This window comes from Micromonospora sp. NPDC047670 (assembly GCF_043204915.1).
Taxonomy (GTDB): Bacteria; Actinomycetota; Actinomycetes; order Mycobacteriales; family Micromonosporaceae; genus Micromonospora.
Genome location: NZ_JBIDDA010000007.1, coordinates 1 through 112699, shown reverse-complemented (window position 1 = coordinate 112699; position 112699 = coordinate 1). Strand labels below are relative to the sequence as shown.

Genomic DNA, 112699 nt, shown 5'->3' with positions numbered 1-112699 from the left:
CCCGGTGACGGTGGAGCAGCAGGCACGGGGCAGGGCGAGCGGCGCCGCGGGGTCGGGCCGGCGTCGGTCCCGCAAGGACGAGATCCTGGAGATCGCGGTCGGCCTCTTCGCCTCCCGGGGCTACCACGGCGTCTCGATGGACGACATCGGTGCGGCCGCCGGGGTCACCGGGCCGGCGCTCTACCACCACTTCGCCGGCAAGGAGGCCATGCTGGTCGCCGCGCTGATCCCGGTCAGCGAGGAGTTGCTCGCCGGTGGCCAGGAGCGCTCCGCCGGCCACCCCGACGACCCGCGCGGCGCGCTGGAGTCGCTGATCGACTTCCACGTCGACTTCGCGCTGGCCAACCCGGCGGTGATCGCCCTGCACCTGCACGAGCTGGACCGTCTCCCCGACGAGCCCCGGCGCCGGATCCGTCGGCTCCAGCGGCTCTACGTCGAGCAGTGGGTGACGGTGCTGACCGCGCTGCACCCGGACATGCCCGACGGCGAGGCGCGGGTGCTGGCCCACGCCGCGTTCGGCCTGATGAACTCGACGCCGTTCCTCGGCGGTGAGGTGGACCGGCGCCGCCGGGCCGAGCTGCTGCGCGGCGCCACCCTGGCCGCCCTCCTGGCCCACCCCAACCCCTGATCCGCGAGACGGGTGGGCGACTCGTCAGTAACCGGGCGCTCGTGGTTCCCTAGCACCCGTCCAGACCCCCGGACGCTGGGAGGAAACATGATCGAGTCGCTGCTGGTCGCCAACCGGGGCGAGATCGCCCGCCGGATCATCCGCACCGCGAGGCGGCTCGGCGTCCGCGCGATCGCGGTGCACTCCGAGGCCGACGCCGGCCTGCCGTTCGTGACCGAGGCAGACGAGGCGGTGTGCGTGGGCCCGGCGAACCCGGCCCAGAGCTACCGCAACGTCGAGGCCATCCTCGCCGCCGCGAAGTCGACCGGCGCGCAGGCCATCCACCCCGGTTACGGCTTCCTGTCGGAGAACGCCGACTTCGCCCGTACCGTCGAGTCCAGCGGGCTGATCTGGGTCGGGCCCGGCGCGGACGCGATCAGCGCGATGGGCGACAAGATCAACGCTCGGAACCTGATGGCGGCGGCCGGGGTGCCGGTCGCCCCCGGCACCACCGACCCGGCGGCCGACCTGGACGCGGCCGTCGCCGCGGCGGCGGAGATCGGCTACCCGGTGATGGTCAAGGCCGCGGCCGGGGGCGGCGGCATGGGCATGGGCGTGGCGAACGACGAGGCCGCCCTGCGCACGGAGTACGACAAGGTGCGCGCCTTCGCCGAGCGGATGTTCGGCGACGGGTCGGTGCTCATCGAGCGTTACTTCCCCCGGGTGCGCCACGTCGAGGTGCAGATCCTCGGCCTGGCCGACGGCCGGGTGGTGGCCCTCGGCGAGCGGGAGTGCTCGGTGCAGCGGCGCAACCAGAAGCTGGTCGAGGAGTCGCCCTCCCCGGCGGTCTCCCCGGAGCTGCGCGAGCGCTTCCTGGCCGCCGCCGTGCGGGCCGGCGAGGCGGTGAGCTACCGCAACGCGGGCACGGTGGAGTGCCTGCTGGTCCCGCGGCAGCGGGACGCCGAGGGTGACGGCTCCGCCGCCGAGGAGTTCTTCTTCCTGGAGATGAACACGCGGCTCCAGGTCGAGCACCCGGTGACCGAGTTGGTCTACGGCGTCGACCTGGTCGAGGAGCAGCTGCGGGTGGCCTCCGGCCTGGCGCCGACCTTCGACCCGGACGCGCTCGCGCCACGCGGGCACGCCATCGAGCTGCGGATCAACGCCGAGGACCCGAAGCGCTTCCTGCCCGGCCCGGGCGCGATCACCGCCTGGACGGAGCCGACCGGCGAGGGGGTCCGCGTCGACTCGGGCTACGTCGCCGGCAACACGGTCACCCCGTTCTACGACAGCCTGATGGCGAAGCTGATCGTCAGCGGCGCCACCCGCGCCGAGGCGATCGAGCGGGCCCGTGCCGCGGTGGCCGGCTTCGAGTTGACCGGCCCGAAGTGCAACCTTCCGTTCTTCGCGGAGCTGCTGGAGAACGAGGAGTTTCTCTCCGGCGACTACGACACCGGCATCGTCTCCCGCATGCGCTGACCCCATGCCGTGCTGACCAGGGTTGGCGGTGCGTCGGGTCCGGCACCGCCAACCCCCCCTGGTCAGCGTTGGTTCGGTCACGGACCGGCCGGGCGACGCGTCTCTCGGCGTCGCCGCCGGCGGTGGGTCGACGGCGGGGGTGGCTCCCGGTGCGTGCGGTGCGCCACCTCGCGGGGGGCGGTGCGCGGGTGGGAGGCTGGGAGGACCCAGCACGTAATACCGTCACAGTGAGGTGACCCCTTATGGCGGAACTGCCAGACTTCGTGTCGATCCGGGAGGTCGGGCCGCGCGACGGGCTCCAGAACGAGGACCCGATCCCGACCGACGCCAAGGTGCGGCTGCTCGACGCCCTCTCCGGCACCGGGGTGCAGCGGATCGAGGCCGTCTCGTTCGTGCATCCGAAGGCGATCCCGCAGATGGCCGACGCCGACGAGGTGTGGCAGCGGGCGGCGAAGGCCGATGGCGTGCGCTACTCGGCGCTGGTGCCGAACACCCGGGGCGCGCAGCGCGCCCTCGCCGCCGGGTTCACCGAGATCGAGGTGGTGGTCTCGGCCAGCGACACGCACAACCGGCGCAACGTCAACCGCTCCACCGACGAGTCGCTGGACGACATCGCCGAGCTGATTGACCTGCTGCACGGCGCCGGCGCGCAGGCCGAGGTGATCATCGCGACCAGCTTCGGCTGCCCGTACGAGGGGGACACCGACCCGGCCCGGGTGGCCGCCATCGTCGACCGGGTGGTCCGCGACGGCGCGGACCGGGTGGCCTTCGGCGACACGACCGGCATGGGTACGCCCCGCCGGGTCCGGGAGCTGCTGACCGCCGTACGCGACCGGAACGCCCACGTCCCGGTGCTGCTGCACTTCCACAACACCCGGGGCACGGCGCTGGCCAACATGCTCACCGCGCTGGAGTTGGGCGTCACGGAGTTCGACGCCAGCGTCGGCGGCCTCGGCGGCTGCCCGTACGCGCCGGGGGCCAGCGGGAACCTGGCCACCGAGGAGGCGGTGCACATGCTGCACGACATGGGCATCGACACCGGCATCGACCTGGCCGTCCTGGTCGAGGTGGCCGAGTTGGCCGAGCGCCTGGTCGGCCGCCAGCTCCCCTCCGGCGTCCTCCGCGCCGGCCCCCGCACCCGCCTCACCCCCCTTCCCGCCTAACCCCCGACCTCCCCACCCCGCCATCCCATCCCGCGATCTTGCAGTTTGTGCCCGGACAAACCCGGCCGATGCCGCATACGGTGGGCCGGAAGTGCAAGATCGCGATGGGAGTGGGCGGGGTGGGGGGCCGTGGGTCGTCGCGGGGGCGCCGATGCGCTAGCCTAACGATCGTTCAGGTCGGTTGGCCCCGCCCAATGAGGCGGCCGGCCCCAGGCGGCGAGGGAGTCGGCGTGACGCTCGACGGTGAGGCTCTGGAGCAGCTGCGCAAGCGGGCCCGGGCCGGCGGTGCGGACAAGTACCACGCGGCGAACGCCGCCAAGGGCAAGCTCTTCGCCCGGGAGCGGGTCGCGCTCCTGGTGGACGAGGGCTCCTTCGTCGAGGACGGCCTCTACGCCAACGCCATGGCCGAGGGCCTGCCCGCCGACGGCGTGGTCACCGGCACCGCCACCATCGACGGCCGCCCGGTCTGCCTGATGGCGAACGACTCCACCGTCAAGGCCGGCAGCTGGGGCGCCCGGACGGTCGAGAAGATCATCCGGATCATCGAGCGGGCCTACTCCACCGGCGTGCCGATGGTGTACCTGGTCGACTCGGCCGGCGCCCGGATCACCGACCAGGTCGAGCTGTTCCCCGGCCGCCGCGGCGCCGGCAAGATCTTCTGGAACCAGGTCCGCGCCTCCGGCTCCATCCCGCAGGTCTGCGCGCTGTTCGGGCCGAGCGCGGCCGGCGGGGCGTACATCCCCGCGTTCTGCGACGTGGTCGCGATGGTGGACGGCAACGCCAGCATGTACCTCGGCTCCGACCGGATGGTCGAGATGGTCACCGGGGAGAAGACCACCCTGGAGGCGATGGGCGGGGCCAAGGTGCACTGCGCCGAATCGGGCGTCGGGCACTTCCTCTGCAAGACCGAGGCCGACGCGCTCGACGTGGTCAGGCGCTACCTGTCCTACCTCCCGGCGAACTGGACGCAGGCGCCGCCGGCCGCCGAAGCCGTGCCCGCGCCGGAGAAGGCCGACCTCGCCGCGCTGGTGCCGGCGAGCGAGCGCCAGGCGTTCGACATGCGGCGGTACGTCAAGGGCCTGCTCGACGAGGGTTCCTTCTTCGAGATCCAGGCGCTCTGGGCCAAGGAGCTGACCATCGGCTTCGGCCGGCTCAACGGCGAGGTCGTCGGCGTGGTCGGCAACAACTCGATGTTCAAGGGTGGGGTGCTCTTCGTCGACTCGGCGGACAAGGCGACCCGGTTCGTGCAGCTCTGCGACGCGTTCAACGTCCCGCTGCTCTTCCTCTCCGACGTGCCCGGGTTCATGGTCGGCAGCGCGGTGGAGAAGCAGGGCATCATCCGCCACGGCGCCAAGATGATCACCGCGATCTCCGAGGCCACCGTGCCGAAGATCTGCGTGGTGGTCCGCAAGGCGTACGGCGCCGGCCTCTACGCGATGGCCGGCCCCGGCTTCGAGCCCGACGCCACGATCGCGCTGCCCACCGCCAAGATCGCGGTGATGGGGGCCGAGGCGGCGGTCAACGCGGTCTACGCCAACAAGATCGCGGCGATCGAGGACGAGGCCGAGCGGGCCGCCTTCGTCACCGCCAAGCGCGAGGAGTACGAGCGCGACATCGACATCGTCCGGCTCGCCAGCGAGCTGGTGGTGGACGCCATCGTCGAGCCGCACGAGCTGCGCGCCGAGCTGGTCCGCCGGTTCGCCGCCGCCCGCACCAAGGAGCGGCACTTCTCCCGGCGCCGGCACGGCGTCACCCCGGTCTGATCCCGCGCCGGCCCACCCGGCCGGCACGGGCCCGAACCGCACCAGCGACCCGTCCGTTCCCGGCGTCACGAGCGCCCGGCGGCCATCCACACAGGAGGATTCCATGGACTTCCGGCTCACCGAGGAGCAAGAGGCGCTGCGGGAGAGCGTGCGGGAATTCGCGCGCGAGGTGGTCGCCCCGGTCATCGCGGAGCACTACGAGAAGCACACCTTCCCGTACGAGGTGATCCGGCAGATGGGCAAGATGGGCCTGTTCGGGCTGCCCTTCGGCGAGGAGCACGGCGGCATGGGCGGCGACTACTTCGCGCTCTGTCTCGCCCTGGAGGAGTTGGCCCGGGTCGACTCCAGCGTGGCGATCACCCTGGAGGCGGCGGTCTCGCTGGGCGCCATGCCGATCTACCGCTTCGGCACCGCGGAGCAGAAGGCGCAGTGGCTGCCGAAGCTGCTCAGCGGCGAGGCGCTGGCCGCCTTCGGGCTGACCGAGCCGGGCTTCGGCTCGGACGCCGGCGGCACGCAGACCCGCGCGGTGCTCGACGAGGCCACCGGCGAGTGGGTGATCAACGGTGCCAAGGCGTTCATCACCAACTCGGGCACCGACATCACCGCGCTGGTCACCGTCACCGCGGTCACCGGCACCCGCCCGGACGGCACCAAGGAGCTGTCCACCATCATCGTGCCCTCGGGCACGCCGGGCTTCAGCGTCGCGCCGGGCTACTCCAAGGTCGGCTGGACCGCGTCGGACACCCACGAGCTGACGTTCGACGACTGCCGGGTGCCGGCGGCCAACCTGCTCGGCGAGCGTGGCCGGGGCTTCGCCCAGTTCCTGCGCATCCTCGATGAGGGCCGGATCGCCATCGCCGCGCTGGCCGTCGGTCTCGCCCAGGGCTGCGTCGACGAGTCGATCAGGTACGCGAAGGAGCGGCAGGCGTTCGGCCAGCCGATCGGCAACTACCAGGCGATCCAGTTCAAGATCGCCGACATGGAGATGAAGGCGCACACCGCCCGGCTGGCGTACTACGACGCCGCCGCGCGGATGCTCGCCGGCGAGCCGTTCAAGCGGCAGGCCGCCATCGCCAAGCTGCACGCGAGCACCATCGCCGTGGACAACGCCCGCGAGGCGACCCAGATCCATGGCGGCTACGGCTTCATGAACGAGTACCCGGTGGCCCGCTTCTGGCGTGACTCCAAGATCCTGGAGATCGGCGAGGGCACGTCCGAGGTGCAGCGCATGATCATCGCGCGCGACCTGGGCATGTGACCGCGCCGGTTCCGGCGGCGTCGGGCGGCCGACCCCGCCGCCGGATCCGGTCACGCACCGCCGTCCCCCGGCCCGCGGGCGGGTCCGCTGTCGGATATCCGCGCCCCACCGTCGGCAGGGCGACGCTCGACTGCCGTCGGTCGCACCCCGTCCGTACTCTTCCTGCCCATGACTCCGGATCATGATCGTTCGCGGCATCCGGGCGGTCGTACCGGCTTGCCGGAGCTGTTGCGCGGGCACCGGCTCGCCGCCGGCCTCACCCAGGCCGAGCTGGCCTCCCGGGCCGGCGTCGGCGTCCGGACCGTCCGCGACCTGGAGCGGGGTCGGTCGTCCCGGCCTCAGCGCACCACCGTCGAGCTGCTCGCCGGCGCACTGGAGCTGACCGGGTCCGCCCGGTCGGCGTTCCTGGCCGCCGCCCGTGGGCCGGTCGCGGCCGTCCCGCCGGTCGCCCCGGCCGGCGCGCCGCCGGCCCGCTTCGACGCCGACCATCACCTGGGTACGCCGGTCGCGCTCCCGCCTCCGGTCGCGCTGATCGGCCGGGATCCCGACCTGGCCGAGCTGGTCGCGCTGCTCACCGACGACCGGGGCCCTCGGCTGGTGAGCCTGGTCGGGCTGGCCGGCGTCGGCAAGACCGCGCTGGCGCTCTCCGTGGCCCACGCGGTCGCCGGCCACCATCCCGGCGGGGCGGTCGGCGTGCTCATCGGCGAGGGCTCCGACGCCGCCGACGTGCTCGCGGCCTCGGTTGCCGTCTTCGGCGTCGCGCGGCTGCCCGAGCTGGCCGCCCGCCTCGACGGCCGCCCGGCGCTGCTGCTCGTGGACGCGGCCGAGCGGGCGCCCGACGCGGTCGGCGAGACGGTGCACCGCCTCGCCGGCGCGGTCCCGTCGCTGCGGGTGCTGGTCACCGGCCGGCACCCGGTCGGCCTGCCCGGGGAGCGGGTGTGGCCGGTCACCCCGCTCGACGTACCCCCGGCGGGCAGCGAGCGAACCGACCCGTCGGCGCCGGCCGACTACCCCGCGGTCGCGCTCTTCACCGCGCGGCTCGCCCAGGTCCGCCGGGAGCCGCCCGGCACGGCCGAGCTGGCCGCCCTGACCACGCTGGTACGCCGCCTGGGCGGGCTGCCGCTGGCGATCGAGCTGATGGCGGCCCGGGGCCGGATCCTCGACCTCAACGAGCTGCTCGACCGGTACGGCGACCGCGTCCTCGACCTGGCCACCTCGTCGGGGGCGGCCGAGCGTCCGGGCTGGGACACGGCGGAACCGGGCCGCCCCGAGGGCTCGCGGGCGGCGGTGGCCGAGACGCTGCGGGACGCGGTCGCCACCAGCTACCGCCTCCTCGCCCCCACCGAGCGGGCCGCGCTGCGCCGGCTCGCCGCGTTCGGCAACCGCTGGTCGGTCGAGCTGGCCGAGGAGATGCTCGCCGACGACGCCGACCGGGACGGCACGGTCGTGGTCGACCCGGTTCCGCTGCTGGACCGGTTCCTGGAGCTCGGGCTGCTGAGCGTCCGCGGCAGCGGGCCGTTCCGGTTCCGCCTGCTCGACGCCGTACGGGACTTCGCCGTCGAGCAGGCGACCGGTGCCGGCGAGCTGACCGCGATCCGGCGCCGGCACGCCCGGGTCGTCGCCCGCCTGGTGGCGCGGACCGCGACGGAGCTGGTCGGCGCCAACCTGCCGGCCGCGGTGCGCCGCCTGGACGAGGTGAGCGGCGACATCAGCTCGGCCCTGGCGCACGCCGCCGTCGACGACCCGTTGACCGCGCTGCGGTTGGCGGCGGCGCTGTCCCGGTGGTGGCGGTTCCGGGGGCGGGACGTCCCCGGTCGGCAGTGGTTGCGCCGGCTGCTGGCCGACCCGCGTACCGCCGACGCCGACCCGCTGCTGCGGGCCTGGGCGTCCCTGGGGGTGGCCCGGCTCGCCGCCGAGCACGGCGCCGGGGCCGAGGAGATGCCGGCGGCGCGGGCGGCGCTGGCCGCGTTCCGGGATGCCGGCGACGTGACGGGGGAGTTGGAGGCGCGTGCCGTGCTCTGCGCGCTGCTGGTCGCCCTCGGCGAGCACGGCGAGGCGCGGGAGCAGGCCGAGGCGGTGCTCGCGCTGGCCGGCCGGGGCGGCCGGATCCGGGACATGGCGGTGGCGCAGAACAACCTCGCCTGGCACGACATCCGCGTCGGCGACCTCGTGGCCGCCCGTCGACGACTGGCCGCCGCCGACCGGCTCGCGGCGCAGTGCGGGGAGCAGCGGCTGCGGGTCCTCGCGCGGGCCAACCTGGCCGAGGTGTCCCGCCTGGAGGGCCGGTACGCCGACGCCGTCGACCAGGGCCGGCGGGTGCTGGCGGCGCTGGCGGATCTCGGCGATCCCGGTCACCGCCGCCGGGTGCTCGGCACGGTGGGCCTGGCGTTGGCCCGGAGCGGACGGCCCGCCGAGGCGGCCGAGGTGCTGGCCGAGCTGCGCCCGGCGCCGCCGTCGCCGGGCCCCGGGGAGGGCGGGCGGCCCGGGGGTGCCCGGTGGCTGCCGGCGCGCGGGCCGCGCCCCGAGGACGGCATCTGCGCGCTGATCGAGGGCAACCTGGCCCTGCACCGGGGCGATCGCGACCTGGCGGCGGAGTGGTTCGCCGCCGCCGCGGAGGCCAGCGCCGAGGGTCAGGACCGGCGCGACGTGGTGGAGGCGCTGGTGGGACTGGCCGCCAGTACGGCCGACCCCGTCGCCCTGGACCGTCTCGACCGGGCCTGCCGGCGCAGCGGCATCCGGCTGCTGCCGCACGAGGAGGAACTGCTCTACGCGCTGACCACGGGCCGGAGCGCAGGTGATCCGGGGCCTGCGTAGACCGGCCGCGCTGGTCGCGCCGTGGCCGGGAGTGGGCCTGCCCCGGTGGGCGGGCCGGGGGTGGCGCGGGCGACGAAGCCCCTCTTGCTACCCCTCGCTCGTCGCCCGCGCCGTCACCCCCCGGTGCGTCCCCACTGCCCGAAGATTAGCCACCGCCCGCTCGCGGGTGCGTCCGGTTTGATCGACTATCTCCCCGTGGGCGCGGCAGTTCTGCCGCTCTTTCTGCCGGTGTCCCCGGGGTGCCCTGATCGACCGGTCAGGCCGGGGTGGCCGCTTCGTCTCCGGTCGGGGCGGATTCACTGCTCCCGGCGGTGGCGCCCGGATGGACGGCGTCCCGCACCCGGCGCAGGCCGTCGAGCAGGGCGTCCAGCGCCTCCGGTTCGAGTTGGCCGGTGAACCACTCCTCGATGATCCGCAGGTGGCCGGGCATGGTCTCGTCGAGCCGTTGCAGGCCGGAGGCCGTGACCACGGCGTACGAGCTGCGCCGGTCCGAGGGGCAGGCGCGACGGGTGAGCAGGCCGTCGCGCTCCATCCGGTCGACCACCCGGGTGACCCCGCTCGTGGAGAGGGAGGTCTGCGCGGCCAGGTCGGTCATCCGCAGTTGGTTGCCGGGTGAGCGGGCGAGCCGGGTCAACACCTCGAACTCGACCGATGAGAGGCCGTGCTCCTCCAACTGGGCGGAGAACCGGGCCGACAGCCCGGCGTGCGCCTCGAAGAGGAGGCCGACGGCGGTGATCCGGGGGTCGTCGAACACGTTCTGGTTCACCTGTTCATCCTACCAGTCCTTGACACAGGGAATATTGCATCCTCTATAGTTGCTGAAGCAGTCGTTGGGCTACTAAACCAAGCTTCCACGGAGGGCAGTTTCCATGACCAGTAGCACCGAACCGGTTACCCGCGACTGGGACGGCCTCACCATCCCGAGCGCCGGCACCTACCTGCTGGACGCGGCGCACAAGCGCGTGGGCTTCGTCGCCCGGCACATGATGGTCAGCAAGGTGCGCGGCGAGTTCGCCGACGCCACCGCCACCATCACCGTCGCCGACGACCCGCTGCAGTCCTCGGTGACCGCGACCATCCAGGCCGCCACCATCAACACCAACCAGGCCGACCGGGACGCGCACCTGCGCAGCCCCGAGTTCCTGGACGTCGAGAACTTCCCGACGCTGGAGTACCGCAGCACCGGCGTCAGGTCCCGCAACGGCAACGAGTTCGTCCTCTCCGGTGAGCTGACCGTCAAGGGCGTGACCCGCCCGGTCGACCTGGAGGTCGAGTTCGAGGGCGTCGGCCGCAGCCCGTTCGGTCAGGACATCTTCGGCTTCTCCGCCTCGACCGAGATCGACCGCGAGGAGTTCGGCCTGACCTGGAACGTGGCGCTGGAGACCGGCGGCGTGCTGGTCGGCAAGAAGATCAAGATTGAGATCGAGGGCGAGGCCGTCCGCCAGGCCTGACCCGTCGTACCGTTTCCGGGCCCGCGCCGCACCACGGCGCGGGCCCGGCGCGTGTCCGCGGCAAGGACGCCGGTAGGTGCGATTTGTCACGACTTATTCGCGGCCCGGTCGGCGTGGCGGGCGGTACCGGCTGGGTAGTGATGCCGCCGGGAGCGCTGGCCGACCGGCTGCGGTAGTCCCGGCCGTTGGATCGCCGGGTCCGCCTCTGGTCCGGGCGAGGCCGGCGCTCTTAACGTGGATGGTTCACCACGCGCTTGCGGGCCGGCACGGCCCCGACTGCGCCTCGCGCCGGGAGGAAACATGGGCAGGGACGTCGAGCAGGGCGCCTTCTCCCGGGAGGACCGGGTCCGCTACCGGCAGAAGGTCCGGCGGTGCCTGGACGTCTTCGCCCTGATGCTCGACGACTTCGGCTTCGACGCCGACCGGCCGATGACCGGGCTGGAGATCGAGCTGAACCTGGTCGACTCCGCCGCCGAACCGGCGATGCGCAACGACCAGATCCTCGCCGACATCGCCGACCCGAGCTTCCAGACCGAGCTGGGGCAGTTCAACCTGGAACTCAACGCCCCGCCCCGGCTGATCGAGGGAGCGGGCTTCGCCGACTACGAGCGTGACCTGCGCGGCAGCCTCGCCCGGGCCGACGAGCGGGCGGCCAGGTCGGACGCCAAGATCGTCCTGGTCGGCATCCTGCCCACCCTCACCGAGCGGCACCTGGTGGTGGACAACCTCTCCACCAACGAGCGTTACCGGGTGCTCAACGACCAGATCGTCGGCGCCCGCGGCGAGGACCTCGAACTCGACATCCGCGGTGTCGAGCGGTTGCAGACCCACACCGACTCGATCGCCCCCGAGGCCGCCTGCACCAGCCTCCAGTTCCACCTCCAGGTCGCGCCGGACAGCTTCGCCGACTACTGGAACGCCTCCCAGGCCATCGCCGGGGCCCAGGTGGCCGTCGGGGCGAACTCACCGTTCCTGTACGGCCGGCAGCTCTGGGCGGAGACCCGGATCGCCCTGTTCGAGCAGGCCACCGACACCCGGCCGGACGAGCTCAAGGCGCAGGGCGTACGCCCCCGGGTCTGGTTCGGGGAACGCTGGATCACCTCGATCTTCGACCTCTTCGAGGAGAACGTCCGCTACTTCCCGCCGCTGCTGCCGATCTGCGAGGACGAGGACCCGGTCGAGGTGCTGCACGCCGGCGGCGTACCGGAGCTGGGCGAGCTGCGCCTGCACAACGGCACCGTCTACCGGTGGAACCGGCCGGTCTACGACATCATGAACGGCCGACCGCACCTGCGCGTGGAGAACCGCGTGCTGCCGGCCGGTCCGACCGTGGTCGACATGCTCGCCAACGCCGCCTTCTACTTCGGTCTGGCCCGAGGGCTGGCCGAGGCGGACCGGCCCATCTGGAGCCAGCTCACCTTCAGCTCGGCGGAGGAGAACTTCCACGCCGCCGCCCGCCGCGGCATGGACGCGGTCCTGCACTGGCCCCGCCTCGGCGAGGTGCCGGTCACCAAGCTCGTCCTGGACGTCCTGCTGCCCAGGGCCGCCGCCGGGCTCGACCGGTTCGGGGTGGCCCCGGCCGAGCGGGACCGGCTGCTCGGCATCATCGAGCAGCGCTGCCGGACCGGCCGCAACGGCGCGGTCTGGCAGACCGAGACCGTCTGGGCGGCCGAGCGGCACCGGGGCATGGACCGGGACGCCGCCCTGCACCACATGGTGCAGCGCTACGCGGAGCTGCAGAGCGGCAACGAGCCCGTGCACACCTGGCCGGTCGACTGACCGACTCCCGCCGGTCCGCCCGGCCGGCACGCCGCCGTGCCGGCGGACCGCTCAGCGGGTGCGGCGGCCGGCCCGGGTCCGGCGACCGGCGGACGTCGCGCCCTCCGGATCGGCATCCGCCGCCTGCTCGCCGGCCGTCGGCTCCGCCCCGGAAGCGACGGGCGTCGCGAGGATGGTGTCGGTGTCGGTGTCCGTTCCGGCCGGGACGGGCTGCCCCGCCGGCGCCGGGTCACCGGGGACGCCGGACGGTTCGGCGGTGCGCTGCCGGGGCACCGTCACCGGCCCGGGGGGCGCGGCCCGCCGGGCGGCCCGCTGGGCGAGCGCGGCGACCAGGACCGAGCCGCCGACCCCGACGATCACCGCGTACGGCGCGATGAGGTGCGCCGACACCTGCTCGGGGCTGATCGCGGTCAGCCTCGGCACCGCCAGGAAGTACGCGGTCGCGACCAGCAGCGGACCGGCCGCGCCGGAGGCGGCCGCCCCGACCCGGCGGTCGGCGTGCCGGGCGCTGCCCCGCGCGGCCAGGGCGCCGATCACCAGCGCGGAGCAGAGCGACAGCAGCGCCCCGGGCCAGTAGAAGTAGTCCCGGATCCAGAACCGCCCGTCGTCGGAGCTGAGCTGCCAGATGCCGAGCTGGGCGCTGGTCAGCCCGCGCCCGGCCAGCACCCCGTCGACCACGGCGACCACGGCGAGCAGCCAGAGCCAGCCCACGGTGGCGATCACGTTGTTCGCGGCGGCCCGCGAGCGCAGCGCCCACACGGCCGTCAGCACCCCGACCAGGACGCCGACCGCCGCGTACCCGGCCGCGACGTTGCGGGGCGAGCCGGTGTCGGCCCCCACCGCCGCCCGCGCCGGTACGGCCACCAACAGCACCGTGACCAGCGCGCCCACCCCGGCGGCCAGGGCGAGGGCGACGTGCCGGAGGACGCCGTCGCCCGGCCCGACGTCGGGCTCGACCACGGTCGCGTCGTCGGGTGCCGGGGCGCGGTCGCGCAGCCGCTGCGCGCAGACCGCGCCGCACGCGGTCGAGGTGGCGGCGATCCAGGTGGCCCAGATCAGGCCGGCCACCCAGGCGGTCGCGCCGGCGCTGGCGTCCGCCGGCGCCCAGTTGATGATGCCCAGCCCGTAGCCGAAGCCCAGTTGGGCCGCGCCCGCGCCGGCAGCGACGCCGACCGCGGTGGCGATCGATCCTCCCCAGCCCCGTCTGGCCATGCCGGGGAGCGTAACGTCCCGTGCTCGGCGCGGCGAGTCGTGACGGGTCCCGTCGGGTGACCGCGACGGCGCCGGGCTTGGCGGCGGTGGGTACGGTCGCCGGTGATCGAGGCGGTGGACGGCATGACGGACGGGTACACGGGCGGGGGCGCCGGCGTGGGGGACGACGCCGGCACGGACCGGTTGACCAAGCTGCTCGGCGGCGGGCTGGCCGTCGTGCTGCTCGCCGCCGTCGGCGCGACCGGCGGTTGGGCCCTGGCCGGCGAGGACGACGCACCAACCCCGCCGGCCACGGCGGCGACCACGCCGCCCACCGGCGCCCCGGGCGCGTCGCGCCCGACACCCGCGCGGTCGACGTCGTCACCGCCCCGCACGAGCACGCCGGCCCGCCCCGCCGGCCTGACGGTCCCCGAGGTGGTCGGGATGGACTTCGCCGAGGCCCGCGACGAGCTGCGTGAGCGGCGGCTGGGCTGGCGGCTGGTCTTCCTGGGCGGCGCGGGGAAGACGGTGGAGCGCACCTCGCCGACGGTCGGCACGGAGGTGCGGCCGGGGCGCACGGTGACGCTCTACGTGAGCGGGCCGGCCCCGGCCGCGACCGTGCCGGACGTGGTGGGCGACGACTGCGACGAGGCCGCGGACGACCTCGTCGACGAGGGCTTCTACCCGCGGTACCGCTCGGGCCGGACCGGCACGGTCACCCGCCAGGATCCGGCTGGTGACGTCGCGGGCAGGTGGAACGACCAGGTGTCGATCTGGTGCGGCGAAGCGCCGGCCGGCTCGGGCTCGGAGACCCCGACACCGTGACGGAGCGTCCGGCACGCTGATCCCGGCCGATGGCCGCTCGGACCGCTAGGTTGACGGTCAGGGGCCACGACACCCGCCCGGTTCGGGAAAGGACGTGCCATGAGCGAGCGTCAGCGAGCGAATCATCGTCGTGGTGCGGTGGTGTCTCATGTCGGCGCGCAGCGGAGCGGAGCGCCGGCATGAGCGACGACCGCCAGGAGCCGCCCGCCGGCGAGCACGACGACCGGACCCGCCCGCTGCCCCCGTCCGCCGGGTCGGAGCCGGTCGACCGGACCCAGCGGCTGCCCGGGCCCGAGGGCGGGGCGCCGGCCGGGGGCGACGCCACCCGGCCGATGCCCGTCGACCGCACCGCCCCGATGGACCGTACGGCCGCCATGCCGCCCGAGCGGTCCGGCCCGCCGGCCTGGTCCGGTCGCGCGGAGGTGCCGCCGCCCCGGCCCGCGGACCCGCGCGAGGCCGGCACCGAGTGGTACGCCGAGGAGTCCGCCGGCCGACGCTGGTGGCTGCCGATCCTGTGGGGCGTGGTCGTGCTGCTGCTGCTCGGCCTGCTCGGCGTCGGGCTATGGTGGGCCCTCCAGTCGGCGGACGACGAACCGACCGGCCCGGACCCGTCACCCTCCCCGTCGGTCACCCGCGCGTCGCCCACCACCGCCGCGCCGACCTCGGCCGCCCCGACCACCCCGGCGTCCTCCGCCCCGCCGACCACCTCGGCGGCGGCGCAGGTGCCGATGCCGCCCGTGGTGAACCTGCCGCTGGAGACGGCGCGGGCGATCCTGGACGATCTGGGGCTGGACCACCGGGTGGAGTATCGGGCGTCCGACCGTCCGGAGGGCACGGTGATCGGCAGCGAGCCGGAGGCGGGGGAACTGGTTCCCGACGGCGAGGAGGTCACCCTGGTGGTGTCCCGAGGCGTGCCGTCGCCCACCGGCGGCGAGCCCACGCCGACCGGCGCGCCGACCACCACCCGGTGACCCGTCGCTGACCGGCCCGACCGGTAGGCGCCGGGGGGTTCACCACATCCGGCGTCTGGTCCCGACCAGGCCGAGGCCGGCCAGCGAGATGGCCAGGCCGAAGATGCCCGACCAGAAGAGAGAGCGGTGGACGCCGTCCGGCGAGTGGCGGGCGGCTTCCGCCGCGCCGCCCGACGTTCCGGCCGGCACGTCGGTCTCGGCCGCGGTGCCGGGCTCGTCGGCCGCGCGGGGGTTGTCGGCGCCGAGCGCGTCCGGCCCGTCCGAAGAGTAGGGGGCGTCGAAGGCGTCCTGCCCGTCGCCGCCGTCCGGCGGGTCGTCGTCGACCACGGTGATCTCCGGCGCGGGGACCGGGGTGGTCAGCCGGGTGGTGGACGACAGGGCGGGGTCGCGGACCACGACCACCAGTGTGGTGGCGGCGCCGATCAGCGCCAGGATTCCGAAGGCGTAGGCGATACGGGAGCGGTGGTGCCGCCGCGCGGCGGACTGATTGACCATGGCCATCCCAGGTTCGGGGTCCTGGACGCGCGGGGTGGAACCTGCCGGGGTGGGCGTACCTCATTCTATGGCGCGGCACGCCCCCCGGCTGCCGATCGCGGAGCTCAGCCCACCCTGACGGGCGTGCGGGCGACGGGCCGGCGCGGCGCCCGCACGGTGTGCGGACGGGGCTCGGGCGCCGACCGCAGTTGGCGCAGCCCCTCCCGCTGGACGAAGATCGACCGCCGGTTGACCGCGTCCCCCGAAGCGTTCAACTCGTAGCCGTCGAGCCAGATCCAGCCGTCGTAGGTGGGCCAGTCGAGCACCCGGATCACCCGGAACGTGATGGGTCTGAGGAACTGGACACTCGCCGCGCGAGTCACGTGCAGTACGTCACCAGAGCGGGGAAGCACATGGGCTCCTGGGAAGGATCGGCCGGCTGACGGGCCGGCGGGAGCGGTCGGGGGACGTCTCGGTGCCGGCGACGGGGTCGTGCCTCGTGAACCGGTGGTGCGGGTGGTGGTGGTCGGGCCGTACCCGCTGGTGGCGAGCCGCCACCCGACCATCACCCGGCTGCTCCGGGTACCGCTCCCGCCGCCACAGCCAACTGGCGTGCAGCGGCGGGGTCATCAACCCGGGGCAGGTCTGGTTGTCGAAGGTCGGGCAGCCCCACCGCCGCGCGTCCCGGAGCCCGTGGGATCACCACGGCGGGGGAGCGGACGGAGACGGTGAGTAACCCGTGCCATACGGACAGAGTGCATCAGCGACGTGCCACATGCAAGTTGCACGTCGACTTTTGCCGATACGCGAGCGGCTCGCGCGAAGCGGCGCTTGAAGCCGTTCATGTATGGGCGGCACACTGGGGACCGGTTTCGCCCGTCGCGGCCGGCCGATGACCGGCACCACCCCCACGCCGCGAACGATCGCCCGCCGCCCCACGGTCGCGCCCCGGCGGGCGGCGAGAACGGCGGCGCGAGGCGGAGGTGGACCGGTGAGGGCCGACAGCCGGTGGTCCCGACCAGCGGGCGGGGTGGTGAGGTCGTGAGCGAGCGGCGCAGCCCGACCATCCGGCGCCGCCGCCTGGGCGCGGAACTTCGCCGGCAGCGGGAGGCGGCCGGGATCACCATCGAGGCCGTCGCCGAGCAGTTGGAGTGCTCGGCATCGAAGATCTCGCGGATCGAGACCGGCCACACCACGGCGACCCCGCGCGACGTGCGGGACATGCTCCGGATCTACGGGGTGGTGGGCGCCGAGAGCGACGAACTGGTGCAGATCGCCCGCGAGGCGCGGCAGAAGGGCTGGTGGCACCCGTACAGCACGGTGCTGGTCGGGGCGTACGTCGGCCTGGAGGCGGCGGCCAGCTCGATCCGGGCGTACGAGCAGCAGGTGGTGCCCGGCCTGCTGGAGACCGAGGAGTACGCGAGCGCGATGATCCGCGCCGCCCGGCCGGACTTCACGCCGGACCAGGTCGCACAACGTGTCCGTGTCCGGCTCGGGCGCCAGTCGTTGTTGACCCAGGATGATCCGGTCGATCTGTGGGTGGTGCTCGATGAGGCGGTGGTGAGCCGGCCGGTGGGCGGGGACGAAGTGATGCGTGGCCAGCTCAGACGGCTGGTCGAGGTGGCCGAACTGCCGAACGTGACGTTGCAGATCCTGCCCTTCGAGGTGGGGGCGCACGCCGGCATGGACGGGACCTTCACGATCCTCAGTTTCCCCGAGCCCGGTGATCCGGATGTCGTGTACGCGGAGAATGCCACGGGTGGGCTCTTCCTGGAGAAGAGCGACGAACTGCAGAAGTACAGCTTCATCTTCGATCACATCCGAGCGGCGGCCATTCGTCCGGAGGAGTCCATCGCACACATCGCGAAACTGGCAGAGGAGCCGTTGTGGAAATGGCGACCAAGGGGTTCCCCGTGGACCTGACGCAGGCAGCGTGGTTCAAGAGCTCGAAGAGCGGGCCGAACTGCGACAACTGCGTGGAGGTGGCGTACGTGACGGGGGCGGTCGGCGTGCGGGACTCGAAGAACAAGACGGGTCCGGCCCTGGTCTTCGCCCCGGGCGACTGGCACGCCTTCGTCGCCGGCGCCAGGGGTGGTGCGTTCGGCCGGGACTGACGGACCGGGACGGCACGGGTGTCCCCGTCCGGCGCGTACGCCGGACGGGGACACTGCCGTGCCCGCGTCCGCGCCGGGCGGGAAGAAGCCCCGGCATCCCGTCGCCACATCGGGCCCGTGTCGTTGTACCCCTCGATACGGCGCTGGTCGACAACCCGCCGCACGCGACCGAACGAGGCAGGCGAGACGGATGACGACGATCGGGTCAGACAACCTCACCAACGGGCCGGGCAAGCCGGAGCGATTCGGGGGCAAGTACCGCGGGGCCCGCCGGGACACGGTCCTGACCGAGGTGGTGTCGACCGACACGGAGGTCGGCGGCCGGGAGGCCGCGGCGAGCGCGCCGGAGCAGACGGGCCCGCCGCTCTCGTTGCCGTCGCTGGATCCGAACCCGCTGACCGAGCCGTCGTTCCCGCCGGGCGGCTGGTCGATGGAGCCCGCCGGGTCGCTGGCCGACCACCCGCTGCTGCGCGGGCTGCTCATGGAGCTGCCGCCGAAGGGCAGCGTCCCGCCGCCCGGCTGGCTCGACCGGTGGTTCGAGGCGACCCGGGCGATCCTGGAGCTGCTATACGTGCAGGGCACCGGCCGCTCGCGGTGACGCCGGCCGCGGCTGCGCGGCCCGCTCGGCGAGGCGGCTGTGCCGCAGCGCGTGGCGTACGCCGATCGCGGCGACGCCCAGCGCCCCCACGGTGATCGCCGGCCCGGTCACCCCGGGCCCGAACACGTCGGGGGCGCCCGCCGCCACCATCGCGGGCAGGATCGCCAGGCCGGTGAGCTGCAGCGGCAGCCCCACCAGCGGGTGCGCGGCGGCGGCCCGCAGGCCGTGCGGGGCGGGGGTCCCGGGTGCCGCGGTGAACGCCCCCGCGCCCGCCCGCAGCCGGCGCACCCGGCGCACGGTGCAGACCGCGACCACGAGCGCGGGAGCGGCGGCGAGGGCGAGGCCGGCGGCGGCCCGGTCGGCCGGGGTCGCGCCGGCGCTGGACAGCCCGACGACCAGCACGGCGACCGTCACGCCCAGGCCGGTCAGCGTCAGGGCGAGCACCCAACCGGCACGCCGGCGCAGGGCGCGGGCGCGGTCCAGCCGGGGCATCCCGTCCGCGAGCCAGCCGGCGGCCAGCCAGACGGCGGCCAGCGGGGCGAGGACGGTGAGGTGACTCTCCATGACGGAGAGCATTGCCTGTTCCGGGCGGGCGTGACTCCGGGGTCGGCCCCGGTTCGACCCGCATCGGCACCCCGTAGGGGCCATCTTCCCGGTGATATAGAGAAGTCGACATGTTTGTATTCCAGGTCACGCCGCTCTACCCTCAGCTCGATCGGCATTCATCGATTCTCTCGCCACGAACGTCGGACGGTCGGGTGCCGGTCGGAGGGAGGTAGAAGATGGGTCTTCCACGTAGGTCCATGCTCGTCGGGGTGGCCGCCATGGCCATGGTGGCCACCGCCACGCCCGCCATGGCCGCCGAACCCGTCGGCACGATCCGCGCCGCAGGCGGCGCCACCGCCGTGGCCGACAGCTACATCGTCGTCTTCAAGGACAGCGCGGTCGCCCGCGCCGGCGTCGGTGACACCGCGCAGCGGCTGGTCGGCCGACACGGCGGCGCGGTGGCCCGCACCTACGGCGCCGCCCTGCGCGGCTTCGAGGTCCGGGTCGACGCCAGGGCCGCCGCCCGGATCGCCGCGGACCCCGCCGTGGCGTACGTCGAGCAGAACCACACCGTGTCGATCGCCGGCACCCAGACCAATCCGCCGTCCTGGGGCCTGGACCGGATCGACCAGCGGGCACTGCCGCTGGACAACTCCTACACGTACCCGAACACGGCGAGCAACGTGCACGCCTACATCATCGACACCGGCATCCGGTTCAGCCACAGCGACTTCGGCGGTCGGGCCACGTCCGGCTACGACGCCGTCGACGGCGGCTCGGCCGACGACTGCAACGGGCACGGCACGCACGTCGCCGGCACCGTCGGCGGCTCGGCGTACGGGGTGGCCAAGGGCGTGCAGCTGGTCGGCGTCCGGGTGCTGAACTGCCAGGGCAGCGGCACGAACGCCGGCGTCATCGCCGGTGTCGACTGGGTGACCCAGAACGCGGTCAAGCCGGCCGTGGCCAACATGAGCCTCGGCGGCGGCGCGAACAGCACGCTCGACACCGCGGTGCGGAACTCCATCAACTCGGGCGTGAGCTACGGCCTGGCCGCCGGCAACGACTCCGGCGGCAACGCCTGCAACACCTCGCCCGCCCGGACCGCCGAGGGCATCACCGTCGGCTCGACGACCAACACGGACGCCCGGTCGTCGTTCTCCAACATCGGCACCTGCCTGGACATCTTCGCGCCCGGCTCGTCGATCACCTCGGCGTGGCACACCAGCGACACCGCGACCAACACGATCAGCGGCACCTCGATGGCGACGCCGCACGTGGTGGGCGCGGCGGCCCTCGTGGCCAGCGCCAACCCGGCCTGGTCGCCGCAGCAGGTCCGCGACTACCTGGTGAACAACGCCACCCCCAACGTGGTGGGCAACCCGGGCACCGGCTCGCCGAACAGGCTGCTCTACGTCGTCAACGGCGACACCCCGCCGCCGACCAACGACTTCTCCGTCTCGGTCTCGCCGACCTCCGGCTCGACCGCGCCGGGCGGCTCGGTGACCGCCACGGTCGCCACCGCGACGACCAACGGCTCAGCCCAGTCGGTGAGCCTCTCCGCCAGCGGGCTGCCGGCCGGGGCGACCGCCTCGTTCAGCCCGGCCACCGTCACCTCGGGTGGCTCCTCGACGCTCACCATCAGCACCTCGGCGAGCACGCCGGCCGGCACCCACACGGTGACCGTGACGGGCACCGCGGCCTCCGGAAGCAAGACCGCGACCTACTCGCTGACCGTGACCGGCACCGGCGGCGGCTGCTCCGGCACCAACGGCACCGACGTGGCCATCCCGGACACGGGCGCCACGGTGAGCAGCTCCATCCCGATCTCCGGGTGCGCCCGCAACGCCTCGTCGGCCTCGACCGTCGCGGTGAACATCGTGCACACCTACCGCGGTGACCTCGTCGTCGACCTGGTCGCCCCGGACGGCTCGTCCTACCGGCTGAAGAACAGCAGCTACTGGGACAGCACCCCCAACATCAACACCACCTACACGGCGAACCTGTCGAGCGAGGCGGCGAACGGCACCTGGCAGCTGCGGGTGCGGGACGTCTACGCCGGCGACAGCGGCTACATCAACACCTGGACCCTGACCCTCTAGGTCCCCGACACGGGTGAGGCCCCTCCCGGCGACCGGGAGGGGCCTCACCGCGTGCTGTCGGTCGGTCAGACGGCGAAGGTCGGCGGCCGTTCGGTGGCGGGGGCCGGCGGGACCGCCTTCCACAGGCCGGTCTTCTGCGCGGCCAGCCGGGCCAGGTAGGCCGGGTTGAGGATCACGTACCGCCGCCACAGCCGCTTCGGCTCGAGGCCGAGGCGCCAGAACCACTCCAGGCCGGCCCGCTGCATCCACGGCGGCGGCTGGCGCAGCAGCCCGGCGTGGTAGTCGAAGGCCGCCCCGACCGCCATCAACGGCATGTCCAGCAGCGGCCGCATGGCGTACGCGAAGACCTCCTGGCGCGGGCAACCCAGCCCGACCAGGACGAGCCGGGCGCCACTGGCCTTGATCCGGTCGGCGATCTCGACGTCCTCGCCCGGCTGCACCGCCCGGAACTTGGACGGCTCCACGCCGGCGATCTTGAGTGCCGGGAACATCCGCTCCAGCGCCGGGATCAGCTTCGTCAGGGTCTGCTCGGTCGAGCCGTAGAGGTAGACCGGGAGGCCCTCGTCGGCGAACCGGGACAGCACGTGCAGGGTCAGCGTCGGGCCGTAGACCCGGTCGGTGAGCCCGGCGCCGTGCAGCAGGTTGAGCGCCCAGCGCACCGGCTGGCCGTCGGGGGTGACCACGTCGAAGGAGTTCAGCCGGGCGTTGTGCGCCGGGTCGAGCACGCCGGTCATCACCCCGTGCACGGCCAGCGCCGTCAGCGCCAGCGGGCGGCGGTCCTGCGCGGCCGCCACCACCTGCTCGGTCGCCGCGGCGTAGTCGGTGGCGTCGACCAGGACGCCGAGGACGTTCCGCTTGCCCCTCGCGGTCATGCTGCCGGCACCCACTTGTCCACGTTGGCCTCGTAGATCTCACGCATGATCATGGGAACGTCGTAGACCTGTTTCCACTCCGGGTAGTCGGCCTGGAACGCCTCGTTCGAGCCGATCCACCACTTGTGGTCGCCGATCCGGTTGGCCTCGACGTACTCGGTGACCATCTCCTGGCCGGTGATCTGCTCGGCCAGCGCGAACGCCTCCCGGTTGGAGGTGTTGGAGTGCCGGCCGCCGCCGAGGTTGTAGACCGCCGCCGAGCGCGGGTTACGGAAGAACGCCTCGAACGCGGAGACCACGTCGGAGCTGTGGATCGCGTCCCGCACCTGCTTGCCCTGGTAGCCGAAGATCTTGTATGTCCGGCGTTCCATGTTGGCGCGCATCACGTAGCCGAGGAAACCGTGCAGCTCGGTGGCCGAGTGCGCCGGCCCGGTCAGCGTCCCGCCCCGGAAGCAGGCGGTCCGCATGCCGAAGTAGCGGCCGTACTCCTGCACCATCACGTCGGCCGCGACCTTCGAGGCCCCGAAGATCGAGTGCAGGCAGGCGTCGATGGACATGTCCTCGCGGATGCCCTGCTCGTACGGGTGTCCCGGCTCGATCTCCCACCGGGTCTCCAGCTCCACCAGGGGCAGGCTGTTCGGCCGGTCGCCGTAGACCTTGTTGGTGGAGCAGTGGATCACCGGCGCCTCGATGCAGTGCTCGCGCACGTTCTGCAGGACGTTCAGCGTGCCGGCGGCGTTCACGTCGAAGTCGGTGAAGGGGTCGCGTACCGCCCAGTCGTGCGACGGCTGCGCGGCGGTGTGGATCACCACGGCGACGTCGCCGGCGTACCGCTTGAAGAGCTTGCCCAGCGCGGCCCGGTCGCGGATGTCGATGCTGTGGTGCGAGTACGCGGACCCCAGCTCGTCTGTCAGCCGCCGGACGTTCCAGGCGGTCGAGGCCTCCTCGCCGAAGAACTCCTGCCGCATGTCGTTGTCGATGCCGACGACGTCGAGACCGAGGCCGGCGAAGTGCCGGACCGCCTCGGAGCCGATCAGCCCGCCCGACCCGGTCACGAATGCGACACTCACACGCCACTCCTGCTCATTCGGAGGCAGAAACCATCGGAGCATAGCGTGACGTACGGCACGCCCCGATACGCAGCGAGGGCCCCGCATCGCTGCGGAGCCCTCGCGTGTTGGTGGGGAAGGGGGGAGTTGAACCCCCACGCCCTTTCGGGCACACGGACCTGAACCGTGCGCGTCTGCCATTCCGCCACTTCCCCGTGGCTTGACCTCGAACACTGTAGTCTGTGCCGGTCCTGCTGTCTCCAGCGGGCCCCGGACATCCTACGCGGTCCGTGATCGTTGCCCCAATCGGTTACCGTCCGTGAGGCGGTACCGTTCGTGGCGGACGAAAGAGTAGCACGACAACACGGGCCCCTCCGAACGGGCCGCCGACAGACGGCCGAGCGGCGTGTGAGCTGCGCGCGCGCCGGCCGGATACCATCATGTCCTCGGGACCCGAGGAGGAGCCGGTGAGCGTGCTGCAACGCTTCGAGAAGCGTCTGGAAGGCCTGGTCGAGGGAGCCTTCGCCAAGGTCTTCAAAGGGGTGGTCCACCCCGTGGAGATCCTCAACGCCATGCAGCGGGAGGCCGAGGCGCACAAGGCGATCCTGGCCGGTGGGCGCACGTTGGTGCCCAACCGCTACGTGATCGATCTCTCGCCCTACGACCACAGTCGGCTGGCGCCGTACGCCGCCGCGCTGGCCCAGGAGCTGGCCCAGTCGCAGGCGGAGTTCATCGGCGAGCAGGCCTGGACGGTCTACGGCGACGTGATCGTCGAGATCGAGCGCGGCGAGGGGCTGGACACGGGCATGTTCCGGGTCACCGCCGAGGTCTACACCGGCGGCGAGGTCGCCCCGGTCTCGGCGCCCGGCTACGACGCCGGCCCGCCCGCCTACCCCGCGTACGACCAGGGTGGCGGCTACGGCCCCCCGCCCGGCCACGGCGGCAGCCGCAACGTGCGGCTGGTCTCCGGCGACGGGCGCACCTACCCGCTCCAGATGGGCTCGACGGTGATCGGCCGCGGCGACCAGGCCAACCTGCGCCTGCCCGACGTCGGCATCTCCCGGCGACACGCCCGGCTGGACTTCGACGGCGGCCAGGTCGTGCTGACCGACCTCGGGTCGACCAACGGCACGATGGTCAACGGCCAGCGGGTCTCCGCCGTCGCGCTCAACCCCGGCGACATGATCCAGCTCGGCACCACGACGCTGACCTTCCGCGTGGACGGCTGATCCGCCTTGCCGGAACTCGTCATCACCGTCGCCAGGTTCGGGTTCCTCATCCTGCTGTGGATCTTCGTGTTCACGGTGGTCGGGGTGATCCGCCGGGACCTGTTCGCGGGCGCCCGGTCGGGCCGGCTGGTGGCCGCGCCCCGGGCGGTCGGGGCCACGCTCGGACAGGCGGCGAAGCCGGCGAAGGCGAAGCGGGGCAGGGCGGCCCACCAGCTCGTGGTCACCGCCGGTCAACTGGCGGGCACCCGGATCACCCTCGGGGAAGCACAGATCACCATCGGTCGGGCCGAGGATTCCACCCTCGTCATCACCGACGACTACGCCTCGGCGCGGCACGCCCGGCTGGTGCCGCGCGACGGGCAGTGGTTCGTCGAGGATCTCGGCTCGACTAACGGCACCTACCTGGATCGCGCTAAGGTCACCGGACCAACCCCCGTCCCCCTCGGCGTGCCGATCCGGATCGGCCGCACCTCTCTCGAATTACGGCCATGACTCTGACCCTGCGCTATGCGGCCCACAGCGACCGCGGTCTGATCCGAGACGGTAACCAGGACTCCGTCTACGCCGGGCCGCGGCTACTCGCCGTCGCCGACGGCATGGGCGGCATGGCCGCCGGTGACGTCGCCAGCAACATCGTCATCGGTGCCATGGCGCCGCTCGACGAGGACGTCCCGGGTGACGCCCTCGTCGACGCGCTGCGTTCGGCCGTGGGCACCGCCAACCAGCAGCTCCGCGACACCGTCGACGCCAACCCCCAGCTGGAGGGGATGGGCACCACGCTCACCGCCACCCTCTTCTCCGGCAGCAAGCTGGGTATGGTCCACATCGGCGACTCGCGGGCCTACCTTCTGCGCAACGGCGAGTTCGCGCAGATCACCAAGGACGACACGTACGTCCAGATGCTCGTCGACGAGGGCCGGATCAGCGCCGAGGAGGCGAGCAGCCACCCGCAGCGGTCGCTGCTCACGCGGGCGCTGGACGGTCGCGACATCGACCCGGAATACAGCGTCCGCCAGGTCCTCCCGGGCGACCGCTACCTGATCTGCAGCGACGGCCTCTCGGGTGTGGTCAGCGCCGACACGATCGCCGAGACCATGCGCGAGTACGCCGACCCGCAGCAGTGCGTCGAGCGGCTGGTGCAGCTCGCCCTGCGCGGCGGCGGGCCGGACAACATCACGGTGATCATCGCGGACGCCACCGACCAGGACATCGTCGAGGCGAGCCCGATCGTCGGCGGCGCCGCCGCCCGGGACCGGGGCATGGCGACCTCCGCCGACGTCTCCACCCCCGCCGCCCGCGCGTCGGCGCTCAACGCCCCGCGGCCCCCCGCCCCCGAGGAGCCCGCGGCCGACGACGACGAGCCGGAACGCCCGAAGCGCCGGCCGGTGCGCGCCGCCGCGATGACGTTGGCGCTGCTGGTGCTCCTCGGCGGGGCGGTCTTCGGTGGCTGGAGCTACACCCAGCGGCAGTACTACGTCGGTGCGACCGAGGACGGCCAGGTCGCGGTGTTCCGGGGGATCCAGGGCGAGATCGCCGGCATGGACCTCTCCACCGTGCACTCCACCAGTCCGGCCGACCTGGACGACCTCACCCTGGCCGCGCAGGAGCAGGTCAAGCAGGGCATCCCGGCCAAGAGCGCGCCGGACGCCGCGCGCCGGCTGGCCGAGCTGACCAGCGACAGCCCCACGAACCCGAACCTGAAGCCGACCTGCCCGCCCAGCCCGAGCGCGGTGGCCGTCACCACCACCCCGACGCCGACCGGGGGCCCGGCGACGCCGCGCCCCACGGCCAGCGGCAGCCCGGCGGCCAGCGGCCGTCCGACGACGCCGGCCGCGCCGACCACCACGCCCGACGCCCTGCCCTCCGACACCGTCTCGCCGACGCTCGATCCGGCCGCCTGTCGGTCGCCGGAGTGAGCGTCGGCTCGAATCCGAGGACGATCCGTGACCGCAGCGGCCACCCCGGCACCCTCGCCCGCCACCACGGGCGAGCAGCCCGGCGTGCGCCTGGCCCGGTCCCGGCGTAACGCCGAGCTCTCGCTGCTGCTGCTGGCCATGGTGCTGGTGGCCGCGTACGGGGCGATGGTCGAGGCGAACGTGCTCGACACGGTCACCGCCGACTTCTGGATGCCGGCCGCCGCGCTCACGGCGGTCTTCCTCGGCCTGCACCTGGTGATCCGGTTCCTGGCGCCCTTCGCCGATCCGGCCCTGCTGCCGGCGGTCGCGCTGCTCAACGGCATCGGGGTGGGCTTCCTGCGCCGGCTCGACCTGGGCAGCGCCACCCCCGCCGAGCGGGCGGACCTGGCCGTCTTCGCCGGCAACGGTGGCCGGCAACTGGCCTGGACGCTCCTCTCGGTGATCCTCGCGGCGGGGCTGCTCGTCGTGATGCGCGACCACCGCTCGATCTCCCGCTACGCGTACACCCTGGGGCTGGCCGGCATCGTGCTGGTGATGATCCCGGCAGTGCTGCCGAGCCGGTTCTCCGAGATCAACGGCGCGAAGCTGTGGATCAAGTTCGGCGACAGCTTCTCGATCCAGCCCGGTGAGTTCGCCAAGCTGGCGCTGCTGGTCTTCTTCGCCTACTACCTCGTCCGCAAGCGCGAGGTGCTGTCGCTGGCGAGCCGCCGCTTCCTCGGCATCGACTTCCCACGCGGGCGCGACCTCGGCCCGGTGGTCGCGGTCTGGCTGGTCAGCGTCCTGGTCCTCGTCTTCGAGAAGGACCTGGGCACCTCGCTGCTCTACTTCGGCATGTTCGTGGTGACGCTCTACATCGCCACCGAGCGGGTCAGTTGGCTGATCATCGGCCTGGTGCTCTTCTTCGGCGGCGCCTATCTGGCGTACGTCCTCGGCGACCTCGTCGGCGGGCCGTTCGCGAACTTCTACCTGCGGGCGCAGATCTGGCTGGACCCGTTCGCCGATCCCTACGAGGACGGCTACCAGCTGGTGCAGGGCCTGCTCGCGCTCGGCACCGGCGGGATGTTCGGCGCCGGGCCGGGCGGCGGTCAGCCGGGCAAACTGCCCGAGGTGCAGAACGACTTCATCTTCGCCGGCATCGGCGAGGAGATCGGGCTGTTCGGCCTCTCCGCGTTGCTCGTCGTCTATCTGCTGATCGTCGAGCGGGGGCTGCGGGCGGCCCTGGCGGTCCGTGACTCCTTCGGCAAGCTGCTCGCCGGCGGTCTGGCCTTCACCCTCGGGCTCCAGGTCTTCGTGATCGTCGGCGGGATCAGCAAGCTCATCCCGCTCACCGGCCAGACCACCCCGTTCCTCTCCGCCGGCGGCTCGTCGCTGATGGCCAACTGGCTGCTCATCGCGGTGCTGCTCCGGATCTCCGACGGGGCCCGCCGGCCGGTCGGCGGCAGCGGCGGCAAGGCGGCCCGACCGTCCGGCGGCCCGCCGGAGCAGCTGCACGGTGCCCCCACGGAGGTGATCAGGCCGTGAACGCACCCCTGCGCCGCGTCGGCGTCGTCGTGATGGTCCTCTTCGGGTTGCTCTTCGCCAACCTGAACTGGATCCAGGCCTACAAGGCCGACGAATACCGCACCAGCGACTACAACGGCCGGGTCCAGGTCGCCGAGTACGAGCGCAGGCGCGGCAACATCGAGGCCGGCGGCACGGCGCTGGCCACCAGCAAGGAGACCAGCGGCGAGCTGAAGTACCGCCGCACCTACCCGGCCGGCGCGAAGTACGCGCACGTCCTCGGCTACAAGCCGGTCAACCTCGCCGACACCGGCATCGAGAGGTTCGAGAACGACTTCCTGGCCGGCACCAGCGACGCGTTGATCGCCAACCGGGTCAAGGACATGTTCACCGGCGACCAGACCGGCGGCGGCAACGTGCTGCTCACCCTCTCCAAGCGGGCGCAGGACGTCGCGTACGAGCAGTTGCGGAACAACCGCCTCGACGTGCCGAGGGGCGCGGCGGTCGCCGTCGACCCGCGTACCGGCGCGGTGCAGGCGCTGGTCTCCATCCCCAGCTACGATCCCAACCCGCTGGCCAGCCACGACACCAACGAGGCGACGGCCGCGTACAACAAGCTGGAGGGGGACCCGGCCGGCCCGCTGAAGAACCGGGCCCTGGGCGAGGTGCTGCCGCCGGGCTCCACCTTCAAGATCGTGGTGGCCGCCGCGGCGTTGGAGAACGGTGTCGGCCAGGGCACCGAGATCCCGGCGGGCTCCAGCTACACCCCGCCGACCTCCGGCACGCCGATCCGCAACGCGGCGGCGAGCATCTGCCCCGAGTCCGAGGTCACCCTGATGAACGCGGTGACCGAGTCCTGCAACACCGGCTTCGCGCAGCTCGGCGTCCGGCTCGGCGCGGACAAGATCAAGGAGAAGGCCCGGCAGTTCGGCTTCGAGCAGGAGGACCTCACCGTCGGCCAGCTCGGCGAGGGCGGCCACCCGGTGGCGGCGAGCCGCACCGGCAGCATGGAGAACGCCGACGGCGGCGACGACCCGGCCGCGCTCGCGCAGTCCTCCATCGGCCAGCGCGACGTCCGGATGACCCCGCTGCAGGGAGCCATGATCGCCGCGTCGGTCGCGCACAGGGACGGCACCCAGATGCGGCCGTACGTGGTGCGCCAGCTCCTCGCCCCGGACCGCACCACGAGCTACTACACCGCCAAGCCGCGGGAGCTGCGCCAGCCGATCAGCGGACAGGTCGCCGGCGACCTGCGGGAGATGATGGTCAGCGTCGTCGAGAACGGCACGGGCCGGAACGCCCAGATCGACGGCTACACCGTCGGCGGCAAGACCGGCACCGCCCAGTCCGCGCCGGACCGTCCCGACCACGGCTGGTTCATCGGCTTCGCCCTCGACAAGGACGGCAACCCGGTCTCCGCGGTCTGCGTCGTGCTGGAGCAGGCGGGGCCGGGTGGCAGCGCCGAGGCGGCCCGGATCGCCGGGCAGATCATGCGGGCCGCCATCGCCGACCCCGGGGGCCGCTGACATGCTCAGCCCGGGGGTGCAGCTCGGCAACCGCTACCGCCTCGACGAGCGGATCGCCAGCGGTGGCATGGGCGACGTCTGGCGCGGCACCGACCAGGTGCTCGGCCGGACGGTCGCGGTCAAGAGCCTGCTCCCCGCGCTGCTCGACGACCCGGACTTCGCCGAGCGGTTCCGTGGCGAGGCCCGCACCATGGCGACGATCAACCACCCCGGCGTGGTCGACGTCTACGACTTCGGCAACGACCAGCAGATCGCCTTCCTGGTGATGGAGTACGTGGAGGGCGACGCGCTGTCGGCCACCCTGGCCCGGGTCGGCCGGCTGACGCCGGCCCGCACGATGGCGCTGGTCGCCCAGGCCGCCGACGCGCTGCACGCGGCGCACGTGAAGGGCATCGTGCACCGGGACGTGAAGCCGGGCAACCTGCTGGTCCGGCCCAACGGCACCCTGGTGCTCACCGACTTCGGCATCGCCCGGTCGGACCTGGTCGCCCAGCTCACCGCGGCCGGCTCGGTGCTCGGCACCGCCTCCTACATCTCCCCGGAGCAGGCCACCGGCGGGGTGGCCACGCCCGCCTCGGACGTCTACGCGCTCGGCGTGGTCGCGTACCAGTGCCTGGCCGGCCGGCGCCCCTTCGAGGGCGACAACCCCCTCGAGATCGCTATGCGGCACGTCCGGGAGGCCCCCCGCCCGCTGCCCGCCGACATCCCGCCGCAGGTCCGCGCCGTGGTGGAGCGGGCGCTGGCGAAGGACCCGGCGGCCCGCTGGCCCAGCGCCGCGGCGCTGGCCGGGGTGGCGCGGCAACTGAAGGCCCAGCTCTCCCAGCAGGCCCGTGCCGGTGGCCGGCCGATCTCCGCCGCCCCGGCGTCGCCGGCGGCCCCGCCCGGCCGCGCCCAGGTGCCGGCGCCGACGGCGCGCCCGCCCGCGGCGCCGCACCGACCGCCGACCGTCGCCCCGCAGTCGCCGCGCCCGCCCGCGGCGGCGCCCCGTCCGGCCGTCGCGCCGCATCGCCCCACGGTGGTCGCGCCCGCCGCACCGGTGTCCCGCCCGCCCGTCGCCCCGCCGGGCTATCCGCGCGGCGCGGCACCCGTGCCGCCGGCCCGCCCGATGGCGTACGCGGGGCAGGCCGCTCCTCCGGCGCCCCAGCCGGGCGGGCGACGGTCCCGGCCCGGGATGGTGTTCCTCGCCATCATCCTGGCCGTACTGGTCCTCGTCTGCTCCGGCGTGATTTCCTACAACCTGCGGGAGAAGTCGCAGCAGTCCGGCGCAGCCGACGCGGTCCTCCCGCGGACGGTGACGTCCGGCGCGCTGCGGCCAGACGGACGCGACGATCCGGCCGGGACGTCGTACCGTCGACAGGAACTGCCCCGGTCGGGCGGCGACGAGACGACGAGCGAAGGACGACAGACGCGATGACAGCGCAGGCCCGCCTGCTCGGTGGCAGGTACCAGGTCGGCGAGCTGCTCGGCTATGGCGGCATGGCCGAGGTGCACCGCGGTCGCGATCTCCGGCTCGGTCGGGACGTCGCGATCAAGATGCTCCGGACCGACCTCGCCCGGGACGCCACCTTCCAGATGCGGTTCCGCCGCGAGGCGCAGAACGCCGCGTCCCTCAACCACCCGGCGATCGTCGCCGTCTACGACACCGGCGAGGAGACCGCGCCGACCGGCGAGACGCTGCCGTTCATCGTGATGGAGTTCGTCAACGGGCGGACCCTCAAGGAGGTCCTCGGCGTCGAGGGGCGGCTCCAGCCGCGCCGGGCGCTGGAGATCTGCGCCGACATGTGCGCGGCGCTGGAGTTCAGCCACCGGCACGGCATCATCCACCGGGACATCAAGCCCGGCAACGTGATGCTCACCCAGACCGGCCAGGTCAAGGTGATGGACTTCGGCATCGCCCGGGCGCTGGCCAGCGGCGCCACCACGATGACGCAGACCAGCGCGGTGATCGGCACGGCGCAGTACCTCTCGCCGGAGCAGGCGCGGGGCGAGGCGGTCGACGCCCGCTCCGACGTCTACGCCGCCGGCTGCGTGCTCTTCGAGCTGCTCTGCGGGCACCCCCCGTTCGTGGGTGACAGCCCGGTCAGCGTGGCCTACCAGCACGTACGGGAGGCCCCGCCGACGCCGAGCGACATCAACCCGGACGTGAATCCCGCCGTCGACGCGATCGTGCTCAAGGCGCTGTCGAAGAACCCGCTCAACCGCTACCAGAGCGCCGGCGAGATGCGGGCCGACCTGCTCCGCGCGGCGGCCGGCCGCCCGGTGCTGGCCACCCCCGTGCTGCCGCAGGACGAGACGACGCGGGTCGTCCCGGGCGGCGCGGGCTACCCGGCCGCCGCCGGCGGCGCCCCGCAGACCCGGCAGATCCCGGCCCGGGTCGGCGACCCGCGCCGGCGCAAGGCGTCGTCCTGGCTGATCGCCACGTTCGCCGCGGTGGGCGTGCTCGCGGTGATCGCCCTCGCCGCCGCCCTGCTCAACCAGCGCGGCGACGACCGGGTCACCGTCCCCACGGTGACCGGCCTGACCCAGCAGGAGGCGTTCACCCGGATCGAGCAGGCCCAACTGGTGCCCAAGGCGGGCGAGCAGGTCTTCAACGCCACCTGCAAGAAGGGCGAGGTGGTCAACCAGACGCCGGCCGCCAACTCTGCCCTGGAGCCCAACCGGGAGGTCGTCGTCCAGGTCTGCGGCGGCCCGGCCACGAAGGCCATTCCGACCGGCCTCAAGGGCTCCACCTATGAGAGTGCCGAGAAGCGCCTGAAGGACGAGGGCTTCGACGTCAAGAGGGTGGAGAAGGACAGCCCGCAGCAGGAGGGCATCGTCCTGGGGGTGTCGCCCGAGGAGGGGAAGCAGGTCGCTGAGGGGGCCGAGGTCACGCTCACCGTCTCCAAGGGCAACGTCGCCCGGGTGCCCAACGTGGTCGGCTCCACCGAGGACGACGCCAGGGAAGAGCTGGAGGACGCCGGCTACGACGTCGACGTCGAGCAGGGCCGGGAGGTGCCGGCGGCCGAGGCCGGCCGGGTGCTCTCGCAGAACCCGCGACCGGGCTCGAACCTCGCGAAGGGCAAGACCGTGACCATCGTGGTCAGCGTCCCGCAGGTCGACGCGACGCCGACCGACTCGCCGAGCCCGACGCCCAGCGCCACGTCCTCCACGCCCTCTGGGGGCGGCGGTGGCTTCCCGCTGCCGACCACCCCGCCGGGCCGGCTCCCCGAGCAGTGACCCGCGGCGGGTGACCCGTGCGAACCGGTGGCGGCGACACCTGACCCGTGCGGCGGTCGTCGGTCTGGCCGCGCTGCTCCTGGCCAGTCTTCCCTGGCTGTGGACGACGGTCGCGGCTCGCGGTCACGTCCACGACGAGGCCGACGCGCCGGCCGCCGACGTGGTGATCGTCCTGGGCACCGCGGTGGCGGCGGACGGACGCCGACCCGGCGACCGGCTCACCGGCCGTCTGGAGACCGCCGCCGAGCTGGTGAAGAGCGGGCGCGCCCGGGTGGTCCTCGTGTCGGGCGACGGGGGCGGCACGTCGGGCGACGAGCCGGCGGTGATGACCGCCTACCTGACCGAGCGGCTTGGTGTCGACCCGCGTCGCGTCGTGGCCGACCCGTTCGGTTTGGACACGTACGACAGCTGTGCCCGGGCACGCGAGGTGTACGGAGTCGAGCGGGCCCTGATCGTGACCCAGTCCTACCACCTGTCCCGGGCCGTGACGCTGTGCCGACACCTCGGCGTCGAGGCCGAGGGGGTGACTGCCCGCTGTCCCGGCTGCGGTCCCGCCCTGCTCGTCGGGAAGGCGGCCCGCGACTACCTCGCCAGCGGCAAGGCGGCGTGGGACGCGGTGCGTCGCAGGCCGCCCGCGGTCCGCTCGCCGGCGGACCCGGCAGTCCAGGACGCGTTGCGGGGCTGACCGTCCGGCCGTGAAGGCCGGCGGCGCCGGGCCGCACCAGCCCGCGGCCCGCCGTGGCGGGGAGGGCGGGCGGCGGAGGCGCCGGCGGGCGAACCGCCGCCGTGGCCAGGCCGCGAAGGGCGTGCGGCGGAGGGACAGTGCGGGGGGCAAAGGCGCAGGCCGGGCGGATCGCCGCCGTCGCCGGGTCAGGGGAGCGTGCGGGAGCCTCAGCCGGCGGCGAAGGCGGCGCGGCGGCGGGCGTCCACCTCGGCGGCCAGTTCCGGGGCCCGCTCCAGCGCCGCCGGGTGGCCGCAGGCGGCGAGCCAGTTGGCCAGCATCAGGTGACCGCCCTCGGTCAGCACCGACTCGGGGTGGAACTGGACGCCCTCGATCGGCATCGTCCGGTGGCGCATCGCCATCACCACCCCCGATCCGGTCCAGCCGGTGACCTCCAGCTCCTCGGGCAGCGTCTCGGGCAGCACCGCGAGCGAGTGGTAGCGGGTCGCGGTGAACGGGTCCGGCAGACCGGCGAGCACCCCGACGCCCTGGTGGCGGACCTCGGAGGTCTTGCCGTGCAGCAACTCGGGGGCACGGGTCACCGTCGCGCCGAACGCCTCGCCGATCGCCTGGTGCCCGAGGCAGACGCCGAAGATCGGCAGCTCGCCCGCGTACCGGCGGATGACGTCGAGGCAGATGCCGGCCCGGTCGGGGCTGCCCGGACCGGGCGAGAGCAGCACGCCGGCCGCCCCGACCCTGCCCACCTCGGCGACGTCGATCTCGTCGTTGCGCCGGACCTCGCAGTCGACGCCGAGCTGGCCCAGGTACTGCACGAGGTTGAACACGAACGAGTCGTAGTTGTCGATCACCAGGACACGCATCAGGGCTCACTCGTCCGGGGAGGCGGGCGGGGTGTTGTTCCGCTCGGTGTCGTACGGCAGGTCGTGCCCGTCGCCGGGCGGGGCGTCACCGTCGCCCGGCACCACGTCACCGGCGGGGTCGCCGGAGTCCTGGGTGACCTGCACGTCGTCGAAGGGCAGCAGGGGCTCGGCCCACGGGAAGACCACGTACCAGAGCAGGGCCACCATCGCGCTGGCGATCAGGAGGCTGCCGACGAGCTTGCCGGGCAGCCCGAAGGGAAGCTTGCGCCAGATCCAGCCGTACACGCCTAGCCTCCCAGTTCCGCCGGCCGGCCCGCCGACTTCGGCTGGGTGCGCGCCAACTCGGCGTGGATGATCAGGCGCTGGTAGTTGTCGAACTTCGGGTTGCAGGTGGTCAGGGTGAGCATCCGCTTCGTCGGCTTGTCCCCCGGCCTGCCCGGCACGGGCGCCACCACCTCGACCTGGGTGGGCTTGACGATCCGGCTCTGGGTCACCTTGTAGACGTACCAGTCGGTCTTGCTCTCCACCACGATGGCGTCGCCGTCGTTGAGCTCGTCGAGCCGCCAGAAGGTGGCCCGGTTGCGGTGCCCGGCGACGGAGAAGTTGCCCACCTGGCCCGGCAGGGCGCTGGACGGGTAGTGGCCGGGCGCGTACCGGATGTCCTTCTGGGTGACGCCCTCGACCACGACCCAGTTCTTGTCCAGCTTGGGGATGTAGAGCCCCGCGATCGGCTTGCCCTGCACGGGCGGCTTCGGCTTCGTGGACGCGCTGGCCGACGGCGCGACGGTCGGGTCGCCCTCCGGGCCCCACGCCTGCGCCAGTTGCTGGCTGAGGTCGTTCTGGTGGGCGTCGACGATGGCCGACTTGCCCCACACCTCGTAGCCGGCGAAGAGCAGCACCACCATGCCGAAGGTGATGAGCACCTCGCCGGTGACCCGGATGCCGGTGCGCAGCCGCGAGCCCAGGGACGGCCGGGTCAGCTCCGAGTAGACGCTCTTGTAGCCCTCGCCGGTCTGCTCCGGGCGGAGCTGGACGACCCGCTCACCACGGCGCGGCCGAGGCTGCTCGGCGGGGGGATCGGGGACGTCCCGCTCGTCCGTCTTCGGGGGACGCGGCACGGCTCCCATCAGGGCGGTCGACTCGAAGAGGGCGGCCGAGCCACTCGGCGTACGCCCAGAGACGGCCGGGATCACGGCGGTGGCCCCCGGGTCGGCGGCGGCCGGCGAGACCGGGGCCGGTGCCCCGCCGGCCGGCGCGCCCCTCGGCGGGATGAAGGCGGTCGGCCCGTCGGTAACCGGCCGGCCGCTCTCGGCGGCGGCACGATCGAGCGGCGGGCGGAGGGGCCGTCCGTCGCTCTGGCCGGCGGCCCGCGCGGGGCCCGGCTGCCGGGCGGCGTCGGCCGCCGGCGGCGGCGTGGGCGGCCGAACGGGCCCGGCACCCGGCCACGGCGGCGGCGCGCCCGCACCCCGGCCGGCCGGAGAGCCGAAGTCGGTGGGGCCGGTCGGCGGGCCGTAGGCGGTGGGGCCGGTCGGCGGGCCGAAGTCGGTGGGGCCGGCGGGCGGTCCGTGGTCGGCGGGGCCGGGGCGACCGGCGACGGGCCGGCCCGGGTCCGTGGGCCGGGCCGGGTTGCCGGTGGGCCGGGCGTGGTCCGGGCCGGGGGCGAACCGGCCGGGGTTCGCGGGGCGACCCGGGTCGCGGGCCGGGCCGGCGGGGCGGGCGGGATCGGCGGGGCGGGCCGGGTCGGGCACGGCGCGCGACCAACCGGCGGGCGGGCCGCCCTGCGGGCGGCCGTCGTCGGCCGCCGGGCCGGGGCCGTGCGACCGCGAGGCCGGCGAGCGGGGCGGCAGGGCCGGATCCGGCCAGGCTCCGGCCGGGGCGGGACGGGTCGGGCCGGGCCGGTCGACCTTGGGCAGGAACGCCGTGGGGCCGTCACCCTGGTCGCGGTGGCGGCCGTCGCGCTCCTCCGGCCAGTCGTCGGGCACGCCGCTCACCGGGGCACCGTCGCCGACCTGAGGGTGGTCGAATCCTCGAACGCCGGCACGGTCACCGTGGAGACGGTCTCCTTGTAGCCGAGCTTGTAGTCGTCGACCAGGTCCCTGAACAACCGGACTCCCTCGGAGTCGGCGAGGGCCCGCTGGAGGGTGGCGGGGTCGCCGATTGCTACGATCTTGAATGGTGGGGAGTACACCCGGCCGTGCAGCAGCAGGGTGTTACCCACGCAGCGTACCGCGCTGGTCGACAGCACGCGGACGTTCATGATGGACATGGCCTCGGCGCCACCCGCCCAGAGCGCGTTCACCACCGCCTGCACGTCCCCCTGGTGGACGACCAGGTCGTCGTTGGTGGCCCCGGCGGGCAGGGCCCCGTCGTTGCGGCGCGGCGCGTCGTTGAGTTCCACCGTCACGCCGGGTCCGGCGAGCGCGGTGAACCCGGCGGCCTCGCGGCTGGCGGCCGCCCGGTCCTGCTGCTCCTTGATCGGGCCGTCCGAGCTGGCCAGCGCCGTGGTGCGGTCCTCGACCTCCCCGCGCAGCGCGGCGGCGCGCTGCTCGCTGGCCGCCACCTCCGCGCGGCGGTCCTCGATCAGCTGGTTGAGCTGGGGACGCCGGTCCTCGCGCAGGGCGGTGCCGCCGGCGGTGGTGGCCGTGGTGGTGAAGAGCAGCCCGGCCGCGGCGGCGATCAGCGGCACCCCGATCGACCAGCCCGGTCGTCGCTGCCGTGGTCGCCGTGGCAGGAGGCCGGCGACCGCCCGCCGGAGCACCTTCTGCCAGGAGGCCGCGCCGGATGTGTACTCCACCGAGCGTTCCTTCCCCGTCGTCTGGTTCAGCCCGCCGAGGCGCGGGCCGATGCGGCGACCCGAACAGTCCCGCCTTTTTCGGTCACTCCGAGCACCGGCCTGACCCCATTCGTGGCTTGGACGGGTCTTCGGGACTACGCTAGCTGTCGAACATTATTGGCCATGGACCGTCGCCCCCGCGCCCGGTTGTCAGGCCGGACGAGGTCGTCACCCCCTCTGGAGAGCGTCGTGCCCAAGTCTCAGGTCCGCAAGAAGAAGGTGTACACCCCGCCGACGGACGTCCGTCCGACGGCGACGGCGGCGACGCGCAAGCCTAGCCCGGTGTGGCTGCCGATCTCGGCGGTCGCCCTCATCGTCTTCGGCATCGGTTGGCTGGTGGTCTACTACCTCTCCGAGCAGGAGTACCCGGTCATGTCGTGGGGTTACTGGAACCTCGCGGTGGGCTTCGGCGCGATGGTCGCCTCCCTGATCCTGCTCTCCCGCTGGCGCTGAGCGCCTCCGCCCGGCACCACCGGGCGCCTGCGGCCCGTGCCTCGGTGCCGTGCCGTGGGCCGAGCCGTCGTGTCGCGGTGCGGCCCGATCGTCGTGCGCTCCAGCCGCCGCGGGCCCGCGCCGCCGTGCCGCCTCCACAGGCCGACGATCCGGCCTGCCGGGGCTCGGCCGGCACGGTCGGGACCCTTCCGGGCGGTACCCGGAGGGGGCAGGTCACTCGGCGGAGCCCCTGCCGGGCGGTTTCCGGCCGGGCCACCTATCGTGTGCGCAGGGCGGCGTGGCCGGAGTGCGAGATGACTCACGTTACCGCTGGGTAACCTTGCGCGTAGGCTGCATTGCATGACCGAGCGGAGCGAGGTCATCGACCGGTCCGGTCGAGGGTGCGGTGACGGCGGCTCGCCGACCGCCCCCTGAGCCGGCCCCGGTCGCCGAGCCGCTCGACAGGCAGCAGACCGGGAGGCCAACTCGATGGGCAGCGTCCAGATCGTCACCACGATCCTCGCGTTCGCCATCACCGCCGTGGCGGTGTGGCTTGCGGTACGCGCGGTCATGAAGATGGTGGCCGTCATCCGGCTGGGTCAGCCCGACCCGACCCGGTTCGGCGACAAGGGCACCCGCACGAAGACCATGCTGGCGGAGACCGCCGGCCACACCCGGATGCTCCGCTGGAGCGTGGTGGGTGCGGCGCACTGGTTCGTGATGGTCGGCTTCATCGTGCTGTCGCTGCTGGTGCTGGAGGCGTACTTCGAGGTCGTCTCCCCGACCGGCGAGCTGCCCCTGGTGGGCGCCTGGACGTTCTTCAACGCGCTGACCGAGCTGATCGGCATCCTGGGCATCGTCGGCATCCTGGTGCTGATGGCGATCCGGCTGCGGAACCGACCGACCCGGCCGGGCGGCCGCTCCCGGTTCACCGGCTCCACCATGTGGCAGGGCTACTTCGTCGAGTGGGTCGTGCTGCTGGTCCTGATCTTCGGCTTCGTGATCCGGGGCTTCAAGGTCGCCACCGACCACTTCGAGTACCCGGTCTGGGCCACCCCGCTCAGCCACGCGGTCGGCGCGGCGCTGCCGAACTGGGACGCGGGCGTCAGCGTCGCCGCGCTCATCAAGATCGTCATCTCGATGACCTGGCTCATCGTCATCTCGCTGAACGTCACCATGGGTGTCGCCTGGCACCGCTTCCTGGCGTTCCCGAACATCTTCTTCAAGCGCGACCCGGGCCGGGCCGGCTCCGGCCTCGGCGCGCTCCGCCCGATGACGAGCCAGGGCAAGCCGCTCGACTTCGAGGAGGCCGACCCGGAGAAGGACCAGTTCGGCGTCGCCCAGGTCGAGCAGTTCAGCTGGAAGGGTCTGCTGGACTTCAGCACCTGCACCGAGTGCGGCCGCTGCCAGTCGCAGTGCCCGGCCTGGAACACCGGCAAGCCGCTGTCGCCGAAGCTGCTGGTGCTGAGCCTGCGCGACCACGCGTATGCCAAGGCGCCGTACCTGCTCGCCGGCGGCGGCAAGGACCTGACCGGCGAGGAGAAGGCCACCGCCGCCCAGCTCGCGCACGTCGACGTGCTGGCCCTGGCCGAGGGCGACAAGCCGCTGATCGGCACGGCCGAGGAGGGCGGCGTCATCGACCCGGACGTGCTCTGGTCCTGCACCACCTGCGGCGCCTGCGTCGAGCAGTGCCCGGTCGACATCGAGCACGTCGACCACATCGTCGACATGCGCCGCTACCAGGTGCTCATCGAGTCGAGCTTCCCGTCGGAGGCCGGCGTGATGCTGCGCAACCTGGAGAACAAGGGCAACCCGTGGGGCGCCCCGCAGAACACCCGCGAGGACTGGACCAAGGGCCTGGACTTCGAGGTGCCGCGGGTGGGCGAGGTCGACGACTTCGAGTACCTCTTCTGGGTCGGCTGCGCCGGCGCGTTCGAGGACCGGGCCAAGAAGACCACCCGGGCGGTCGCCACGCTGCTCAACGAGGCGGGCGTGAAGTTCGCGATCCTCGGCGAGGGCGAGACCTGCTCCGGCGACCCGGCGCGCCGGATCGGCAACGAGTTCGTCTTCCAGATGCTCGCCCAGCAGAACGTCGAGACGCTCAACGAGGCGTTCGAGGGCCGGGAGAAGAGCAAGCGCAAGATCGTCGCCACCTGCCCGCACTGCTTCAACACCCTCGGCAACGAGTACGGCCAGCTCGGCGGCGAGTTCGAGGTGGTCCACCACACCCAGCTCCTGGCCCACCTGGTCGCCACCGGCAAGCTCACCCCGGTGCAGCCGGTCGACGGCGGCGTCACCTACCACGACCCCTGCTACCTGGGCCGGCACAACCGGGTCTTCGCCCCGCCGCGCGAGGTGCTGGGCACCGCCATCGCCGGCGAGCTCACCGAGATGCCGCGCAACAGCGAGCGCTCCTTCTGCTGCGGCGCCGGCGGCGCCCGGATGTGGATGGAGGAGAAGATCGGCAAGCGGATCAACGTGGACCGGGTCGAGGAGGCCATGTCCACCGGGGCGAAGACGGTCGCCGTCGGCTGCCCGTTCTGCTCGACCATGCTCAACGACGGGGTGAACGGCAAGGGCGCCGGCGAGCAGGTCGAGGTCGTCGACGTGGCCAGCGTGCTGCTCCGCTCGGTGAAGCCCGAGCAGGCGCCGGGCGAGAAGGAGACGGCGCCGGTCGCCGGCTGACGCGTACCCCCTGCAACGCCCGACGGCGGTGGCACCTCGCGGTGCCACCGCCGTCGTCGTTCGGGAGACGGCGGCGGTCGCGGCCGTGGTCGTCGCCAGCAGCACGGCCGCCTGGGTCTGCTCGGTCGCCTTCCTCGTCGCCTCGGACGCCCAGCCGGCGGCGACAGCACCCGCTCCGACTCACGGTGGAGCACGCCCGCCGTCACCAACCCGTCCAACACCTGCTGGGGCGGGTCCCCGGCGGGCCGGCCGATCCGGTTCCTCGGCGGAACCGCCCGGATTCGCGCCCGTGCCCCGGCCGCCGTCGCGTGCGAGAATCGCGCCGAGGTGAGGCGAGCATCGACGGCCTGTTGCTGACCACGCTGCTGCCCCTGGTCGGCTTCGTGTTGCTGACCGGCGGCAACGCGTTCTTCGTCGCGGCCGAATTCGCCCTGGTCACCGTGGACCGGCCGGAGATCGAGCGGCGGGCCACCTCGGGCGACGGCCGGGCCGCGACGGTACGCCGCGCACTGCGCGAACTCTCCTTCCAGCTCTCCGGGGCGCAGCTCGGCATCACCCTCACCGCCCTGCTCACCGGCTACCTGGCCGAGCCCGCCCTGGCCCGGCTGTTCACCCCGCTGCTGCGCCCGGTCGCCGGGGACGCCGCCGGCCGGTTCACGCCCTTCCTCGCCCTGGCCCTGGCCACCCTGCTCTCCATGCTCTTCGGCGAACTGGTGCCGAAGAACCTCGCGCTGGCCCGGCCGATGCCCACCGCGCTCGCCACCGCCGGTCCGATGCGCGGCTTCTCCCGCGCCTTCGGCTGGCTGATCCGGGCGCTGAACGACTCGGCGAACCGCCTGGTCCGGCTGCTCGGGGTCGAGCCGCAGGAGGAGCTGGCCAGCGCCCGCTCGCCGGAGGAGCTGGGGCTGCTGGCGGCCATCTCGGCCCGGGCCGGGGCGTTGCCGCCGGACACCGCGATGCTGCTGCGCCGGACCATCCGCTTCGGCGACAAGCGGGCTGCCGAGGCGATGACCCCGCGGGTGGACGTCGTCGCGCTGCGGGCCACGGCCACCGTGGCCGAGCTGCTGGCGCTCGCCCGGCAGACCGGGCGGACCCGGTTCCCGGTGTACGAGGAGACCCTCGACCTGGTGACCGGCGTCGCCGGGGTGCCCGACGCGCTGGGCGTGCCGCCGGCCCGCCGGGAACACACCACCGTCGGTTCGGTGGCCCGCGAGCCGGTGTACGTGCCGGAGAGCCTGGACCTCGACGGGGTGCTCGCGGCGCTCCGGGCGGCCGGCGCTGACCTCGCCATCGTCGTCGACGAGTACGGCGGCACGGACGGGGTGGTCACCACCGAGGACCTGGTGGAGGAGCTGGTCGGCGAGATCGCCGACGAGTTCGACCCGGACGCGGTGGACGACGCCGGCCCGGTCGAGCTGACCGTGCCGGGCGGGGAGCGGACGGTCCTCGTCGACGGCGTGCTGCGCTCCGACGAGCTGGCCGAGCAGACCGGCTTCCGGCTGCCGGAGGGGCCGTACGAGACGCTCGCCGGCTTCCTGATGGCCCGGCTGGGACACATCCCGGTGGCCGGGGAGACGGTCGACGAGTCCGGCTACGAGTTCACCGTCGTCGAGGTGGAGCGGCACCGGATCGAACAGGTCCGGGTGGTCCGCCCCGAGGAGCCGGGCGACGATGCCTGAGTTGCTGGTCACGGTGGCGCTCCTGCTGGGCAACGCGTTCTTCGTGGGCAGCGAGTTCGCGCTGATCGCGTCCCGCCGTACGGTGGTGGAGCCGTTGGCGGCCACCTCGAAGCGGGCCCGCTGGGCGCTCTCGGCGATGAACCAGATCCCACTGATGATCGCCGGGGCGCAGCTCGGCATCACCATCTGCTCGCTGGGGCTCGGCGCGATCGCCGAGCCGGCCCTGGCGCACCTGCTGGAGCCGGCGTTCCACGCCGTCGGGCTGCCCGACCGGGCGGTCCACGCGGTCGCGTTCGTGCTCGCCCTCGGCGTCGTGGTGTTCCTGCACACGGTGGTCGGCGAGATGGTGCCGAAGAACATCACGCTGGCCGGGCCGGAGCCGTCGGCGCTCTGGCTGGGGCCGGCGATGCTGGCGTTCTGCCTGGCCACCAAGCCGCTGTTGCTGGCGATGAAGTGGGCGGCCCGCCGGGTGCTGGGGCTGTGGCGGATCGAGGCCACCGAGGCGGTGAAGACGGTGTTCACCGCCGAGGAGTTGGCCGGGCTGGTGTCGCAGGCGCGTACGGAGGGGCTGCTCGACGCCGAGGAGCACGCCCGGATCACGGGTGCGCTCGCCCTGCACAGCCGGACCGCCGCCGACGCCCTGCAACCCTGGTCGACGGTGACCACCGTCGCCGAGGACGTCTCGCCGGCCTCGCTGGAGGTGCTGGCCACCAGGACGGGCCGGTCCCGCTTCCCGGTGGTGCAGCGGTCCACCCGCCGGGTGCTCGGCTTCGTGCACGTCAAGGACGTGCTCGGGTACGCCGGGGTGAGCCGGCGCGCCCCCGTCCCGGCGGAGGTCTACCGGCCGCTGGCGGTGGTGCCGCCGGACCGTACGCTCGCCGACCTGCTGCTGTCGATGCGTCGCGAGCGACGGCACATGGTGCTAGTCAGCGACGGCCGTCGACCACTCGGCGTGGTGACGTTGGACGACGTATTGACCGCGATCGTCGGCCGTCGGGCCGACACCCTTGGTACGCAAGCGGTTGCGCAAGCGTGATGTGAACGATGGTCGCCTTGATTCCGTTCCCCGCCTTCCCTAAGGTTGGGCACCGGCCGCTGTGGGTCGTCTGTCTCGCCCCTCTTCCCGCACGCGAGGCGCCCGGCGGTCGGGTTGCAAAAGGAGTCGGTGCCGGTGGCAACCATGCCCCCTCATCGTCACGCACCGGGACGGTCTGCTCGTCCGGGTGGCCTGCGCCGGGCCGCCCACCGTCTGCTCACCCTGGTCGCCGCCGCGATCGTCGGCGCCGGCGCGCTCGCCGCGCCCGCGTACGCCGAGCCCTCGGTCGACGAGATCGAGGCGGCGATCGACAAGAAGTGGGAGCAGCTGGAGCCCACCATCGAGCAGTACAACAAGGTGCGGGCGCAACTGAAGGTGAACCGCAAGAAGTCGGCGGACCTGCAGAAGAAGATCCAGCCCTTGGCGCTGGAGACCGAGCTGGCGATGGACCGGGTCGGTGACCTCGCCTCCCGTTACTACATCTCCGGCCCGTCGCAGGAGATCGGCGCGCTGCTGGTGAGCGCCAAGCCGGACACGCTCACCGAGCAGCTGACGCTCCTGGACCGGCTGGCCGCGAACGAGCGCCGGCAGCTCGAGGGCGTGACCAAGGTCCGCGAGAAGTACGACGCGGAGAAGCAGCGGCTCGACGCGCTGATCGTCGCGCAGACCAAGCAGCAGAACGACCTGGCGGCCAAGAAGAAGCAGATCGACGCCGACATCAAGAAGCTCGAGGCGTCGATGCCGGTGACGACCGTCAAGACGGAGAACTGCCCGACCATCAACGGCGTGGTCAGCGAGGCGGCCCGGACCGCGATCAGGACCGCCTGCGCCCAGGTCGGCGACCCGTACGTGTGGGGGGCCACCGGCCCGAACTCGTTCGACTGCTCCGGCCTGACCCAGTACGCCTACAAGGCGGCAGGCATCCACCTGACGCACTTCACCGGCGCACAGTGGAACGAGGGCAAGGCCATTCCGCGCTCCGAGGCGCGCCCTGGTGACCTGGTCTTCTTCTTCAGCGACCTGCACCACGTCGGCCTCTACCTCGGCAACGACAAGATGGTGCACGCGCCCCGGGCCGGCAAGCCGGTCAACGTCTCCAGCATCAACACCATGCCGGTGGCCGGGTTCCGCAGGCCCGGCTGATCCTCCGGCGCCGCCGCACGACGAGGGCCCCCGGTCGAGTCGACCGGGGGCCCTCGTCTGCCCGGGCCGGCCTGCGCCGGCCCGGGCGGGCGGTGGGTCAGCTGGGCGCGCCCAGCGGGGAGGGCAGCAGGTTCACGTCGTCCAGGTTGACGTACATGACCCGGTGGCCGAACTGGATCTGCACGTACTTGTTGTCGCCGCGGATCACCGTCCAGTCACCGGGGGCGGAGCCGTCGAACGTGGTGGCCCGGTAGTACTCGCCGGGGAGCACGGTGCCGACGGCGTACCGCTGGCCGGCCGAGAGGGTGTACTGCAGCGGCGAGATCGCCTGGTAGGGCACGCCGGCCGGGTAGGCCGCCTGCTCCGGGTACGCCCGGCCGTACACCGGAATGGTGGTCTTGCCGGCCTTGGGGGTCACCACGAAACCGACGGACCACTTCGCGGTCGGCTTCGAGGCGGGGTTGTGGAACCACGCCTTCTGGCCGAGGTACCAGATCGCGGTCCAGTCCCCCTGCACCCCGGCCAGGGCGTACGTCTGCCCCGCCGAGGCACGGGCGCCGTGGTCCGAGATGTACATGGTGTTCGGGGTGCCGTCGGGCCGCAGCGCGATGTCGTTGACCAGCGGCGCGTCGTGGCTCGGCGCGCTGTGCAGGACCACCGCGGACGAGCCGCGCAGCGGGCAGGGGGCCGTCGGCGGGGGCGGGTTCGGCACGCCCGGGGGTTGCCGGTTGCAGCCGGTGAACTGCGGCTGGTTGGTGGCGAAGTCCGGGTCGATGGTGACCAGCCCGGTCCGCGGCGTGGCGGTCGACTTGAACGGCGCCTTGAGCAGGTCGAAGTAGTGCGACCAGTCCCAGTACGGGCCCGGGTCCCAGTGCATGCCGCGCACGGTCGAGGCGACGGTGCCGGGGACGTTGTCGTGCCCGATGATGTGCTGCCGGTCCAGCGGGATGTCGTACTGCGCCGCCAGGTGGCGGACCAGCTTGGCGGAGGTGCGGTACATCGCCTCGGTGTACCAGGTGCCGTGTCCGGCGAAGCCCTCGTGCTCGAGGCCGATGGACTTGGCGTTCACGTACCAGTTGCCGGCGTGCCAGCCGACGTCCTTGGTCTTGATGTGCTGGGCGATGTGGCCGTCCACCGACCGCAGGGTGTAGTGCCAGCCCACCCGTCGCGGGTCCTTGACCAGGTTGACGCTCGGCCCGAAGTAGCCCTCGGTGTCGTGGATGACGATGTACTCGATCTTCTGCCGGTTGGGCCGGTCGGAGAGGTCGTGGTTGCCGTAGTCACCCGCGCCGGGGCCGTACTTCTGGTAGGGCGCCGGGATCCACTCGCAGGAGATGGTGTCGGGGCACTCCAGCCCGTCGGGGCGGGCGAGCTTGCGCAGGTTGAGCCGGTCCAGCCAGGTGCGCTGCGGCTGCACCACGCTGGCGGGCAGGCTCACCTGCTGCCCGTCGTCGGTGCGCCGGCTGTCGCCGGCGTTGATGGTGCCGTAGACCTCGTCGGCGAAGGCCGCCGCCGCGTCGGCGTTGTCCGCGCCGGAGTAGCGGGCCACCGCGCCGTACCAGGCCGCCGGGTCGGTGCCGGCGCCGACGGGGGCGCCGATCTCCTTCTGGTACGCGGCCAGCAGCGCCGCGCCGCCCCGGATGTTCGCCGCGACGTCCGTGCGCAGCGTCTCCTCGCTGGCGCCGGTCAGTGCGGCGGCGGCGTCGAGCGTCCGCAGCGCGGCCTCGGCGGGGGGCGGATCGGCTGGCGGCTCGTGCGCCTCGGCCAGGGACGGGCGGGAGTCGTCGCCGCGCGGGTCCTCGGTGCCCTCGTCGTGGTGGGTGCCCCCGGGCAGGGAGGCGACGTACTCCGCGTCGGTGAGGTGCATCGGTCCGTAGCCGCCGCTGGTGCTCGGCGTTCCGGCGTTGGTGTCCCAGCGGGACTGCAGGTAGGAGACTCCGAGCAGGACGCTCTCCGGCACGCCGTACTCGGCCGCCGCGGCGGCGTACTGCTGCTGCCGGTCGGTCGTCGGCGCGGCGGCGGCGGATCCGGCGGCGGTGAGTGGCGTCGCCGCCAGGGCGGCCGCGACGGCGGCGGCCAGCAGGACGCGTCTGCTCCTCGATGTCGCTGTCAGGTGCATCAGACCCCCAGGTCGGACGGGCGAATGTGGGGCCACCTTCGCCCCGGCCGGCACCTTTGGTCAATACCTTTCCATCGGTCACTTCAAAAGGAAGAAAATCTTCGTCCTCGGGGTTGCGCGCTCCCTCCGGTCCGTGTGAACACGGTGTGTCACGGCGCGACGGGTTGCGGATTGATAACGGCCGTCTCTACTCTGGTCATTCGTCGGCCGGCGACAGTCCGCCCAACCGGGGCGGTAACGGTCCGACACCGCCGAGTCGCTCCCGAGCGAGCCGGGGACCCAGGTACCCCCGGGGTGAATCCGCAGCCTCTGCGGTAGGGCGTCCCCTTCCCGCCCGAACCCGTCAGCTAACCCGGTAGGCGGTACGGGAAGAAGGAGTACGGAGCCCGGTGGCACACCATGCCCCGCGGCCACCGTCGGCACGGTCGGCCCTCGCCGACCCGACGACGGCTGAGCCGCGCCCACGCTGGTACCGCTGCACCACCGCCCTCGCCGCCCTGGCCGCGTTCGCCGTCGTCCTGACCGGCGGCGCCACGGCGGCCCACGCCGAACCGACGGTCGCCGAGATCGAGCGCCAGATCGACGAGGACTGGAACAAGCTCGAACCGATCATCGAACGGCACAACGCCACCCGCCAGGACCTGGCCGCCAAGCGCAGGCAGGCCGACGCGCTCGCCAGGCAGATCAAGCCGCTGGAGGAGCAGGTCGACCAGGCGATGAAGAAGGTCAGCGCGCTGGCCGTCCGCGCCTACAAGGGTGAGAACGTCTCCGCCGTCAACGCCCTGCTGGGCAGCCGCTCGCCCGACCAGATGGTCGGCCAGCTCGAACTGCTCGACCGGTTCGCCCAGCACCAGCAGAAGGACGTGCGGCAGGTCGCGGAGCTGCGCGACCGGCTGGCCGCGAAGAAGGCGCCGTTGGACGAGATGGTCGTCCAGCTCGGCCGGACCGAGGCTCAGCTCGCGGCGAAGAAGAAGCAGATCAACGCCGAGATCGACCGGCTGCAGAAGCTGCGGCTGCGGATCTACGGCAGCGGTGGGGGCGGCCCGCTGCGTCCCGCCCCCTGCCCGGCCAGCTATCCCGGTGGCGGGGCCGGCACCGCCGTCAAGTTCGCCTGCGCGCAGATCGGCAAGCCCTACGTCTGGGGCGCCGAGGGCCCGAATTCGTACGACTGCTCGGGCCTGATGCTCGCCGCCTGGGCGAAGGCCGGGGTGTCGCTGCCGCACAACGCCGCGCAGCAGCGCCGGGTCACCGCGACCGTCAGCCGGGGCGAGCTGCGCCCTGGCGACCTGGTCTTCTACTACAGCGACCTGCACCACGTCGGCATGTACGTCGGCGGGGGCTGGGTGGTGCACGCCTCCCGGGCCGGGGTGCCGGTCAGGATGAAGAAGGTCGACGACGGCCCGATCCACAGCTACGGCCGCCCCGGCTGAGGTGTGCGGAGGGGCCCTTCCTGACGCACGTCGTCGAGGAGAGGGCCCCTTCTGGCACCCGCGAAGCGGTCGTCAGCGGGTCGGCCAGGTGCGCCAGTGCTGCCAGGAGCGGCTCGGGGTCGGACCCCGCTGCCCCTGGTAGCGCGAGCCGTAGACCGCCGAGCCGTACGGGTGCTCGGCCGGCGACGAGAGCCGGAAGATGCAGAGCTGGCCGATCTTCATGCCCGGCCAGAGGGTGATGGGCAGGTTGGCCACGTTGGACAGTTCCAGCGTCACGTGGCCGGAGAAGCCCGGGTCGATGAAGCCCGCGGTGGAGTGGGTGAGCAGGCCGAGCCGACCCAGGCTCGACTTGCCCTCCAGCCGCCCGGCGAGCTGGTCGCCGAGCGAGATCACCTCCAGCGTCGAGGCGAGCACGAACTCGCCCGGGTGCAGCACGAACGGCTCGCCCTCGGGCACCTCGACCATCGACGTCAGGTCGTCCTGCTGCATCGCCGGGTCGATGTGGGTGTAGAGATGGTTGTTGAAGACCCGGAAGAGCTTGTCGAGGCGTACGTCGATGCTGGACGGCTGCACCAGCGTGGGCTCGAACGGCTCCAGCGCGAGCGTGCCCGCCTTGATCTCGGAGACCAGGTCGCGGTCGGAGAGCAGCATCGGAACACCATAGCGAGCGATGTGCGTGACCTGCGTGTCGGACTACCTGTTCGTACACGTGTTCGATAGAATGTCGGCATGGCTTCCTGGTCCGAATTCGCCGCCGACGAGCCCCGCCTCGCCGACGGGATCCGCGTTCTCATGCAGCAGTACGGGCCGGGCTTCGGCTATCTGGCCACCGTCCGCGCCGATGGTGGGCCCCGCGTCCATCCGGTCTCCCCGGTGATCACCGACGAGGGCCTCTTCTGCTTCGTGGTCGACTCGCCGAAGCGGCGCGACCTGGAGCGCGACGGCCGCTACGCCCTGCACTCCTTCCCGCCGGAGGAGAGCGACGACGAGGCCTACGTCGCCGGCCACGCCCGGCCGGTGACCGACCCGGCCCGGGTGGCCCGGCTGGCCCGCAGCCACCGGGCCGCGCCGCAGGTCGACTGGCGGCTGTTCGAGTTCACCGTCGACGTGGCGATGCTCGCCCGCCGTGAGCCGGGCGGCGTGGGCGGCGCGGGCGAGGGACACGGGCGGCCCGCCGTCCAGGTCTGGCTCGACCCCCGGGCGACCGCCCCCGACGTCGCGGCGGAGCCCGCGACGCGGTCGGTGAGCGGCGACAGCCTCGCCGCCCGCCCGGCCGCCTGAGACGCGGTGTGACGCCCCGGGCCGTCCCCGTCCGGGGCGCCACACCGCCCCGCCCCGCCCGAAGGCGACGGTGCCGGCCCCCGTCGAGCGGGGGCCGGCACCGGTGCCTGCCTGTCGTACTGGGGAATTACGCCGCGCGGTACGCGTTCCAGGCGGTCAGCATTCGGCTGGCCTGCCCGGCGGTGAACTGGTGCATGCAGGAGTCGTAGGTGTAGTCCATGAAGTTGGTGATCGGGTCGACGCCCGGGGCGGTGCAGGTGTCCCGGCCGGTCGGGCACTCGAACGCCGGCGAGGCCTCGGGCGCGGTGTCGCTGACGCTGTCACCCGAGCCGGAGCAGCCGCCCTGGAAGGTGTGGTAGAGGTTCAGCCAGTGACCGACCTCGTGGGTGCCCGTGTCGCCCTGGTTGTAGTTGGCGGCCGTGCCGCCCGGCAGCGACTCGCTCAGCACGACGACGCCGTCCATGCTGTTCAGCTTCCGGGTCGGGAAGGTCGCCCAACCGAGCAGGTCGTTGCTCAGCTCGCCCAGGTAGACGTTGAGCGTGTTCTTGCCGCCCTCGCGCAGCGAGGTCTTCATCGACCGCTCGGCCGAGGAGCCCTGCACGATCGGGTACCACGCCGGGTTGGTCACCCGGTTGATCTTCTGGAGCTGGAAGCTGAACGCGGTGGGCGCGCCGCCGGTCGCCCCGCTGTAGGACTGGTTCAGCACGTTGATCTGAGACGTGATCATCGAATCCGGGATGTTGCCGCCGGCCCGGGTGGCGTCCCGCTGGATCACGTGCACGACGACGGGGATGGTGACGGTGGCCATCGTGGAGGCGCCGGCGCCGGTGCGGAACCGGGCCCGCTCGCGCAGGGCGGCGGCCAGGTCGGCCTCGCGCTCGCGGGTTTCCGCCAGGGTCAGCTCGTTCGGCTCGTGCCTGGTCGCGGCACCCGCCTTCACGCGGGAGTCCGAGTGGACGTCGGCCGGCTCGACGCAGACCTCGCTCGGGGCGGCGGAGAAGGCCGACGCGGCCGGGACGACGCCCACCGCGGCGGTGCTGAGCAGCAACGCGAGGGTCGTCGTCGCGACGCCGGCCGTACGCCGGGTCAGCAGGTTGGGACGGAGTCCCATGGGCCCACCTCTTTCTGGCGACGCGACAGGGGGTATGTCACGCCGTGGCTGAGAACGTTGGCCAGACGTTACAACCGATCGACGGATTTGAGAACGGCCATATGTTGCCGCGATGAAACTTTTTCCTGGCCGGCGTCGTATCTGATCGACAATTGGCGATGAAATGGTGCTTCTCGGTAGCGATCCATGCCGCCGACGGCTCGCTGGCGCCGGTCTTCGGGTGTATCAGCCGGCAGGCCGCGGCGCGAGCGGATCATGCCGGCTTGGCGGGCGTCCACCTCCTGCGCCGGTGGCCGCGAGCCACTCTTGCGTCCCGTGGGCGACGCGGCGCGGCGTCGGAGGGGGTACCTGGGTGCACCGGCGTGACGACTCAGGTACAGTGGTGCCGCCTGCGGGTGTAGTTCAATGGCAGAACATCAGCTTCCCAAGCTGACAGTGCGGGTTCGATTCCCGTCACCCGCTCCAGCACGAAGGCCCTGGTCAGGACGCGAGTCCCCGCCAGGGCCTTCGATGCTCCGAGGCAACGATCGTGCCGCGTGCCGTTGGCGTGCCATCAGCCCCGGTCATCCCGGCCGTCGTTTCGACGGCTACCAGCCTCCCCGGACGGGCCAGAGGCGTGTTCGGACGTAGGCCTCCACCTTGTCGCCGTCCGGGGAGCCTGGGCGGCCTGCAACCGCCGACGAGGAGATCAGGTCCCTCTCAGGGCGCGCTGCCGTCGCCCAGAGGTTCCCCGTTGAGGTCCTGGACGCGTTCCAGGAGGACCACGGGGATCTCCCGGGTAATCCGCTGCTGGTAGGCCGCGTATTCCGACATGGTGGAAACCATCAGCCGCCACTGGCGTGGACGCTCGTCCGCAGTGGCAGGGCGCGCGCGTGCGCCGAAGGTCTCCGCACCGACCTGAACCGTGACGTACGGGTCGGCAAGCAGGTTGAGGTACCACGCCGGGTGGTGGTCCGAGCCGCGGTTGGAGGCGGCCACCACGTAGCGGTCGCCGTCGCGCGCGTAGACGAGGGCGGTGCGGCGTAGCTCGCCGGTTCTCCGGCCCCGAGTCGTCAAGAGCAGGTCGTTCACACCGGGCCGTGGTCGGCCTGCGGTCTCCTCGAAGCGGCGGATGTGCTCGGCGATCCAGGCGTTCGGGCTGTCGTGGACCTTGGGCATCACATCTCCCGGACACTCAGGGCGACGCGGTGGTGGCGGGGCGCCTCGATTTCGTCGAGCAGTGCGACCGCGAAGTCCGCGTAGCTGATCCGGCTGGCCGCATCGCTGTGCTCGGCGAGCCGGTAGTGGCCGGTGCGCGTGCCGTCGTGATCGAAGTCGCCCGCGGGAGCCACGTACGCCCAGTCGAGATCGCAGGTCCGAAGCGCTTCAAGGCCCGCCGCGTGGCCAAGGTAGAAGGAGCGGTACTCGTTCGGGTAGCCGGGCTCGTCCATCAGGGCGGCACCGGACGCCCCGGGCAGGATCGATGCGAGGCCGACCACCACCAGGCGGCGTACGCCCGCCTTCGCCAGCCCGGCGGCCAGGGCGCGGGACGACGCGGTGAAGAAGTCGTGCGGCGACACGGACAGGTCCACGGCAGCACTGATGGCGGCGTCATGCCCGGTGGCCGCCTCCGCGATGCTCACCGCGTCCGTAACGTCGCCTGCCACCACCCGCACGTCGGCCAGGTCGCTGTGGCCTGCGGGGTCGCGCACCACGGCAGTGACCTGGTGGCCGCGCCGACGTGCCTCGGCGACGACCTGCCGCCCGACCCGGCCGCCCGCGCCGAAGACCACGATGTTCATGAGCAAACGCCTCTCACCAGGGCCGGAGCCCGTGCGCCCGGCCGGTTCGCCGACCCTAGCGAGGGCCACGGTTACCACCGGGATACCAGCTGTCGTGAGCTGATGAGGTGACCCCTGCCCCCAAGGACCGCTCTGACCAGGCCGCAGGGCCGGCGACCAGGCGATCATCGGAAATTCCCGGGCTGACAGTGCGGGTTCGATTCCCGTCACCCGCTCCGGGTTGAGGCCCGCCGGCGAGGAGGTGGCCGCGTGCTGCGCGCGGCGGCCAGCCGCGACCCGGACGATCCGGCCCAGGTCAGGACCGGTTCCCGGCCTGGGCCTCATTCGTGCTGGTCGTTTCTCCGGCTTGTCGTGCCCGCTCGCGGTCAGGCTCAGGCAGGGAACGAAACAGTGCCGCCAAGTCGCCGAACACGAGGGGAAGGCCGCCCAGCTCGCTGATCCCGACCCAGGCGATGTCGTCATGCTCGTCAGGTGCCCGGTTGGTCGGAGTGCCGATCCAGTCTCCAATTCGCCAGACGCCCACGCGGACGGCGTCCTCACCACTGCCGGCATGCAGGTGGCCCAACCGTGAAGAGGACTCCGCCACGATGTGGACACCGAGCTCCTCGCGCATCTCACGCGCGAGGGCTTGTAGTTCCGACTCACCCGCCTCGACATGCCCCCCGGGCAGATCCCAGAGATCCGGGTATGCCCGGCGGGTCGGGCTGCGGTGTACCAACAGGACCGCGCCGTTCTCAACGAGTGCGCCCGTGACGACGACATGCATGACGGGGATTAGAGCACGGATAGGGCCAGCTCACCCCAGCCGAAGGGGACGCGCAGACGTCCGGATCCGCCGCGATCGGCGCGCTGGGTGCCGCAGATCCACTGGCGGACGACTGTCGCGCATCAGCCGACGGAGGACAGCAACGCCTCGCATGAGGGGACGCCACTGTCGAGCGGTTGCCCCCCAGCGAGGCGGCCCTGACTCATTCCCCGTGCGGCAGGCTCCACAGGTGCAGGGTGCTCCCGTCCCTGGAGACCGTGTGCCAGCCGCCCGGCCCGGCCGACCGGGGAGACCCCGAGACGGGGAAGGGGTAGGTGATCCGGGCGTCCAGGCTCATCGTGCCGGTGTCGACCAGCCAGTGGCGGGGGACCTGCGCGTCGTACTCGGTGCCCACCACGGCGCGGTCGTCGTACGGAAATGCCGCCTCGTAGCCCCAACCGACGCGGGTGTCGTCGCTCGACACAGGGGGCACGGCTTCGTCGGCGTCCAGACGCCGCAGCTCCGTGCCGTCGTCCGCCCGGTGCAGGTAGAGGGACCACTGCCCCGGATCCGTGGTCAGGAAGTGCTCCCCGGAAGGGCTCACGGCGAGGAGGACCTCCTCGACGAACCGCTGGACGGTGAGCGTCGTGCCCTCCCAGTGCCCCCACAGCACCGGCGAGTCCTCTTCGCCCTCGGCGACGGTCAGCCCCATGTACGCCGGGTCGGGATGGGCGAAATGGTAGGAGGACGCCCCCACGGTCGCCGTCTCGGCCCGGGCCAGCACCCTGCCGTCGGCGGGATCGAGGACCAGCCACTCCTCCCTGACCTCGTGCCCGGCGTAGTTGCGGACGTGGGCCCAGAGGAGCTTGCCGTCCGAGGAGAAGGCCGCCGAGCCGGTGTCCGCGTGGTCGTGGCCGCGGTCGTCGGCGTACTCGGAGAACGAGGCATGGGCCTCGGCGCACACGGCGGCGGACCAGCACCCGTGCCGGATCTCCCACCGCACCGCGCCGGTCGGATCCACCGCCCGCAACGCGTGGACACCGGCGAACACGGCGACATCGGCCGCGGGGGAGACCGCCGTCGAGCCGTACCGGCGGGGCCAGGGCGCGGGGAACCGGGTCTCCGTCCCCTCCCCGTCCAGGTCGCGGACGACCAGCTCGGTGTCCCCGCGCTGCACCAGCAGCCTGCGCCCGGGCCAGTGCAGCACCTGGGGGGCGTCCGCCGACGCGGGATCGAGCGGAGCGGCGACGGTGGCCGCGAGCTGAGCGGTGCGCTCGGCGGAAGTCCTCGACACGGAACCGTTCGGCAACGCCATGTCAGGCACACCTGATCATGACCAGCTGCGGACGGTTGCCGGTGTGGCACTGGTGGGTGATCCGCACGCTCCCCGATCTGGTGAGGACCGCGCCGTGTCCGTCGGCCGGCGTGGCGGTCAGCGTCCACGTGTACGCGCCGTTGGGCATCAGCCGACGGCGGTCGTCCCTGCCGTTCCACGTCGGGGCCACCAGGCCGCGCGTCAGGCCGCCGGTGAGGGTACGGACGACCGCGCCGCTCTGGCTCCGGATCACGAGCGTCCACGAGGCGGCCGGCTTGGACAGCCACCACTTGGGGCTCCAGTGCCCGGTGGCGCCCTTGACGTGCGCCGACGTGGCGACGGCGGCGTCGACCTGGACGAGGGGCGAGACCGGGATGCCGCTGGGGACCAGGTGGATGCCGTCGTCGGGGCCGAGGTGGGCGATGACCCCGGTGTACGGGTCGACGTCCCAGGGGCGCCACGACGCGAACGCCCCCGCGGTGTGGGACACCGGCGTGCCGCCGCGGACGTCGGTGACCTTCAGTTGCCCGTTCACCTCGGACGCGACGAAGCCGTCGCCGAGCTTGGCCGACGACCAGTCGTCACCGGCCACGAGTCGCAGGTTCGTCTTCCGGACGGTGTCGTAGACGCCCTGCCCCGCCGCCGAGCCCACACAGGTCCACAGCAGCCAGCGCCCGACGGCCTGGAGGTCCTCCAACAGGCACCCGCTGCCGAACCACACCCGAGCGCCCCGCTGCCTGGTCAGCACGTCGACGGGGGCCACGGCGTCGTTACCGTCCCGCACCCACAGGGTGGTGCCCCACAACGCCTCGACGGTGGCCGTCGTCGTGAACACCGTGCCTCCGGTGCCCAGGTCGAGGACCCGGGTCTCCACGCCCGTGCCGGCGTACGGCATCGTCAGGGCGGCGAACCGGCCGCCGACGGCCGCCACCGACTGGTAGGTGCGGGTGCTGTCGATCCGGGTGCCGGGCATGGACCCGGTCGGCTCCAGGAGGCGGGGCTGCCGGTCGTCGTCGGTGCGGCCGTAGCTGAGGCCCGAGACGACCGTCCGGCCGTCGCCGGTGTCGTGGAGGTCGGGGCACGCCGTGGTGTCGCAGCTGGCGGGTGCGGGGCCCCGGTCGGTACGCGCCCCGACCGTGCGGGAGCCGGTCACGCCGATCTCCCGGGTGTGGAGGTGGCGCCGCTCCTGCCAGGCGCTGTGGTGCTCCAGGGTGGTCAGCCGGCCCTGGGTGAAGGTGAGCCCGGACACCGCCTGGAGCTTGCGCGGGTACGCCTCGGCGATCTTGCGGATCGTCACGTCGCCGCCGTCCGCGGGCTCGACGACGGAGATCCCCCACCGGTCCAGGTCGGGGCCGCCCTGCACCAGGAGCCTGCCGTCCGGAGTCGGCATGGGAATCCCCTCTGACCTGGCCACCAGCGTCTTCACCGGACGTCCGTCGAGGGCCACGGCCTCGACCCGCCAGACCGGGTCCAGGTGGTTCAGGGGGCCCAGCGAGGGATCGTGCCGGCCCACCACGAGCGTCTCGCCGACCATGCCCAGCACCTGCGAGCCGCCGGTCAGCGGCACCGTCCGAGGGGTGGCGGCAAGGTCTCCGCGCGAGTGGACGGAGACAGTGCCGTTGTGCAACCAAAGCAGGTGGGTGGCGGTGAGCACGACGGTGCCGGTGCCCGCGTGGCTGGCGTACGGGAGTGGGACCAACCGGCCCTGCTCGACGTCGAGGAAGCCGGTGCGTGGCGTGCTGCCCACCCGGTACTGAACGACCTGGCCGCGCGCGTCGCCCAGCGGGGCACCGACCTCGCTCGACCCGGTGATCCCGTCGGGGACGCCCGCCACCGCACGCCGGGTGACGGAACCGTCGTCGTGGGAGTCGAGGAGATGCCACGTGTGGTCGCCGTCGGACGAGGCCTGCGCCCTTGTCACGACCGTCGACCCCAGCGTGCTGACGTACGTGTGACCGACAGGAATCTCGACCGTACGCGTCCGGCCGGTCGCCATGTCGCGCAGCGTCACGGTCCTGGCGGCGAGATCGGGGCTCGCGACGATGTCCGAGCCGGCGCCGAAGTCCGGGAGCATGACCGCATCCGTGCCGGACATGTCGAGCTTCGTGTCGACGCCGGCGTAGCTCGTCCACAGGTGGCCCAGCGTGGACTCGTGCCGGAGGAACCCCGACGGGCCCGCGCTCAGCAACTGCGTCTGGGGGTCCAGGACGTAGGTGGCGGGAACGACCACCTCTCCCGCGACCGGTGCGGCCCGCACGCTGCCGGCCGACAACGGAGCCAGCCCCACGGCGAGTGCGAACGACACGGCGCCGGCGATGCCGGCGCGGGTGAGCGAGCCTCGGACCACGCTCGTCCTCCCTGTGGGACAGAAGGTGAAGGCTTCGGCCCGAAGCCGGACCACGTCTCGCTGGGCGGTTCCTGCGCACGCCGTGCGGCCGGCAGGACACGGAAGAGCGGCGACCCGCGTCCGAAAGCCCCGAACAAGTTGCCGGAGCTTAGCAGCCGACGTGGCCTCGCGACGGCTCCGTCCACGGTGACGGCTCCGAACCCGTTGGTGGGTCGCGGGCGTCGGCCGGATCGGGGTCGTGCACGGGTTCCGGAAGCGAGCGTGCGAGCGGGACAGGAAGCGTGACCAGGTGACCTCGGTTCTGCTGTTCCACCAGGACCGGGACGGCCGCCCGCCTACGGGTCGCGGGGCCGGCGGTGGACGGCCATCCAGCCGGTGGCGAAGTCGACCACCGCGCGCTGCGCCATCAACCGCGCGGTGGCCTGGCCGACCCGGCCTTTCGTGGCCGCGCCGGTCGCCTCGAAGTCGGCGCCCAGCCGTTCGAAGTCGTCCTCGTCGGTCCGGACGTCGACCCAGGTCAGCCAGCGGCCGCCGCCGTCGGTGGCCCGTACCGAGGCGCCCTGCTCGGCGCGGGGCGGGGACGTCTGCCGCCACTCGGCGAGGTGCAGCGACGTGTTCGAGTCGTACCCGCAGCCGAGCAGGAGCACCTTGCCGTCGAGGCGGTACACGGCGCCGAGCGGCGACCGCTCGCCCAGCGCGTCGTCCAGGCGGTGCCCGGTGACGATCTCCCCGGCCCGCGCGCCGAGTGCGGCGAACGAGACCTGCGGGTGGTCGCTGCGCAGCGCGCCCGGCCAGGTGCGGACGAGCTCGGGCAGGATCCCCACGTACCGGCTGGGGGTGCGCGCCGGGTCGAAGCCGGGCGTGTGGTCGCGGATGGCCGGCCACCACGCCTCGGGCACGGGCGGCGCCTCCCAGCCGGCGGGGTCGGTGTTGTCGGGAGTGTGGGTGGGCACCACCAGGGTGCCGGTGGGGCCGAGCACCTCCAGCAGGGCCGCCACGACCGCCTGCGCCCCGCCGACGACGAACCCGAGGCTCCGCATCGACGTGTGCGCCAGCACGACGTCCCCGGCCGAGAGGCCGAGGCCGCGCAGGTCGGCGGCCAGGGATTCGGTGGTGTGCGGTACCGGCTGATCCACGCCGGGCAGCCTAGGCGGCCGTCGACCGGCCGCCCACCGCGTTTCCGCCCCGCGGGCGCGGTGTCTCCGGGGGCGGTCAGCCGGCGGCCGTGGTGAGCAGGGGATCCCGGCGCGGTACGGCGGCCAGCGCCAGCCCGAGCAGCGCGGTCGCCGCGCCCGCCACGAACAGGAGCGAGGCCGCCGGCTGGCCGAGCCACTCCCACAGCGGGTGCCACGTCGGGTGCGGCTCGTCGAGCTGGTGCTCGAGCAGGGCTGGGACGGCGAGCAGGACGGGCATCCACCAGAGGAACATGGTGATCGCGTACAGGACGGTGACCGCGCCCCGGGCGGGATGCGCCGCCTCGGTGCGGCGGCTTGCCCAGCCGAAGACCAGCCAGCCAAGGCTCGCGCCGAGCAGGCCGCCGCCGACGCCGGCCGGCAACACGGCCGGCGGGGCCGTCCGGCGCAGCTCCAGCCGGAGCTCGACGGCGTCGCCGGGCGTCTCGGCGCGGACGTGGAGGGCGACCTCGGTGTCCCCGCGCCGGGCGGGGAGCGTGGTCTCGGTGGTCTCCGTGATGCGCGCGCAGAACTTGTCGGCGCAGCCGGAGTACCGGCCGACCGTCGGCTCGTACACCTGCCAGCCGGTCTCGCGCAGGCGGCGGTGCGCCAACGCGAGCGTCTCCTCGGCGGACCTTGGGGGAGCGCCGACGATCTTGGCCGCGACGTCGCTCTGCTCGTATTCGCCGCCGTCCCCGAGGATCAGGTTGTCGATGTGCCACACGGTGAGCGGCTGGGTGTAGAAGGTGAAGAGCGCGGGTGACAGGTCGACCTCGCCGAGGTCGTGCCCGGGTAGCACGGCGGCGGCGACGGCGGCGGTCTCGGCCCGGTCCGGCATCGGCCGGGAGGTCTCCCACGCGGCCCGGGTGGCGAGGGCGGCGGCGAACAGGCCGCAGACGACGGCGGCGAGGGTGGCCCAGACGCCCACCGTACGGCTGGCCGGCCGCCCCAGCCGACAGCGCAGGCCGTGCCGGATCAGGTTCGCGGCCTCGCGCCCGGTGGGTCGGGTGCGGCCGGCCGGGGCCGCGTCCAGCAGCACACCGACCATCTCGTCGGCCCGGGCCCGCCGGTAGTCGCGCGGATGGCAGAACAGCAGCCGCCGGTAGCGGCGGGCGAGCGGGTCGCCGGTCGTCGGCATGGCCGTCCTTTCGTCGGTACGCACGGAGCCGGCGGAGCGGCCGTGCGGGCGGTGCGGTGGCGCGGGCGGGTCAGGCGATTCCGGGGCGCAGGGCGCGCAGCCGGGTCTCGGCGGCGGTGGCGAGCTGCCGCAGCCGGGCGGTCTCGGCGTCCAGGGCGCGGATGCCGTCGGGGGTGAGGCGGTAGTAGCGGCGGAGCCGGCCGTCGACGGTCTCCTCCCGGTCGGGCGCCACGAGCCCCTGCGCGTGCAGCCGGTCCAGCGCGGCGTAGAGGGTGCCCGGGAGCAGGGTGACGCGCTGCGCGGAGAGGGCGGTGACGTCCTGGACGATGCCGTAACCGTGCCGGGGGCCGCCGGCGAGCGCGGTGAGGATGAGGAACGTCGGCTCGCGCATCGCGGTCACGGCGTCAAGATAATCAGATCATCGATACATGGCAAGGCTCCGCTCGGGTCGCGTCCGTGGCGGACGGTGGCCGCTAGGCTGGCGATCATGCGGATTGGCATCGTGATCCTCCCCGACCAGCGCTGGTCCGACTCGCAGCGTCGTTGGCGTCAGGCGGACGAGTGGGGCTTCGACCACGCCTGGACGTACGACCACCTGGGCTGGCGCGACCTGGTCGACGGGCCGTGGTTCGACTCGGTGACCACGCTGACCGCCGCCGCGACGGTGACCACCCGGATCCGCCTCGGGACGCTGGTCGCCTCGCCGAACTTCCGCCACCCGGCGGCCTTCGCCCGGCAGGTCACCGCGCTCGACGACGTCTCCGGCGGGCGGCTGCTGCTCGGCCTCGGCGCGGGCGGGATCGGCTTCGACTCGGCCGTGCTCGGCGGGGAGACGCTGCCGCCCCGCCAGCGGGTGGACCGGTTCGCCGAGTTCACCGAGCTGCTCGACCTCATCCTGCGCGAGGACGGCACGTCCTGGCGTGGCGACTGGTTCACGGCGGTGGACGCGCGGAACAACCCGGGGTGCCTCCAGACGCCCCGGGTGCCGTTCGTGATGGCGGCCAACGGGTCCCGGTCGATGGGGCTGGTGACGCGGTTCGGGCAGGGCTGGGTCACCACCGGCTCCGGCGGGGACGACCTGGAGAGCTGGTGGGACGGGGTGGCCGAGCTGTCCGCCCGGCTGGACAAGACGCTCGCGGCGGCCGGCCGCGATCCGGGCACCCTGGACCGCTACCTGTCGCTGGACTCGGCGCCCGCCTTCTCGCTGCGCAGCGCCCAGTTCTTCGCCGACCAGGTCGGCCGGGCCGCCGCCCTCGGCTTCACCGACGTGGTCACGCACTGGCCCCGGCCCAGCAGTTGGTACGCCGGCGACGAGGCCGTCCTGGTGGACGTGGCCACCCGCCTGCTGCCCGAGTTGCGCGGGGCCTGACGGGCCGGCGCCGCCGGGGTCACGTTCCGCGTGCGCCGGAGCGGGCGCAGGCCCGGGCGGGGACCGCGGATCGTCCGGGGGCCGGTCGTCACGGCGCACCCTCAGGTGCCGAGGTCCCCGGTGGTGACGCCGCCGTCGCCGGCCGAGACCAGCCGGAACCGGATGCAGACGACCTCGCTGTCGTCGGTGACGGGGGTGCCGACCCGCGCCCAGTACGCGGCGTGCCCCTCGCGCCACTCCTCGATCGAGCGGTCGCCCTCGCCCTCGGAGCGGGCGAAGTCCCACGGCACGTCGGCGAAGCGGACCACCTCGACGCCGGTGACCTCGACGACGCCGACCAGCGCGTCCTCGTCGTCGACGAGGACCAGCCGCTCGCCGACCTGCTCCAGTTCCTCGCCCTCCTCGGCGTACTCGGTGGTCAGGCCGGCGGTCGCCGTCTTCACCCCCGCGAGCACCAGGGTGTTCAGTCGTGTCCGCAGCTCACCGGGGGTGCCGAGGGCGAGGGTGCGCAGTCCACCGATCCGAGGCCACATCCTGCCGAGGCTACCGGCGGCGTCGATCTCGCGCCTGAGCATTCGACCCCCACCGGCGGCCCGGTCGGCAGGTCGGCGACCAGGGAGGGTGGTCATGGCGGATCGGCGCGCTGTGCTCATCCCCGGTCGGGGCTACGACACGCGTTACCCCCTCTTCCTCTACGCCGGCGAGGCGCTGCACGCCAGGTCGTCGCCGCTGACCAGCGCCCGGATCCGCAGCTCGGTGGCGACCGCCGGCGGGCAGTCGAGCACCACGGCGGCGGTGCCGACCGGTTCGGCGCCCCGCGCGGCGCAGATCTCGTAGAGCGCGCGGATCTGGGCCCCGGTGGCGACCCAGTCGTCCACCACCAGCACCCGGTCGCCCCGGTCCAGGGCGTGGTCCCGGACAGCCAGGTCCACCCGCCGACCGCGGAAGTCCGGCGGGCTCTGCGCCCACGTGAGCGGCCCGGCGGGCAGCCGGCCGTCGCCCGGCTTGTGCGCCGGCACGAAGCCGACCCCGAGCGCCGTGGCGGCGAGCGGCCCGAGGAGGAAGCCCGTCACCGCCGGCGAGACGACCACCGTCGGCCGGGCGGCCCGGAACGGCTCCACCAGGGCCGGCCCGAGCCGGGCGAGCACCTCCGGGTCCCGCCACCAGCCGGAGACGTCGCTGACCAGGTGGCTGGCGCCGGGGCCGGGATCGATCCACCGGACCAGCTCGGCCAGACGTCCGCTCAGCTCGGAAGGCATGTCGTTCATCCTGCTCCAGCGGGTACGGCTCGCGTGGCCCACCCGCCACCGGGGCCGCCCGGCCGACGCCGGGTCGGATGATCGGCTACACGTATCGCCGCAATTACGGGCATATACCCATGATCACGTTGACTTCGGAAGTGCTTCTCTCGTTACGGTCCGACCCGGTTTGTTCAGGTAGCGAAAGGACCGGATAAGTGGCTGGCAGGCACTCCCGTACCCGCATGTTCTCCTCGCCGGCCGGCATCGCGGCCACCGCGGCGGTCGGGGTGGCCCTCGCCGTCGGCGGTACGGTCGGCGCCGTCCAGCTGACCTCGGGCTCCGAGGCGGTGCGGCCGGCGGCCGTCGACCTCCCGCCCACCGGCGTGCCGAGCAGCGCGGCCCCGAGCACGCCGGCCGCCCCGCCGAGCGCCAGCGCGTCGCCGAGCGTGACCGCCAGCCCGAAGGCGAGCCGGTCCGCCCAGGCCCCCTCCCGGAGCAAGCCGCGCACCGCCGCGCCCAAGCCGACCGCGACGAAGAAGACCAGCACCGCCCGGCCGGTGGTGGACAGCGGCTCGTGCGGCGCCTCGTTCTACTCCGAGGGGCAGCTCACCGCCAACGGTGAGACCTTCGACCCCTCGGAGCTGACCGCCGCGCACAAGACCCTGCCGTTCGACACGAGGGTCCGGGTGACCAACCCCGCGAACGGCAGGTCCGTGACGGTGCGGATCAACGACCGGGGCCCGTTCGTCGAGGGGCGCTGCCTCGACCTGTCCCGGGCCGCGTTCGCCGAGATCGCCTCGCTCGACGCCGGTCACGTCGAGGTCCGCTACGAGGTGCTCGGCTGAGGCGCTCCCCGCGCGGCGATCGGCTCGCCGACGCGACCCGCGCGGCCAGAACATCCTCGGACGACGGGCCAGGTTCATTCACCCGTTCACGTCCATCAGGCATGCTGTCCCTCGTACGCACGAAACCCTTCCAGTCGGGCCACGGCCCGCTGAGCCCCGGATCCCGCGCCGGCCTCGGCGCGGCCATCGTCCTGCTCGCGATCGTCTCGGCGGTGGAGCTGGCCGACGGACGGTCGGCGAACTACATCGCGCTCATGGTGGCCGCGCCGTTCCTGGCGGCCGCGCTGGCGTCGTGGCGGATCGCGCTCGGGGTGGGGGCCGCCGCCACGGTGCTCGGCGCGAGCTTCGCCCTCGGCGAGCAGACCGTGTCGCTCGCCACCGCCGTCGCGGTCACGTGCATCGCGCTGGGCACGGGCATCGCGGCGGCCACGGCGGCGGTGCGGCAACGGCAGGCCGAACAGATCGCCGAGCTGTCCCGGCTGGCGGCGGTGGCCCAGCAGGCCGTGCTGCGGCCGCTCGGGCCTCAGGTCGGCAGTCTCTCGGTGGCCGGGCGGTACATCTCCTCCACCGCCACCGCCGAGATCGGCGGAGACCTGTACGAGGCGATCGACACGCCGTACGGGGTGCGGATGATCATCGGCGACGTGCGGGGCAAGGGGCTGGACGCCGTCCGGCTGGCCAGCATCGTGCTGGGCTCGTACCGGCACGTGGCGTACGAGCGGGCCGACCTGCGGGCGATCGTGACCGACCTGGACCGGGCGGTGGCCCGCAGCGTCGGCGACGAGGACTTCGTGACCGCCGCGCTGGTCGAGGAGCGGGGCGGGACGCTCACCATCGTGAACTGCGGCCACCCGCCGCCGCTGCTGCTGCGCCGGGGCGCCGTCATTCCCCTCGAACCGCCGGCCCCCGCCCCGCCGCTCGGTTTCATGCCGGTGGTCCGCCCGCGGGTCGAGCGGCTGGAGCCCGGCGACCGGTTGCTGCTCTTCACCGACGGGCTCGGCGAGGCGCGCCGGGACGGGGAGTTCTTCCCGACCGCCGACCGGGCCTGGCGGCTGCTCGGCCACGGCACCGTCGCGGACGGGCTCGCCTCGTTGGAGACCGCCCTGGTCGAGTGGGTGCACGGCCGCCTCGACGACGACATCGCCCTGGTCCTGATGGAGTACACGGGCTCGCGCGGCGGCGCGACCGCGGCCGTGCCGAGCTGGGAGGTCGGCGCCGCCGAGAACTGAGAGCGGCGGTTGCGAGAGGATGTCGGGGCGCCCTCGGCAACCTGAACGGGAAGTGTGTAATCGCCGTCACTTCCGAGATCGGCTTGTCGCTGCCTACCCGCGAGTAATACAGTCGGGGTTACTGATCGGTAACACCTGTCCGGAAGCGGGGCCAGCGAGCATGACCCACTACAAGAGCAATCTTCGGGACCTCGAGTTCAACCTCTTCGAGGTCTTCGGGGCGGACCGGGCGTTCGGCCAGGAGCCGTACACGGATCTGGACGTCGACACCGCCCGCGACATCCTCGCCGAGGTCGACCGCCTCGCCCGGGAGGACCTGGCCGCCAGCTACCTGGACAGCGACCGCAACCCGCCGGTCTTCGACCCGGCCACGCACACCGCGCCGCTGCCGGAGTCGTTCAAGAAGTCCTACCAGGCGTTCATGAACTCCGAGTTCTGGCGGCTCGAGCTCCCGGCGGAGCTGGACGGCAGCAACGCCCCGCGCGCGCTCGTCTGGTCCCTCGCCGAGCTGGTGCTCGGCGCCAACGCCGCGGTCTGGATGTACTCCTCCGGCCCGTCCTTCGCGCACGTGCTGCACGTCGAGGGCACCGAGCAGCAGAAGAAGTGGGCCAAGCTCTTCGCGGACAAGCAGTGGGGCTCCACGATGGTGCTCACCGAGCCGGACGCCGGCTCGGACGTGGGCGCCGGCCGGGCCCGCGCCATCCCCCAGCCCGACGGCTCCTGGCACATCGAGGGCGTCAAGCGCTTCATCACCTCGGCCGAGCACGACCTGAGCGACAACATCATCCACTACGTGCTGGCCCGTCCGGTCGGCGTCGAGGGTGTCGGCGGCCCGGGCACCAAGGGCCTGTCGCTGTTCGTGGTTCCGAAGTACCACTTCGACGAGAACACCGGCGAGCTGGGCGAGCGCAACGGCGTCTTCGCCACCAACGTCGAGCACAAGATGGGCCTGAAGGTCTCGAACACCTGCGAGGTGACCTTCGGCGAGCACGGCGTACCCGCCAAGGGCTGGCTGCTGGGCGAGAAGCACGAGGGCATCCGGCAGATGTTCATGATCATCGAGAACGCCCGGATGATGGTGGGCACCAAGGCCATCGCCACCCTCTCGACCGGCTACCTGAACGCCCTCGAGTACGCCAAGAGCCGGGTGCAGGGCGCCGACCTGACCCAGATGGCGGACAAGACCGCGCCGCGGGTCACCATCACCCACCACCCCGACGTGCGCCGCTCCCTGATGCTGCAGAAGTCGTACGCCGAGGGCCTGCGCGCGCTGGTCTGCTACACGGCGAGCTGGCAGGACAAGATCATCCTGGCCGAGACGGCCGGTGACGAGAAGGCCGCCAAGACGGCCAAGCGGGTCAACGACCTGCTCCTGCCGCTGGTCAAGGGCGTCGGCTCGGAGCGGGCGTACGAGCTGCTCGGCCACGAGTCGCTGCAGACCTTCGGCGGTTCCGGCTTCCTCCAGGACTACCCGCTGGAGCAGTACGTCCGCGACGCCAAGATCGACACCCTGTACGAGGGCACGACCGCGATCCAGAGCCTCGACCTGATCTTCCGGAAGATCGTCCGGGACAACGGCAAGGCCCTGATGGTGGTCGCCGGCGAGATCCAGGAGTTCATCGCCACCGAGGGCGGCAACGGCCAGCTCAAGGAGGAGCGGCAGGCGCTCGGCAAGGCGCTCGCCGAGATCCAGAACATGCTCGGCGTGATGACCGGCTGGCTGGGCGAGGCGCAGGGCGGCGACGCCCGGGCGCTCTACAAGGTCGGCCTGAGCAGCCGCCGGTTCCTGCTGGCGATCGGCGACCTGGTCGTCGCCTGGCTGCTGCAGAAGCAGGCCGACGTGGCCCTGAAGGCCCTGGCCGGCGAGGTGTCCGCGGCCGACAAGGCGTTCTACACCGGCAAGGTGGCCGCCGCGAAGTTCTTCGCCCGTGAGGTGCTGCCCCGCATCGGCGCCGACCGGCGGGTCATCGAGGGCACCGACCTGGACATCATGGACCTCCCGGAGGAGGCCTTCTGAGTCACGCCACCCACCGCGTCGGGCGCGGTGGGGCGGCCGGGTGACACCCGGCGGTGATCCGGCGCGACGGCCGGCGGGCAACAGCCCGCCGGCCGTCGGCGTCTCCGCAGCCTTGTCGTCGCGCCTCGCCCTGGCGTTCGCGTCGATCTGGGTTCGCCTTGCCCCTTCAGCTCGACGTCACGGCTTGACATGAAGTCGAGTTGAGGTTCGAGGATGGCCGTATGGCAGAGACCACCACGATTATCGGAACCGGCGCGATGGGAACAGCGGTGGCACACCGTCTACTCGACGCGGGCCGCGAGGTGGCGGTGTGGAACCGCACTCAGCACCGGCTCACCGGCCTGGTGGAGGCGGGTGCTCGGCCCGTCGACTCGGTCGCTGCGGCCGTGTCGTCGAGCGATCTCGTCCTGCTCACCCTCACCGACTACCGCGCGGTCGCCGACTGCCTGGCCGCCGTGCACCCGGACCAGGCCGGGCGGACCATCGTCGCGTTGTGCACCGGCACACCGACGGAGGCGCAGAAGACGGCCGATCTCGTCGCCGGCATGGGCGCTCGGTATCTTGACGCGGGCGTCCAGGCCTCGCCGGAGACGATCGGCACTGACGGGGCCACCATCCTGTACGGCGGTGACCGTGTCGCGTACGAACTTCACCTTGACACCTTGCGCCTGCTCGGTCCGCCCCGCTTCGTCGGGGACGCGCCAGCGGCCGCCGCGATCTGGGATCTGGCCCTCTTCGGCGTCTGGTACGACGCACAACTGGGCCTGCTCCGCGCTCTCGACACCGTACGCGCCGCCGGCATCGACATCACCGACTTCGCCCGGACTGCCGGCACACAACTCGGCCACGTGGTCAACTCGGCCACGGCCACCGCGACCGAGCTTCTCGAAGCTGACTATCCGCCCGGCCCGGCCAACCTCGGCGAGCACCTCACCGTGCTCCGTCACCTCATCGAACAACGTTCCGGCAGCCCGCTCGGCGACGGCGGCCTTCCGATCGTGGCAGCGCGGATCGAGGCGCTCCTCGCTGACAACCGCTCAGGCGAGGGTCTCACCGCCGTCATCGACCGACGAGAAGTCCCATAGCCGGACCACCTGCCTCGATACGGCTGCGGCGTCCTGGCGAGCACCCCTGCGGACCTCGGGGCAGGTCACCTACCGGATAGCGAGTTCCTCCGCATCGTTGCGGTGACAACCGCACAATCCCTACGGCCCCTCGGTTGTCCCCTCCAATGGTAGGCCCACAGATCGGCCATCCCCCGGGCTGGGGCCGGCGGTGGCGACCCGTGCGGAAGCTGCCGCCGACATGCCCAGCCGTACGCAGGTCAGGCACGTGCGGGGCCGCTACTCACGTGTCGCGAGCTACCACCGCCAGCCGACGTCCTGCGCGATTCGACAAGCACGAAAGGAATAGCCTACCGATGTCGCAGTCATCTACCCGGTTGGCAGATGGCCCGATTCTCCTCCGTAACACCATGCGCATCAAGGAGGGTCATCTCGAAAAATATCGAGACGCAGTTCGTTCTGCTGTTGACTTCGTAAGAGAACACGGCCCGCAACTCATGGTTGAAGTGTTCATTGACGAAGCCAACCTACGCGCCTACAGCTTCCAGCTTTACCATGACTCTGCCGCGGTGCTGAAGCATTGGCAGCTCGCCGATCCCTACATCCAAGAGGTCATGGAACACTGCTCCGTGGAGGCACTTGACGTTTACGGGCAGCCCAGCAAGGAAGTCATGGACGGTCTGACGCAAAATGGTGGCACGGCTTCGCTCGTGGTTACCCCACATCTAACCGGCTTCTTCCGTCACCGCTGATCGGCGCCTTCAATTTCGTCGCACGGACGCCCTGCAGCGCGAGGAGCGGGCGCCGCCTGCGGACCGCGTCAGCCGACACCCCGTCACGGGCGTTCTGCCGGCGTCCGCCCGAGCTGGGCGGAAACCGGATGCGTGATCAGCCGGGTGGCCCGCGTAGACCGGCCACCCGGCCCGAGGATGCCGAACGGCACCGACGACCAGCGGTAACCGGTCCTGTCCGGTCAGCCCGTACGCGCGGATCACCGTCCGGTCGACCGCGTTACCGGCGAGGTCCGTCGCCCTGGGCCCAAACTGAGACGTAACCGCCGGTGGCGGGGTGGTTGAGGCGAGCCGTCCAGCGAGTACCGGTACGTACCAGGCTGACCGGTTGCCATGTCGCGCCCTCGTCGAGCGATGCGGACAGGGTCAGCGACTCGATCTGCTGAGCTCGTTCGGCCCGGTGCGACCTTCGCTGAAGGTCCCGTTGTCGCAACCTGCGCGGTCGGCGCGTGGTCGGTCTCGTCGTGCCGTGGAGCCGCGAGAGCCCCGCGCCACATAGATCCCGCAGCGGGTGTGCCGGCTATTCGGCCGCCTCATCCAGGTAGCCGGGCGGTGTGGCGGGTAACCGTCGCAGGGCCACGTCAGAGAACGCCCAGAGCCACCGCACGGGGGAGTGCAGCGCACATGGGCATTGGTAGTGGGATCTTCCTGATCGCGATCGGCGCGATCCTCACCTTCGCCATCAGGGCCAACGTCTGGTGGGTCGACCTGCGCGCGGTCGGCTGGGTGTTCATCCTGGCCGGGCTCGCCGTACTGCTCACCACGCTCTGGTTCTGGCAGGACCGCCGCAAGCGGGCGCGGACACTCATCGTGGAGGAGAACCGGCTCTCGCATCCGACCGCGATGATGCCGCCGCCACCCGACCCGCCGCCGCCGACCGCGCCGCCGTCCTGAGCCGGTGACCGGCTGACAGGGTGCGGCCGCTGAGCCATCCGCCGAGCACCGGGCGGATGGCTCAGCCGCGTGCGGTGTGCCGGGCGGTGATCGGCGCCCGCCTCCGGCCCAGGTCGGCCCAGTCGCCCTCCGGCCGGTGTACGACGACGTCGCTGGTCCGCATGCCGTCCTGGTCCGCCCGGATCGGGTCGAGCAGAGCGGAGAGCAGCGAGATGCCCGGGTTGTGGGCGATCAACAGCACCGTCCGGGCGCTCGGGTCTACGCGCCTGACCAGGGCCAACAGGTCCTCCGGGTGAGCCTCGTACGCGTCCGCCTCGTAGCGGACGACGGGGGCGGGGCCGGCCGAACCGCCCTCGGGTGGCGACCCGGTCATGCCCATCGCCACACCGTGCCAGGTCTCGCGGGTGCGGCGGGCGGCCGAGCAGACCACCACGTCGGGCAGCAGCTCGTGCTTGGCCAGCCAGGCGCCGGCCGCCGCCGCGTCGGCGTGGCCGCGGGTGGCCAGCGGGCGCCGGACGTCCGGCGCCTCCCCCGGCGGCTCGGCCTTGGCGTGCCGGAGCAGCACCAGTGTCCGTCCCTCGGCGTGAGCGTCCGTCATGTCCCCAGCTTGCCCGATTGACGATCAGAGCGCCTGGGTAAGTCGATGGATGCCGCACCCTCACCGATGGCCGCGGCGGAGGCAGACGCCAGGGACAGCCGAGGAGGCGACGACATGGGTTTTGGTGGCAGTATCTTCCTGATCGCGCTGGGTGCGATCTTCGCGTTCGCCGTGGAGGCGGACTTGGGCTGGCTCAACCTGGCCGTCGTCGGCTGGGTGCTGATGCTCGCCGGTCTGGCCGGCCTGCTGGTCACGCTCCACTTCTGGAACACGCGCCGTCGGACCGTCGTCGCTCGGCCGGTGACCGAGGACCGGGTCGTCGCCGAGCGGGTCGTGCCCGTGCAGGACGACCGGGTCGTCGAGGAGTACCGCGAGGTGCGCCGGCCGCGCCGCACGGTCTGACGTCCCGACGCCGTCTTGCCGGGGGCTCCGCAGTGTGGCGGGGCCCCCGTCGTCTGCCCCGGCGGCTCCGGCATCGGACCCGCCGGCCCGCTGGCCGGTCCGGCTGAGCGGCGGGTCCGGCTGAGCGGCGGGTACGGCCAGGCGGTCAGGCGAAGAGGGCGAAATAGATCGCGATGTGGTGGCAGAGGGCGGCCACCAGGGTGCAGGCGTGGAAGAACTCGTGGTGGCCGAAGACGGTGGGCCAGGGGTTGGGCCGGCGCAGCGCGTAGAAGACCGCGCCGACGCTGTAGATCGCGCCGCCGACGATGAGCAGCACCAGCGCGGTCACGCCGCCCTGGTGCAGGATGTCGGGCAGCATCGCGACCGAGACCCAGCCGAGCGCCAGGTAGAGCGGCGCGGAGACCCAGCGCGGGGCGTGCGGCCAGACCAGCTTGAGCGCCACCCCGGCGATCGCACCGCCCCAGACCAGCGACAGCATGATCGTGGCCGGCCGGGGCTCCAGCAGCAGGACGCAGAACGGCGTGTACGTGCCGGCGATGAATACGAAGATCATCGAATGGTCCATCCGGCGCATGATCTGGTAGCCGCGCTCGGACCACACCCGGCGGTGGTAGAGGGCGCTGGTGCCGAAGAGCCCGCACACCGTCAGGCTGTAGATCACGCAGCTCACCAGGGGTGCCCAGCCGGGCCGGGTGGCGGCGATCGCGCTGAGCACGATCCCGCAGACCGCGGCGACGAAGAAGGCGTACGTGTGCAGCCAGCCGCGCATCCGGGGCTTGCCGATGTCGACCGGCTTGAGTCGAAGCGGTGCGGAGGTCGTCACGACATCAGGTTACGGCACCGTAGGTTACTTGCAAGTAGAGCGTCCGGTCCCGTGGGACGGCGCTCGGTCCAGCTCCGTGCCCGGCGACCGGTCGGGGAGGATGGCGGCATGCGGATCCGACCCGTCGGGGCGCACGCCCTGCTGCTCGACTGCGCCGCGCCGGCCCCGGGCGCCGGGGGGACCCGGGGCACCCTTGCGGCCGGCGATCCCGGGGCGGGCGCCGGCCTGGTCGAGGCGTGGCGGGCCGAGCTGTGGCGGCGGCGCGAACAGGGCGAGCTGACCGCCGTCGAGATCGTGCCGGCGGCCACCACCGTTCTGCTCGACGGCGTGCCCGACCCGGTGGCGACGGCCGCGCGGATCGCCGGCTGGGCGCCCCGACCGGCCGCCCCCGCCGGACCGACCACCGCCGACCGGATCGAGGTCCCGGTGACGTACGACGGCGCGGACCTGCCCGTCGTCGCCGGTCACTGGGGCGTGGACGTGGCCACGGTGGTCGAGCGGCTGGCGCGGACCGCCTTCCGGGTGGCCTTCTGCGGCTTCGCCCCCGGGTTCGCCTACCTGACGGGGCTCCCCGCCGAACTGGCGGTGCCCCGGCTGCCCAACCCCCGCCCCCGGGTGCCGGCCGGCTCGGTCGCCCTGGCCGGCCCGTACGCCGGCATCTATCCGGCGGCCTCGCCCGGCGGCTGGCTGCTGGTGGGGCGTACCGCCATGGCCCTCTTCGACGTGCGCGCGGACCCGCCGGCCCGGCTCACCCCCGGCGCCGAGGTGCGCCTGGTGGCCGGGTGACCGGGGCCGGGACGGTCGAGGTGCTCCGCGCCGGGGCGCTGACCACCGTCCAGGACCTCGGCCGGGCCGGGTGGGCGCACCTGGGCGTACCCCGGTCGGGCGCGCTCGACCCGGCGGCCCTGCGGCTGGCCAACCGGCTCGTCGGCAACCCGGAGTCCGCCGCCGGCCTGGAGATCACGATGACCGGCTGTGAGCTGCGGTTTCCCCGCGCCGCGACGGTCGCGGTGACGGGGGCCGACACCGCCGTCCGGGTCGGCCGCCGCCCCGGGGACGTGGGGCGGCCACTGTCGGTGCCGGCGGGCACCGTACTGCGGATCGCTCCGCCCCGCGACGGCCTGCGCAACTGGCTCGCCGTGGGCGGCGGGATCGCCGTTGAGCCGATCCTCGGCAGCCGCGCCACCGACACCCTCTCCGGGCTCGGTCCGCCGCCCCTGCGCGACGGCGACCTGCTGCCTCTGGGCGCACCCACCGGCCCCCCCGCCCCGGTGGACGTCACCGTCGCGGCGGCGGTCCCGGCCGAGCTGCGGCTGACGCTGCGACTCGGGCCCCGCGACGACTGGTTCACCGCGACCGCGCTCGACCGGCTGTTCGGCACCGCGTACGCGGTGAGCCCGGTGAGCAACCGGGTCGGCGCGCGGCTCACCGGCGCGGCGCTGCCCCGCGCGGTGGCCGGGGAACTGCCCAGCGAGGGGATCGTGCTCGGCGCGGTACAGGTGCCGGCGGACGGTCAGCCGCTGATCTTCCTCGCCGACCATCCGACCACCGGCGGATACCCCGTCGTCGGGGTGGTGGACGACGTGACCCCGCTCGCGCAGGCCCGCCCAGGGACTACGGTCAGGTTCCATGGACCTCAACGCTGACCTCGGCGAGGGATTCGGCATCTGGCGACTCGGCGACGACGGCGCGCTGCTGGACCTGGTCACCTCCGCCAACGTCGCCTGCGGATTCCACGCCGGCGACGCGTCCACGATGCGCCGGGTCTGCGAGGCCGCCGCCGCCCGCGGGGTCGCCGTCGGCGCGCAGGTGGGCTACCGCGACCTCGCCGGCTTCGGCCGGCGGCACATCGCGTACGCCTTCGCGGAGCTGCGCGACGAGGTCACCTACCAGCTCGGCGCGCTCGACGCGTTCTGCCGGCTGTTCCGCACCCGGGTCCGTTACCTCAAGCCGCACGGGGCGCTCTACCACGCCGCCGCCTGCGACGAGACCCAGGCGGCGGCGCTGGTCGCCGCGGTCGGCGACTACGACCACGAGCTGCCGCTGCTCTGCTCGCCCGGCTCGGTCCTCGCCCAGCTCGCCGCGGGGGCGGGGCTCCGGGTGGTCGCCGAGGGCTTCGCCGACCGGGGCTACCTGCCCAACGGCTCACTGGTGCCGCGCACCGCCCCCGGCGCGCTGGTCACCGACCCGGAGGAGGTGGCCGCCCGAGCCGTGCGGATGGCCACCGAGCGGACCGTCGTCGCCGTCGACGGGAGCGTCGTTCCGTGCCCGGTCGACTCGATCTGCCTGCACGGTGACGCGCCCGGCGCGGTCCGCTGCGCCGAGCTGGTCCGTGCCGCCCTCATCGACGCAGGCGTGCCGCTCACCCCGTTCGCATGAGAGGAAGGGCACCCGTCGCCCGGGTGGCCCAGGGCCTCTCCGCCCCCCTCAGGCGCCCGGCCCGCCTAGACACCGGGGCGTCAGGCGTCGAGGCCGCGCAGGATCAGCGGGAGGCGCGCGGCGGCGCCGTCGACCACCCGGACCGGGACGCCCCAGTCCTGGCGGGTCAGGTGGCACGCCGCGTGCTCGACGTCCGCGTCGCAGGTCGCCGCCTGGGCGGTCACCTGGAGCACGCCGGCGGTCACGTCGCCGTTCACCACCAGCCGGCGGGACAGCTCGGTCCCGGTCCCCGCGCCCTCGAGCAGCAGCTCCGGCGGGGACGCGGAGACCACCAGCCGCGTCGACGGGCCGTAGGTCTCGTCCAGCTTCTGCCCCGGCGCCGGGGTGAAGACGACGTCCAGGGTCACCTCGCCGGCCCCCACGTCGGTGGGCTTGCGCTCGGTGCGGTGCCGGGGCCCGTCCACCGTGCTCGCCCCCGCCGCGGAGAGCGCGCCCGGCGCCAGCCGGGTCAACCGGTGCGCGGCGGACTCCACCACCAGCACCTCGCCGGCCGGCGTCAGCACGAGGTCGCTGGGCTCGGCGAGCCCGTCGGCGACCGTCGAGACCCGGTCGCCCTCCGGGTCGTAGCGACGGACCGCGCCGTTGTACGTGTCGGCGATCAACACCGAGCCGTCCGGCAGCGCGCACACCCCCAGCGGGTGCTGGAGCAGCGCCTCCGACGCCGGCCCGTCGACGTGGCCGAAGTCGAAGAGCCCCTGCCCGACGGCGGTGCCCATGACGTCGTTCTCGACGTACCGGATCGCGCTGGTCTCGCTGTCGGCGATCCAGAGCCGGGCGCCGTCCGCGGAGACCGAGAGGCCGGACGGCTGCGCCATCCACGCCTCGGCCAGCGGTCCGTCGCGCAGCGCCTCGACGGTGGTGCCCGCGTACATGCCGGCGGTGCGCTTCACCGGGTCGAACCACCAGAGCTGGTGGATGCCGGCCATCGCGATGACGACCTTGTCGTCGTACCAGGCCAGGTCCCAGGGGGAGGAGAGGTCGACGGCGAGCGCGTCGTGCGCGTGGTCGTCGACCGTGGAGCGCCACTGCCGGCCGGTGCCGGCGACCGTGACCACCTCGCCGTCCGCGAGGCGTACGCCGCGCAGCAGGTGGTTGACGGTGTCGGCGACGACCAGGTCGTAGCCCGCCACCTCGGCGGCGTGCGCGGGCAGCAGGCAGAGCCCCTGAGGCTCGGAGAAGGTGGCCACCTCGGCGGGACCGTCGGCCCGCCCCCGGGTGCCGGCGCCGATCCGGCGGACCAGCGTCTCGCCGTCCGGGGCCAGCTCGGCCAGCGAGTGTCGGGCCGAGTCCGACACCAGCAGGTTGCCGTTCTCCAGCAGCACCGCCTTGCCCGGGAAGCGCAGGGTGGTCTCCGGCTCGGCCGGCGGGACGTACGGGCCGTCGCCCCGGTGCAGGGTGCCCTTCGCCTCGTGGGTGGCGATCAGGTCGTCGATGAGGCGGGCCAGCCCCTCGGCGTGCCCCTCCCCGGCCATGGTCGCCACCACGTAGCCCTCGGGGTCGATCACGGACAGGGTGGGCCAGGCGCGGGCCGCGTACTGCTGCCACATGTCCAGCTCGGGGTCGTCGAGCACCGGGTGGTGGACGCCGTACCGCTCCACGGCGGCGGCGAGCGCGTCCGGGTCCTTCTCGTGCTCGAACTTTGGCGAGTGCACGCCGATGACGACCAGCACGTCGCCGTACTTCTCCTCGAGCGGGCGCAACTCGTCGAGCACGTGCAGGCAGTTGATGCAGCAGAAGGTCCAGAAGTCCGCGACGACGATCTTGCCGCGCAGGTCGGACAGCTTCAGGTCCCGCCCGCCGGTGTTCAGCCAGCCCCGACCGCGCAGCTCCGGAGCCCGTACTCGTGCGCTCATGAGCCCAGTCTGCCGGACGCGACCGGCCGGGCCGGGCGGCACCCCGAGCGGGCTCGGTCACATCCCACGGGCGAGACGACGGCGGGGCCACGGTCTCCCGTGGCCCCGCCGTCGCGGTGTGGCTACTTGCCCGCCGGCTTCAGGCAGAGCACCCGGTTCGCCCCGTCGCCCGGGAGCACCACGTGCGGCTGGGCCGGATCGGCGCACTTGTCCTTGGCATCCACCTTGGAGACCACGGTGAAGGCGCCCGCCTCGCCGCAGTTCGCCGCTGCCGCGCCCTGGCCGGACTGCTTCACGCAGCTGCCGACTGCCGGATCGAAGGCCGGCGTCTCCTCCGCGCCGCCAACCTTGCCGAGCAGCATGAGCAGGCCCAGCGGCACCGCCAGGATCAGCACCGCGGCGACGAGCACCGCGGCCAGCACGCGCCCGTTGCGCACCTTGGGCGTGGGCGCCTCCGTCTTCGGCTCCGCGATCGGCTTGAACGAGTCGAACCGACCCTGGTCGCCCGGGTCACCCTGACCGCCCTGGCCGCCCTGACCGCCCTGGCCCCACGAGGGGCCGGGCTGCTGCCCGGGCGGCGGGAACGCCGGCGGGAAGGCGTTACCGGGCGCGGGCTCGGGCGTCGGGGCGGGCCCGTAGCCGGCTGCCGCGCCGACGGCGCCGCCGGCGGACGGCGCGCCGAAGTGTTCGGCGGGACGATCCGCGCCGCCGTGCGGCCGGACCCCGTTCACGGGCCGGTCGCTGGCCGGAGCGTCGACGAAGGACGGCACGCCCGGCGGGAAGGCCGGGGGCGCGGCCGGCGACGCCGGCGCGACCGGAGCGGCCGCGCCGAAGGCGGCCGGCCCCCGGTCCCGGTCGTCGAAGCGAGGCTCCGGCCCCTGGTCGAAGCGTGGCTCGGGAGCCCGGTCGAACCGGTTGTCCTGCTCGAACCGGGCGTCCGGCCCCTGGTCGAACCGGGCGTCCGGTCCTTGCTCGAACCGGGCGTCCGGCCCCTGGTCGAACCGGTTGTCCGGTCCCTGGCCGAACCGCGTCTCGGGTGCGTGGTCGAACCGGGGCGACGGTGCGTGGTCCAGCCGGTGCCCGTTCGGCTCGTCCTGCTCGGGCTCGTCCGCCGGTTCCGGGCGGGCCGGCCGGCCGTACACCCGGGGTTGGGGAGCGGGCGTGCCACCCGGTCGCAGGGCCTGGTCGGTCGGCGGCATCACCCGGCTGGCCAGCGGCACCGCGGCGCTCGCCGAGACGCTGCCGGCCGCCGGCTCGGCACCCTCCGGCGCCGGCACGGCCGCCCGTCCGCCCGACTCCGGCGAGGTGCGGGGCGCGGGAACCACCGGCCCGGCCGCGGCCTGCGGCTCGTCGTGCCGGGAACCGGCCTGCGCCCAGCTGGGCTGCTCCTGCTCGGGCGCGAACGGGGCCGGCGGGACGTAGTCGGCCGGCGGGGCGGCGGCGAGGCTGGCGCCGGGCACCCGCTGCTCCTGCGGGGGCAGCGGCACCGCGTTGGCCGGCGAGATGCCGGGGCCCGGGGCGGGCTGGTAGATCGGCGGCTCCTCGGCGCGGTCGGCCTCCCAGCCGGTGCCGGCGCGGCTCGCGGCGGGCTCCCCCGCCTCGGCGCGGCCCCACGCCTCGTCCGCCGACCAGGGCTCGACGTCCGGAGCGACCGGGTTGGCGGTCCGCTGCGGCAGGCTCTCCGCCGCGTTGCCCCACGCGGGCGGCCCGCCGTCGCCGGGAGCGGGAACGGCCGCCCGCCCGGGCGGGGTGGGGGCCGGCTCGGCCGAGCCCCAACCGTTAACGTCCCGCTCCTCGGGCTGCTGCGGCACCGACGCCGCGCCCCGGACCCGGGCCGACTCGTCCCGGCCCGGCCACTCGTCGCCCTGCGGCTGGTCGTCCTGGGGGGCGCCCCACGATCCGCCCGGCCGCTGCTCGGCGCCGGCGTTCCAGCCGGCCGGCGACTGGTCGTCCTGCTGGCCGGTGCCGGCCCAGCCGCCGGAGCGGTTCGGGTCGTCGTGCTGCGGCCGGTCGTCCGGGGCGGCGTCCTCGGCCCAGCTGCCGGCGCGGGCCTGGTCCTCCTGCTGTTGCCCGGCCGGCCAGCCGCCGGAGCGGGCGGGGTCCTGCGGGGGCTCGGTGTTCCAGCCGCCGGAGCGGGCGGGGTCGTCCTGGGCGGGCCAGGGCTGCGGCGCCGGGGCGGCCTGCGGGACCCGGGCGGCGCCGCGCGCGGCGGGCTCGGGGGGCGACCAGGCGGGGGCCGCCTGCTCGGCCTGGGCCCACGCGGGCTGCTCGTCCCGCTGCTCGGTGCCGGCCCAGCCGCCGGAGCGGTTCGGGTCGTCGTGCTGCTGTCCGGCCGGCCAGCCGCCGGAGCGGGCGGGGTCCTGCGAGGGCTCGGTGTTCCAGCCGCCGGAGCGGGCGGGGTCGTCCTGGGCGGGCCAGGGCTGCGGCACCGGGGCGGCCTGCGGCACCTGGGCGGCGCCGCGCGCGGCGGGCTCGGGGGGCGACCAGGCGGGGGCCGCCTGCTCGGCCTGGGCCCACGCGGGTTGGTCGGGGGCGGCGTGCGGCGGCGGGGCGGCCCCGGCCCACGCGGGACCGGCCTGCTCGCCCTGTGCGCCGGCCCAAGCCGGCTGGGGCTGGCCGTCGGCCGGGCCCCAGGAGGCGGGCGGGGCCTGGTCGGCCGGTTGTGGAGCCTGGCCGGCGCCCCAGGCGGGGCCGGGCTGCTGCTCGTTCTGCGCGGCCCAGGTGGGCGGGTTCGGCTGCCCCGACGGCGGCGGGGGCGCCCAGCCGAGGTCGGGTGCGCCGACGCCGTAGCCGTTGCCCTGCTGCGCCGGGCGGTCGCCGTACGGCGCCGGTCCGCCGGCGCCCGGCGACACCTCGTCCGGCTGCTGGCCGGGGTGGTGCGTGCCCTCGGACGTCATGCGTGCGCCTCCTCCATCACCTGTCGGCCGCCGCTGCCGATCGGTCTGCTCGGCAGGGTGGCCGGCGTCGCCGGTGTACCGGCCGTGCCGGCTCCCCGCACCGTATCCGGTGACCGCCCGAGGGCTTCCGGGGAGCATCGGCCGTCACTCCGCGTGGTCGGGTGTTGTCGAGTGGCTTCTATCGACTCGACCCGCTCCGGGCCGCGGGCGACGACCGAAGCCCACCGTACCGGGCGCTGCGGCGAGGTGGAATCCCGGTGTCAATCGGCGCGGAACGCCGATGGCCCACCCGGGCGGACCGGGCGGGCCATCGATCTGGAGGAGGTGAGGAAGGTTCTGGGCGTCAGCTCATGTGACGCTGGGCGATGGCGAGGATCTCTTCGCGGACCGCGGGCGAGTTGGCGGAGCGCAGCGCGTGCTCGATGGCACGGGCGCGGCGGTTGGCGTCGCGGCGGTTACGGATTCGCTCGATCATGCTCACGGGTCTCTCCTCCTGGCTATTCGGTTGTCAGCCCCTTGATGTCTCTATTCAAGCGCAAGACGGCCTCAACTTCCATCGATTATTAGGTGAGCTGGGACACGAGCCTAACGATCGAAGGTGGGCGGACTTCGGTGCCGACGTTTCTGTCGCCGAACGGACACGGCCGGTGTGCCGGGCGTTCACCCGTGGCACACCGGCCGTGGCTGGCGTCGAGACCGGTCAGGTCCAGGCGAGCAGCGCCGCCTCCGGGTCGGCCAGGAAGTCCCCGATGTCGCGCAGGAACTTCGAGCCCAGCTCACCGTCGATGATGCGGTGGTCGAACGACAGGCCCAGCGTGGTGACCTGGCGCGGGCGGACCTTGCCCTTGTGCACCCAGGGCATCTCGCGTACGGCGCCGAATGCCAGGATCGCCGACTCGCCCGGGGGCAGGATCGGCGTGCCGGTGTCCACCCCGAACACGCCGACGTTGGTGATCGTCAGCGTGCCGCCCGACATGTCGGCCGGCGAGGTCTTCCCGGCCTTGGCCGTCTGCACCAGGTCCGTCATCGCGTCCGCCAGCTCGCGCAGCGAGAGCCGGCCGGCGTCCTTGATGTTCGGCACGATCAGGCCACGCTCGGTGGCCGCCGCGATGCCCAGGTTGACGTAGTCCTTGACCACGATCTCGTCGCCGGCCCAGGTCGAGTTGACCATCGGGTGGCGCTTGACCGCCAACAGCACCGCCTTGGCGACCAGCAGCAGCGGCGAGACCCGCACGTCGCGCCACTCCCGCCGGTTGCGGAGCCGGTCCAGGGCCTTCATCGACCGGGTCACGTCGACGGTCAGGAACTCCGTGACGTGCGGCGCGGTGAAGGCCGAGCGGGACATGTTCTCGGCGGTGAGCTTGCGTACCCCCTTGACGGGGATGCGCTGCTCGCGGTCCGCGCCGAAGCTGGCCGCCGTGGTCGGGGCCGCCACCGCGAGCGGCTCGGCCGCCGCCGTGGCCCCGCTCGCCGCCCGCTGCACGTCCTCCCGGGTGATCGAGCCCAGCGGACCCGAGCCGGTCAGCGTGGACAGGTCGACGCCGAGATCCTTGGCGAGCTTGCGCACCGGGGGCTTGGCCAGCACCGGGCCGCCGGCCCGGCCGTGGCCGTTCGACGGCGCGGTGGTCACCGGCGGGGCCGGAACGACCGGGGTCGCCGGAGCGACCGGGGCCGCGGCCTGGGTCGGCACCAAGGCGGCATCCCTGCGCGGGCGCCGCTTGGCCGCCGTCGTCCGCGGGCCGTAGCCGACCAGCACGGCGGTACGCCCACCCGGGGCGGGACCGCCGATCAGGCCCGGCTCGACGGCGCCCTCGGTCGGCGCCACCTCGACCGCGGCCAGCGACGCCGCCGACGGGGTCGGCAGGTCGGCGGCCGGCGCACCGGTCGTGGACGGCTCGATCGGCCCGGCGCCCGGATCGGTGTCGATCGCGATGATCGGCGTGCCGACCTCGACCGTGGTCCCCTCCGGGTGGAAGATCGCCTGCACCTGGCCGGCCCACTTCGCCGGGATCTCGACGGCCGCCTTGGCCGTCTCCACCTCGACGATCGGCTGGTTCAGCTCGATGACGTCACCGACCTTGACCAGCCAGGCGAGGATCTCGCCCTCGGTCAGGCCCTCGCCCAGGTCGGGAAGGTTGAACTCCTTGATCCGCGACATGCCGCTCACCAGCCGAAGGTGCGGTCGACGGCGTCGAGCACCCGGTCGAGGTCGGGAAGGTACTCCTCCTCCACCCGGGAGGCCGGGTAGGGGGTGTCGAAGCCCGTCACCCGCAGCACCGGGGACTCCAGGGAGTAGAAGCACTGCTCGGTGATCCGGGCCGCGATCTCCGAGCCGAGGCCCAGGTTCCCCGGGGCCTCGTGGACGACCACGCAGCGACCGGTGCGCCGCACCGACTCGTACGCGGCGGTCAGGTCCAGCGGCGAGAGCGTACGCAGGTCGATGACCTCCAGCTCGCGGCCGTCCTCGGCGGCGGCGGTCGCCGCGTCCAGGCAGGTCCGCACCATCGGCCCGTACGCCAGCAGGGTGCCGTCCGTGCCGGGCCGGACGACCCGGGCGGCGTGCAGCGGGTACGCCTCCGACAGCGGGGCGTCCAGCTCGACCGGACCCTTCTCCCAGTAGCGCCGCTTCGGCTCCAGGAACACGATCGGGTCGTCCGAGGCGATCGCCTGCTGGATCATCGAGTACGCGTCCTGCGGGCTGGCGCAGCTCACCACCTTGAGCCCGGCGGTGTGGGCGAAGTACGCCTCCGGCGACTCCGAGTGGTGCTCGACCGCGCCGATGCCGCCGCCGAAGGGGATCCGGATGACCATCGGGATCTTGACCTTGCCCTGCGACCGGTAGTGCATCTTCGCCACCTGCGACACGATCTGGTCGTACGCGGGGTAGACGAAGCCGTCGAACTGGATCTCGCAGACCGGGCGGTAGCCGCGGATGGCCAGGCCGACGGCGGTGCCGATGATGCCGGACTCGGCGAGCGGGGTGTCGATCACCCGCTGGTCGCCGAAGTCCTTCTGCAGGCCGTCGGTGATCCGGAAGACGCCGCCGAGCTTGCCGACGTCCTCGCCCATGACGACGACCTTGGGGTCGTTCTCCAGGGCCCTGCGCAGGCCGGTGTTGAGGGCCTTGCCGAGGCTGAGCGTCTCCGTGGCCATCAGTGGGCGCTCCCCTCGAACGACTCCATGTACTTCGCGAACTGGGCCCGCTGCTCGTCGAGCTCCGGGGACCCGTTGGGGTAGACGTGGTCGAACATCGTCACCGGCTCGGGGTTGGGCATGGCGAGCACCCGCTCGCGCAGGTGCACCGACTCGGTGCGGGCCTGCTCGTCGACGGAGGCGAAGAAGTCGGCGTCGGCGATCTGCTGCTTCTCCAGGAACGCCTTCATCCGGGCGATCGGGTCCTTGGCCTGCCAGGCCTCGACCTCGCTGGCGATCCGGTAGCGCGTCGGGTCGTCGGAGGTGGTGTGCGCCCCCATCCGGTAGGTGTAGGCCTCGATCAGGCTGGGGCCCTGGCCGAGCCGGGCGTTGTCGAGCGCGTGCCGGGTCACCGCGTACGACGCGAGCACGTCGTTGCCGTCCACCCGGACGCCGGGGAAGCCGAAGCCGCCCGCCCGCTGGTAGAGCGGGACGCGGGTCTGCCGCTCCAGCGGCTCGGAGATGGCGTACTGGTTGTTCTGGCAGAAGAACACCAGGGGGGCGTTGAAGACGCTGGCCCAGACGAAAGCCTCGTTGACGTCGCCCTGGCTGGTGGCGCCGTCGCCGAAGTAGGCGATCACCGCCTCGCCGTCCTCGGTCCCGGTCTTGCCGTCCATGCTGACGCCCATGGCGTACCCGGTCGCGTGCAGGGTCTGCGCCCCGATCACGATCGTGTACATGTTGAACTTGAACTCGTTCGGGTCCCAGCCGCCCTGGTCGACGCCCCGGAACAGGCCGAGCGGCATGATCGGGTCGATGCCCCGGCAGTAGAGGACGCCGTGCTCCCGGTAGGTCGGGAAGGCCATGTCCTGGGTACGCAGCGCGCGCCCGGAGCCGACCTGCGCGGCCTCCTGGCCCAGCAGGCTGGCCCACAGGCCCAGCTCGCCCTGGCGCTGCAGCGCGGTGGCCTCGGCGTCGAGCTTGCGGACCAGCACGAGGTCGCGGTAGAGCCCGCGGTACTCCTCGTCGGTGAAGTCGACGCGGTATTCCGTCCCGTCCGGGCCGGTCGCGCTCTCGATGCGCTCACCCTCGGGGGTGAGCAGCTGCACCAGCTGCGGGTCGCCGGTCGCGCCCTTCCTGGAGCGGGGTGCGGCCCGCCGGCCGCGGCTGGAGACCCCGGGGTCGCCCTTTGCCATCCGTCTCTCCCTGTCTGTCTGCGTCGGCACCGGGGGGTCACCCGGCCGCGCAACTCGTGCGCCTGTCCGGCTGGTGCCGGACCGGTTCCTGGCGGCCGCGCCTAGCCCCGGTGGGGGTTGCCGCGCGGCGTGAAGCCGGATTCTGGCCGAACCCGGTTCGGGAGCGCCGGCGCCCAGCCGCGCCTGCCGCGGGGGTGCGCGGAGGTCGTGGCTGCGTTGCCGTCGTGGTCCATATTCGCATCACACGTGAGCGCGCCCACAGTACGCCCGCCCCGCACCGGCGGGCCGCCCGCTTCGTTACACGAAGCGCCGGGTGTCCGTTCCATCGACGCGCGGCCGATCCGGCGGTGGTTCGTCACCGTTCGGCCAGATACGCGTGTCGACACGCTGTGCGGGGTTGGCTGACGCAGCGTCACTCGGTCAGCCTGATTGTCGCGGGATCGCCCAGGTCGAGCGGTTTGCCGCTTCCCCCGCCCGGCCCAGCCGTGCTGTCGGGCGCCCGGTCGGTCGCCGTGGCGGCGACCGCCGCCGGACGGGTGGTCCCACCGCTTTCCCGCCCGGCGGGAGGCCGACGAGGAGGAGTGTGCGGTGTCCGATCCAGGTGAAGGCCCCGGTACCCCGTTCCTCGGCCGGCACCGCGTGGGCGGTTACCGCCGGATGGTCGGCGCGCACCGGGCACCCGGCTCGGGCGGGCCGCCCCGGGGTTACCTGTTCACCGTGGCGCTGCTCGCCGGCACCGCGTCGATGCCGATCCTCGCCGCGATCAGCACCGGCTCGGCCACGGTCGGCAGCACTGCCCTGCCGGACAGCGGCACCCCGTTCCTGCCGACGCCCTCCGTGGGACCGGTGGTGATCCCGCTGCCGGCGACGAGTCAGCCCGTGGTCACCCCGTCGACCCCGTCCCCCGCCGTGGCGACCCCGGGCGGTTGGCGGCCCGCCGCGCCGGCCCCGCGTACGCCGGTCGAGGTGCCGGAGCCGGGGTCGGCGGTGCGCCCGGCGCCTCCTCCCGCGCTGGCCCCGCCGCGCCCGCCGGCCGGCCGGCCGGTGCCGTTGCCCGTACCGAAACCGTCGCCCAGCCCGTCGCCGTCGCCCAGTCCGTCGGCCTCGCCGAGCCCGTCGCCGTCGCTCAACCCGTCGGCCTCGCCGAGTTCGTCGCCGGTGGTGACGGCGACCGGCTCGCCGACCGCACCGGACGCCGAGCCGACGGCCCGACCGACCTCACCGACGGCCGAACCGGGATCGTCGGCCGCCGTGCCCACGGGCGGGCCGAGTTCCGCCGCTCCGACGACACCCACTCACTGCCGGTCGCCGTCCCACGCCGGTCCGGGTGCCCACCGCCATCCGTCGCTTGACGCCCCGGCCGCGTCCGGTCATCCCTCGGCGCGGACGAGACCGGCCCCGTAGGCCAGGATGGTGGCCTGGACGCGGTTGTTGAAGCCGAGCCGGAGCGCGCGGTCCAGCCGGGCCGCCGGTGGATGGCCGGGGTGGCTCCGGGGCGGTGGCCCAGGGCGGAGCAGAGGTGGGGCGCTGAGCGGAACGGACGGCACGGGCGCAGGGCCCTCGGCCCGCCCGGCCGCCGTGCCGCGTCCCGGTCGCGCGCTGCGGCTCGCCCGGCTCGTCACCGAGCTGACGGCCCCGGCCGTGCTGGTCTCCCTGCTGACGGTGGCGGTCGGTTGGCACAGCGCCCGGGGCGTGCACGGGCTGGCCTGGGGGTTGCTCGCCACGCTCTTCGCCACCGGCATCCCGTTCGCGTACATCGTCGGCGGGGTGCGCCGGGGCCGGTTCACCGACCACCACGTGGGGGTCCGCGAGCAGCGCCGCGTCCCGCTGCTGTTCGGCCTCTGCTCGGTGGCCGCCGGTCTGGCCCTGCTCGCGGTGCTCGGTGCGCCCCGCCCGGTGCTGGCCCTGGCCGCCGCCGGCCTGGTCGGCCTGGTGGTCGCCGTGGCGGTGAGCCACTGGTGGAAGATGTCGATCCATTCGGCGGTCGCCGCCGGCACGGTGGTCGTGCTGGTGCTGACGTTCGGGGCGGCGCTGCTGGCGACCGCGCCGCTGCTCGTGCTCGTCGGCTGGTCCCGGGTCCGCCTGCGCGACCACACGGTGCCCCAGGTCGTCGCGGGCGGCCTGCTCGGCGCCCTGGTCGCGGGGGTCGTCTTCGCCACCCTGCGCTGAGCCGCCTCACGCTGAGCGGCCCCACGCTGAGCGGCCCGCCGGTCGGGCGTCCGCCGCTGAGCCGTGCGCCGGTCGGCCGCTCTCCGGCGGATCGTCCGCCGGCGCGGGCGGTCGGGCCGTCAGCCGCCGGGTCCGGCCATCGCCGCGAGGCGGCGGGCGAGCCGGGTGGCGGCCTCCCGCAGCTCCGGGGGCTCCAGCACCACCGCCTCGAAGCCGAGCCGCGCCACGTGCACGGCGAGCGAGTCCAGGTCTTCCCCGCCGACGACGAGCACGCACCACCCGTCGCCGTCCTCCTCGACCCGCCCCACCTGGGGTGGCACCAGCTCCCGCACCCGGTCGGCCCGGGCGCGCACCCGGACCCGGGCGAGATGCCGGTAGGGCGCCTCGGTAACGGATCGCCGCACGTAGGCCACCGGGTCGGGATGCTCCCTCGCCCGGAACCGCCAGGTCGTCGCCGTCACCGCGCGCATCCGGTCCAGCCGGAACGTGCGCCAGTCGGCGCGGTCGACGTCCCAGGCCATCAGGTACCAGCGGCGGCCGGTGGTGACCATCCGCACCGGCTCGACCGTGCGCTCGTGCTCCCCGCCGTCGCGGCCGGCGTAGCGGAACCGCACCCGGACGGCGTCGCGGCAGGCCCGCGCGAGCGTCACCAGCACCCCGGCGTCGATCTCGACGCCGGGGCCGACGAGGGTGTCGGTGGCGTCGTGCACCGCCCGCACCTCGGCGCGCAGCCGGGCCGGCATCACCTGGTCGAGCTTCGCGAGCGCCCGCAGCGCCGCCTCGCCGGCCCCGGCGACCGTGCCGCCCGACGCCAGTCGCAGGGAGACCGCCGTCGCGATCGCCTCCTCGTCGTCGAGAAGCAGCGGCGGCAGCCGGGTGCCGGCGCCGAGCTGGTAGCCGCCCCCGACGCCCGCCGTCGCGTGCACGGGGTAGCCGAGCGCGCGCAGCCGTTCCACGTCGCGGCGTACGCAGCGGTCGGTGACCCCCAGCTCGGCGGCGAGCTCGGCGGCGGTCCAGGACGGCCGGCGCTGCAGCAGCATCAGCAGCCGCAGGACCCGCTCGGTCGTCGCCTCGACGGTCATGCGGTCAGCGTTTCACAGATCGCGGAACGATCCTGTCCGCTATCTTCGGGAGCATGCGCCCATGACCGACCAACCCTGGAACCCGCTGCTCCGCGAGCAGCTCACCTGGCACTGGACCAACCAGCTCCGCGCCCGCCTCGACGGCCTCACCGACGACGAGTACTTCTGGGAGCCGGTGCCTGGCTGCTGGAGCGTGCGCCCGCGCGGCACCGGCACCGCGCCGCTGCGGGTCGGGTCCGGCGCGATGACCATCGACTTCGCGGTGCCGCAGCCCGACCCGCCACCGCTCACGACGATCGCCTGGCGACTCGGGCACGTGATCGTCGGCGTGCTCGCGGCGCGCAACGCCGCGCACTTCGGTCGCGCGCCCGCCGACTACGGGTCCTTCGAGTACGCCGCGACCGCGGCCGGGGCGCTGGCCCAACTCGACGCGGAGTACGCCACCTGGCAGGCCGGCGTCGAGTCCCTGGGCGAATCCGGCCTGTCCCGCCCGTGCGGGGCGGCGGAGGGGCCGTACGCCGAGCGTCCGCTGGCGGCGCTGGTGCTGCACGTCAACCGCGAGCTGATCCACCACCTGGCCGAGGTGTGCCTGCTCCGCGATCTCCACCTGCACAACCACCGAGACAACCGACAGGAGGCGAGCTGAGATGGCCCGCGACGTCCAGATCACGTTCGACTGCGCCGATCCGGCCGCGCTGGCCGCCTTCTGGGCCGATGCCCTCGGCTACCAGGTGCAGGGCCCGCCCGCGGGCTTCGAGTCGTGGGATGAGGCGCTGGACGCGATGGGCGTGCCGCCCGAGCGCCGCAACGACGCCTCGGCGGTGCTCGATCCCGAGGGCTCGGGGCCACGGCTGTTCTTCCAGCGGGTGCCGGAGGGCAAGCGGGCGAAGAACCGCGTACACCTCGACGTGCGGGCCGCTCCCGGGCTGACGGGCGACGCGCGGATGGCGGCCCTGGAGGCGGAGGCCGAGCGGCTCGTCTCCCGTGGCGCCACCCGACTCGGCCGCTTCGAGCCCGCGCCGCCGCTCGACGCCGGGCACATCGTGCTGGCCGACCCGGAGGGCAACGAGTTCTGCCTCGACTGACCGGCCGCGCGGCGGTGCCGCCCGCACCGGCCAGGCCGGCACCGCCGCCGAGCCGACGCTGTCACCGAGCCGATGCCGACGTAGCCCCGACGCCGTCACCAGCCGACGCCGCCGCCGAGCCCGCACCGGCGACCGGGCCTGAGGGGCGGGGGCCGAACGCTACCGGCGGGGCGGGGGCGGCTCCCGCCAGGCGGTGAGCGCGATGTGGGCCACGGCCGTCAGCTCGTCCGCCGTGGCGCCGTCGCGGGCCTGCACCGACATGCCCTGGACGATCGCGCCGAAGTACCGGCTGAGTGCCTGCGGGTCCGCGCCACGGTCGAGCGTGCCCGCGGCCTGGGCGCGCCGGAAGTAGTCGGTGAGCAGACCCAGGGTCGTGTCGCGCCGGCCGGCGACGGCGCGGGCGACGGGGTCCGACTGCGGCGGCAGCTCGAGCGCCGCCGTGGAGATCATGCACCCACCCGGGCAATCGGCGTCGGTGAACTGCCGTGCCGCGCCGAGGAGGAACTCCGCCAGCCCGGCGCGATCGGGGACCTCCCGGCTGAGCGCGGCGTTCGTGTGCTGCCCGACGCTCGCGACGTAGTGGTCGAGGCAGGCCGCGTACAACCCGGCCTTCGAGCCGAACGCGTGGTAGATGCTCGGCGGGTTCAGGCCCGTGGCGGCCTGCAGCATCGCGAGACTGGCGCCCTCGTAGCCGTGCGCCCAGAACACCTGCGTGGCCTGCTCCAGGACCTGCTCCTGGTCGAAGGACCGGGGTCGGCCCGGCCCCCGCTTCCCGCTTTTCATAGCGACCACTATAGTAGTCGCCAGTTTCTGTAGTGACTGCTACAAAAGGAGGGGTCATGGGGCGATCTGTGCTGGTGACGGGAAGTTCGCGGGGGATCGGCCGGGCCATCGCGGTGGCGCTCGCGGACGCGGGCGCGGAGGTGGTCGGGGTCCACTACACGCGCGACGAAGCCGCCGCCCGGGAGACCGCGGAGCTGGTCCGCCGGTCCGGCGCGGTGCCGGTGCTGGTCCAGGCGGGCTTCGACGCGGACGGCGCGACCACGGCCGAGCGGCTCGCCACGGCGTTCCTCGACCAGGTCGAACAGGCCGTCGGACGCCGCGAGGTCGACGTCCTGGTGAACAACGCCGGCATCGGCGAGCCGCAGGGGCTGGGCTCGATCGACGAGGAGACCTACCGGCGGGTGGTGGAGGTCAACCTCACCGTCCCGCTCTTCCTCACCCAGGCGCTGTGGCCGCACATGCGCGACGGCGGGCGGGTGGTCAACATCTCGACGGGCTACACCCGGATCGCCGCCCCGACGCATCCCGTCTACTCGGCGACGAAGGCGGCGCTGAACGCGCTGACGCTGGCCCTGGCCCCGACCCTGGCCGCCCGCGGCATCACCGTCAACGCCGTGCTGCCCGGCGTCATCGACACCGACATGAACGCCGGCTGGCTCCAGGGCGACGCCCGGGAGTCGGCCGCCGCGCTGTCGGTGTTCAACCGGGTCGGCACCGTCGACGACGTGGCCGACGTGGTGCGGTTCCTCGCCTCGGAACAGGCCCGCTGGGTCACCGGCCAGGTCGTCGACGCCACCGGCGGCTCGGCCCTGTGACGGCTCCGGGCGCCCTGACGTAGGCGTACGTCAGGGCGCCCGGAGCGCGGGAGCCGTCAGGCGCCGTCGTCGGCCAGGCGGTGCCGGTTGGCCTCGATCCACGCGTCCAGGGCGGCCGGGTCGTCCGGGTCGACGCCGTCGGCCATCAACTGGGCGACGGCGGCGGTGGCGGGGCTGCGCCGCTCGCCCGTGCTGTAGAGGCGGGCGAACTCCGGCACCATCTCCTCGATCGCCGTGTCGGTCTGCGCCGCCGCCCGTTCGGGCAGCCCACGCTTGCGGGCGGCGTACGCGGCCCAGGCCCGCAGCACCCGGGGCAGCAGGGCGGCGTCGTCCATGTCCAGCACCGCTCGCCGATGCACCCAGTCGAGCAGGAACAGCCCCGCCACGGTGGGGCTCCACCGCATCGGGTCGGCGTCCGGGAAGCTGGCCGCGTGGTCCAGCAGCAGGCTGAGGCAGAAGTGCAGCGAGGCCAGCTCCGCCCCGTCGACGGCGTCCAGGCCGAACCGGGCCGCCTCGGGCGAGGCGAGGAACCGGCGGACCAGGTCCGTGCGCTCGGCGGCGGTGAGCGGTTCGACGGCGGGCGCGGGGGCCGCCTCGGCGCGGTGGGGCAGCCGGGCCAGCCGGGCGCCGAGCAGGGCGCGGTCGGTCGCCAGCGAGCCCTCCCCGGGCAGCTCGCTGAGCGCGTCGGTGATCGCCAGGTGCCGGCTCACCTCGGCGTGCATCCGGTCCGGCTCCTCGTCGCGGAACCAGGTCAGCTCGTCCCCGTCGCACATCTGGCGGACCTGCCCGAGGATCCGCTCGGGCGGCCCGCCGACGAAGACGTCCTTGGTGATGCCGATGTTGTGGTCGAGCAGCGTCACCACCGCGTGCGCCGGCCCGCCGGCCGGGTCGTCGTACGCGAAGGTCGCGAGGTAGGAGGTCTGGTCGCCGTACACGTCGCCGTAGGACCAGCAGCCGGTGAGGTGCACCCGGCCGAGGTGGGCGGCCCAGTCGGGGGCGGCGGCGCCGGGGCGGATCCGGGCGGCGCCCTCGGCGTCGGGCACCAGCGCGGCGAAGACGGGGCGGATGGTGGTGGCGGCGGCCGAGCGGCGGCGGGAGGTGGCGGCCAGGAAGCCGGCCACGAAGTCCCGGACGGCGGCGTCGCGGTCGGTCTCCGCGACCGCGTAGACGCTGCCGAGCAGGGCCGCGCCGAGCATCTCCGCGTCGAGGGCGTTCTCCAGCTTGGCCACGTCGCGGGCGGCGTGCAGCACCGCGTCGTACGGGGTCTGAGGCGTTCCCATCCACCGACCCTACGCTGCCGCCCGGCTCGGGACGGCACGAGCGACCCGAGCGTCGCCCGCGTCGCGTCGCCCGCACGACCGTCCTGAGGCTGGCCGTCGGCCGGGATTCCCAGCTCAGCGGCCGGCGGCGTCCTCCAGGGCCGCCCGGGCCTCGGCGTAGGAGGCGAGCACCGCGCGGACCGGGGCCAGCACGTACTCGTCGCCGACCGCCGCCACCGCGTCGGTGAGCCGTCGCTCCGCACGGCGGCGGGCCCGGTGGGCCGCCCAGCGGAGGACCGGCCTGGTCAGGGCGGCCACCAGCAGCCCGGCGAGCAGGCCGCCCAGGAACAGCAGGGTGGGCAGCGGCACCTCGCCCACGGCCGGGTCGTCCAACGCCGGCAGACCCAGCGCGCGCAGCGCGTAGCCGAGCGCCAGCCACCCGAGCCCGGCCAGCGCGGCCAGGGTCACCAGCCACTGGAGGCCACCGACGATCCGCCACCAGAGCGGCCGTCGGTCCATGCCGAGGTCGGTGCCGGCGACCGCGCGGTCCAGAGCGTCCGGCAGGTCCCCGAGGCGGGACCGGGCGGCGGCGGTCACCGCCGCCGGCCAGGAGGCGGGCAGGTCGCTGCCCGCCCGGTCGGCCACCGACCGGATCGCCAGGCCGAGCGCGGAGCGCTGGGCGGCGGTGGGGTCGGGCACCGAGGTCGCGGCGACCAGGCTCTCCGCCGGCTCGTCGCGGTCGGCGGCCGGGCCGGGCAGGTGCAGCCGGCGCAGCGGGTCGGGCCGCAGCCGGCGCCAGCCCCGGACCAGCGGCCAGCCGGTGGCCGCGCCGCCCCGGTGCCGGTACGCCCGCTCGACCGCCTCGGCGACCGCCGGCACCCCGGCCGCGCCGGCCAGCGCCCGGTGCAGCGCGGTGCCGGCGGCGTCGTCGGGCCCGGCGGCCGGCGCGGCGCTCCCGACCAGCTCGTCGAGCCCGGCCACCACGGCGTCCACGTCGCCCTGGAGGCGGCGCAGCGCGGCCTGCCGCTCGGCCACCGTCCGTTCCAGTGCCTCCCGCAGCCCGACCATGCCCGCCGGGTCCACGGCGGTGGTGGCCAGCAGCGGCACGCCGTCCAGGCCGTCCGCGTCGAGCAGCCGGCGCAGGTCGGCCAGGACCCGGGGCAGCTCGGCCGGGGGCAGCCGGTCGGCCTGGTTGAGCACGACCAGGGTGACGTCGCGGTGCCGGTGGAACTCGCGCAGGTAGCTGGTGTGGATGACGCGGTCGGCGTACTTCTGCGGGTCGACCACCCACACCACGAGGTCGACGAGGCCGAGCAGCCGGTCCACCTCCAGGCGGTGGGACCGCTGCACCGAGTCGAAGTCGGGCAGGTCGAGCAGGATCAGCCCGTGCAGGGCGGACTCGTCGTCGCCGTCGAGCACGCTCTCCCGCACGAACCGGTGCCGGGGCAGCACGCCGACCCAGTCGAGCAGCCGGTTGCCGCCGTCGAGCGGCCCCCAGACGCAGGCGTGGGTGACGCCGGTGGTGGGGCGGCGCACCCCGACCGGGGAGAGTTCCATCCGGGCGAGCGCGTTGAACAGGCTCGACTTGCCGCTGCCGGTCGCGCCGGCGAGGGCCACCACCGTGTGGTCGCGGGAGAGCGCCAGCCGGGTGCCGGCCCGCTCGACCAGGGTGTGCGCCGGCACGAGCCGCGAGTCCGGCAGGTGGCCGTCGACGACCGCGAGGAACCGGCGTACGGCGTCGAGGCGGGCGATCAGCGCGTCGGCGTCGACCCGCCGGTCACCGCGGAACGCCTCGCGCATGCGCCCGACGATGTTCGTCATGACTCTCCGCCCTCGGTGCCGGGGAGGCTCGCGGCGTCCGTGTCGGCGAGGCCGCTGCGGTGCCGCGCGATCTCCACCCGGTTGGCGGCCCGGCGCAGCGCCTCCGCGGTCTCCGCGGCGGGCCGGGACTCCGCCGTCCGGGCCAGGTAGCGGGCGGCCTCGTCGTCCAGCAGCGCCCGCACCCGGTCCAGCAGGTCGGCCCGGGCCTTGGCGGCGAGCGTACGCACGGCCTGGTCGCCGAAGATCGCCTGGAGCACGGTCTGCGCGGCGACCGTGGTGCCCGCCCCGGTGGCGACCTCCAACCCGGTCGGGATGAACGCGGTCGAGGCGAACACGGCGATCATGACAACGAGCCCCGTGGCGTTCACCGCGTACGCGGCCGTCCGGGCCACGAAGCGCCGGTCGCCGCCCTCGACCCGGACCAGCTCCAGCACGCCGCGCTGCCACTCCCGGACCAGCCGCTCGGCCCGCTCGGGCAGGTCGCCGGCGGGGTGGGCGAGCCCCGGTTCGAGCAGCGCCGCCCCGGCGGGATGCGCCTTCCACCCGGTGTACGCGTTCTCGGCCGCCTCGGCGGCGACGCCGCGCAGCAGGGTCACCAGCTGGGACTCGATGGCCTCGCGCAGCTCGGAGGCGGGCGCGGGACGGCCGGTGACCGCGGCCACCACCCGGTCACGGAGCCGCCCGATCCGGGCCTCCAGGGTGCGGAAGAACTCGCCGGTGCCGACGAACTCCTGCCAGCGGGCGAGCACCTCGCCACGGAGCAGCCGGCCGTCCTTCAGCCCCTGCTCGACGGTCCGGTGCGCCCCCCGGTACGCGGCCCGCACCCGCTCGTCGAGCGCGTCGGCGGCGGTCACCTGCTCGTCCGCGGCGTCGGCGAGCTCCTCGGCCGCCGGGCGCAGCGCGGCGAGCGCGCCGTCGAGGGTCTGCCGGACCACGGCCGCCCGGGCGTCGGCGTCGGCGGCCAGCCGGGCGAACCAGGTGGAGAGCGGCGCGGTGACCCGGTCGGGCAGCAGGCCCTGGCCGTCGACCCAGGTCTCCGGCAGTACGAACAGCGGGGCCGCGCCGAGGCCCTGCGCGGCCAGCATCTCCGACAGGTGGGCGGCGATCTCGTCGGCCGCCTCCGGGGGCACCCGGTCCAGCACCATGGCGATCACCGCGCCCCGGGCGCGGGCGCTGCGCAGCAGCTCCCAGGGGACGGCGTCCGCGTAGCGGGCGGCGGTGGTGACGAAGAGCCAGAGGTCGGCGGCGGCCAGGAGTTGGCCGGCCAGGGCCCGGTTGGCGTCGACCACCGAGTCGATGTCGGGGGCGTCGAGGAAGGCCAGCCCGGGCGGCAGGGCCGGGGCGGTGACCAGTTGCAGGGTGCGCGGGTCCTCGCTGGGCTCGGTGGTGCGGGTGAGGCCGGGCAGCAGCTCGCCCTGGCGGAACCAGCCGGAGTCGGCCGGGCTGCACACCAGCACCGGGGAGCGGGTGGTGGGCCGGAGCACCCCGGCGGCGCTCACCCGAGCCTGCACCAGGCTGTTGACGAGGGTGGACTTGCCCGCGCCGGTGGACCCGCCGACCACCACGAGCAGCGGCGCGTCGAGCCGGCGCAGCCGGGGGAGCAGGTAGTCGTCGAGCTGGTCGGTGAGGCTGCCGGCGGCCCGTCGGGCGGGCTCGGCGGAGGGCAGTGCCAGCGGGAACCGGGCCGCCCCGATCGCGGCGCGCAGGCCGGCCAGCGCGGCGGGCAGGCTGTCGTCCCCGGTGGTGGCGGGCCGGTCCTCCCCGGCGTCCGCGGGGCCGGTGCGGGCTGCGACGGTGGGCGCGCCGGCCTGGGTGGCGGAATCGCCGTGCGTCGTCACCGCTAAAGCGTGCCCGACCGACGCAAGGGAAAACAACCGGTCGGTAGCAACCGTGACTTGCGTCGGGTCGGCTCAACCTCGACTTGACGATTTCCCGGGGCGTGGCACTATTGAGTCAAGTTCACTCAACTTGTGGTGGGGTCGCTGCGGGCGACGCCCGCCGAGCGGCTCAGGGGCGACGCCCGTGGGCGGTTCACAACGTCACGAAGCGAGGAAGCGAAGATGGCACGTGCGGTCGGTATCGACCTCGGCACGACGAACTCCTGCGTCAGCGTCCTGGAGGGCGGTGAGCCCACCGTCATCGCCAACGCTGAGGGCTCGCGGACGACCCCGTCGATCGTCGCGTTCGCCCGCAACGGCGAGGTGCTCGTCGGTGAGGTCGCCAAGCGCCAGGCGGTGACCAACCCGGACCGGACGATCCGCTCGGTCAAGCGGGAGATCGGCACCAACTGGTCCGTCGACATCGACGGCAAGAAGTACACCCCGCAGGAGATCTCGGCCCGCACGCTGATGAAGCTCAAGCGGGACGCCGAGGCGTACCTGGGCGAGCAGATCACCGACGCCGTGATCACCGTCCCGGCCTACTTCAACGACGGTCAGCGCCAGGCCACCAAGGAGGCCGGTGAGATCGCCGGCTTCAACGTGCTGCGGATCGTGAACGAGCCGACCGCGGCCGCCCTGGCGTACGGGCTGGACAAGGGCTCCAAGGAGCAGACCGTCCTGGTCTTCGACCTCGGCGGCGGCACCTTCGACGTGTCGCTGCTGGAGCTGGCCGAGGGCGTCATCGAGGTCAAGTCGACCAGCGGTGACAACAACCTCGGCGGCGACGACTGGGACCAGCGGATCATCGACCACCTGGTCAAGACCTTCCGTGGCGAGCACGGCATCGACCTGGCCCAGGACAAGATGGCCCTGCAGCGGCTCCGCGAGGCGGCCGAGAAGGCCAAGATCGAGCTGTCCGCCGCCACCACCACCAACATCAACCTGCCGTACATCACCGCCGGCGCGGCGGGCCCGCTGCACCTGGACGTGACGCTCAGCCGCGCCGAGTTCCAGCGGATGACGCAGGACCTGCTGGACCGCTGCAAGGGCCCGTTCGAGCAGGCCGTGAAGGACGCCGGGATCAAGATCTCCGACGTCGACCACGTCATCCTCGTCGGCGGCTCGACCCGGATGCCGGCCGTGACCGACCTGGTCAAGCAGCTCACCGGCAAGGAGCCCAACAAGGGCGTCAACCCGGACGAGGTCGTCGCCGTCGGCGCCGCCCTCCAGGCCGGTGTGCTCAAGGGCGAGGTCAAGGACGTCCTGCTGCTCGACGTGACCCCGCTGAGCCTGGGCATCGAGACCAAGGGCGGCATCTTCACCAAGCTGATCGAGCGCAACACCACCATCCCGACCAAGCGCTCCGAGGTCTTCACCACGGCGGACGACAACCAGCCGTCGGTGCTGATCCAGGTCTTCCAGGGCGAGCGCGAGATCGCGGCCTACAACAAGAAGCTCGGCACCTTCGAGCTGACCGGCCTCCCGCCGGCGCCGCGCGGCGTGCCGCAGATCGAGGTCACCTTCGACATCGACGCCAACGGCATCGTCAACGTCCACGCGAAGGACCTCGGCACCGGCAAGGAGCAGAAGATGACGATCACCGGCGGCTCCTCGCTGCCGAAGGACGACATCGAGCGCATGCGCCGCGACGCCGAGGAGCACGCCGAGGACGACAAGCGTCGCCGCGACGAGGCCGAGACCCGCAACCTGGCCGAGGCGCTCCAGTGGCAGACCGAGAAGTTCCTGGCCGAGAGCGGCGACAAGCTGCCGGCGGAGTCCCGTGACCAGATCAACGAGGCGCTCGGCGAGCTGCGCGGCGCGCTCGGCGGTCAGGACATCGAGAAGATCAAGTCGGCGCACGAGCGGCTGGCGCAGGTCTCCCAGCAGGCCGGTTCCCTGCTCTACAACCAGCCGGGTGAGCAGCCGGGCGAGGCCGGTCCGGGTGCCACGGGCGCCGGGGCGACCGGCGGCGCGCAGGCCGGCGGGCCGGCCGGTGGCGCGGACGACGTGGTCGACGCGGAGATCGTGGACGAGGACAAGAAGTGACGATCCGTCCCGGACACGGAACCACGGCAGAGGGATGAGGTAGCCCAATGACGGAGAAGCCACGAGCCGCCGACCCGGGTGCGACCGGGTCGACGCCGGGTGGCTCCGCGCCCGCCGAGCAGGCCGGCGACGGGCCGCGGGTCGTCATCCGCAACAACCGCAAGATCAGCGAGACGAGCGAGCCGGCCGCCGCCGACGCCGGGTCGGACGCCCCGGCCGAAGGGCTGGTCGAGGAGGCCGAGGTCGTCGTCGACGAGATCGAGGTCGAGGCGGCCGAGGTGACCGGCCCGCCGGTGGTGGACGCCCCGGCGCAGCCGGTCGACGGCGGCGGGACCGCGCTCGGCGCCGAACTCGAGGCGCTGCGTACGGAGCTCGACGAGCGGACCCGGGACCTGCAGCGGGTGACGGCGGAGTACGCCAACTACCGCAAGCGGGTGGACCGGGACAAGGGTCTGGTCACCGAGCAGGCGACCGGCGCGGTGCTCGCCGCGCTGCTGCCGATCCTCGACGACCTGGACCGGGCCCGCGAGCACGGCGACCTGGTCGGGCCGTTCGGCACGGTGGCCGAGCAGCTCACCACGGCGCTCGGCAAGTTCGGGCTGACGGCGTTCGGCGAGCAGGGCGACCCGTTCGACCCGACCCGGCACGAGGCGGTGGCGCACCAGACCTCGGCCGACGTCACCGAGCCGACCTGCGTGCAGGTGATGCGCCGGGGCTACCAGGTCGGTGAGCGGCTGCTGCGACCGGCGATGGTCGCGGTCGCCGACCCGGAGTAGTGCGCGACGACGACCGGGCCGTCCCGTCCACCCGCACCGGGTGGGCGGGACGGTCGGTCCCCAGGTAGGGAGGGGGTGGACCGGTGAGTTCCAAGGACTGGATCGAGAAGGACTTCTACGCCGTGCTGGGCGTGGACAAGGCCGCCTCCGCCGACGACATCAAGAAGGCATACCGGAAGCTGGCACGGGATTCGCACCCGGACCACAACCCCGGTGACCCGAAGGCCGAGGAGCGCTTCAAGGCCGCCTCGGAGGCGTACGCGGTGCTCGGCGACGACGCCAGGCGCCGCGAGTACGACGAGTTGCGCTCGCTGTTCGGTTCGGGCGCGTTCCGGCGCAACGCCCGTGGCGGCCAGCCCGGCGGCATGCCGTTCGACGTCTCCGACCTGTTCGCGGGCGCGGCCGGCGGGGGTGGCGACCGCCGCTTCGGCGGGGCCGGCTTCCAGGACCTGTTCAGTTCGATATTCTCCGGCGCTGGCGGCGCCGGCGGCGGGGCGGCGCCCCGTGGCCCGGCGCGGGGCCGGGACGTCGAGGCCGAGGTGGCCCTCGACTTCGGCGACGCCGTACGCGGGGTGACCCTGCCGTTGACGCTGCGCGCCCCGGGGGTCTGCGACACCTGCCACGGCGACGGGGCCAAGCCCGGCACCCAGCCGCGCACCTGCCCGGTGTGCCACGGCGCCGGGATGACCACCCGCAACCAGGGCTCGTTCAGTTTCTCCGAGCCGTGCCGCAACTGTCAGGGCGTGGGCACGGTCGTGGAGGAGAAGTGCCCGGAGTGCCAGGGCACCGGCGGCGTCACCAAGACCCGCACGCTGAACGTGCGCTTCCCCGCCGGGGTGGCCGACGGCCAGAAGATCCGGCTCGCGGGGCGGGGCGAGCCCGGCGCGCGGGGCGGTCCGGCCGGCGACCTCTTCGTGCACGTCAAGGTGCGACCGGACGAGCTGTTCGGGCGTACCGGCGACGACCTCACGCTGACCGTGCCGATCACGTTCGCGGAGGCGGTGCTCGGCACGGACCTGCGGGTGCCCACCCTCGACGGCGCGGTGACCCTGCGGGTGCCGCCGGGCACGCCGAGCGGCCGGATCCTGCGGGCCCGCGGCAAGGGGGTGGTCCGCCGCGACGGGCGGGCGGGTGACCTGCTGGTGACGCTCGACGTGGTGGTGCCCGCGCGGGTGTCCGACGAGGCGCGCGCGGCGCTGGAGACCTTCGCCGCGCAGACCCCGCCGGCCGCCCGGGAACATCTCGACGCGCGGGTGCGTCGGTTCAGTTGACCCGGTGTTCAGTCGGCTCGGTGGAGTGCACGCGGAGGTGAGCGGGATGTCGGACGAGTTCGTCGGTTCGGGTGACCCTGCCTACGAGGCCAAGGTGCTGATGATCTCGGTGGCGGCGCGGATGGCGGGGATGCACCCGCAGACGCTGCGCCAGTACGACCGGCTGGGCCTGGTCCAGCCGGGGCGGGCGGCCGGCGGCGGGCGCCGCTACAGCGTCCGGGACGTGGTGCTGCTGCGCGAGGTCCAGCGGCTCAGCCAGGACGACGGCATCAACCTGGCGGGGGTCAAGCGGATCATCGGCCTGGAGCGGCTGCTGGAGCAGGCGCAGCAGCGGGTGGCCCGGCTGGAGGCGGAGCTGGACGCCGCGTACCGCCGGATCGCCGAGCTGGAGTCGCTGGCCCGCTTCCCGGGCAGTGACCTGGTGCCGACCAACCGCGCCTCCACCGCGCTGGTGGTCTGGCGTCCGCGGCGAACCCCCGACCGTTGACCACACCACCCACCCCGCGCCCGGCCGCCCTCCCCCGGCCGGGCGCGGTCGCCTTTCGTCTCTTTCTTCGGCGGGGCAGGTGCCGGATCCGCTAACCTACGAATCAGGCTCAACCGCCTCAATCCGGAACTCCGATGGCAGGGGGAGCCATGGCGGAATCGGCGAAGAAGGTTGCGCAGCAGACGGAGGAGCGGCTCGACAAGGTGGCGAAGAACGTCCGGGAGAGGTTCGACCGGGTCACCGAGGGCCGCTTCACAGACAAGATCAAGAACGGCGCGTTCGCCGACCAGGTCGACCACGGTGTCGACCAGGGGCGCGACGAGGCGAGACGCCGGAAGCAGGGTGGATCGGAACGCTGACGATCCGCCGACGTGCGGGCCGGGACCCACGGGGGGTCCCGGCCCGTTCGCCGTGCAAGCGGCCGTTCCCGTGGCCCGCCCGACTTCCGCGGCAGGTCGGCGGCGATGCCGCCGGTCGTCGCGTTCGTGTTCGGCGCGACGCTCCGGCGACCGCGCGGCGGAGCGAACCGATGGGTCCCGCGGTTTCCTCAGGCGATGCGGCGGTTCTCCCGGACCAGGCCGCCCTCGCACCAGTCCCGGTAGACGAAGAGTTCCGGCCGGGCCAGCAGCACCCGGCTGTTGTACGCCCAGGTGCGCATCAGGTCGTCACCGGTGCGCTCGGCCTGCTCGACCAGCTTGCGGAAGCGCCGCTTCGGATGGGCGCGGAAGTTCGTCCGGATGCCGTCGGCGGCGTAGATGTAGAGGCAGTGCAGCGCGAACCGGCGTGCCGGGCAGGCCTGGTCCATCGCCAGGTCGAAGAGCACCGCCACCAGCCGGTCGCCGGAGACCAGCAGGTCCCAGTCCGGCGGCATCGAGGTCAGCGGCACCGAGTCCGGCTGGTAGGCCCACGCCCGCAGCTCGGCGGGGGTCGGGTCGACGGGGTTGGCAAAGCCGTGGAACGTCGACTCCTGCACGCTCACCGGCCAACCTTCCGCTCTCGTCCGCGGGGGCACCGGCCACCCACGAGCCCTGGCTGCTGGGGCGAAACGGTAACCCGGTCGCGCTACCGGCGGTAGACCCCGCAGGGAGCAATTCGACAACCCTTGGCCGAGGGCAGGGCCGACCGTACGGTCGACCCTGCCCCGGACGGCCACGTCGGTCAGTCCCGTACCGGCACCGGCCGGGCCCGCTGGGCCGCGGCGCGTTGCCGCAGCCAGCGCTTGAACCACGCGAAGTCGGGCAGCCGCGCCAGCATCGGCCCGGTCACGACCGTGATCAGCACGTACGCCGTGGCGAGCGCCGCCAGCCTCGGCTCGACGCTGCCGGCGGCCACGGCGAGCCCGGCGATGACGATGGAGAACTCGCCTCGGGGCACCAGGGCCAGGCCCGCCCGCCAGCGACCGGGCTCGGCGATGCCGACCCGGCGGGCCGCCAGGTAACCGGTGAGCGTCTTCGTCGCCATGGTGACCACGGCCAGCGCGAGCGCGGGCAGCAGTACCGGCGGGATGTCCCGCGGGTCGGTGACCAGGCCGAAGAAGACGAAGAAGACCGCCGCGAAGAGGTCCCGCAGCGGGCTGAGCAGCTCCGTCGCGTGGTGCGCCACCGGCCCGGACAGCGCGATGCCGACCAGGAACGCGCCGACCGCCGCCGACACCTGGAGCTTCGCCGCGATGCCCGCCACCAGCAGGGTCATCCCGAGCACGCCGAGCAGCAGCGCCTCCGGGTCCTTGGCCGACATGGCCGTGGAGATGAGGTTGCCGTACCGGATGGCGACCACCAGCACCAGCAGCACGGTGCCCACCGCGACGCCGAGCGCGATGCCGCCGCCGAGCAGGCCGCTGCCGGCGAGCACCGCCGTCGCCAGGGGCAGGTAGAACGCCATGGCCAGGTCCTCGATCACCAGGACCGACAGGATCACCGGCGTCTCCCGGTTACCGAGACGGCCCAGGTCGGCGAGGACCTTGGCGATCACGCCGGACGAGGAGACCCAGGTGATGCCGCCGAGCACCAGGGCGGCGACCCAGTCCCAGCCGAGCAGCAGCGCGAACGCCGCCCCGGGCAGCGCGTTGAGCAGCCCGTCGATCAGGCCGGCCGGGGCCGCGGCGCGAAGGTTGCCGACCAGCTCGTTGGCCGAGTACTCCAGGCCGAGCATCACCAGCAGCAGGATCACGCCGATCTCGGCGCCGACCGCGAAGAACTCCTCGCTGGCGGCCAGGGGCAGCAGGCCGCCGTGCCCGAACGCGAGCCCGGCGAGCAGGTAGAGGGGGATGGGCGAGAGGCCGATCCGGCGGCTCAGCCGGCCGAGGAGGCCGAGCAGGAAGAGCAGCGCGCCGACCTCGACGAGCAGTGTTGTCGTTTCGTGCATCCGCGCCTCAGCCGTCCGGGTCACTGTCGGCGAGGATGGCGGTCACCCCGTCGAGGCCCTGACGGGTCCCGACCACGACCACCACGTCACCGGCGGCGAAGCGGAAGGAGGGCTCCGGCGAGACGATCACCTCGCCGTGGCGCAGCACCGCCACGATCGAGGCGCCCGTGCGGGAACGTGCCTGCGTGTCCCCGAGCCTCCGGTTGACGTACTTCGAGCCCGCCGGAATGGCGATCTGCTCGGTGAGCAGGCCGGCGGCCTGCTCACGCAGCCCGGAGAGCTGACCGAGCATCAGCGACGCGCCGAGGATGTCGGCGAGCGCCTCCGCCTCGTCGTCCGTCAGCGGTATGTCGTGCTGACACGAGTCGGGATCGTCCGGGTCGTACAGGACGAGGTCACGGCGGCCATTGCGGTGGGAGACCACACCGAGGCGGCGACCGGACTCCGTCAACAGATCGTGACGGACCCCGATGCCCGGCAGGGCGGTCTGTTCGACACGTACGCGCACACGGGCCAGGCTACTCCTCACCGAGACGCGCAGATCTTGACAGCGCGAGCCGGCGCAGGTCGACTCCGCTGCGTGGTCGGTCAGCGGTGCTCCGCCAGGGAAACGGCCTCCGGCGTCGGCTCGGTGGGGCCGGACGCCGACGCCCGCCCCGGAGGCCGGGGCGGGCGTCGGGTGGGGTGGGGTCAGCTCAGGCTGAGGAAGAACTGGCGGATGTCGCCCACCAGGAGGTCCGTCGCCTCGTGGGCGGCGTAGTGCCCGGCGGCGTCGCGGGGGCCGCCGGCCGGCAGGCCCGGGTCGTACGAGTTCCAGCTGACGATGTTGCCGTGGTCCCGCTCGGCGAAACGTCGGATCGACTGGAAGTCGCCCGCGAACATGGCCAGCCCGGTCGGGACGGTGGTGGGCTCGCTCGGCTGCCGGGGGGCGTGGGCGTCCTCGTAGTAGAACCGGGGAGCGGAGCCCGCCGTGCCGGTCAGCCAGTAGATCGCGACGTTGGCCAGGACGAAGTCGAAGTCCAGGCTCTCCCCGAAGAGCTGGGCGTTCCAGGCGAGCAGGCCGACCGGGGAGTCGCTCAGCGCGTACGCCAGGGTCTGCGGCTGCTGGCTGTGCAGGATGTTGAACGAGAACATGTTGTCGTAGAACCACTGGAGGTGCCTGAGCGCCGCCTGGTCGTCCTCGGAGAGGCCGGCGAACTCGGCCGGGTCGCCGGTGGGCATCGAGAAGAGCTGGGTGACGTGCACGCCGACCACGCGCTCCGGGGCGAGCCGGCCCACCTCCGGCGAGATCATCGAGCCGGCGTCGTTGCCGACCGCGCCGTACCGCTCGTAGCCGAGGCGGTCCATCAGCTCCACCCAGGCGCGGGCGGTGCGGTGGCAGCCCCAGCCGGTGTCGCGCGTCGGCCCGGAGAACCCGAAGCCGGGCAGCGACGGCACGACCAGGTGGAACGCCGGTGCCGCCGGGTCCTCCGGCTCGGTGAGCGGGGCGATCAGGTCGAGGAACTCGACGACCGTCCCGGGCCAGCCGTGGGTGAGGAGCAGCGGAACGGCGTCCTCCCGGGACGAGCGGACGTGCAGGAAGTGGATCTGCTCGCCGTCGATCTCGGTGACGAACTGCGGGTGGCTGTTGAGCCGCGCCTCCACCGCCCGCCAGTCGAACTCGTTCAGCCAGTAGGCGGCCAGCGCCCGAACCCGCTCGCTGGTCACGCCGTACGACGCGTCCGTCCCGGCCGCGTCGGCGGGCCACAGCGTCCGGCGCAGCCGGTCCGCCAGGTCGTCGAGCTTGGCCTGCGGGATCTCGACGCGGAACGGGCGGATGGCGTGGTCCGTCATGGTGACTCCTTCAGAACGGAATGTTTCGTTCCCCATAACCATAGCAGAGCGGAACGATCCGTTCCACTGTTATCCTCGGTCCATGACGAACCCGACCGGAAGTCCGGCTCGCGCGGGCCGCCGCGCCCAGGCCGCCCGCAACGACGCCGTCATCCTCGATGCCGCCCGCGCCGTCTTTCTCGACGATCCGAAGGCGCCGATCGCCGCCGTCGCCGAACGCGCCGGCGTCGGCATCAGCGCCCTCTACCGGCGGTACGCCGGCAAGGAGGACCTGCTGCGGCGGCTGTGTCACGACGGGCTGCGCCGGTACGTCGCCGAGGCCGAGGCGGCCCTGACCGAGCCGGACGCCTGGTCGGCCTTCGCCGACTTCCTGGCGCGGCTCGTGGACGCCGACGTGCACTCGCTGACCGTGCGCCTCGCCGGCACCTTCACGCCGACCGAGGAGATGGGCCGCGACGCCGTGCGGGCCGGCGAGCTGACCGAGGCGCTGGTCCGGCGGGCCCACGCCGACGGGCGGCTCCGCCCCGACGTGGGGGTCCACGACATCCCGCTCCTGTTGGAGGGGTGCGCGGCGATCCGGGTGCCGGATCCGGAGCGGACCAGGCAGTTGCGCCGACGGCAGCTCGCGTTGCTGCTGGCGGGGCTGGTCGCGACCGCGCCCCCGCTCCCCGGCCCACCGCCCGCGGCGGGTGAGTTCGGCCGCTGGTCGCGTCGAGAGTGATCCAGCTCACACGGCCAGGGTTGAGCGGAATAGGCTCAACTCTGGTTGTGTCCTTCCCAGTGGACACGCCGATCCGGGGGAGCCCATGAACACGGAACGACTCACCACCAAGAGCCGCGAGACCATCACCGGTGCCGTCGCGATGGCGAACCAGCGCGGTCACGCCACCGTGGAGCCCTGGCACCTGCTGCTGGCGCTGCTGGACACCGAGGGCTCGACCGCCGCCGGCCTGCTGCGCGCCGTCGGGGCCGACCCCGCCGAGCTGCGCCGGGTCGCCCAGCGTTCGGTCGACGCCCTGCCCGCCGCGCGCGGCTCCAGCATCGCCGAGCCGACCCTGGCCCGCGAGTTCGTCAACGCCATCGGAGCCGCCGAGCAGATCGCGCGCCCGCTCGGCGACGAATACACCTCCACCGAGCACCTGCTCGCCGGCCTGGCGCGGGTGGGTGGCGCGGTGTCGGGCGCGTTGAAGTCGGCCGGCGCCACCGAGGAGAACCTGGTCGCCGCCTTCCCGACCGTGCGCGGCGGGGACCGGCGGGTCACCACCGCCGACCCGGAGCAGACCTACCAGGCCCTGGCCAAGTACGGCGTGGACCTGACCGCCAGCGCCCGCGACGGCAAGATCGATCCGGTCATCGGCCGGGACTCCGAGATCCGCCGGGTGATCCAGGTGCTGTCGCGGCGTACCAAGAACAACCCGGTGCTGATCGGCGAGCCGGGCGTCGGCAAGACCGCGATCGTGGAGGGCCTGGCCCAGCGGATCGTGGCCGGCGACGTGCCGGAGTCGCTGCGGGACAAGAAGCTCGTCTCGCTCGACCTGGGGGCGATGGTCGCCGGCGCGTCGTACCGGGGCCAGTTCGAGGAGCGGCTGAAGTCCGTCCTGGAGGAGATCAAGAACTCCAACGGCCAGGTCATCACCTTCCTCGACGAGCTGCACACCGTCGTCGGCGCCGGCAAGGGCGAGGGCTCGATGGACGCCGGCAACATGCTCAAGCCGATGCTGGCCCGCGGCGAGCTGCGGATGGTCGGCGCGACCACCCTGGACGAGTACCGCGAGCACATCGAGAAGGACCCGGCGCTGGAGCGCCGCTTCCAGCCGGTGCTGGTCGGCGAGCCGACCATCGAGGACACCATCGGCATCCTGCGCGGCCTCAAGGAGCGCTACGAGGTGCACCACGGCGTACGCATCACCGACGCCGCCCTGGTCGCCGCCGCCACCCTCTCCGACCGCTACATCACCGACCGGTTCCTGCCGGACAAGGCGATCGACCTCGTCGACGAGTCCGCGTCCCGGCTCCGCATGGAGATCGACTCCCGGCCGGTCGAGGTGGACGAGATCGAGCGGGCGGTGCGCCGGCTGGAGATCGAGGAGATGGCGCTGGCCAAGGAGCCCGACGCTGCCTCCGCCGAGCGGCTGGAGCGGCTGCGCAAGGAGCTGGCCGACAAGCGCGAGCAGCTCACCGCGCTCTCCGACCGCTGGAAGCTGGAGAAGGACCACATCACCAAGCTCTCCACCGCGAAGGAGGAGCTGGAGCGGCTGGGCGGCGAGGCCGAGCGGGCCGAGCGCGACGGCGAGCTGGAGCGCGCCGCCGAGCTGCGCTACGGCCGGATCCCCGCCCTCAAGGCCGAGCTGAAGCAGGCCGAGGAGGAGCTGGCCCGGCTCCAGGCCGACGGCGCGATGCTCAAGGAGGAGGTCGGCGCGGACGACATCGCCGCCGTGGTCGCCTCCTGGACCGGCATCCCCGCCGGCCGGCTGCTCGAAGGCGAGACCGCCAAGCTGCTGCGGATGGAGGAGTCGCTGGGCGCCCGCGTGGTCGGCCAGGCAGAGGCCGTCGGCTCGGTCTCCGACGCGGTCCGCCGCGCCCGGGCGGGCGTCGCCGACCCGGACCGCCCGACCGGCAGCTTCCTCTTCCTCGGCCCGACCGGCGTCGGCAAGACCGAGCTGGCCAAGGCGCTCGCCGAGTTCCTGTTCGACGACGAGCGGGCCATGGTCCGCATCGACATGAGCGAGTACGGCGAGAAGCACTCCGTAGCCCGCCTGGTCGGCGCCCCGCCCGGTTACGTCGGCTACGAGGAGGGCGGCCAGCTCACCGAGGCGGTGCGCCGCCGGCCGTACTCGGTGATCCTGCTGGACGAGGTCGAGAAGGCCCACCCGGACGTCTTCGACATCCTGCTCCAGGTGCTCGACGACGGTCGGCTCACCGACGGGCAGGGCCGCACGGTGGACTTCCGCAACGCCATCCTGATCCTCACCTCCAACCTCGGGTCCTCGGTGATCGGCGACCTGACGCTGGCCGAGGAGCAGCGCCGGGAGGGCGTCCTCGCGGTGGTCCGGTCGCACTTCAAGCCGGAGTTCCTCAACCGCCTCGACGACATCGTGGTGTTCGCCGCGCTGCGCGGTGACGACCTGCGGGCGATCGTCGACATCCAGCTCGACCGGATGCGAACGCGTCTCGCGGACCGTCGGTTGGCGCTGGAGATCAGCGACGCCGCCCGCGTGTGGCTCGCCGAGCACGGCTACGACCCGATCTACGGGGCCCGGCCGCTGCGCCGCCTGGTCCAGACGGCGATCGGCGACCAGCTCGCCAAGGCCCTGCTGTCCGGCCAGGTCCGCGACGGGGACACGGTCCGGGTCGACCTCGCCGACACCAAGGACGCCCTCTCGGTCTCGACGGCCTGACCGCGTCGCGGCTTGACCGGGCCTGACGTCCGCCCGGGTCGACCAGGAGGTTCGCGTCCCGGCGCCGCCCGCCGAGGACGCGAACCTCTTGATCGACAGGGTGGGCAGGGGCTTGGCGGGGAAGGAACGAGGGCATGTTCGGCATCGGGAAGAAGAAGGACCGGGAGCTGTCGGCGGCGGTCGAGGAACTCGCGCGTGCCGACACGGTGGCGTTCGGCGGGGTCGGGATCGCCGGCACGCTGCTGCCGGTGACCGAGGCGTACCGGCGGGTCGAGGCGGCGCTCGCCGACGACCCCGAGGGCGTACGCGAGCAACTCGAACGGCTGCTCGTCGAGGGCACCCCGGCGGGCCGTGTCTACGCCGCCACGCTGCTGGAACGCCTCGACCCGACCGCCGGGCGGGCGGCCTGGACGGCGCTGCGCGGCGACCCGGCCGAGTTCGGCACGTTCACCGGCTGCGTCATGGGCCGCGCCACCCTGGGCGGGTACGCGTCGGAGCGACTCGCCGGAGCATGATCCGTTCGCCGGCCCGCCCCGCCCGAACGGTCCTGTCGACCATCGACGGCGGTCCGTAGTTTCCGTCCCATGACGCCGCCCGCCGACGCGCCCGTACGCCCACCCCGACCCGTCACCGTCACCATCGCCTTCTGGTTGCAGCTCGCGACCGTGCTGGTCCTGCTGGGGCTGGTGGCGCTGGTGATCACCCAGGCGATCCAGTGGGACGGCCACATCGACCGGGCCGTGCGGGCGGTGCCGGACGCCGACCCCGACGAGGTGCGCGGCGAGCGGTGGAGCAACGTCACCATGGCGGTGGTGCTCGGGCTGCCCACCCTGCTGCTCGCACTCTGGCTGGCCGCCACCGCGCGGCCGGTGCGTCGCGGCGGCAACGTCGCCCGGATCCTGGTCTTCGTGTCCGGTGGCGTCCAACTGGTCGTCTGCTGCGGCCAGAGCTTCGTCGGAGCGTTCGTGTTCCCGCTGCTCTTCGCCATCGGCTTCGACGACGGCCCGTACGTGGAGGAGGGGTACCCCGAGGAGGGGCCGGCCGGGCCGGAGGCCGAGATCTGGGCGGAGTCGAAGTTCTTCGAGGAACTCTATTCCCGGTCCGACCCCTTCGACGCGGTGCTGTTCCCGCTGGCCGGGCTCGGGGTGCTGACCGTGCTGGTGCTCACCCTCGCGGTGGTGCTGCTGCTGGCGCTGCCGCCCGCCAACCGGTGGTTCGTGCCCAGGGCCGCGCCCGCCGCGCCGCTGCCGCCGGCCGGGTACCCCGTGGTCCCGGTCTCCTACGCCCCGCCCGTTCCCCACGGTTACCCGATGGTTGCGCCCGGCTACCTGATCTGCCCCGACCCGGCGGCGCACCGGGCCGCGGACGACGCCGCGCCGGGCCCGACCGAGGGCTGAGCGCCGCTCGGCGAGCGGGCACGCGCCGTAGTCGACCCATCACCCGCCAGGCACAGGTTTCCCCAGGTGCGCGGGGTTGTTACCGTCTCCGCCGACGTACCTGGGGAGGTGGTCGGTGGACGGGTCGGTGGCGTACCTGCTGACGGCGGCGGGCTGTCTGGTCGGGGTGGCCGGGGTGGTGATCGCGGTGGTGGCCCTACGCCGGGCCCGGTCCCGGCCGCAGCGCCCCACGAGCCCGGGCGACCCGCTGCGGGACCGGGACGCCGACGCGCTGCGCGGCGACCCCCGCCGCCTGAAGCCCGGCGACATCGTCGAGATCCGCGGGACGTCGTACGCGGTGCGGGGCTCGATCCGCCTGGTCGAGGGCGGCTGGAGCTGGGCCGAGCACCTGCTCGACGACGCCGCGGGCGTGCGCCGCTGGCTCTCCGTGGAGGAGGACCCGGAGCTGGAGCTGGTGCTCTGGGCCGCCGAGCCGGGCGCCACGGTCACCCCGGGCGCCCCGACGATCGACTTCGCCGGCCGCCGCTACAACTGGGACGAGTCCGGCCAGGCCCGCTACACCGCGACCGGCACCACCGGCCTCGACCCGAACGGCACCATGCGGTACCACGACTACCAGGCGCCCGGCGGGGCCCGGCTCTCCTTCGAGGCGTACGGCGAGGCGGGCTGGGAGGTGGCGTTGGGCGAGGTGCTGCACCGCGCCGACGTGATGATCTACCCGCAGGCCGAGGCGGACTGATGCTGGTCACCCTCGACGCCCCGTACGTCGACACCAGCGCCGCCGACCTCAGCCTGGCCCTGGGCGACGACGAGCTGCCCGCGCTGCACGTGCTCGATCTGGACCTGCCCGGCGGCGTCCGGCTGCGGCTGCGCCTGCTCGGCGCCTCCCACCAGGTGGTCCTGCGCGCTCCCGGCGCCACGCTGACCGAGACGGTCGCCTGCCTGCCCGGCCGCCCGCCCGAGCTGCCCGAGGCGGTGCGGGACGAGACGAACGGCTACCGCTTCACCGCGACCGTCCTGCGGCCCTCCGGCACCGGGCTGAGCGACCGGGTCGCGGCGCTGCGCGCCGAGCTGGCCGACGACCCGTACGCGTTGGTGGGGGTCTTCCCCGGCGACGTCGACGCGGTCACCGCGCTGTCGGTGCGTCCCGACCCGCCGGACGGCGCCCTCGGCTGGCGCACCTGGCACGCGTATCCCCAGACCAACGAGCTGGTCCTGACCGAGACGGTGGTGGCACTGCGATGACATACCGACGCTGGTTCGTGGTGGGGGTGGCGTTCGCCGTCATCGGCGCGCTGGTCGCCGCCTTCGCCATCTTCTACGGCAACTTCTCGCCGCGCGGCTTCGTGGAGGACAGGTACACCCGGGCGACGAGCCACGACATCGGCAGGGACGCCATCGCCTACACCTCGTCCCGGACCCCGAGCCAGGTGGCGAAGGAGGTCACCGACGCGTGGACGCCGGCCGACCAGTACGTCGACGGCAGCGGCGTCTACCTGCGCTACGACGACGACTCGGTGGTGATCCTGCCGGTCGCCGCCGGCTCGGTGATCCTCCTGGAGCGCCTCGGCACGGCCTACCCGCGCTACCACTCCACCGTGGGGAACCACTGGGGCTGGGGCCGGGGCAGCACCGTGCGCGGCGGCGGCCCGGGCTCCGGCAAGTAGCACCCCCTCACCCGACGAAACCCCTGGAGTCCCCTTGCAGACGCTGGTCACCGATCTGCTGGTCACGCTCGCCTACGGCGTGGTCGGTGTCGTCCTGATGGCCGTCGGCTACGCCCTCGTCGACGTGGCCACCCCCGGCAAGCTCCACGAGCTGATCTGGGTCGAGCGCAACCGCAACGCCGCCCTGCTGCTCGCCTCCAACCTGGCCGGCGTCGGCATCATCGTGGTGGCCGCCATCGCCGCCAGCGCCGACGACTTCGTGCTCGGCATCGTCGGCGCGGCGGCGTACGGCGTCCTCGGCCTGGTCATCATGGCGGCGGCGTTCCTGCTGCTGGACGTGGCCACGCCGGGCAGGCTCGGGGAGATCCTGGTCGACCCGCAGCCGCACCCGGCGGTCTGGGTCTCCGCGGTCGTCCACCTGGCCACCGGCGCGATCATCGCCGCCGCTATCAGCTGATGTCCGACGCGAAGCAACCCGCCACGCCGGCCGGGAAGAAGTCGTCGACGGGGGCCTGGGTCTTCTGGCTGGTCACCAGCCTGGTCGTCCTCGGTTGCGTGGTGGCCGGGCTGGTCAACGGTGACTCGGGAGACGACGACGTGCCGGCGCCGACCGCGCAGGAGCGCGGCGACACCGTGCCGATCCTCCAGCGCTCCGCCGACAGCCAGGGCATCTGCTACGGCTGGGTGCTCCAGGACTACTTCAGCTACAGCGACCCCCTGAGCGTCGGTTCGAACCTCGGCGACGGGATCGCGGTCGAGGAGAACCCGGCCTGCCCCCGTTGGGTGCAGGTGGACGCCAGGGTCGCCTACACCTCGGAGAGCAGCGAGAGCGAGGACTTCGCGCGGATCGACGTGACGGGGTCCGCCGACATCACCACCAGTCAGCTGCTGCGCATCGAGCAGGGGCTGGAGCGGTTCGGGCTGACCGAGAAGGTCTTCATCGACGATCCGGGTTGGGCGGTCACCCGGGCCGCCGTGACCCTGCCGCTGCTCGCCACCGAGGCGGGACTGGTGGAGCCGGCCGCCACCCCGACCGTCGACGCGGCGGCCACCCCGGCGCCGCTGCCCGGCACCAGCAGCGACCTGTGGCGGGACCGCTGGGGCTACTTCCTCGCCGCGTTCGGCCTGCTGCTGCTCACCGCCCTGCTGGTCGCCGTCGGCCTGTGGCAGCGCCGCCGCCAGCTCCGCAGGGAGGCTGAGAAGCGCGGGGCCCGCGCGCAGCGGCGCGCGGCCGCCCGGCAGGCCGGCAAGCCCGACGCACGTACGCCGGAGAGCCGGTGACCGTCGAGGCGCCGGCGCCCGCGCGGTGGCGGCTGTCCCGCGCGGCGGTGCTCGTCGCGGTCTTCGTCTGCGCCGCCTGCGGCCTGGTCTACGAGCTGGCCCTCGTCGCCCTGGGCAGCTACCTGATCGGGGACACGGTCGGCCAGGCGTCGATCGTGCTGGGCGTGATGGTGTTCGCGATGGGCGTCGGCGCGCTCGCCGCCAAGCCGCTGCAACCGCGCGCCGCCGCCGCGTTCGCCGCGATCGAGCTGGCCCTGGCCCTGCTCGGCGGTCTCTCCGTCCTCGGCCTCTACGCCGCCTTCGCCTGGCTGGACCTCTACGGCCCGGCGCTGGTCGCCACGGCCTTCGTCCTCGGCCTGCTGATCGGCGCGGAGATCCCGCTGCTGATGGTGCTGCTGCAACGCATCCGGGAGCAGGCCGCCGGCAGCGCGGTGGCCGACCTGTTCGCCGCCGACTACGTCGGCGCGCTGCTCGGCGGGCTGGCCTTCCCGTTCCTGCTGCTGCCGGTCTTCGGCCAGCTCAAGGGCGCGCTGGTGGTCGGCGCGGTGAACGCCGTGGCCGGGCTCGCGCTGGTCTGCACGGTCTTCCGGCGGGAGTTGAGCCGCCGGGCGCGCGTCGCGCTCGGCGCCGGCACCGCCGTGGTCGCCCTCAGCCTCGGGTACGCGTGGGTGACCGCGCACGACTTCGAGCTGACCGCCCGCCAGCAGCTCTACCGGGACCCGGTGGTGCACGCCGAGCGCAGCCGCTACCAGGAGATCGTGCTCACCCGCTCGGTCGCCGAGACCGGGCGCGCCGGCACCGACCTGCGGCTCTTCCTCAACGGCGACCTCCAGTTCAGCTCCGTCGACGAGTACCGCTACCACGAGGCGCTGGTGCATCCGGTGCTCAACGGTCCGCGCGGCGAGGTGCTGGTGCTCGGCGCCGGGGACGGCCTCGCCGTACGCGAGCTGCTGCGCTACCCCGACGTCCGGCGGGTCACGGTGGTGGACCTCGACCCGGCGGTGGTGGCGCTGGCCCGCAGCGAGCCGCAACTGCGGGCCCTCAACGCCCGCGCGTTCGACGACCCCCGGGTCCGGGTGGTGCACGCCGACGCGTTCTCCTGGCTGCGTACCGCCACGGACCGGTTCGACGCGGTGGTCGCCGACCTGCCCGACCCGGACGAGACGGCCACCGCCAAGCTCTACACTGTCGAGTTCTACGCGCTGGTGCGCGCGGTGCTCGCCGAGGGCGGCCGGCTGGTCGTGCAGTCCGGGTCGCCGTACTTCGCGCCCCGGTCGTACTGGTCGATCGAGGCGTCGCTGCGCGAGGCCGGCTTCGCCACCACGCCGTACCACGTGGACGTGCCGTCCTTCGGCGACTGGGGCTTCCTGCTCGCCGCCCCCGGCGCGACCGCGCCCGCCCTCGCCCTGCCGCCGGACGCGCCGGCGCTGCGCTTCCTCGACGCGGTGACGCTGTCCGCCGCCGGGGCCTTCCCCGCCGACCGCCGCCGCGTGGACGTGCCGGCCTCCACCCTGCTCCAGCCCCGCGTGCTGGAGTACGCCCGGGCGGAGTGGCGCGGCTACTAGCGCGGGATCGGTTTCCTCCCGGACGGGGTACTGCCACGCCGTACGGCGGGTCGGTGTCCGCTGTCGTGCCCGACTGGCCCGATCTCGATACGGTGTGACCGCGATCTAGGGAAGGAGAATCATGGTCGATTCCCACAACACGCCGGCCCGCACCCGGCCGGGTGTGGTGACCATTTCCACGTATCTGCTGTGGCTGTTCGCGCTCACCCAGCTCATCGGCATCATCATCACACTGAGCACGCTGGGCACCGTCTCGGAGGTGCTCGACGAGGCGTACCGGGGCACCGACGCCAACGGCACGCAGAACCTCGCCGACATCACCACCTTCATCACCATCGGCAGTTCCGTCCTCCTGCTCCTGCTCGCGGTGGCGCTCGCCGTACTGGGCGTGTTCAACAACCGCGGCAGCAACGGGGCGCGGATCACCACCTGGGTCCTCGGCGGCATCCTGGTCTGCTGCACGGGCGGCGGCCTGGTCGGCGGCCTGGCCGGCGGCGGCTTCGGCGGGGCCGGCCAGGGCACCGGTGACGGGCCGAGCCCGGAGGAGATCCAGCGCCGCCTGGACGAGGCCCTGCCCGGCTGGGTCAACCCGGTCTCCACGCTGATCGGCGTGATCGGGCTGCTCTCGCTGCTCGCCGCGCTGATCCTGTTGGCCCTGCCGAAGGCCAACGAGTTCTTCCGCAAGCCGAAGCAGGCATGGGAGCCGCCGGTGCCGGGCGCGTCCTACCCGGGCTACCCGCAGACCTCCGGCGAGCCCGGCTACCCGCAGGCACCCGGGTACCCGCAGACGCCCGGCCAGCCGTCGGCACCGGGTCAGCCCGGCCAGCCGCCGTCCGCGCCGTACGGCGGGGGCCAGCCCGGTCAGCCGGGAACGACCCCGGGTGGTGAGCAGCCCGGCTCGGACCGTCCCGGTCCGACGCCGCCGCCGGTGAGTTGACCGGCCGATAAGAGCGACGCCGACGGTCCCTCCGAGTAGGTTGCATCCCGACGCCTACCGGAGGGACTCGTCGTGTCGCACCCCGATCAGGCAGCGGCCCGCCGCCCGGCCGCGGTCACGCTCGCCGTGGCGGTGCTGCTGCTGATGGCGGTCGCCGCGCTGGCGCACGCCGTCGCCGGCGCGGTGTCCCTCGGCGGCACCGTGGCCCGGTTCCGCGACGCCGCCCAGGGCACCTCGGCGGGCCCGGACCAGATCGACCGGGTGGTCACCCTGCTGCGCGTGTCCACCGTGCTCACCGCGGTGGTGAGTCTGCTCGCGGGGCTGCTCCTCGCCGGCCTGGCCCTCGGCCTGCGGGCCCGCCGCTCCGGCGCGCGCACCGCGACCTGGGTGGTGTCGGGGCTCGGGCTCATCCTCGGCTGCTGCGCCCTGGCGCTGCTGGGCGTGCAGCGCGCCGCCCCGCTTCGCCTGGGCGAGGACGACCGGGCGACGGCGGAACTGCTCGGCCTCGTCGCCGACGCCCAGCCGTCCTGGTGGATTCCGCTGGGCGCGGGGCTTTCGGTCGGCCAGGTGCTCGGTTACCTTGTGGTAGCCGTGTTGCTGGCACTGCCGGCGGCGAACGCCTGGTTCCGCCGGCGACCCGCGGCGACCGACCCGCAGCAGCCCCCGACACCGCCCGCACCGCCACCCGCTGAGCACCCGTGGCACCAGCCGCCCGGGGCGCCGCCCGCGCCCCCTTACCCGCCGAGGTGAGAACCGCCCGTGACGCTCGACCAGCCGACCGCCGGGCGGCGGGCCCTGATCACCGGAGCGACGGCCGGCATCGGCGCCGCGTTCGCCCGGCGGTTGGTGTCGGACGGGTGGGACCTGGTGCTGGTGGCCCGGGACGCCGCCCGGCTGGCCGACACGGCGGCTGAGCTGACCGCGCGGCACGGCCGGCAGGTCGAGACGATCCCGGCCGACCTGTCCACCGACGACGGTTGCGCGGCCGTGGAGCGGCGGCTGGCCGAGGGGCCGCCGATCGAGCTGCTGGTCAACAACGCGGGCATCAGCCTGAACACCCCGTTCCTGCGATCCTCCGCCGAGGACGAGGCGCGGTTGCTGCGGCTCAACGTGCACGCCGTGATGCGGCTGACCCTCGCGGCCCTGCGTCCGATGACCGAGCGGCGGCGCGGGGCAGTGATAAATGTCTCTTCCGTGGCCGGGTTCGGCGCGGTCATGCCGGGTTCGACGTACTCGGCCAGCAAGGCGTGGGTGACCAACTTCAGCGAGTCCGTCGGCCAGTCCGCGCGGCCGTTCGGCGTGCGCGTGATGGCGCTCTGCCCCGGCTACACGCGTACGGAGTTCCACGACCGGGCCGGCATCAACATGTCGAAGACCCCGGAGTGGATGTGGCTGCGGGCCGAGGACGTGGTCGACGAAGCTTTGCGTGACCTGCGAAAAGGCAAGCTGGTCAGCGTCCCCGCCTGGAAGTACAAGCTGGCCGTCGCCGGCCTGCGGCACGCCCCCCGGCGGCTGCTGGAGGCGGTGGCCCGCGACACGCGGGGCCGCATCGGCCGCGACGGCGGCTGACCCCCGGACCGGGCCCGCCCGACGCCCTCGGTCGGCGTCGACCGCCCGCCCCGCAGGCTGAACGGTCGCTCAGCGTAGCGGTCCATCGCCACCCATCGGTCCCCCCCGTTACCTTTTTGATCGTCCCCAGCCGGGGACCCTCGGTCGCCCGGCCCGGTATGACTTACTGCCCCTGTCGTACGGATGATCCGGGGGGTG

The 112699-nt window shown here is 73.5% G+C and carries 104 protein-coding genes, 2 tRNA genes and 1 riboswitch; of the genes, 63 read left to right on the top strand and 43 right to left on the bottom strand.

Translation table 11 applies throughout. The features are described 5' to 3' along the window. The first annotated feature begins 4 nt into the window (after positions 1-4). The 6 genes from ACGF7U_RS18835 to ACGF7U_RS18810 all read left to right on the top strand — a co-directional run bounded on the left by ACGF7U_RS18835 (position 5) and on the right by ACGF7U_RS18810 (position 9081). Entirely contained in the window at positions 5-628 is a 624-nt protein-coding gene (locus ACGF7U_RS18835; protein ID WP_393108216.1) for a TetR/AcrR family transcriptional regulator, read from the top strand. An 87-nt stretch (positions 629-715) separates the two neighbouring features. Next, positions 716-2083: an acetyl/propionyl/methylcrotonyl-CoA carboxylase subunit alpha gene (locus tag ACGF7U_RS18830; protein WP_393108214.1), complete on the top strand. Its 1368-nt coding sequence runs from the start codon at positions 716-718 to the stop codon at positions 2081-2083. A 242-nt stretch (positions 2084-2325) separates the two neighbouring features. After that, a complete protein-coding gene (locus ACGF7U_RS18825) occupies positions 2326-3246 on the top strand; it encodes a hydroxymethylglutaryl-CoA lyase (RefSeq protein ID WP_393108212.1) in 921 nt (306 codons plus the stop codon). Positions 3247-3476: 230 nt separating this feature from the next. Beyond that, the gene (locus ACGF7U_RS18820) at positions 3477-5009 is read left to right on the top strand and encodes an acyl-CoA carboxylase subunit beta (protein ID WP_393108210.1); all 1533 of its coding nucleotides are present in this window, start codon (positions 3477-3479) and stop codon (positions 5007-5009) included. A gap of 103 nt (positions 5010-5112) precedes the next feature. Beyond that, the gene (locus ACGF7U_RS18815; protein ID WP_393108208.1) at positions 5113-6267 is read left to right on the top strand and encodes an acyl-CoA dehydrogenase family protein; all 1155 of its coding nucleotides are present in this window, start codon (positions 5113-5115) and stop codon (positions 6265-6267) included. Between the two features lie 168 nt (positions 6268-6435). Further along, positions 6436-9081, top strand: a complete 2646-nt coding sequence (locus ACGF7U_RS18810) for an ATP-binding protein (RefSeq protein WP_393108206.1) — start codon at positions 6436-6438, stop codon at positions 9079-9081. Between the two features lie 256 nt (positions 9082-9337). On the opposite strand, the gene ACGF7U_RS18805 is transcribed toward ACGF7U_RS18810, so the two are convergent. Beyond that, on the bottom strand, positions 9338-9847 hold the full coding sequence (locus ACGF7U_RS18805; RefSeq protein WP_393108204.1) for a MarR family winged helix-turn-helix transcriptional regulator: 510 nt from the start codon (positions 9845-9847) through the stop codon (positions 9338-9340). Positions 9848-9950: 103 nt separating this feature from the next. On the opposite strand from ACGF7U_RS18805, the gene ACGF7U_RS18800 reads away from it, so the two are divergent. Both ACGF7U_RS18800 and ACGF7U_RS18795 read left to right on the top strand, forming a co-directional pair. After that, on the top strand, positions 9951-10532 hold the full coding sequence (locus ACGF7U_RS18800) for a YceI family protein (protein ID WP_393108202.1): 582 nt from the start codon (positions 9951-9953) through the stop codon (positions 10530-10532). Positions 10533-10832: 300 nt separating this feature from the next. Further along, complete coding sequence (locus ACGF7U_RS18795; RefSeq protein WP_393108200.1) at positions 10833-12311, top strand: glutamate--cysteine ligase; 1479 nt, start codon at positions 10833-10835, stop codon at positions 12309-12311. Between the two features lie 51 nt (positions 12312-12362). Here the strand turns inward: ACGF7U_RS18795 and ACGF7U_RS18790 are convergent, their stop codons facing one another. Beyond that, positions 12363-13523 (bottom strand): hypothetical protein, encoded by a 1161-nt coding sequence (locus ACGF7U_RS18790; RefSeq protein WP_393108198.1) that lies wholly within the window; start codon positions 13521-13523, stop codon positions 12363-12365. A gap of 102 nt (positions 13524-13625) precedes the next feature. Between ACGF7U_RS18790 and ACGF7U_RS18785 the strand changes: the two genes are divergently transcribed. Both ACGF7U_RS18785 and ACGF7U_RS18780 read left to right on the top strand, forming a co-directional pair. Further along, a complete protein-coding gene (locus ACGF7U_RS18785) occupies positions 13626-14327 on the top strand; it encodes a PASTA domain-containing protein (RefSeq protein ID WP_393108196.1) in 702 nt (233 codons plus the stop codon). Positions 14328-14506: 179 nt separating this feature from the next. After that, on the top strand, positions 14507-15298 hold the full coding sequence (locus tag ACGF7U_RS18780; RefSeq protein WP_393108194.1) for a PASTA domain-containing protein: 792 nt from the start codon (positions 14507-14509) through the stop codon (positions 15296-15298). Positions 15299-15337: 39 nt separating this feature from the next. Here ACGF7U_RS18780 and ACGF7U_RS18775 read toward each other — a convergent pair whose 3' ends face one another. Together ACGF7U_RS18775 and ACGF7U_RS18770 are read right to left on the bottom strand one after the other, a co-directional pair. Beyond that, positions 15338-15799, bottom strand: coding sequence for a hypothetical protein (locus ACGF7U_RS18775; RefSeq protein ID WP_393108192.1), 462 nt, complete (start codon positions 15797-15799; stop codon positions 15338-15340). Positions 15800-15897: 98 nt separating this feature from the next. After that, positions 15898-16185, bottom strand: a complete 288-nt coding sequence (locus tag ACGF7U_RS18770) for a hypothetical protein (protein ID WP_393108190.1) — start codon at positions 16183-16185, stop codon at positions 15898-15900. A 628-nt stretch (positions 16186-16813) separates the two neighbouring features. Between ACGF7U_RS18770 and ACGF7U_RS18765 the strand changes: the two genes are divergently transcribed. The 3 genes from ACGF7U_RS18765 (at position 16814) to ACGF7U_RS18755 (ending at position 18484) form a co-directional block, all read left to right on the top strand. Next, positions 16814-17695: a helix-turn-helix domain-containing protein gene (locus ACGF7U_RS18765; RefSeq protein ID WP_393108188.1), complete on the top strand. Its 882-nt coding sequence runs from the start codon at positions 16814-16816 to the stop codon at positions 17693-17695. Continuing rightward, positions 17665-17886, top strand: a complete 222-nt coding sequence (locus ACGF7U_RS18760; RefSeq protein ID WP_393108186.1) for a DUF397 domain-containing protein — start codon at positions 17665-17667, stop codon at positions 17884-17886. The genes ACGF7U_RS18765 and ACGF7U_RS18760 overlap by 31 nt, the downstream gene beginning before the upstream one ends. A gap of 190 nt (positions 17887-18076) precedes the next feature. Then, on the top strand, positions 18077-18484 hold the full coding sequence (locus tag ACGF7U_RS18755; RefSeq protein WP_393108184.1) for a hypothetical protein: 408 nt from the start codon (positions 18077-18079) through the stop codon (positions 18482-18484). Here the strand turns inward: ACGF7U_RS18755 and ACGF7U_RS18750 are convergent. Beyond that, a complete protein-coding gene (locus ACGF7U_RS18750; protein WP_393108182.1) occupies positions 18452-19048 on the bottom strand; it encodes a hypothetical protein in 597 nt (198 codons plus the stop codon). The genes ACGF7U_RS18755 and ACGF7U_RS18750 overlap by 33 nt on opposite strands. 218 nt (positions 19049-19266) lie before the next feature. Here ACGF7U_RS18750 and ACGF7U_RS18745 point away from each other — a divergent pair, with 218 nt between their 5' ends. Continuing rightward, on the top strand, positions 19267-21129 hold the full coding sequence (locus tag ACGF7U_RS18745; RefSeq protein ID WP_393108180.1) for a S8 family serine peptidase: 1863 nt from the start codon (positions 19267-19269) through the stop codon (positions 21127-21129). A gap of 65 nt (positions 21130-21194) precedes the next feature. Here ACGF7U_RS18745 and ACGF7U_RS18740 read toward each other — a convergent pair whose 3' ends face one another. The 3 genes from ACGF7U_RS18740 to ACGF7U_RS18730 form a co-directional block, all read right to left on the bottom strand. After that, on the bottom strand, positions 21195-22001 hold the full coding sequence (locus ACGF7U_RS18740) for a WecB/TagA/CpsF family glycosyltransferase (protein WP_393108178.1): 807 nt from the start codon (positions 21999-22001) through the stop codon (positions 21195-21197). After that, a complete protein-coding gene (locus tag ACGF7U_RS18735) occupies positions 21998-23113 on the bottom strand; it encodes an NAD-dependent epimerase/dehydratase family protein (protein WP_393108176.1) in 1116 nt (371 codons plus the stop codon). The genes ACGF7U_RS18740 and ACGF7U_RS18735 overlap by 4 nt, the downstream gene beginning before the upstream one ends. Before the next feature lie 66 nt (positions 23114-23179). Further along, a tRNA-Leu gene (locus ACGF7U_RS18730) sits at positions 23180-23265 on the bottom strand. Between the two features lie 225 nt (positions 23266-23490). Here ACGF7U_RS18730 and ACGF7U_RS18725 point away from each other — a divergent pair. From ACGF7U_RS18725 to ACGF7U_RS18690, 8 genes are read left to right on the top strand one after another with little or no spacing between them, the layout of a single operon-like run. Continuing rightward, on the top strand, positions 23491-24279 hold the full coding sequence (locus ACGF7U_RS18725; RefSeq protein ID WP_091100240.1) for a DUF3662 and FHA domain-containing protein: 789 nt from the start codon (positions 23491-23493) through the stop codon (positions 24277-24279). A 6-nt stretch (positions 24280-24285) separates the two neighbouring features. Next, positions 24286-24771, top strand: a complete 486-nt coding sequence (locus tag ACGF7U_RS18720) for an FHA domain-containing protein (RefSeq protein WP_393108173.1) — start codon at positions 24286-24288, stop codon at positions 24769-24771. Beyond that, on the top strand, positions 24768-26195 hold the full coding sequence (locus ACGF7U_RS18715) for a PP2C family protein-serine/threonine phosphatase (RefSeq protein ID WP_393108171.1): 1428 nt from the start codon (positions 24768-24770) through the stop codon (positions 26193-26195). Before ACGF7U_RS18720 ends, ACGF7U_RS18715 begins: the two co-directional genes overlap by 4 nt. 27 nt (positions 26196-26222) lie before the next feature. Then, positions 26223-27716, top strand: a complete 1494-nt coding sequence (locus ACGF7U_RS18710; RefSeq protein ID WP_393108169.1) for an FtsW/RodA/SpoVE family cell cycle protein — start codon at positions 26223-26225, stop codon at positions 27714-27716. Then, positions 27713-29221, top strand: coding sequence for a peptidoglycan D,D-transpeptidase FtsI family protein (locus ACGF7U_RS18705; RefSeq protein WP_393108167.1), 1509 nt, complete (start codon positions 27713-27715; stop codon positions 29219-29221). Before ACGF7U_RS18710 ends, ACGF7U_RS18705 begins: the two co-directional genes overlap by 4 nt. Before the next feature lies 1 nt (position 29222). Beyond that, positions 29223-30635: a serine/threonine-protein kinase gene (locus ACGF7U_RS18700; RefSeq protein WP_393108165.1), complete on the top strand. Its 1413-nt coding sequence runs from the start codon at positions 29223-29225 to the stop codon at positions 30633-30635. After that, entirely contained in the window at positions 30632-32437 is a 1806-nt protein-coding gene (gene pknB, locus ACGF7U_RS18695) for a Stk1 family PASTA domain-containing Ser/Thr kinase (RefSeq protein WP_393108162.1), read from the top strand. The genes ACGF7U_RS18700 and pknB overlap by 4 nt, the downstream gene beginning before the upstream one ends. Before the next feature lie 10 nt (positions 32438-32447). Beyond that, complete coding sequence (locus ACGF7U_RS18690; protein WP_393108159.1) at positions 32448-33122, top strand: vancomycin high temperature exclusion protein; 675 nt, start codon at positions 32448-32450, stop codon at positions 33120-33122. A 206-nt stretch (positions 33123-33328) separates the two neighbouring features. Here ACGF7U_RS18690 and ACGF7U_RS18685 read toward each other — a convergent pair whose 3' ends face one another. The 4 genes from ACGF7U_RS18685 to ACGF7U_RS18670 are packed head-to-tail and all read right to left on the bottom strand — an operon-like array spanning position 33329 to position 36773. Beyond that, positions 33329-33979, bottom strand: coding sequence for an aminodeoxychorismate/anthranilate synthase component II (locus ACGF7U_RS18685; RefSeq protein ID WP_393108156.1), 651 nt, complete (start codon positions 33977-33979; stop codon positions 33329-33331). A gap of 6 nt (positions 33980-33985) precedes the next feature. Next, complete coding sequence (locus ACGF7U_RS18680) at positions 33986-34264, bottom strand: hypothetical protein (RefSeq protein WP_393108153.1); 279 nt, start codon at positions 34262-34264, stop codon at positions 33986-33988. A 2-nt stretch (positions 34265-34266) separates the two neighbouring features. Next, complete coding sequence (locus ACGF7U_RS18675; RefSeq protein ID WP_393108150.1) at positions 34267-35970, bottom strand: class E sortase; 1704 nt, start codon at positions 35968-35970, stop codon at positions 34267-34269. After that, positions 35967-36773, bottom strand: coding sequence for a DUF881 domain-containing protein (locus tag ACGF7U_RS18670; protein ID WP_393108147.1), 807 nt, complete (start codon positions 36771-36773; stop codon positions 35967-35969). The genes ACGF7U_RS18675 and ACGF7U_RS18670 overlap by 4 nt, the downstream gene beginning before the upstream one ends. A gap of 228 nt (positions 36774-37001) precedes the next feature. Here ACGF7U_RS18670 and ACGF7U_RS18665 point away from each other — a divergent pair, with 228 nt between their 5' ends. From ACGF7U_RS18665 to ACGF7U_RS18645, 5 genes are all read left to right on the top strand, one after another. After that, positions 37002-37265 carry a cell division protein CrgA gene (locus tag ACGF7U_RS18665; protein WP_091100210.1) on the top strand — a complete coding sequence of 88 codons (264 nt, stop codon included), beginning with the start codon at positions 37002-37004 and terminating at the stop codon, positions 37263-37265. A 468-nt stretch (positions 37266-37733) separates the two neighbouring features. Then, the gene (locus tag ACGF7U_RS18660; protein WP_393108145.1) at positions 37734-39929 is read left to right on the top strand and encodes a (Fe-S)-binding protein; all 2196 of its coding nucleotides are present in this window, start codon (positions 37734-37736) and stop codon (positions 39927-39929) included. A gap of 365 nt (positions 39930-40294) precedes the next feature. Then, complete coding sequence (locus tag ACGF7U_RS18655; RefSeq protein WP_393108634.1) at positions 40295-41608, top strand: hemolysin family protein; 1314 nt, start codon at positions 40295-40297, stop codon at positions 41606-41608. Next, positions 41601-42644, top strand: a complete 1044-nt coding sequence (locus ACGF7U_RS18650) for a hemolysin family protein (RefSeq protein ID WP_393108143.1) — start codon at positions 41601-41603, stop codon at positions 42642-42644. Before ACGF7U_RS18655 ends, ACGF7U_RS18650 begins: the two co-directional genes overlap by 8 nt. Positions 42645-42773: 129 nt before the next feature. Continuing rightward, the gene (locus ACGF7U_RS18645) at positions 42774-43787 is read left to right on the top strand and encodes an NlpC/P60 family protein (protein WP_393108141.1); all 1014 of its coding nucleotides are present in this window, start codon (positions 42774-42776) and stop codon (positions 43785-43787) included. Positions 43788-43884: 97 nt separating this feature from the next. Here the strand turns inward: ACGF7U_RS18645 and ACGF7U_RS18640 are convergent, their stop codons facing one another. Further along, positions 43885-45906, bottom strand: a complete 2022-nt coding sequence (locus ACGF7U_RS18640; RefSeq protein WP_393108139.1) for an N-acetylmuramoyl-L-alanine amidase — start codon at positions 45904-45906, stop codon at positions 43885-43887. 239 nt (positions 45907-46145) lie between these two features. Next, positions 46146-46283: riboswitch (cyclic di-AMP (ydaO/yuaA leader) on the top strand. Between the two features lie 12 nt (positions 46284-46295). Here ACGF7U_RS18640 and ACGF7U_RS18635 point away from each other — a divergent pair. Continuing rightward, entirely contained in the window at positions 46296-47336 is a 1041-nt protein-coding gene (locus ACGF7U_RS18635) for an NlpC/P60 family protein (protein ID WP_393108137.1), read from the top strand. Positions 47337-47408: 72 nt separating this feature from the next. On the opposite strand, the gene dcd is transcribed toward ACGF7U_RS18635, so the two are convergent. Further along, complete coding sequence (gene dcd, locus ACGF7U_RS18630) at positions 47409-47987, bottom strand: dCTP deaminase (RefSeq protein ID WP_350683119.1); 579 nt, start codon at positions 47985-47987, stop codon at positions 47409-47411. A 78-nt stretch (positions 47988-48065) separates the two neighbouring features. Here dcd and ACGF7U_RS18625 point away from each other — a divergent pair, with 78 nt between their 5' ends. Next, the gene (locus ACGF7U_RS18625) at positions 48066-48617 is read left to right on the top strand and encodes a pyridoxamine 5'-phosphate oxidase family protein (protein WP_393108135.1); all 552 of its coding nucleotides are present in this window, start codon (positions 48066-48068) and stop codon (positions 48615-48617) included. Between the two features lie 127 nt (positions 48618-48744). On the opposite strand, the gene ACGF7U_RS18620 is transcribed toward ACGF7U_RS18625, so the two are convergent. Further along, on the bottom strand, positions 48745-49728 hold the full coding sequence (locus ACGF7U_RS18620; protein WP_393108133.1) for a zinc metalloprotease: 984 nt from the start codon (positions 49726-49728) through the stop codon (positions 48745-48747). A 391-nt stretch (positions 49729-50119) separates the two neighbouring features. Here ACGF7U_RS18620 and ACGF7U_RS18615 point away from each other — a divergent pair. Continuing rightward, a tRNA-Gly gene (locus ACGF7U_RS18615) sits at positions 50120-50193 on the top strand. Positions 50194-50427: 234 nt separating this feature from the next. On the opposite strand, the gene ACGF7U_RS18610 is transcribed toward ACGF7U_RS18615, so the two are convergent. The 8 genes from ACGF7U_RS18610 to ACGF7U_RS18575 all read right to left on the bottom strand — a co-directional run bounded on the left by ACGF7U_RS18610 (position 50428) and on the right by ACGF7U_RS18575 (position 58617). Then, positions 50428-50886, bottom strand: coding sequence for a nitroreductase family deazaflavin-dependent oxidoreductase (locus tag ACGF7U_RS18610; protein WP_393108131.1), 459 nt, complete (start codon positions 50884-50886; stop codon positions 50428-50430). Beyond that, positions 50886-51509 carry an NAD(P)-dependent oxidoreductase gene (locus tag ACGF7U_RS18605; protein ID WP_393108129.1) on the bottom strand — a complete coding sequence of 208 codons (624 nt, stop codon included), beginning with the start codon at positions 51507-51509 and terminating at the stop codon, positions 50886-50888. Before ACGF7U_RS18605 ends, ACGF7U_RS18610 begins: the two co-directional genes overlap by 1 nt. 295 nt (positions 51510-51804) lie before the next feature. Then, positions 51805-52275 (bottom strand): NUDIX domain-containing protein, encoded by a 471-nt coding sequence (locus ACGF7U_RS18600; protein ID WP_393108127.1) that lies wholly within the window; start codon positions 52273-52275, stop codon positions 51805-51807. Positions 52276-52477: 202 nt separating this feature from the next. Next, a complete protein-coding gene (locus tag ACGF7U_RS18595) occupies positions 52478-53569 on the bottom strand; it encodes a hypothetical protein (RefSeq protein WP_393108125.1) in 1092 nt (363 codons plus the stop codon). A 1-nt stretch (position 53570) separates the two neighbouring features. Continuing rightward, the gene (locus ACGF7U_RS18590) at positions 53571-55916 is read right to left on the bottom strand and encodes a FlgD immunoglobulin-like domain containing protein (protein ID WP_393108123.1); all 2346 of its coding nucleotides are present in this window, start codon (positions 55914-55916) and stop codon (positions 53571-53573) included. Between the two features lie 335 nt (positions 55917-56251). Then, the gene (locus ACGF7U_RS18585) at positions 56252-57052 is read right to left on the bottom strand and encodes an aminoglycoside N(3)-acetyltransferase (RefSeq protein ID WP_393108121.1); all 801 of its coding nucleotides are present in this window, start codon (positions 57050-57052) and stop codon (positions 56252-56254) included. 76 nt (positions 57053-57128) lie between these two features. Continuing rightward, on the bottom strand, positions 57129-58226 hold the full coding sequence (locus tag ACGF7U_RS18580; RefSeq protein ID WP_393108119.1) for a hypothetical protein: 1098 nt from the start codon (positions 58224-58226) through the stop codon (positions 57129-57131). Between the two features lie 70 nt (positions 58227-58296). Next, the gene (locus tag ACGF7U_RS18575; RefSeq protein ID WP_393108632.1) at positions 58297-58617 is read right to left on the bottom strand and encodes a PadR family transcriptional regulator; all 321 of its coding nucleotides are present in this window, start codon (positions 58615-58617) and stop codon (positions 58297-58299) included. A 96-nt stretch (positions 58618-58713) separates the two neighbouring features. Between ACGF7U_RS18575 and ACGF7U_RS18570 the strand changes: the two genes are divergently transcribed. Beyond that, on the top strand, positions 58714-59595 hold the full coding sequence (locus ACGF7U_RS18570) for an LLM class flavin-dependent oxidoreductase (RefSeq protein WP_393108117.1): 882 nt from the start codon (positions 58714-58716) through the stop codon (positions 59593-59595). Between the two features lie 101 nt (positions 59596-59696). On the opposite strand, the gene ACGF7U_RS18565 is transcribed toward ACGF7U_RS18570, so the two are convergent. Both ACGF7U_RS18565 and ACGF7U_RS18560 read right to left on the bottom strand, forming a co-directional pair. Further along, positions 59697-60128: an ASCH domain-containing protein gene (locus ACGF7U_RS18565; protein ID WP_393108115.1), complete on the bottom strand. Its 432-nt coding sequence runs from the start codon at positions 60126-60128 to the stop codon at positions 59697-59699. Between the two features lie 159 nt (positions 60129-60287). Further along, on the bottom strand, positions 60288-60854 hold the full coding sequence (locus ACGF7U_RS18560) for a phosphoribosyltransferase family protein (RefSeq protein WP_393108113.1): 567 nt from the start codon (positions 60852-60854) through the stop codon (positions 60288-60290). Between the two features lie 197 nt (positions 60855-61051). On the opposite strand from ACGF7U_RS18560, the gene ACGF7U_RS18555 reads away from it, so the two are divergent. The 6 genes from ACGF7U_RS18555 to ACGF7U_RS18530 all read left to right on the top strand — a co-directional run bounded on the left by ACGF7U_RS18555 (position 61052) and on the right by ACGF7U_RS18530 (position 67676). After that, positions 61052-61681, top strand: coding sequence for a septal ring lytic transglycosylase RlpA family protein (locus ACGF7U_RS18555; RefSeq protein WP_393108111.1), 630 nt, complete (start codon positions 61052-61054; stop codon positions 61679-61681). Positions 61682-61782: 101 nt separating this feature from the next. Beyond that, positions 61783-62910 carry a PP2C family protein-serine/threonine phosphatase gene (locus tag ACGF7U_RS18550; protein WP_393108109.1) on the top strand — a complete coding sequence of 376 codons (1128 nt, stop codon included), beginning with the start codon at positions 61783-61785 and terminating at the stop codon, positions 62908-62910. Between the two features lie 160 nt (positions 62911-63070). After that, positions 63071-64927 carry an acyl-CoA dehydrogenase gene (locus ACGF7U_RS18545; protein ID WP_393108106.1) on the top strand — a complete coding sequence of 619 codons (1857 nt, stop codon included), beginning with the start codon at positions 63071-63073 and terminating at the stop codon, positions 64925-64927. Between the two features lie 221 nt (positions 64928-65148). Beyond that, a complete protein-coding gene (locus tag ACGF7U_RS18540; protein ID WP_393108104.1) occupies positions 65149-66012 on the top strand; it encodes an NAD(P)-dependent oxidoreductase in 864 nt (287 codons plus the stop codon). Positions 66013-66401: 389 nt separating this feature from the next. Then, positions 66402-66743, top strand: a complete 342-nt coding sequence (locus tag ACGF7U_RS18535) for a hypothetical protein (RefSeq protein ID WP_393108102.1) — start codon at positions 66402-66404, stop codon at positions 66741-66743. Positions 66744-67406: 663 nt separating this feature from the next. Beyond that, positions 67407-67676, top strand: coding sequence for a DUF6458 family protein (locus ACGF7U_RS18530; RefSeq protein ID WP_043961115.1), 270 nt, complete (start codon positions 67407-67409; stop codon positions 67674-67676). A gap of 61 nt (positions 67677-67737) precedes the next feature. Here the strand turns inward: ACGF7U_RS18530 and ACGF7U_RS18525 are convergent, their stop codons facing one another. Then, on the bottom strand, positions 67738-68274 hold the full coding sequence (locus tag ACGF7U_RS18525; RefSeq protein WP_393108099.1) for a SixA phosphatase family protein: 537 nt from the start codon (positions 68272-68274) through the stop codon (positions 67738-67740). Positions 68275-68388: 114 nt separating this feature from the next. Here ACGF7U_RS18525 and ACGF7U_RS18520 point away from each other — a divergent pair, with 114 nt between their 5' ends. Further along, positions 68389-68676: a DUF6458 family protein gene (locus ACGF7U_RS18520; RefSeq protein ID WP_393108096.1), complete on the top strand. Its 288-nt coding sequence runs from the start codon at positions 68389-68391 to the stop codon at positions 68674-68676. Positions 68677-68821: 145 nt separating this feature from the next. Here ACGF7U_RS18520 and ACGF7U_RS18515 read toward each other — a convergent pair whose 3' ends face one another. Continuing rightward, positions 68822-69499, bottom strand: a complete 678-nt coding sequence (locus ACGF7U_RS18515; protein WP_393108094.1) for a hemolysin III family protein — start codon at positions 69497-69499, stop codon at positions 68822-68824. Positions 69500-69607: 108 nt separating this feature from the next. Here ACGF7U_RS18515 and ACGF7U_RS18510 point away from each other — a divergent pair, with 108 nt between their 5' ends. Genes ACGF7U_RS18510 through ACGF7U_RS18500 form a run of 3 tightly spaced genes read left to right on the top strand, consistent with a single transcriptional unit; the run spans position 69608 to position 71878 of the window. After that, a complete protein-coding gene (locus ACGF7U_RS18510) occupies positions 69608-70285 on the top strand; it encodes an allophanate hydrolase subunit 1 (protein WP_393108092.1) in 678 nt (225 codons plus the stop codon). Beyond that, complete coding sequence (locus tag ACGF7U_RS18505; protein ID WP_393108090.1) at positions 70282-71145, top strand: biotin-dependent carboxyltransferase family protein; 864 nt, start codon at positions 70282-70284, stop codon at positions 71143-71145. The genes ACGF7U_RS18510 and ACGF7U_RS18505 overlap by 4 nt, the downstream gene beginning before the upstream one ends. After that, a complete protein-coding gene (locus tag ACGF7U_RS18500) occupies positions 71129-71878 on the top strand; it encodes a LamB/YcsF family protein (RefSeq protein ID WP_393108088.1) in 750 nt (249 codons plus the stop codon). The genes ACGF7U_RS18505 and ACGF7U_RS18500 overlap by 17 nt, the downstream gene beginning before the upstream one ends. 80 nt (positions 71879-71958) lie before the next feature. Here ACGF7U_RS18500 and ACGF7U_RS18495 read toward each other — a convergent pair whose 3' ends face one another. The 7 genes from ACGF7U_RS18495 to ACGF7U_RS18465 form a co-directional block, all read right to left on the bottom strand. Beyond that, positions 71959-73791, bottom strand: coding sequence for an NHL domain-containing thioredoxin family protein (locus ACGF7U_RS18495; RefSeq protein WP_393108087.1), 1833 nt, complete (start codon positions 73789-73791; stop codon positions 71959-71961). 122 nt (positions 73792-73913) lie between these two features. After that, positions 73914-76688 (bottom strand): hypothetical protein, encoded by a 2775-nt coding sequence (locus ACGF7U_RS18490; protein ID WP_393108085.1) that lies wholly within the window; start codon positions 76686-76688, stop codon positions 73914-73916. 343 nt (positions 76689-77031) lie between these two features. Continuing rightward, positions 77032-77169, bottom strand: a complete 138-nt coding sequence (locus tag ACGF7U_RS18485; RefSeq protein ID WP_165947779.1) for a hypothetical protein — start codon at positions 77167-77169, stop codon at positions 77032-77034. Positions 77170-77388: 219 nt separating this feature from the next. Then, positions 77389-78846 carry a dihydrolipoamide acetyltransferase family protein gene (locus ACGF7U_RS18480; RefSeq protein ID WP_393108630.1) on the bottom strand — a complete coding sequence of 486 codons (1458 nt, stop codon included), beginning with the start codon at positions 78844-78846 and terminating at the stop codon, positions 77389-77391. 5 nt (positions 78847-78851) lie between these two features. After that, on the bottom strand, positions 78852-79841 hold the full coding sequence (locus ACGF7U_RS18475) for an alpha-ketoacid dehydrogenase subunit beta (protein ID WP_393108083.1): 990 nt from the start codon (positions 79839-79841) through the stop codon (positions 78852-78854). After that, the gene (gene pdhA, locus ACGF7U_RS18470) at positions 79841-81016 is read right to left on the bottom strand and encodes a pyruvate dehydrogenase (acetyl-transferring) E1 component subunit alpha (RefSeq protein WP_393108081.1); all 1176 of its coding nucleotides are present in this window, start codon (positions 81014-81016) and stop codon (positions 79841-79843) included. Before pdhA ends, ACGF7U_RS18475 begins: the two co-directional genes overlap by 1 nt. 872 nt (positions 81017-81888) lie before the next feature. Then, entirely contained in the window at positions 81889-82311 is a 423-nt protein-coding gene (locus ACGF7U_RS18465; protein WP_393108079.1) for a hypothetical protein, read from the bottom strand. A gap of 283 nt (positions 82312-82594) precedes the next feature. Here ACGF7U_RS18465 and ACGF7U_RS18460 point away from each other — a divergent pair, with 283 nt between their 5' ends. Then, positions 82595-83185 (top strand): phosphatase PAP2 family protein, encoded by a 591-nt coding sequence (locus tag ACGF7U_RS18460; protein ID WP_393108077.1) that lies wholly within the window; start codon positions 82595-82597, stop codon positions 83183-83185. Between the two features lie 119 nt (positions 83186-83304). On the opposite strand, the gene ACGF7U_RS18455 is transcribed toward ACGF7U_RS18460, so the two are convergent. Continuing rightward, positions 83305-84267 carry a helix-turn-helix transcriptional regulator gene (locus ACGF7U_RS18455; protein ID WP_393108075.1) on the bottom strand — a complete coding sequence of 321 codons (963 nt, stop codon included), beginning with the start codon at positions 84265-84267 and terminating at the stop codon, positions 83305-83307. 61 nt (positions 84268-84328) lie between these two features. Here ACGF7U_RS18455 and ACGF7U_RS18450 point away from each other — a divergent pair, with 61 nt between their 5' ends. Beyond that, positions 84329-84913: a DinB family protein gene (locus tag ACGF7U_RS18450; protein ID WP_393108073.1), complete on the top strand. Its 585-nt coding sequence runs from the start codon at positions 84329-84331 to the stop codon at positions 84911-84913. Between the two features lies 1 nt (position 84914). After that, the gene (locus ACGF7U_RS18445; RefSeq protein ID WP_393108071.1) at positions 84915-85352 is read left to right on the top strand and encodes a VOC family protein; all 438 of its coding nucleotides are present in this window, start codon (positions 84915-84917) and stop codon (positions 85350-85352) included. Positions 85353-85511: 159 nt separating this feature from the next. Here the strand turns inward: ACGF7U_RS18445 and ACGF7U_RS18440 are convergent, their stop codons facing one another. Then, positions 85512-86135, bottom strand: a complete 624-nt coding sequence (locus ACGF7U_RS18440; RefSeq protein ID WP_393108068.1) for a TetR/AcrR family transcriptional regulator — start codon at positions 86133-86135, stop codon at positions 85512-85514. 56 nt (positions 86136-86191) lie between these two features. On the opposite strand from ACGF7U_RS18440, the gene ACGF7U_RS18435 reads away from it, so the two are divergent. Then, on the top strand, positions 86192-86950 hold the full coding sequence (locus ACGF7U_RS18435; protein WP_393108066.1) for an SDR family NAD(P)-dependent oxidoreductase: 759 nt from the start codon (positions 86192-86194) through the stop codon (positions 86948-86950). A gap of 56 nt (positions 86951-87006) precedes the next feature. On the opposite strand, the gene ACGF7U_RS18430 is transcribed toward ACGF7U_RS18435, so the two are convergent. The 3 genes from ACGF7U_RS18430 to ACGF7U_RS18420 all read right to left on the bottom strand — a co-directional run bounded on the left by ACGF7U_RS18430 (position 87007) and on the right by ACGF7U_RS18420 (position 91868). Further along, positions 87007-88230, bottom strand: a complete 1224-nt coding sequence (locus tag ACGF7U_RS18430; RefSeq protein ID WP_393108064.1) for a hypothetical protein — start codon at positions 88228-88230, stop codon at positions 87007-87009. Positions 88231-88344: 114 nt separating this feature from the next. After that, positions 88345-90030, bottom strand: a complete 1686-nt coding sequence (locus ACGF7U_RS18425) for a GTPase (protein ID WP_393108062.1) — start codon at positions 90028-90030, stop codon at positions 88345-88347. Next, positions 90027-91868, bottom strand: coding sequence for an ABC transporter (locus ACGF7U_RS18420; protein WP_393108060.1), 1842 nt, complete (start codon positions 91866-91868; stop codon positions 90027-90029). Before ACGF7U_RS18420 ends, ACGF7U_RS18425 begins: the two co-directional genes overlap by 4 nt. Positions 91869-92090: 222 nt before the next feature. On the opposite strand from ACGF7U_RS18420, the gene dnaK reads away from it, so the two are divergent. From dnaK to ACGF7U_RS18395, 5 genes are all read left to right on the top strand, one after another. Then, positions 92091-93956, top strand: coding sequence for a molecular chaperone DnaK (gene dnaK, locus ACGF7U_RS18415; protein ID WP_393108058.1), 1866 nt, complete (start codon positions 92091-92093; stop codon positions 93954-93956). 47 nt (positions 93957-94003) lie between these two features. Continuing rightward, on the top strand, positions 94004-94732 hold the full coding sequence (grpE, locus tag ACGF7U_RS18410) for a nucleotide exchange factor GrpE (protein ID WP_393108056.1): 729 nt from the start codon (positions 94004-94006) through the stop codon (positions 94730-94732). Between the two features lie 83 nt (positions 94733-94815). Then, complete coding sequence (gene dnaJ, locus ACGF7U_RS18405; protein ID WP_393108054.1) at positions 94816-96003, top strand: molecular chaperone DnaJ; 1188 nt, start codon at positions 94816-94818, stop codon at positions 96001-96003. Positions 96004-96049: 46 nt separating this feature from the next. Next, the gene (locus ACGF7U_RS18400) at positions 96050-96490 is read left to right on the top strand and encodes a heat shock protein transcriptional repressor HspR (protein WP_393108052.1); all 441 of its coding nucleotides are present in this window, start codon (positions 96050-96052) and stop codon (positions 96488-96490) included. 149 nt (positions 96491-96639) lie between these two features. After that, positions 96640-96849, top strand: coding sequence for a hypothetical protein (locus ACGF7U_RS18395; protein ID WP_393108050.1), 210 nt, complete (start codon positions 96640-96642; stop codon positions 96847-96849). A 188-nt stretch (positions 96850-97037) separates the two neighbouring features. Here the strand turns inward: ACGF7U_RS18395 and ACGF7U_RS18390 are convergent, their stop codons facing one another. The 4 genes from ACGF7U_RS18390 to ACGF7U_RS18375 form a co-directional block, all read right to left on the bottom strand. Further along, entirely contained in the window at positions 97038-97469 is a 432-nt protein-coding gene (locus ACGF7U_RS18390; RefSeq protein WP_393108048.1) for a hypothetical protein, read from the bottom strand. A 179-nt stretch (positions 97470-97648) separates the two neighbouring features. After that, positions 97649-98854, bottom strand: a complete 1206-nt coding sequence (locus ACGF7U_RS18385; protein ID WP_393108628.1) for a cation:proton antiporter — start codon at positions 98852-98854, stop codon at positions 97649-97651. Between the two features lie 7 nt (positions 98855-98861). After that, positions 98862-99362: a cation:proton antiporter regulatory subunit gene (locus ACGF7U_RS18380; protein ID WP_393108046.1), complete on the bottom strand. Its 501-nt coding sequence runs from the start codon at positions 99360-99362 to the stop codon at positions 98862-98864. Positions 99363-99544: 182 nt separating this feature from the next. Continuing rightward, positions 99545-100687 carry an epoxide hydrolase family protein gene (locus ACGF7U_RS18375; RefSeq protein ID WP_393108044.1) on the bottom strand — a complete coding sequence of 381 codons (1143 nt, stop codon included), beginning with the start codon at positions 100685-100687 and terminating at the stop codon, positions 99545-99547. Positions 100688-100769: 82 nt separating this feature from the next. On the opposite strand from ACGF7U_RS18375, the gene ACGF7U_RS18370 reads away from it, so the two are divergent. The 13 genes from ACGF7U_RS18370 to ACGF7U_RS18310 all read left to right on the top strand — a co-directional run bounded on the left by ACGF7U_RS18370 (position 100770) and on the right by ACGF7U_RS18310 (position 112501). Then, positions 100770-101408: a TetR/AcrR family transcriptional regulator gene (locus ACGF7U_RS18370; RefSeq protein ID WP_393108042.1), complete on the top strand. Its 639-nt coding sequence runs from the start codon at positions 100770-100772 to the stop codon at positions 101406-101408. Between the two features lie 85 nt (positions 101409-101493). After that, on the top strand, positions 101494-104085 hold the full coding sequence (gene clpB, locus ACGF7U_RS18365; protein WP_393108040.1) for an ATP-dependent chaperone ClpB: 2592 nt from the start codon (positions 101494-101496) through the stop codon (positions 104083-104085). 134 nt (positions 104086-104219) lie between these two features. Continuing rightward, positions 104220-104600 (top strand): hypothetical protein, encoded by a 381-nt coding sequence (locus ACGF7U_RS18360; protein WP_393108038.1) that lies wholly within the window; start codon positions 104220-104222, stop codon positions 104598-104600. A 69-nt stretch (positions 104601-104669) separates the two neighbouring features. Next, positions 104670-105482, top strand: a complete 813-nt coding sequence (locus tag ACGF7U_RS18355; RefSeq protein WP_393108036.1) for a hypothetical protein — start codon at positions 104670-104672, stop codon at positions 105480-105482. 115 nt (positions 105483-105597) lie between these two features. Further along, entirely contained in the window at positions 105598-106221 is a 624-nt protein-coding gene (locus ACGF7U_RS18350; RefSeq protein ID WP_393108034.1) for a DUF4178 domain-containing protein, read from the top strand. Further along, positions 106221-106727 carry a DUF2617 family protein gene (locus tag ACGF7U_RS18345; protein ID WP_393108032.1) on the top strand — a complete coding sequence of 169 codons (507 nt, stop codon included), beginning with the start codon at positions 106221-106223 and terminating at the stop codon, positions 106725-106727. Before ACGF7U_RS18350 ends, ACGF7U_RS18345 begins: the two co-directional genes overlap by 1 nt. Then, positions 106724-107149, top strand: a complete 426-nt coding sequence (locus tag ACGF7U_RS18340; RefSeq protein ID WP_393108029.1) for a DUF4247 domain-containing protein — start codon at positions 106724-106726, stop codon at positions 107147-107149. The genes ACGF7U_RS18345 and ACGF7U_RS18340 overlap by 4 nt, the downstream gene beginning before the upstream one ends. Positions 107150-107183: 34 nt before the next feature. Next, positions 107184-107606 carry a DUF350 domain-containing protein gene (locus ACGF7U_RS18335; RefSeq protein WP_393108027.1) on the top strand — a complete coding sequence of 141 codons (423 nt, stop codon included), beginning with the start codon at positions 107184-107186 and terminating at the stop codon, positions 107604-107606. Beyond that, positions 107606-108430: a hypothetical protein gene (locus ACGF7U_RS18330; RefSeq protein WP_393108025.1), complete on the top strand. Its 825-nt coding sequence runs from the start codon at positions 107606-107608 to the stop codon at positions 108428-108430. The genes ACGF7U_RS18335 and ACGF7U_RS18330 overlap by 1 nt, the downstream gene beginning before the upstream one ends. After that, the gene (locus ACGF7U_RS18325; RefSeq protein ID WP_393108023.1) at positions 108427-109995 is read left to right on the top strand and encodes a polyamine aminopropyltransferase; all 1569 of its coding nucleotides are present in this window, start codon (positions 108427-108429) and stop codon (positions 109993-109995) included. Before ACGF7U_RS18330 ends, ACGF7U_RS18325 begins: the two co-directional genes overlap by 4 nt. A 121-nt stretch (positions 109996-110116) precedes the next feature. Then, positions 110117-110932 (top strand): hypothetical protein, encoded by an 816-nt coding sequence (locus tag ACGF7U_RS18320; protein ID WP_393108021.1) that lies wholly within the window; start codon positions 110117-110119, stop codon positions 110930-110932. A gap of 72 nt (positions 110933-111004) precedes the next feature. Then, positions 111005-111682: a hypothetical protein gene (locus ACGF7U_RS18315; protein ID WP_393108019.1), complete on the top strand. Its 678-nt coding sequence runs from the start codon at positions 111005-111007 to the stop codon at positions 111680-111682. 9 nt (positions 111683-111691) lie between these two features. Further along, positions 111692-112501, top strand: a complete 810-nt coding sequence (locus ACGF7U_RS18310) for an SDR family NAD(P)-dependent oxidoreductase (RefSeq protein ID WP_393108017.1) — start codon at positions 111692-111694, stop codon at positions 112499-112501. The last annotated feature ends 198 nt before the right edge of the window (positions 112502-112699 follow it).

What these genes read in the sequence shown, in the direction of transcription:
- ACGF7U_RS18830 (WP_393108214.1), top strand. Translation starts at nt 716, where the DNA reads ATGATCGAGTCGCTGCTGGTCGCCAACCGGGGCGAGATCGCCCGCCGG.
- ACGF7U_RS18825 (WP_393108212.1), top strand. Translation starts at nt 2,326, where the DNA reads ATGGCGGAACTGCCAGACTTCGTGTCGATCCGGGAGGTCGGGCCGCGC.
- ACGF7U_RS18815 (WP_393108208.1), top strand. Translation starts at nt 5,113, where the DNA reads ATGGACTTCCGGCTCACCGAGGAGCAAGAGGCGCTGCGGGAGAGCGTG.
- ACGF7U_RS18810 (WP_393108206.1), top strand. Translation starts at nt 6,436, where the DNA reads ATGACTCCGGATCATGATCGTTCGCGGCATCCGGGCGGTCGTACCGGC.
- ACGF7U_RS18800 (WP_393108202.1), top strand. Translation starts at nt 9,951, where the DNA reads ATGACCAGTAGCACCGAACCGGTTACCCGCGACTGGGACGGCCTCACC.
- ACGF7U_RS18795 (WP_393108200.1), top strand. Translation starts at nt 10,833, where the DNA reads ATGGGCAGGGACGTCGAGCAGGGCGCCTTCTCCCGGGAGGACCGGGTC.
- ACGF7U_RS18790 (WP_393108198.1), bottom strand. Translation starts at nt 13,523, where the DNA reads ATGGCCAGACGGGGCTGGGGAGGATCGATCGCCACCGCGGTCGGCGTC.
- ACGF7U_RS18780 (WP_393108194.1), top strand. Translation starts at nt 14,507, where the DNA reads ATGAGCGACGACCGCCAGGAGCCGCCCGCCGGCGAGCACGACGACCGG.
- ACGF7U_RS18775 (WP_393108192.1), bottom strand. Translation starts at nt 15,799, where the DNA reads ATGGCCATGGTCAATCAGTCCGCCGCGCGGCGGCACCACCGCTCCCGT.
- ACGF7U_RS18760 (WP_393108186.1), top strand. Translation starts at nt 17,665, where the DNA reads ATGGCGACCAAGGGGTTCCCCGTGGACCTGACGCAGGCAGCGTGGTTC.
- ACGF7U_RS18755 (WP_393108184.1), top strand. Translation starts at nt 18,077, where the DNA reads ATGACGACGATCGGGTCAGACAACCTCACCAACGGGCCGGGCAAGCCG.
- ACGF7U_RS18750 (WP_393108182.1), bottom strand. Translation starts at nt 19,048, where the DNA reads ATGGAGAGTCACCTCACCGTCCTCGCCCCGCTGGCCGCCGTCTGGCTG.
- ACGF7U_RS18745 (WP_393108180.1), top strand. Translation starts at nt 19,267, where the DNA reads ATGGGTCTTCCACGTAGGTCCATGCTCGTCGGGGTGGCCGCCATGGCC.
- ACGF7U_RS18740 (WP_393108178.1), bottom strand. Translation starts at nt 22,001, where the DNA reads ATGACCGCGAGGGGCAAGCGGAACGTCCTCGGCGTCCTGGTCGACGCC.
- ACGF7U_RS18735 (WP_393108176.1), bottom strand. Translation starts at nt 23,113, where the DNA reads ATGCTCCGATGGTTTCTGCCTCCGAATGAGCAGGAGTGGCGTGTGAGT.
- ACGF7U_RS18725 (WP_091100240.1), top strand. Translation starts at nt 23,491, where the DNA reads ATGTCCTCGGGACCCGAGGAGGAGCCGGTGAGCGTGCTGCAACGCTTC.
- ACGF7U_RS18715 (WP_393108171.1), top strand. Translation starts at nt 24,768, where the DNA reads ATGACTCTGACCCTGCGCTATGCGGCCCACAGCGACCGCGGTCTGATC.
- ACGF7U_RS18700 (WP_393108165.1), top strand. Translation starts at nt 29,223, where the DNA reads ATGCTCAGCCCGGGGGTGCAGCTCGGCAACCGCTACCGCCTCGACGAG.
- pknB (WP_393108162.1), top strand. Translation starts at nt 30,632, where the DNA reads ATGACAGCGCAGGCCCGCCTGCTCGGTGGCAGGTACCAGGTCGGCGAG.
- ACGF7U_RS18685 (WP_393108156.1), bottom strand. Translation starts at nt 33,979, where the DNA reads ATGCGTGTCCTGGTGATCGACAACTACGACTCGTTCGTGTTCAACCTC.
- ACGF7U_RS18660 (WP_393108145.1), top strand. Translation starts at nt 37,734, where the DNA reads ATGGGCAGCGTCCAGATCGTCACCACGATCCTCGCGTTCGCCATCACC.
- ACGF7U_RS18650 (WP_393108143.1), top strand. Translation starts at nt 41,601, where the DNA reads ATGCCTGAGTTGCTGGTCACGGTGGCGCTCCTGCTGGGCAACGCGTTC.
- ACGF7U_RS18640 (WP_393108139.1), bottom strand. Translation starts at nt 45,906, where the DNA reads ATGCACCTGACAGCGACATCGAGGAGCAGACGCGTCCTGCTGGCCGCC.
- dcd (WP_350683119.1), bottom strand. Translation starts at nt 47,987, where the DNA reads ATGCTGCTCTCCGACCGCGACCTGGTCTCCGAGATCAAGGCGGGCACG.
- ACGF7U_RS18625 (WP_393108135.1), top strand. Translation starts at nt 48,066, where the DNA reads ATGGCTTCCTGGTCCGAATTCGCCGCCGACGAGCCCCGCCTCGCCGAC.
- ACGF7U_RS18620 (WP_393108133.1), bottom strand. Translation starts at nt 49,728, where the DNA reads ATGGGACTCCGTCCCAACCTGCTGACCCGGCGTACGGCCGGCGTCGCG.
- ACGF7U_RS18610 (WP_393108131.1), bottom strand. Translation starts at nt 50,886, where the DNA reads ATGCCCAAGGTCCACGACAGCCCGAACGCCTGGATCGCCGAGCACATC.
- ACGF7U_RS18605 (WP_393108129.1), bottom strand. Translation starts at nt 51,509, where the DNA reads ATGAACATCGTGGTCTTCGGCGCGGGCGGCCGGGTCGGGCGGCAGGTC.
- ACGF7U_RS18600 (WP_393108127.1), bottom strand. Translation starts at nt 52,275, where the DNA reads ATGCATGTCGTCGTCACGGGCGCACTCGTTGAGAACGGCGCGGTCCTG.
- ACGF7U_RS18595 (WP_393108125.1), bottom strand. Translation starts at nt 53,569, where the DNA reads ATGGCGTTGCCGAACGGTTCCGTGTCGAGGACTTCCGCCGAGCGCACC.
- ACGF7U_RS18580 (WP_393108119.1), bottom strand. Translation starts at nt 58,226, where the DNA reads ATGCCGACGACCGGCGACCCGCTCGCCCGCCGCTACCGGCGGCTGCTG.
- ACGF7U_RS18575 (WP_393108632.1), bottom strand. Translation starts at nt 58,617, where the DNA reads ATGCGCGAGCCGACGTTCCTCATCCTCACCGCGCTCGCCGGCGGCCCC.
- ACGF7U_RS18570 (WP_393108117.1), top strand. Translation starts at nt 58,714, where the DNA reads ATGCGGATTGGCATCGTGATCCTCCCCGACCAGCGCTGGTCCGACTCG.
- ACGF7U_RS18565 (WP_393108115.1), bottom strand. Translation starts at nt 60,128, where the DNA reads ATGTGGCCTCGGATCGGTGGACTGCGCACCCTCGCCCTCGGCACCCCC.
- ACGF7U_RS18560 (WP_393108113.1), bottom strand. Translation starts at nt 60,854, where the DNA reads ATGCCTTCCGAGCTGAGCGGACGTCTGGCCGAGCTGGTCCGGTGGATC.
- ACGF7U_RS18550 (WP_393108109.1), top strand. Translation starts at nt 61,783, where the DNA reads ATGCTGTCCCTCGTACGCACGAAACCCTTCCAGTCGGGCCACGGCCCG.
- ACGF7U_RS18545 (WP_393108106.1), top strand. Translation starts at nt 63,071, where the DNA reads ATGACCCACTACAAGAGCAATCTTCGGGACCTCGAGTTCAACCTCTTC.
- ACGF7U_RS18540 (WP_393108104.1), top strand. Translation starts at nt 65,149, where the DNA reads ATGGCAGAGACCACCACGATTATCGGAACCGGCGCGATGGGAACAGCG.
- ACGF7U_RS18535 (WP_393108102.1), top strand. Translation starts at nt 66,402, where the DNA reads ATGCGCATCAAGGAGGGTCATCTCGAAAAATATCGAGACGCAGTTCGT.
- ACGF7U_RS18530 (WP_043961115.1), top strand. Translation starts at nt 67,407, where the DNA reads ATGGGCATTGGTAGTGGGATCTTCCTGATCGCGATCGGCGCGATCCTC.
- ACGF7U_RS18525 (WP_393108099.1), bottom strand. Translation starts at nt 68,274, where the DNA reads ATGACGGACGCTCACGCCGAGGGACGGACACTGGTGCTGCTCCGGCAC.
- ACGF7U_RS18520 (WP_393108096.1), top strand. Translation starts at nt 68,389, where the DNA reads ATGGGTTTTGGTGGCAGTATCTTCCTGATCGCGCTGGGTGCGATCTTC.
- ACGF7U_RS18510 (WP_393108092.1), top strand. Translation starts at nt 69,608, where the DNA reads ATGCGGATCCGACCCGTCGGGGCGCACGCCCTGCTGCTCGACTGCGCC.
- ACGF7U_RS18500 (WP_393108088.1), top strand. Translation starts at nt 71,129, where the DNA reads ATGGACCTCAACGCTGACCTCGGCGAGGGATTCGGCATCTGGCGACTC.
- ACGF7U_RS18495 (WP_393108087.1), bottom strand. Translation starts at nt 73,791, where the DNA reads ATGAGCGCACGAGTACGGGCTCCGGAGCTGCGCGGTCGGGGCTGGCTG.
- ACGF7U_RS18490 (WP_393108085.1), bottom strand. Translation starts at nt 76,688, where the DNA reads ATGACGTCCGAGGGCACGCACCACCCCGGCCAGCAGCCGGACGAGGTG.
- ACGF7U_RS18480 (WP_393108630.1), bottom strand. Translation starts at nt 78,846, where the DNA reads ATGTCGCGGATCAAGGAGTTCAACCTTCCCGACCTGGGCGAGGGCCTG.
- ACGF7U_RS18475 (WP_393108083.1), bottom strand. Translation starts at nt 79,841, where the DNA reads ATGGCCACGGAGACGCTCAGCCTCGGCAAGGCCCTCAACACCGGCCTG.
- pdhA (WP_393108081.1), bottom strand. Translation starts at nt 81,016, where the DNA reads ATGGCAAAGGGCGACCCCGGGGTCTCCAGCCGCGGCCGGCGGGCCGCA.
- ACGF7U_RS18455 (WP_393108075.1), bottom strand. Translation starts at nt 84,267, where the DNA reads ATGACCGTCGAGGCGACGACCGAGCGGGTCCTGCGGCTGCTGATGCTG.
- ACGF7U_RS18450 (WP_393108073.1), top strand. Translation starts at nt 84,329, where the DNA reads ATGACCGACCAACCCTGGAACCCGCTGCTCCGCGAGCAGCTCACCTGG.
- ACGF7U_RS18445 (WP_393108071.1), top strand. Translation starts at nt 84,915, where the DNA reads ATGGCCCGCGACGTCCAGATCACGTTCGACTGCGCCGATCCGGCCGCG.
- ACGF7U_RS18440 (WP_393108068.1), bottom strand. Translation starts at nt 86,135, where the DNA reads ATGAAAAGCGGGAAGCGGGGGCCGGGCCGACCCCGGTCCTTCGACCAG.
- ACGF7U_RS18435 (WP_393108066.1), top strand. Translation starts at nt 86,192, where the DNA reads ATGGGGCGATCTGTGCTGGTGACGGGAAGTTCGCGGGGGATCGGCCGG.
- ACGF7U_RS18430 (WP_393108064.1), bottom strand. Translation starts at nt 88,230, where the DNA reads ATGGGAACGCCTCAGACCCCGTACGACGCGGTGCTGCACGCCGCCCGC.
- ACGF7U_RS18425 (WP_393108062.1), bottom strand. Translation starts at nt 90,030, where the DNA reads ATGACGAACATCGTCGGGCGCATGCGCGAGGCGTTCCGCGGTGACCGG.
- dnaK (WP_393108058.1), top strand. Translation starts at nt 92,091, where the DNA reads ATGGCACGTGCGGTCGGTATCGACCTCGGCACGACGAACTCCTGCGTC.
- grpE (WP_393108056.1), top strand. Translation starts at nt 94,004, where the DNA reads ATGACGGAGAAGCCACGAGCCGCCGACCCGGGTGCGACCGGGTCGACG.
- ACGF7U_RS18400 (WP_393108052.1), top strand. Translation starts at nt 96,050, where the DNA reads ATGTCGGACGAGTTCGTCGGTTCGGGTGACCCTGCCTACGAGGCCAAG.
- ACGF7U_RS18395 (WP_393108050.1), top strand. Translation starts at nt 96,640, where the DNA reads ATGGCGGAATCGGCGAAGAAGGTTGCGCAGCAGACGGAGGAGCGGCTC.
- ACGF7U_RS18385 (WP_393108628.1), bottom strand. Translation starts at nt 98,854, where the DNA reads ATGCACGAAACGACAACACTGCTCGTCGAGGTCGGCGCGCTGCTCTTC.
- ACGF7U_RS18375 (WP_393108044.1), bottom strand. Translation starts at nt 100,687, where the DNA reads ATGACGGACCACGCCATCCGCCCGTTCCGCGTCGAGATCCCGCAGGCC.
- ACGF7U_RS18370 (WP_393108042.1), top strand. Translation starts at nt 100,770, where the DNA reads ATGACGAACCCGACCGGAAGTCCGGCTCGCGCGGGCCGCCGCGCCCAG.
- clpB (WP_393108040.1), top strand. Translation starts at nt 101,494, where the DNA reads ATGAACACGGAACGACTCACCACCAAGAGCCGCGAGACCATCACCGGT.
- ACGF7U_RS18360 (WP_393108038.1), top strand. Translation starts at nt 104,220, where the DNA reads ATGTTCGGCATCGGGAAGAAGAAGGACCGGGAGCTGTCGGCGGCGGTC.
- ACGF7U_RS18355 (WP_393108036.1), top strand. Translation starts at nt 104,670, where the DNA reads ATGACGCCGCCCGCCGACGCGCCCGTACGCCCACCCCGACCCGTCACC.
- ACGF7U_RS18345 (WP_393108032.1), top strand. Translation starts at nt 106,221, where the DNA reads ATGCTGGTCACCCTCGACGCCCCGTACGTCGACACCAGCGCCGCCGAC.
- ACGF7U_RS18340 (WP_393108029.1), top strand. Translation starts at nt 106,724, where the DNA reads ATGACATACCGACGCTGGTTCGTGGTGGGGGTGGCGTTCGCCGTCATC.
- ACGF7U_RS18330 (WP_393108025.1), top strand. Translation starts at nt 107,606, where the DNA reads ATGTCCGACGCGAAGCAACCCGCCACGCCGGCCGGGAAGAAGTCGTCG.
- ACGF7U_RS18320 (WP_393108021.1), top strand. Translation starts at nt 110,117, where the DNA reads ATGGTCGATTCCCACAACACGCCGGCCCGCACCCGGCCGGGTGTGGTG.